The organism is Aeromonas sp. 1HA1 (assembly GCF_029237385.1).
GTDB lineage: Bacteria > Pseudomonadota > Gammaproteobacteria > Enterobacterales > Aeromonadaceae > Aeromonas > Aeromonas popoffii.
The window spans coordinates 1-81,684 of record NZ_JAACGC010000011.1 but is presented as its reverse complement, the minus strand read 5'-3'; the positions used below and the strand labels follow the sequence as shown (position 1 = coordinate 81,684).

General features: G+C 59.5%; 75 protein-coding genes, 1 tRNA gene and 3 pseudogenes. 29 read left to right on the top strand and 50 right to left on the bottom strand.

Going from position 1 to position 81,684, the window contains the following annotated elements; translation table 11 throughout:
• Positions 1-143: 143 nt before the first annotated feature.
• Positions 144-239: pseudogene (locus GWQ22_RS21860) on the bottom strand (dihydrofolate reductase); the annotation flags it as partial.
• Positions 240-320: 81 nt separating this feature from the next.
• Entirely contained in the window at positions 321-761 is a 441-nt protein-coding gene (gene zntR / locus GWQ22_RS06100) for a Zn(2+)-responsive transcriptional regulator (protein WP_108535940.1), read from the bottom strand.
• A 422-nt stretch (positions 762-1,183) separates the two neighbouring features.
• Between zntR and purH the strand changes: the two genes are divergently transcribed.
• From purH to GWQ22_RS06050, 10 genes are all read left to right on the top strand, one after another.
• Positions 1,184-2,776, top strand: coding sequence for a bifunctional phosphoribosylaminoimidazolecarboxamide formyltransferase/IMP cyclohydrolase (gene purH / locus GWQ22_RS06095; protein ID WP_275929754.1), 1,593 nt, complete (start codon positions 1,184-1,186; stop codon positions 2,774-2,776).
• Positions 2,777-2,890: 114 nt separating this feature from the next.
• Complete coding sequence (gene purD / locus GWQ22_RS06090; protein ID WP_275929753.1) at positions 2,891-4,180, top strand: phosphoribosylamine--glycine ligase; 1,290 nt, start codon at positions 2,891-2,893, stop codon at positions 4,178-4,180.
• 261 nt (positions 4,181-4,441) lie between these two features.
• Entirely contained in the window at positions 4,442-4,816 is a 375-nt protein-coding gene (locus GWQ22_RS06085) for a cytochrome b562 (protein WP_275929752.1), read from the top strand.
• On the top strand, positions 4,797-5,360 hold the full coding sequence (locus GWQ22_RS06080) for a cytochrome b/b6 domain-containing protein (RefSeq protein WP_108536942.1): 564 nt from the start codon (positions 4,797-4,799) through the stop codon (positions 5,358-5,360). Before GWQ22_RS06085 ends, GWQ22_RS06080 begins: the two co-directional genes overlap by 20 nt.
• Before the next feature lie 120 nt (positions 5,361-5,480).
• Positions 5,481-5,717: a tetratricopeptide repeat protein gene (locus GWQ22_RS06075; protein WP_275929751.1), complete on the top strand. Its 237-nt coding sequence runs from the start codon at positions 5,481-5,483 to the stop codon at positions 5,715-5,717.
• A 78-nt stretch (positions 5,718-5,795) separates the two neighbouring features.
• A complete protein-coding gene (locus GWQ22_RS06070; RefSeq protein WP_275929750.1) occupies positions 5,796-5,939 on the top strand; it encodes a hypothetical protein in 144 nt (47 codons plus the stop codon).
• Between the two features lie 287 nt (positions 5,940-6,226).
• Complete coding sequence (locus GWQ22_RS06065; protein WP_275929749.1) at positions 6,227-7,519, top strand: site-specific integrase; 1,293 nt, start codon at positions 6,227-6,229, stop codon at positions 7,517-7,519.
• Complete coding sequence (locus GWQ22_RS06060; protein ID WP_275929748.1) at positions 7,516-8,265, top strand: hypothetical protein; 750 nt, start codon at positions 7,516-7,518, stop codon at positions 8,263-8,265. The genes GWQ22_RS06065 and GWQ22_RS06060 overlap by 4 nt, the downstream gene beginning before the upstream one ends.
• Positions 8,266-8,539: 274 nt before the next feature.
• A complete protein-coding gene (locus GWQ22_RS06055) occupies positions 8,540-8,974 on the top strand; it encodes a hypothetical protein (RefSeq protein ID WP_275929747.1) in 435 nt (144 codons plus the stop codon).
• A 323-nt stretch (positions 8,975-9,297) separates the two neighbouring features.
• Positions 9,298-9,942, top strand: a complete 645-nt coding sequence (locus GWQ22_RS06050) for an inovirus-type Gp2 protein (protein WP_275929746.1) — start codon at positions 9,298-9,300, stop codon at positions 9,940-9,942.
• 204 nt (positions 9,943-10,146) lie between these two features.
• Here GWQ22_RS06050 and GWQ22_RS06045 read toward each other — a convergent pair whose 3' ends face one another.
• The 6 genes from GWQ22_RS06045 to rpsU form a co-directional block, all read right to left on the bottom strand.
• Entirely contained in the window at positions 10,147-10,560 is a 414-nt protein-coding gene (locus GWQ22_RS06045; RefSeq protein WP_275929745.1) for a hypothetical protein, read from the bottom strand.
• 217 nt (positions 10,561-10,777) lie between these two features.
• Positions 10,778-10,854: transfer RNA gene (locus GWQ22_RS06040), tRNA-Ile, on the bottom strand.
• 196 nt (positions 10,855-11,050) lie between these two features.
• Positions 11,051-12,916, bottom strand: a complete 1,866-nt coding sequence (gene rpoD, locus GWQ22_RS06035; RefSeq protein ID WP_084204523.1) for an RNA polymerase sigma factor RpoD — start codon at positions 12,914-12,916, stop codon at positions 11,051-11,053.
• A 213-nt stretch (positions 12,917-13,129) separates the two neighbouring features.
• Positions 13,130-14,917 carry a DNA primase gene (dnaG, locus tag GWQ22_RS06030; protein ID WP_275929744.1) on the bottom strand — a complete coding sequence of 596 codons (1,788 nt, stop codon included), beginning with the start codon at positions 14,915-14,917 and terminating at the stop codon, positions 13,130-13,132.
• An 88-nt stretch (positions 14,918-15,005) separates the two neighbouring features.
• A complete protein-coding gene (locus GWQ22_RS06025) occupies positions 15,006-15,449 on the bottom strand; it encodes a GatB/YqeY domain-containing protein (RefSeq protein WP_275929743.1) in 444 nt (147 codons plus the stop codon).
• A 15-nt stretch (positions 15,450-15,464) separates the two neighbouring features.
• Positions 15,465-15,680 carry a 30S ribosomal protein S21 gene (gene rpsU, locus GWQ22_RS06020; RefSeq protein ID WP_005309452.1) on the bottom strand — a complete coding sequence of 72 codons (216 nt, stop codon included), beginning with the start codon at positions 15,678-15,680 and terminating at the stop codon, positions 15,465-15,467.
• A gap of 179 nt (positions 15,681-15,859) precedes the next feature.
• On the opposite strand from rpsU, the gene tsaD reads away from it, so the two are divergent.
• Complete coding sequence (tsaD, locus tag GWQ22_RS06015; protein ID WP_043826335.1) at positions 15,860-16,873, top strand: tRNA (adenosine(37)-N6)-threonylcarbamoyltransferase complex transferase subunit TsaD; 1,014 nt, start codon at positions 15,860-15,862, stop codon at positions 16,871-16,873.
• Between the two features lie 88 nt (positions 16,874-16,961).
• Here the strand turns inward: tsaD and rpoS are convergent, their stop codons facing one another.
• The 14 genes from rpoS to rlmD form a co-directional block, all read right to left on the bottom strand.
• A complete protein-coding gene (rpoS, locus tag GWQ22_RS06010) occupies positions 16,962-17,945 on the bottom strand; it encodes an RNA polymerase sigma factor RpoS (RefSeq protein ID WP_042033754.1) in 984 nt (327 codons plus the stop codon).
• Positions 17,946-17,992: 47 nt separating this feature from the next.
• Positions 17,993-19,036: a peptidoglycan DD-metalloendopeptidase family protein gene (locus GWQ22_RS06005; protein ID WP_212513585.1), complete on the bottom strand. Its 1,044-nt coding sequence runs from the start codon at positions 19,034-19,036 to the stop codon at positions 17,993-17,995.
• A 9-nt stretch (positions 19,037-19,045) separates the two neighbouring features.
• Positions 19,046-19,627, bottom strand: coding sequence for a YqaA family protein (locus GWQ22_RS06000; RefSeq protein WP_042033756.1), 582 nt, complete (start codon positions 19,625-19,627; stop codon positions 19,046-19,048).
• Positions 19,624-20,241: a protein-L-isoaspartate(D-aspartate) O-methyltransferase gene (locus GWQ22_RS05995; protein ID WP_108537344.1), complete on the bottom strand. Its 618-nt coding sequence runs from the start codon at positions 20,239-20,241 to the stop codon at positions 19,624-19,626. Before GWQ22_RS05995 ends, GWQ22_RS06000 begins: the two co-directional genes overlap by 4 nt.
• 4 nt (positions 20,242-20,245) lie before the next feature.
• Complete coding sequence (gene surE, locus GWQ22_RS05990) at positions 20,246-21,007, bottom strand: 5'/3'-nucleotidase SurE (RefSeq protein WP_108537345.1); 762 nt, start codon at positions 21,005-21,007, stop codon at positions 20,246-20,248.
• On the bottom strand, positions 20,988-22,046 hold the full coding sequence (truD, locus tag GWQ22_RS05985; protein WP_275929742.1) for a tRNA pseudouridine(13) synthase TruD: 1,059 nt from the start codon (positions 22,044-22,046) through the stop codon (positions 20,988-20,990). Before truD ends, surE begins: the two co-directional genes overlap by 20 nt.
• On the bottom strand, positions 22,046-22,522 hold the full coding sequence (ispF, locus tag GWQ22_RS05980; protein WP_275929741.1) for a 2-C-methyl-D-erythritol 2,4-cyclodiphosphate synthase: 477 nt from the start codon (positions 22,520-22,522) through the stop codon (positions 22,046-22,048). The genes truD and ispF overlap by 1 nt, the downstream gene beginning before the upstream one ends.
• 132 nt (positions 22,523-22,654) lie before the next feature.
• The gene (gene ispD, locus GWQ22_RS05975; RefSeq protein ID WP_108537346.1) at positions 22,655-23,341 is read right to left on the bottom strand and encodes a 2-C-methyl-D-erythritol 4-phosphate cytidylyltransferase; all 687 of its coding nucleotides are present in this window, start codon (positions 23,339-23,341) and stop codon (positions 22,655-22,657) included.
• The gene (gene ftsB / locus GWQ22_RS05970; protein ID WP_042033762.1) at positions 23,334-23,651 is read right to left on the bottom strand and encodes a cell division protein FtsB; all 318 of its coding nucleotides are present in this window, start codon (positions 23,649-23,651) and stop codon (positions 23,334-23,336) included. The genes ispD and ftsB overlap by 8 nt, the downstream gene beginning before the upstream one ends.
• A 179-nt stretch (positions 23,652-23,830) precedes the next feature.
• Positions 23,831-25,132, bottom strand: a complete 1,302-nt coding sequence (gene eno / locus GWQ22_RS05965; RefSeq protein ID WP_042033763.1) for a phosphopyruvate hydratase — start codon at positions 25,130-25,132, stop codon at positions 23,831-23,833.
• Between the two features lie 89 nt (positions 25,133-25,221).
• Positions 25,222-26,859, bottom strand: a complete 1,638-nt coding sequence (gene pyrG, locus GWQ22_RS05960; RefSeq protein ID WP_042033764.1) for a CTP synthase (glutamine hydrolyzing) — start codon at positions 26,857-26,859, stop codon at positions 25,222-25,224.
• Positions 26,860-26,999: 140 nt separating this feature from the next.
• Positions 27,000-27,797: a nucleoside triphosphate pyrophosphohydrolase gene (gene mazG / locus GWQ22_RS05955; RefSeq protein ID WP_275929740.1), complete on the bottom strand. Its 798-nt coding sequence runs from the start codon at positions 27,795-27,797 to the stop codon at positions 27,000-27,002.
• Between the two features lie 85 nt (positions 27,798-27,882).
• Complete coding sequence (relA, locus tag GWQ22_RS05950; protein ID WP_042033766.1) at positions 27,883-30,093, bottom strand: GTP diphosphokinase; 2,211 nt, start codon at positions 30,091-30,093, stop codon at positions 27,883-27,885.
• Positions 30,094-30,397: 304 nt separating this feature from the next.
• Positions 30,398-31,720: a 23S rRNA (uracil(1939)-C(5))-methyltransferase RlmD gene (gene rlmD, locus GWQ22_RS05945; protein WP_042033767.1), complete on the bottom strand. Its 1,323-nt coding sequence runs from the start codon at positions 31,718-31,720 to the stop codon at positions 30,398-30,400.
• 153 nt (positions 31,721-31,873) lie between these two features.
• On the opposite strand from rlmD, the gene barA reads away from it, so the two are divergent.
• The 4 genes and pseudogenes from barA to kbaY form a co-directional block, all read left to right on the top strand.
• Positions 31,874-34,585: a two-component sensor histidine kinase BarA gene (gene barA, locus GWQ22_RS05940; protein ID WP_275929739.1), complete on the top strand. Its 2,712-nt coding sequence runs from the start codon at positions 31,874-31,876 to the stop codon at positions 34,583-34,585.
• A 131-nt stretch (positions 34,586-34,716) separates the two neighbouring features.
• Entirely contained in the window at positions 34,717-35,196 is a 480-nt protein-coding gene (locus tag GWQ22_RS05935) for a DUF1456 family protein (protein WP_042033769.1), read from the top strand.
• A gap of 3 nt (positions 35,197-35,199) precedes the next feature.
• The gene (locus GWQ22_RS05930) at positions 35,200-36,126 is read left to right on the top strand and encodes an N-acetylmuramoyl-L-alanine amidase (RefSeq protein WP_275929738.1); all 927 of its coding nucleotides are present in this window, start codon (positions 35,200-35,202) and stop codon (positions 36,124-36,126) included.
• Between the two features lie 25 nt (positions 36,127-36,151).
• Positions 36,152-36,277: pseudogene (kbaY, locus tag GWQ22_RS21855) on the top strand (tagatose-bisphosphate aldolase subunit KbaY); the annotation flags it as partial.
• Positions 36,278-36,408: 131 nt separating this feature from the next.
• Here the strand turns inward: kbaY and pdxJ are convergent.
• The 10 genes from pdxJ to rpoE all read right to left on the bottom strand — a co-directional run bounded on the left by pdxJ (position 36,409) and on the right by rpoE (position 45,153).
• Positions 36,409-37,146: a pyridoxine 5'-phosphate synthase gene (gene pdxJ, locus GWQ22_RS05925; RefSeq protein ID WP_108535563.1), complete on the bottom strand. Its 738-nt coding sequence runs from the start codon at positions 37,144-37,146 to the stop codon at positions 36,409-36,411.
• Between the two features lie 73 nt (positions 37,147-37,219).
• Complete coding sequence (recO, locus tag GWQ22_RS05920) at positions 37,220-37,927, bottom strand: DNA repair protein RecO (protein WP_275929737.1); 708 nt, start codon at positions 37,925-37,927, stop codon at positions 37,220-37,222.
• Positions 37,928-38,827, bottom strand: coding sequence for a GTPase Era (gene era, locus GWQ22_RS05915; RefSeq protein ID WP_042033774.1), 900 nt, complete (start codon positions 38,825-38,827; stop codon positions 37,928-37,930).
• 61 nt (positions 38,828-38,888) lie between these two features.
• Entirely contained in the window at positions 38,889-39,560 is a 672-nt protein-coding gene (rnc, locus tag GWQ22_RS05910) for a ribonuclease III (RefSeq protein WP_042033775.1), read from the bottom strand.
• On the bottom strand, positions 39,561-40,484 hold the full coding sequence (gene lepB / locus GWQ22_RS05905; RefSeq protein WP_042033776.1) for a signal peptidase I: 924 nt from the start codon (positions 40,482-40,484) through the stop codon (positions 39,561-39,563).
• Between the two features lie 3 nt (positions 40,485-40,487).
• On the bottom strand, positions 40,488-42,281 hold the full coding sequence (gene lepA / locus GWQ22_RS05900; protein WP_042033777.1) for a translation elongation factor 4: 1,794 nt from the start codon (positions 42,279-42,281) through the stop codon (positions 40,488-40,490).
• A 117-nt stretch (positions 42,282-42,398) separates the two neighbouring features.
• Positions 42,399-42,860 (bottom strand): SoxR reducing system RseC family protein, encoded by a 462-nt coding sequence (locus GWQ22_RS05895; protein ID WP_042033778.1) that lies wholly within the window; start codon positions 42,858-42,860, stop codon positions 42,399-42,401.
• A gap of 93 nt (positions 42,861-42,953) precedes the next feature.
• On the bottom strand, positions 42,954-43,934 hold the full coding sequence (locus GWQ22_RS05890; protein WP_042033779.1) for a MucB/RseB C-terminal domain-containing protein: 981 nt from the start codon (positions 43,932-43,934) through the stop codon (positions 42,954-42,956).
• A 21-nt stretch (positions 43,935-43,955) separates the two neighbouring features.
• Positions 43,956-44,549, bottom strand: coding sequence for an RseA family anti-sigma factor (locus GWQ22_RS05885; protein ID WP_108535565.1), 594 nt, complete (start codon positions 44,547-44,549; stop codon positions 43,956-43,958).
• A gap of 22 nt (positions 44,550-44,571) precedes the next feature.
• Positions 44,572-45,153 carry an RNA polymerase sigma factor RpoE gene (gene rpoE, locus GWQ22_RS05880; RefSeq protein ID WP_042033782.1) on the bottom strand — a complete coding sequence of 194 codons (582 nt, stop codon included), beginning with the start codon at positions 45,151-45,153 and terminating at the stop codon, positions 44,572-44,574.
• Positions 45,154-45,335: 182 nt separating this feature from the next.
• Between rpoE and nadB the strand changes: the two genes are divergently transcribed.
• The gene (nadB, locus tag GWQ22_RS05875; RefSeq protein WP_042033783.1) at positions 45,336-46,943 is read left to right on the top strand and encodes an L-aspartate oxidase; all 1,608 of its coding nucleotides are present in this window, start codon (positions 45,336-45,338) and stop codon (positions 46,941-46,943) included.
• An 83-nt stretch (positions 46,944-47,026) separates the two neighbouring features.
• Here nadB and GWQ22_RS05870 read toward each other — a convergent pair whose 3' ends face one another.
• Together GWQ22_RS05870 and sdhE are read right to left on the bottom strand one after the other, a co-directional pair.
• Positions 47,027-47,404: a protein YgfX gene (locus GWQ22_RS05870; RefSeq protein ID WP_275929736.1), complete on the bottom strand. Its 378-nt coding sequence runs from the start codon at positions 47,402-47,404 to the stop codon at positions 47,027-47,029.
• Positions 47,405-47,422: 18 nt separating this feature from the next.
• Positions 47,423-47,692 carry an FAD assembly factor SdhE gene (sdhE, locus tag GWQ22_RS05865; protein WP_042033786.1) on the bottom strand — a complete coding sequence of 90 codons (270 nt, stop codon included), beginning with the start codon at positions 47,690-47,692 and terminating at the stop codon, positions 47,423-47,425.
• Positions 47,693-47,805: 113 nt separating this feature from the next.
• Here sdhE and ygfZ point away from each other — a divergent pair, with 113 nt between their 5' ends.
• Entirely contained in the window at positions 47,806-48,717 is a 912-nt protein-coding gene (gene ygfZ / locus GWQ22_RS05860) for a tRNA-modifying protein YgfZ (RefSeq protein WP_275929735.1), read from the top strand.
• Positions 48,718-48,723: 6 nt separating this feature from the next.
• Here the strand turns inward: ygfZ and GWQ22_RS05855 are convergent, their stop codons facing one another.
• Positions 48,724-49,605, bottom strand: a complete 882-nt coding sequence (locus GWQ22_RS05855) for a LysR family transcriptional regulator (protein ID WP_275929734.1) — start codon at positions 49,603-49,605, stop codon at positions 48,724-48,726.
• A gap of 132 nt (positions 49,606-49,737) precedes the next feature.
• On the opposite strand from GWQ22_RS05855, the gene GWQ22_RS05850 reads away from it, so the two are divergent.
• Positions 49,738-50,175 carry a PACE efflux transporter gene (locus GWQ22_RS05850; protein WP_042033790.1) on the top strand — a complete coding sequence of 146 codons (438 nt, stop codon included), beginning with the start codon at positions 49,738-49,740 and terminating at the stop codon, positions 50,173-50,175.
• Between the two features lie 95 nt (positions 50,176-50,270).
• On the opposite strand, the gene GWQ22_RS05845 is transcribed toward GWQ22_RS05850, so the two are convergent.
• Entirely contained in the window at positions 50,271-50,612 is a 342-nt protein-coding gene (locus tag GWQ22_RS05845; RefSeq protein WP_181364635.1) for a hypothetical protein, read from the bottom strand.
• Between the two features lie 193 nt (positions 50,613-50,805).
• On the opposite strand from GWQ22_RS05845, the gene cutA reads away from it, so the two are divergent.
• From cutA to GWQ22_RS05830, 3 genes are all read left to right on the top strand, one after another.
• A complete protein-coding gene (gene cutA / locus GWQ22_RS05840) occupies positions 50,806-51,123 on the top strand; it encodes a divalent-cation tolerance protein CutA (protein ID WP_042033792.1) in 318 nt (105 codons plus the stop codon).
• Complete coding sequence (locus tag GWQ22_RS05835; RefSeq protein WP_275929733.1) at positions 51,120-52,913, top strand: protein-disulfide reductase DsbD; 1,794 nt, start codon at positions 51,120-51,122, stop codon at positions 52,911-52,913. The genes cutA and GWQ22_RS05835 overlap by 4 nt, the downstream gene beginning before the upstream one ends.
• A 126-nt stretch (positions 52,914-53,039) precedes the next feature.
• A complete protein-coding gene (locus tag GWQ22_RS05830) occupies positions 53,040-53,453 on the top strand; it encodes a hypothetical protein (protein ID WP_275929732.1) in 414 nt (137 codons plus the stop codon).
• Between the two features lie 51 nt (positions 53,454-53,504).
• Here GWQ22_RS05830 and GWQ22_RS05825 read toward each other — a convergent pair whose 3' ends face one another.
• From GWQ22_RS05825 to GWQ22_RS05780, 10 genes are all read right to left on the bottom strand, one after another.
• The gene (locus GWQ22_RS05825; protein WP_275929731.1) at positions 53,505-54,809 is read right to left on the bottom strand and encodes an FAD-binding oxidoreductase; all 1,305 of its coding nucleotides are present in this window, start codon (positions 54,807-54,809) and stop codon (positions 53,505-53,507) included.
• Positions 54,810-55,078: 269 nt separating this feature from the next.
• The gene (fbaA, locus tag GWQ22_RS05820) at positions 55,079-56,158 is read right to left on the bottom strand and encodes a class II fructose-bisphosphate aldolase (RefSeq protein ID WP_275929730.1); all 1,080 of its coding nucleotides are present in this window, start codon (positions 56,156-56,158) and stop codon (positions 55,079-55,081) included.
• 116 nt (positions 56,159-56,274) lie between these two features.
• Positions 56,275-57,438, bottom strand: coding sequence for a phosphoglycerate kinase (locus GWQ22_RS05815; RefSeq protein ID WP_275929729.1), 1,164 nt, complete (start codon positions 57,436-57,438; stop codon positions 56,275-56,277).
• 62 nt (positions 57,439-57,500) lie between these two features.
• Positions 57,501-58,511 carry an erythrose-4-phosphate dehydrogenase gene (gene epd, locus GWQ22_RS05810; RefSeq protein WP_275929728.1) on the bottom strand — a complete coding sequence of 337 codons (1,011 nt, stop codon included), beginning with the start codon at positions 58,509-58,511 and terminating at the stop codon, positions 57,501-57,503.
• 46 nt (positions 58,512-58,557) lie between these two features.
• Positions 58,558-59,487 carry an ROK family protein gene (locus tag GWQ22_RS05805; protein WP_275929727.1) on the bottom strand — a complete coding sequence of 310 codons (930 nt, stop codon included), beginning with the start codon at positions 59,485-59,487 and terminating at the stop codon, positions 58,558-58,560.
• A gap of 204 nt (positions 59,488-59,691) precedes the next feature.
• Positions 59,692-60,759, bottom strand: coding sequence for a uroporphyrinogen decarboxylase (hemE, locus tag GWQ22_RS05800; protein ID WP_275929726.1), 1,068 nt, complete (start codon positions 60,757-60,759; stop codon positions 59,692-59,694).
• A gap of 145 nt (positions 60,760-60,904) precedes the next feature.
• A complete protein-coding gene (nudC, locus tag GWQ22_RS05795) occupies positions 60,905-61,684 on the bottom strand; it encodes an NAD(+) diphosphatase (protein WP_275929725.1) in 780 nt (259 codons plus the stop codon).
• A 207-nt stretch (positions 61,685-61,891) separates the two neighbouring features.
• Positions 61,892-65,056 (bottom strand): bifunctional proline dehydrogenase/L-glutamate gamma-semialdehyde dehydrogenase PutA, encoded by a 3,165-nt coding sequence (gene putA, locus GWQ22_RS05790; RefSeq protein ID WP_275929724.1) that lies wholly within the window; start codon positions 65,054-65,056, stop codon positions 61,892-61,894.
• Positions 65,057-65,387: 331 nt separating this feature from the next.
• Complete coding sequence (locus GWQ22_RS05785) at positions 65,388-65,993, bottom strand: TIGR04211 family SH3 domain-containing protein (RefSeq protein ID WP_212513564.1); 606 nt, start codon at positions 65,991-65,993, stop codon at positions 65,388-65,390.
• A gap of 154 nt (positions 65,994-66,147) precedes the next feature.
• Positions 66,148-66,969, bottom strand: a complete 822-nt coding sequence (locus GWQ22_RS05780; RefSeq protein WP_084204524.1) for a potassium channel family protein — start codon at positions 66,967-66,969, stop codon at positions 66,148-66,150.
• 33 nt (positions 66,970-67,002) lie between these two features.
• On the opposite strand from GWQ22_RS05780, the gene GWQ22_RS05775 reads away from it, so the two are divergent.
• The 4 genes from GWQ22_RS05775 (at position 67,003) to GWQ22_RS05760 (ending at position 73,313) form a co-directional block, all read left to right on the top strand.
• The gene (locus tag GWQ22_RS05775) at positions 67,003-68,253 is read left to right on the top strand and encodes a methyl-accepting chemotaxis protein (RefSeq protein ID WP_275929723.1); all 1,251 of its coding nucleotides are present in this window, start codon (positions 67,003-67,005) and stop codon (positions 68,251-68,253) included.
• Between the two features lie 166 nt (positions 68,254-68,419).
• A complete protein-coding gene (locus GWQ22_RS05770) occupies positions 68,420-68,866 on the top strand; it encodes a GNAT family N-acetyltransferase (RefSeq protein WP_275929722.1) in 447 nt (148 codons plus the stop codon).
• Positions 68,867-69,056: 190 nt separating this feature from the next.
• The gene (glnE, locus tag GWQ22_RS05765; RefSeq protein WP_275929721.1) at positions 69,057-71,954 is read left to right on the top strand and encodes a bifunctional [glutamate--ammonia ligase]-adenylyl-L-tyrosine phosphorylase/[glutamate--ammonia-ligase] adenylyltransferase; all 2,898 of its coding nucleotides are present in this window, start codon (positions 69,057-69,059) and stop codon (positions 71,952-71,954) included.
• 264 nt (positions 71,955-72,218) lie between these two features.
• A complete protein-coding gene (locus GWQ22_RS05760) occupies positions 72,219-73,313 on the top strand; it encodes a type I restriction endonuclease (protein ID WP_108536852.1) in 1,095 nt (364 codons plus the stop codon).
• A gap of 56 nt (positions 73,314-73,369) precedes the next feature.
• Here the strand turns inward: GWQ22_RS05760 and GWQ22_RS05755 are convergent, their stop codons facing one another.
• From GWQ22_RS05755 to GWQ22_RS05745, 3 genes are all read right to left on the bottom strand, one after another.
• Positions 73,370-74,104: an SDR family oxidoreductase gene (locus tag GWQ22_RS05755; protein ID WP_275929720.1), complete on the bottom strand. Its 735-nt coding sequence runs from the start codon at positions 74,102-74,104 to the stop codon at positions 73,370-73,372.
• A 143-nt stretch (positions 74,105-74,247) separates the two neighbouring features.
• Complete coding sequence (locus GWQ22_RS05750) at positions 74,248-76,401, bottom strand: AsmA family protein (protein WP_275929719.1); 2,154 nt, start codon at positions 76,399-76,401, stop codon at positions 74,248-74,250.
• 193 nt (positions 76,402-76,594) lie between these two features.
• Complete coding sequence (locus GWQ22_RS05745; RefSeq protein ID WP_275929718.1) at positions 76,595-78,742, bottom strand: prolyl oligopeptidase family serine peptidase; 2,148 nt, start codon at positions 78,740-78,742, stop codon at positions 76,595-76,597.
• 280 nt (positions 78,743-79,022) lie between these two features.
• On the opposite strand from GWQ22_RS05745, the pseudogene GWQ22_RS05740 reads away from it, so the two are divergent.
• From GWQ22_RS05740 to GWQ22_RS05725, 4 genes and pseudogenes are all read left to right on the top strand, one after another.
• Positions 79,023-79,232 (top strand): annotated as a pseudogene (locus GWQ22_RS05740) (threonine synthase); the annotation flags it as partial.
• Complete coding sequence (locus GWQ22_RS05735) at positions 79,229-79,894, top strand: amino acid ABC transporter permease (protein ID WP_275929717.1); 666 nt, start codon at positions 79,229-79,231, stop codon at positions 79,892-79,894. The pseudogene GWQ22_RS05740 and the gene GWQ22_RS05735, both read left to right, overlap by 4 nt.
• A 92-nt stretch (positions 79,895-79,986) precedes the next feature.
• The gene (locus tag GWQ22_RS05730; RefSeq protein ID WP_275929716.1) at positions 79,987-80,649 is read left to right on the top strand and encodes an amino acid ABC transporter permease; all 663 of its coding nucleotides are present in this window, start codon (positions 79,987-79,989) and stop codon (positions 80,647-80,649) included.
• Positions 80,646-81,362, top strand: a complete 717-nt coding sequence (locus GWQ22_RS05725) for an amino acid ABC transporter ATP-binding protein (protein WP_275929715.1) — start codon at positions 80,646-80,648, stop codon at positions 81,360-81,362. The genes GWQ22_RS05730 and GWQ22_RS05725 overlap by 4 nt, the downstream gene beginning before the upstream one ends.
• 12 nt (positions 81,363-81,374) lie before the next feature.
• Here GWQ22_RS05725 and GWQ22_RS05720 read toward each other — a convergent pair.
• The coding region (locus tag GWQ22_RS05720) for a transposase (protein WP_275929714.1) at positions 81,375-81,684 on the bottom strand (310 nt) is incomplete at its 5' end.

The window sequence follows — 81,684 nt, the reverse complement described above, 5'->3', positions numbered from 1 at the left end:
CAGGACTCTGAGGGTAGAATTGGTCATGGCGTATCACCTCTGTTAATTGAGATTCTTCGCGGGAATCAATCAGCAGGATACGCCACCTTCTCTATCTCCCCCATACACCAGAAATCACCATAACTCTCGGGTGGATCGGAAGCATAAGGCGTCAGCCAGTCGAGTGAGTTGGCCTCCCCCGCGATGAAACCATCAAGGGAAAGCGCCAAAAAGACGGTGATGCTGGGTCTTGTCATCATGATATTTATCTCTGCGAGCAAGCGGCTGATACGGCGCTATTTTACTGTTCGCAACCAGCAAGCGCTTTTGGGTCATTGGGTTTATTCATGGACGTGGGCATGATGCTCATGCTGGGCGGGGGCGCCAGATTCGAGCACTTCCAGGATGGCGCAGTGCTCCGCCGAGCGCGGGCCGCCACAGCAGATGTTGGAGAGCTCCCGCAGGTTTTCGCGAAAGCGGGTCAGCTCCACGATCTTCTGCTCCACCTGGGTCAACTTGGTGTCGGCCACCGCCTTCACCTCCTGACAGGTAACCTTGGCCTTGTTGGTGTCGAGGCTGAGCAGCTCACCTATGTCAGCAAGGGAGAAGCCCACCGACTTGGCGCGGATGATGAACTCCAATCGCCGCTTGTCCTGATCGCCGTAGAGGCGGTAACCAGACTCGTTGCGGATCCCGGGCGAGATGAGGCCGTTCTTCTCGTAGAAACGCAGGGTATCCGCCTTCACCCCGCACGCCTTCGCCAGTTCACCGATCCGATACATGCTCTCTCTCCCGCTGGATATAAGCTGCAATAAAAACCGGAACCCACTATCGCCCCTTTGCCCATTGATTGCCAGCCAAGGACAGAAAACGGACAACCCAAAAGGGTTGCCGTCACTTTTTTCCATCAAAACGCTGAAAAGACAAACGTTTTACAAAAAACCATCGAAAAACGTTTAACACCGCACCAGACAAGGCTTCGCCACGTTAAAAAATCCACCGCAGCTCACATTTTTTGTGTAGAATACGCGCCCACAAGAGAGCGTCGCGTCAAGCGGGCATTTCTTAAAACACGTTTGCCTTTGAACGACTATCCGGGTGAGCGTGGTTTGCGAAATCCCCCACTTCCATTTATTTGGGGACTCTCTGTGTTGAGCCTCGCCTCCCATGGAACGGTCCCCGTTATGCTGAGGACGATAGTGTGATGGAACAAGCTCGACCCATTCGCCGTGCACTGCTGAGTGTGTCTGACAAAACTGGCATCCTGGAATTTGCCAAGGCACTCAACGAACGTGGCGTGGCCTTGCTCTCCACCGGCGGCACCGCCAAGTTGCTCGCCGACGCGGGTCTGCCGGTGACCGAGGTCTCCGACTACACGGGTTTTCCTGAAATGATGGATGGCCGGGTCAAGACCCTGCATCCCAAGGTCCACGGCGGCATTCTCGGTCGTCGCGATCAGGATGACGCCATCATGGCCCAGCACGCTATCTCCCCCATCGACATGGTTGTCGTCAACCTCTACCCCTTTGCCGCCACTGTGGCCAAAGCAGACTGCACCCTGGCCGATGCGGTCGAGAACATCGACATCGGCGGCCCGACCATGGTGCGCTCTGCTGCTAAAAACCACAAAGATGTCGCCATCGTCGTCAAGGCTGCCGACTACGATCGCGTTATTCGTGAAATGGATAGCAATGGCAACAGCCTGAAACTGGCGACCCGTTTTGACCTTGCCATCGCAGCCTTCGAGCATACCGCCGCCTACGACGGCATGATCGCCAACTACTTCGGCACCATGGTTCCTTCCTACGGTGACAACAAGGAGGGTGACGAAGAGTCCCGCTTCCCGCGCACCTTCAACAGCCAGTTCATCAAGAAGCAGGACATGCGTTACGGCGAGAACAGCCATCAGGCTGCCGCTTTCTACGCCGAAGAGCAGGCCGCGCCGGGTTCTGTATCCAGCGCTACCCAGCTGCAAGGCAAGGCGCTCTCCTACAACAACATCGCCGATACCGATGCGGCGCTGGAGTGCGTGAAGGAGTTCAGCGAACCGGCCTGCGTCATCGTCAAGCATGCCAACCCCTGCGGCGTGGCCATCGGTGACGACCTGCTGAGTGCCTACGATCGCGCCTACCAGACCGACCCCACCTCCGCCTTTGGCGGCATCATCGCCTTCAACCGCGAGCTGGATGGTGCCACTGCGGCGGCCATCGTGGCTCGTCAGTTTGTCGAAGTGATCATCGCCCCGACGGTGAGCCAAGCAGCCCGTGACGCCGTTGCCAGCAAGCAGAACGTGCGCCTGCTCGAATGTGGCCAGTGGACGGCATCGGCGCAAGGTTTTGACCTCAAGCGCGTCAACGGCGGCCTGCTGGTGCAGGAGCGGGATCTCGGCATGGTGACGCAGGATGACCTGAAAGTGGTCAGCAAGCGCCAGCCGACCGAAGCCGAACTGAAAGATCTGCTGTTCTGCTGGAAAGTGGCCAAGTTCGTCAAATCCAACGCCATCGTCTACGCCAAAGCGGGCCAGACCATCGGCGTCGGCGCCGGCCAGATGAGCCGGGTCTACTCCGCCAAGATCGCCGGCATCAAAGCCGAGGATGAAGGGCTGACAGTGGCGGGCTCCGTCATGGCCTCCGATGCCTTCTTCCCGTTCCGCGATGGCATAGACGCCGCCGCGGCCGCCGGTATCTCCTGCGTCATTCAGCCGGGTGGCTCAATGCGCGATCAGGAGGTGATCGACGCCGCCGACGAACACGGCATGACAATGGTGTTCACCAACATGCGCCATTTCCGTCACTGATGGGTCAGGGTCGCCGCTGGCGGCCCTTTTGTTGTCTCTTTTCAACTGACTATTGTCACTGGCTGACGGCACCGGGATGCCAGCCAGTGACCACAAATAGAAGCGAGCGATACGATGAAAGTACTGATCATTGGCAACGGCGGTCGTGAACACGCCCTGGCATGGAAAGCCAAACACTCTCCACTGGTACACCACGTTTTCGTGGCACCGGGCAATGCGGGCACCCAGCTTGAGCCGGGCGTCGAGAACGTCGCCATCGAGGCAACCGATATCGATGGGCTGCTGGCCTTCGCCAAAGAGAAACAGGTCGGCCTCACCATAGTCGGGCCGGAAGCGCCGCTGGTCAAAGGGGTGGTGGATGCCTTCCGCGCCGCCGGTCAGTCCATCTTCGGCCCGACCGCTGCCGCCGCCCAACTGGAAGGCTCCAAGGCCTTCACCAAGGATTTCCTGGCCCGTCACGCGATTCCGACCGCCGACTACCAGAACTTCACCGAGGTGGAACCTGCGCTCGCCTACCTGCGCGAGAAGGGCGCGCCTATCGTCATCAAGGCCGATGGTCTGGCGGCGGGCAAGGGGGTGATTGTCGCCATGACCTTGCAGGAGGCAGAGGAGGCAGTACGCGACATGCTCTCCGGCAATGCCTTTGGCGACGCGGGCTCGCGGGTGGTGATCGAAGAGTTTCTGGATGGCGAAGAGGCGAGTTTCATCGTCATGGTCGACGGCGAGCACGTGCTGCCCATGGCCACCAGTCAGGATCACAAACGGGTCGGTGACGGCGATACCGGCCTCAATACCGGTGGTATGGGCGCTTACTCCCCGGCGCCGGTAGTGACTGCTGACGTGCACAAGAAGGTCATGGAGCAGGTCATCATGCCGACCGTGCGTGGCATGGCGGCCGAAGGCAATGTCTACACCGGGTTCCTCTACGCCGGTCTGATGATCGATGGCGAAGGTAACCCCAAGGTGATCGAGTTCAACTGCCGCTTCGGCGACCCCGAGACCCAGCCTATCATGCTGCGGATGCAGTCCGATCTGGTGGAACTCTGCCTGGCGGCCTGCGAAGGCAAGCTGGATCAGAAAGAGGCCATCTATGATCCCCGTGCCGCCATCGGCGTGGTGCTGGCGGCGGGGGGTTATCCCGGCGATTACAGTACCAATCACCCCATCAGCGGCCTGCCGGTGGATGAGGTGGCCGGTGAGAAGGTGTTCCATGCCGGTACCCGGCTGGAAGGGCATACCAGCCTGACCAAGGGTGGCCGCGTGCTGTGCGCAACCGCCCTCGGCCATACCGTTGCCGACGCCCAGCAGCGTGCCTATCAACTGGCGGCGCGCATCAAGTGGGATGGCGTCTTCTACCGCAAGGATATCGGCTGGCGCGCCATAGAGCGCGAGCAGGAGCAGTAATTTCCAACAGTCGCACACACATGTTCATCAGGGCCTGCGGGCCCTTTTTCACATGCCGCGACCAGTCACCTTGCCCTAGGGTGATCACTCGCCATCTCCCTCACATTTCCCCCTCTCTCGTTACCATTTGTGACAAAAAACAGCAATTTTCACAAACAGTTCACGGTGGCTCATGGCATCATGCCTGTCATGAACACCAAATAAGGGTTCATAGGAAACCAACCAAAAATTGATAAGCATGTCGTTAAATAAGGAAATCCCATGTTGAAAACTGTTCGCCCCCTGTTGCTGCCCCTGATGTTTGGCCTGATGACCCTGCCCGCCATGGCCGGTGAGCTGGAACAGCCGATGAAAAAGATCGGCTTCAACTACAAGCAGGCTGTCAAAGCTGACGATGCAGCCGCCATGGAGAAGCACATCAACGAGATGAAGGCTCAGCTCGACGTTGCCAAGCTGAAGAACATGCCAACCGCCAAGAAAGAGAAGTTCCTGGAAGGCATGAACAAGGTACAGACCGAGCTGGATGCCAGCCTGGCAGCCCTCAAGGCGGGTGACGACGCCAAGGCGCGCGAGCACCTGGCCAAGGTCAATGACCTGAAGAAGGAGTACCACAAATATGCCAAGCAAAAAGGCTGATCCCTTTCACTGGGATAGTCTGGTCCGCCTCACCCACTGGGGTGTGGCGGCTGCCTGTGTCGGCAATCTCTGGCTCAACGAAGCCGGCGAGGAGTGGCATGAATGGCTGGGGTATACCGCCATGACACTGATCGGCCTGCGCCTGGTGTGGGGGCTCTCTTTCGCCAAGGGCCATGCCCGGCTGCGAGCCTTGATCCCGAGCCGGGCAGATTTTCGCCAGCAGGCCGTGGCGTTGCATGAACGCACCCCGGCAACCCCCGGCCATCATGGCAGCGGCAAGCTGGCGGTATGGGCGCTCTGGCTGACCATACTGGCCACCGCAGGTAGCGGCTGGTTTCAGAACACTGAGCTGGGCTTTGAACTCGGGGCCGACGACTGGCACCTCTGGTGTACCTGGGCGCTGCAAGGGCTGATCGCGCTGCATCTGACTGCTCTCGCATTCACCTCCTGGCGCCAACGCAGCAATCTGGTGGCGCGCATGTTGCCTTCGGTACGCGGCAAGCGTGCGCAGCAAGCGCCAGCGAGTCAGGATCAACACTCCTGATATGTCAGACAGACCCGCGCCCCTGGCCGGGTCTGTCCCTTGTCGACTCGCCCCCCTCCCGCCCTGGTCCCGCAGACATGCTTTTACCCTATTTCTATGCAGGAGCACCCATGAAACAGCTTGAGACTCAAGGCAGAGGGCAGGATAGAAGAGGCTCGCCAGCACGGCCTGCTGCAACTCATCGCGCATCCACGACATGCCGGGCTGCATTACGAAGTTGCCTGCCTGCACGATAACCTGGGACGAGAGGCACAGGCCATTCCACTCTACCAACAGGCTATCGCACTGGGGCTGACGGATGAGTCTCTGCGTGGCGCCTGGCTCGGCCTTGGCAGCGCTTATCGCACCACAGGGTAATACCCGGAGGCGCTAGCCGCCTTCGAGCAAGGACTGGCCCGTTTCCCCGATGCCAATGAGTTCAAGGTGTTTCGCGCTATGGTTTGTTACAACCTGGGGCGCAACAAGGAGGGGATGGAGAGCCTGCTGGCGGTACTGGCAGAGACGGCGACAGATCCGGCTCTGGCACCTTACCGACACGCCATCACCCTCTATGCCGCCGATCTGGATCGACGCTGGTAAATAGCCAGCAACAAAAAGGCCGCTCATCATGAGCGGCCTTTTTGCGAAATTTGGTGGCCCCTGCCCGACTTGAACGGGCGACCAATCGATTATGAGTCGTGAATTTAACGTTTTCACAACGTTTCACCCTGTCTCAGGTTTGGTATAAAAACCCCTTAAATCACAGACATATAGAAAAATCACTTGTATCATTGAGTCTCACAAAGTATCAGGTAGCTTCACCTTAAAAGCACCCATTACAGCACCCAATTTAACGTTTGGGTGCCTTTAGCTGAGACCAATCGACTATGCCGCTAACACACAACGAGATCGCCGCGCTGGTGGCGAAAGAAAGCGCCTATTACAAGATGGATGATGACCGTACCCGTGGGGCTGGTGGGTTAGGCGTCAAGGTGTTGCCGAGTGGCGGCAAGATGTTTGTGTTTCGCTATACCCGCAACGAGAAACGCGCCTTCATTCAGCTTGGCCGCTTTCCGACCCTCTCCCTTGCCGATGCCCGCGAAAAGGCCAAGGCATTCAGCCAGATGATCCGTGATGGCCTAGACCCCAAAGATGAGCTGACGCGCCAAACCAGAGAGCGGGATCAAGAGCAGCGGGAGCATGAACAGCAAGGCACTATTGAACAGCTATTCAAAAGCTACACCGAGCAGATGAAGAAGGATGGCAAGCGCACCTATGCCGCCGTGTTGCTGGCCTTGGAGAAAGAGGCGTACCCAGTAATCAAACCCACGACCAAAGCCAAGGACGTGACCGCGCACGACATAAAAATCATTCTGGCGCACATGATCCGCCGTGGTGCTGCTACCCAATCTAATCGCGTTAGAAGTTACCTGATGGCAGCTTTCAGTTATGGCCTCAAGCATGACAACGACCCCGCCAATTTCATAGACGATGCCAAATTCGGCTTGGTGCTTAATCCGGTGGCAGCCATACCCAAGCAAAAGGCCGCCGAGCGTGTTGGGGAACGTTTCCTGACGTGGGCAGAGGCTCGCCAGTTGCTCGATGATATGGAGCGGCCCACCAGCTTAGGTTTGACCCTACGCAGCCTGACCCGACTCTGTTTCTTCACGGGCGGCCAACGTCCCTATGAACTCGCCGCCTCACGCTGGGCAAGTATCGACTGGCAAGGCAAGACCCTGACCATTACCGCCGAGCTTTCCAAAAATGGCCGCCCCCACCTGATCCCGCTCACTGATAGCGCCTTGCGGGTGCTGAGAGAGCAGCAAGCGGCGGCGGGGGAAAGTCCCTTTATCTTTGCTCACGCCACCAAACCGAACGAGCCTATGCCGATGGCGTCATTAAGCCAAGCCGTTGACCGTTACCGCAAACGCACCGAGATAGCCCACTTCATCCCCCGCGATTTCCGCCGTACCTGTAAAACCCTGATGGGTGAGCTTGGCATAGCCAAAGACCTGCGCGACCGCCTACAGAATCACGCCCTGAATGACGTATCGAGCAAACACTATGACCGCTATGAGTACCTGCCTGAGAAGCGGCGAGCCTTGGAGCTATGGGAGCGGCGGCTGCTGGATCTCGCAGCGGATAACGTGGTCAGTGTGAAGTTTGGGGATCAGCGATGAGTCAGCCATTTATCAGCCAAGTATTGAAAGAACCATTGACCCCTAAAGAATTAAATAAACATTGGCGGGAACTGGGCCGCTGTGAGTTTGGTGCCGAGTATTGCCGTTCGGGGGGCTTGATGGAGAACTGTGAAGTTTTGGCGCTCTTACAAATACGAGCATTGCACGCAATCAACAACCGATGGACCACGATAGGCCAATCAAGAGATTGGCAGACAAAGCGAAATCAGCTATCACCTGAGCGCCAAAGATGGTGTGAAGTGAGTCTGTGCGTACAAATGGCTGAATTAGCCCCCGATATGAGAACAAGTTACAAGCATGAGTGGCAAGTGGGGCATCAAAGCCCCAGAGGGGTAAAGCCTAGTCATCAAACTGACCTCATAGATGATTGGCTTCGTGGCATAGTTAAAAACTATGAACGCCGGATAGAAAATGAAGAGCGGATTGGCTTGTCGATAATGTTGCATGGGGAGGTAAATGTTTATCCGAGCGAGATCGTCAATGCGGCCAAGTTACTCGCCAAGGTCAAGGAAACCGAGGAAAGGGAACGTGATGACGTTTCCAAGGCTTTGCTGACCTCAATAGAAGAGGCTAGGGCCAAATTCGGCCAATTTGGGATTGGAACGCGCAGTACAAAAGATAATGCCAAGTGGATTCTCTTGTTAGCCGATGCTTGGGGTCTTGAGCCCACTCTTATTAGCTTGGCAACGAGAGCAATTAAACGAAATACTGGGGGGCAACAATAGCGGAAATTTTGTCCCTTTGATTTTTCAGAAATCTGTTTTCATAGCTCCGAAGAAGCCACGGCTAGAGACCCGATGGCATTAGGAGATATTTCATGTTAATCCCGATTTCAGAAGTAACCCGCCGTCTTGGTGTTAGCCGTTCAACCTGTGAACGACTACGCAGGAATCCAGCCGCAAACTTTCCGCAAGCCATCTATATAGGCCCTAACTCCGTGCGATTTGATGCCGATGAACTGGCCGCATGGATTAACTCTCGCCGCAAAGGGGAGGCAGCATGATGATTAACAACTGCGCTCCGGCTTTGGCATTCCCCCGCCTCAACTGCAAAGCCCGCATGGTGCTGGCTTTGCTCTTACGTGATGAGTCCGTTACGGAAAAGGAGCTTTGCCGCCAGTTCGGCCATAACTACCGATCTTTGCTACAGCGTCTTGAAGGCGATCGCTATCTGTGGCGAATCATTAACGTGTTGGGGGCTGACGGCAAGATTCTTGCCCGCAAGCTGGACGACCGTCACAAGTCAGGGGATCTGCGCCTTGATGCCCAAGCCCGCCATGAGCGGCGGGTCGAGCTGAGAACCAAGAGCGCCGCCCAAGCCATCAACGAGGCACAAAGGGCCGCTAGAGCATCGGTCGAGAAGCTGGAGGCTATTGAGCTGCTGGAAGTGTTTAACGCCAAAAACGAAAGCGCCCCGAGCGAGCCCGAGGCGTAAATTGTAAGCCTGCTGGTGGCCGTCCTCGACAAAGTAGGGCCACCAGCACCATTGAGCATATCACCCATGATGAAAACCACCAACGGCAAGCCTTGTCGCCTGTTGCTATGCCCGTTCGCTGGCCTGATACGGCGTGAAACGATTTACGTTAATTGGGACATGCTAATTGGGATTGATGAACAGGGGAAACCCCAGTATTGGCGGGGCCTAGCTGGGAGCGAAAAACCGGAAAACAGGGCGGTTTTTTATAATATCTATATGAGGAAAGGTTCAGGTTTAGAGGTCTACCTAGTTGAGGCAGAAAACACGGCGAGGGCGGCCCTATGATGTTAGCTGATGGCCTGCCAAGTGCTGTTGCTGCCAAGATCACAGGCAAAACCAAGCGTAAGCAAGGCAAGCGTTATGGCCACGTAACCCACCAGCCCGTTTACTGCTATCAAGGGAAGAATTATTCGATCAACACCACGCCAGCGAGCGGCTGTTACACCAAACCATTGAGCGAGATGATCCGGCGCATCATGGAGGCGGTGGCGCGTTATCGGCGGGTGCTGTTTGTTCGGCTCGACCTGAGCATGGGCGAGGGAGAAGCCACCAGCGAGCGCCTGAGCGCATTCTTAAAGCAAGCTGGCCGCTATGTAACGAGAGAGCACGGAACGCGATTAGAATACGTGTGGTGTCGTGAGCAGGAGAAAGCCAAGCGCCAGCACTACCATATGGCCCTTCTCATAGACGGCGACAAGCTACGTCACCCCGCCCGATTGTATGAGGAATTAGCCGAGATTTGGCAGCGTAAAGGGGGGCGCTTATCCATTCCCGAGAACGGCTATCTGATGACTGACAGCCACAATATCGCCGAGGCTGTTTACCGTATCTCATACCTTGCCAAGGAGCGGGGCAAAGGCTACCGACCGGATGGGGTGCGTGATTTCGGCTACTCGCAAATTAAGCAAAGCATTCGATTTGAATGAATTTGAACAGGCCCGCCCCCATTGAGGAAAATTTGAGGGAATTGAACAGAAATTGAAGAGACCACGGCTAGACCACTTAAGGCTCAATTCATGACTTTTTAGCCAACCAGACTACAAAAATGGTGAGCAGTAAGCCACTTATACACAGTAACCAGAACGGTAAGAAGATGATCACGTACAACAAGCGGTAGATACCGAATAACTTTATTTTTTTACACACGCTCCCACAACATCACCAACCATCGAACGAGAAGTTGACCATTTATTATCCGTTGAGTTTATTGTTTTGGTATAGAGCACCTTTCTATCACGGGTTATCGACCAAGTTTCGACTGTAGTCCAGCGATCATCACTGTACAGCCCGATTAACGTGTCACCCGACACTGGCATATAAAACATGTCACCAGTCATAATGCTTTTACCGACGCTGGTGACATTTCCATCCTTTCCATCAATGGATACTTGGAAGACGCCATTCGTGAATTGGTCTTTATCGAACGCATATTTATCACTAGCTATTGCGCCATAGCCGCTTAGGTTAGTGACAACCCAGCAATCTGCGATGGAATGGGGCGAATATGCCCCCAGTAGCAATCCCAACATGGCTAAAAATCGCACTATCTTACATCCCTAGGCTAATCGAGTGTCTCATTGAGCACCATGTTATCAACTTGAGCTGATCAAGTCCTCCCCCCTACTGCGCAAGTGGTAGCAAATCGCAAAGGAGGGGGATAGGGAGGGGTAGCATCATCTTAAAAGCACCCATTAAAGCACCCAAAAACGTCAGATAAGCAAAAGGCGTAGCGGTTACTAACCTGCTACGCCTTTCTGAAATTGGTGGCCCCTGCCCGACTTGAACGGGCGACCAATCGATTATGAGTCGACTGCTCTAACCAACTGAGCTAAGGGGCCAGATTGTTGGTTTTGCGGCGTGGATTATAGGAGATGTGGAGAAGCCAGTCTATAGGCAGATCAACCACTTGGCGACATTTTGTCCACTTTCCTGCCAATATTCCTGCCAACCGGCTCACGTCCCATAAAGTCCGGATAAAACAAAGCCCCGCATAGCGGGGCTTTTGAGACGACGGCTCTGGGCACATACCAGGGACTATTCGTCCAGGAAGCTGCGCAGCACTTCCGAACGGCTCGGGTGGCGCAGTTTGCGCAGTGCCTTGGCTTCGATCTGACGAATACGCTCACGGGTGACGTCGAACTGCTTGCCCACTTCCTCCAGGGTGTGGTCAGTGTTCATGTCGATCCCGAAACGCATCCGCAGCACCTTGGCTTCGCGGGCGGTCAGACCTGCCAGCACTTCGCGAGTCGCATTGCGCAGGCTTTCGCTGGTCGCGGCATCCGCCGGCAGAGCCAGTGTGGTATCTTCGATGAAGTCGCCCAAGTGAGAGTCTTCATCATCACCGATGGGCGTCTCCATGGAGATGGGCTCCTTGGCGATCTTCAATACCTTGCGGATCTTGTCTTCCGGCATGCCCATGCGCATGGCCAGCTCTTCCGGGTTCGGTTCGCGACCCATCTCCTGCAGCATCTGACGGGAGATACGGTTGAGCTTGTTGATAGTCTCGATCATGTGTACCGGGATACGGATGGTACGGGCCTGATCCGCGATGGAGCGGGTAATGGCCTGACGGATCCACCAGGTAGCGTAAGTCGAAAACTTGTAGCCACGACGGTATTCAAACTTGTCTACCGCCTTCATCAGACCGATGTTGCCCTCCTGGATAAGATCCAGGAATTGCAGACCACGGTTGGTGTACTTCTTGGCGATAGAGATAACCAGACGCAAGTTGGCCTCAACCATCTCTTTCTTCGCACGGCGGGCCTTGGCCTCACCTATGCTCATGCGGCGGTTGATATCCTTGATCTGGGCGATGGAGAGACCAGTCTCCTCTTCGATCTGCTGCAGCTTGCCGATGGAACGCAGCACGTCTTCATCCATCTCGACCAGACGGGGAGACCAGGCTTTGCCAGCCTGTTTCTGGTATTCAAACCAGGCCGTTTCACACTCGTTGTTGGTGAAGGCCGCGACGAAGGTTTTCTTCGGCATCTTGGCCTGCTCAACGCAGAGTTTCATGATGATGCGCTCCTGAACACGGACCCGCTCCATCATCCCACGCATGTTGTTGACCAGACGATCGAACTGCTTGGGCATCAGGCGGAATTGACGGAATACGTCGGCCAGCAAAGCAATCGCGGCCTGGGTATCTTCGTGCGCGCGGCCATTCTTCTGAATGGAGAGGCGCGTTACCTCATACTGGGCACGCAGCTCACCAAACTTCTCGCGAGCAACTTCCGGATCCGGACCACCGTCACCGTCGTCGTCCGAGCTTTCGCCGTCGTCGTCTTCATCTTCGTCTTCATCTTCATCTTCGTCGGCCAGATCGGCTTCGCCGAGTTCAGAACCAATGTGAGTCGCGGTCGGCGCGACGTCATCGGTTTCGTTAGGATCGATGAAACCCGAGATGATGTCGGACAGGCGCAGCTGTTCTGCTTCGTATTTATCATACTGCTCAAGCAGATAGGTAATCGCTTCCGGGTACTCGGCAACGGAGCTTTGCACCTGGTTGATACCGTCTTCGATCCGCTTGGCGATGTCGATTTCGCCTTCGCGGGTCAGCAGTTCGACGGTACCCATTTCCCGCATATACATGCGGACGGGATCGGTCGTACGACCAATCTCAGATTCAACAGATGCCAGTGCCTGGGCAGCTGCTTCGGCAGCGTCCTCATCGGCGGTACCACCTTCAGCCATGATAAGGTCATCAGCATCCGGGGCGTTTTCAACCACCTGAATACCCATATCGTTGATCATCTGGATGATGTCTTCGATCTGGTCAGAGTCGACAATGTCTTGCGGGAGGTGATCGTTCACCTCGGCATAGGTCAGGTAGCCCTGTTCTTTACCTTTGGCAACGAGGAGTTTAAGCTGAGACTGCGGGGTTTGCTCCATAGAACTCATCCGGTTGGTGATGCTAGGTTGCGCGTACAGTGCGCTGCTGCGCAAATAGCCAATTCTAATAGAAAACCGCCAGACATGCTATGTCTGGTTGCGGCGTCGGTCATGAGAAACCCCTGCCCGCAGTATTGTCGGGGCCAGGCGGTTATAAAATTTTTGCTTTTAATCCCGTCGATTCGGGCAACGGTATTCATATTGGGACTAATCACTCAGATATCAAGCCCCACTCTCATTTCTTTTCTCAATCTGTACCTCTCTGATCAGCATCATCAGCTCTTGCGTTTCCTCAGAGCTTAGCCCTTCCTGAGCCACCTTGGCCTGCAATTCTTCAATTCGCTGCTTCAGAAACTGGTTGATGAAACCGACAAAGGTATCTTGCAGTTCTCCCAGAATATCCGGCTCCTGGTTGAGCTTGATCTCTTCAAACAAGTCGTGCATCGCCAGCTGGGCGAGGATCTCGCCCTCTTTGGTACCGCGCCAGTGCTCCAGCAAAATGCCCGTGGTGATCCCGGGCTGCGCCAGGATCTGCTGATGCAGCTGCAGCAAGAACTTGATTCCTTGTACCCGCAGCCCGGCCAGCTCAGGCATGGCCGGCAGCTCGGCCGTCACCGCAGGGTACTGGATCATCAGAGCCAGTGCCCGACGCAGCGGCGTCAGCTTGGCAGCCTTGGGTTTGGTAAGCTCGGCCTTGGGCTGGCTATTGCGGGCGAACAGTTCGGCGATGCGCTGCTTATTCTCACCCCAGCGCATCATGCTGGAGAGACGGGTGATCAGCCCCTCACGGGTAAACCCTTCCGGTACCCGGCGGATCAACTCGGCAGCCTTATTGGCCACCTCGAACTTGCCCGCCTCACCGGACAGTGCCGCATCCCGCCCCAGACGCTCAAACATGAAGTCGGCGAAAGGCTGGGCCTGGTCCAGCAGGGCTTCAAAGCCCTCCTTGCCAATCTGGCGGACCAGCGAATCGGGATCTTCGCCATCAGGCAGGAACACGAACTTCAGCTCGCGCCCATCCTGCAGATGGGAGAGGGCATTATCCAGCGCCCGCCAGGCCGCCTCACGACCTGCTTTGTCACCGTCGTAGCAGCAGACCACCTCGGCGGTGGTGCGAAACAGGGTGTGGATATGGTCGCTGGTTGTCGCGGTACCCAGCGCCGCCACCGCATAGTCGATGTCGTACTGACCAAGCGCCACCACGTCCATGTAGCCCTCAACCACCAGGATCCTACGCGGATCCTTGTGTGCCTGCTTCACCTCGTAGAGACCGAACAGCTCCCGCCCTTTATGGAAGATGGGGGTCTCTGGCGAGTTCAGGTACTTGGGCGTGCCATCGCCGAGCACCCGGCCACCGAAACCGATTACCCGGCCACGCTTGTCGCGGATCGGGAACATGATGCGATCACGAAAGCGATCATAGCTGCCCGGGCCATTGTCACGGGTGATCAGCATGCCGCCCGAGATAAGCAACTGCTCGTGATCCCGGCTGCCGCCGAAGCGGCGGCGCACCTGATCCCAATCACTGGGGGCGTAGCCGATATTGAATCGTTTGACCACTTCACCGGTCAGACCGCGCCCTTTGAGGTACTCCACCGCATGGGGAGCGCTCTTGAGATTACTCTCGTAGAAGCGGGCGATCTGGTTCATCAGCTCGAACAGATCCTTACTGACGGCCGGTTGGCTATTGGCCGAGCTACCAAAGCTCTGTTCGCGAGGCACCTGCATGCCCTGCATGTTGGCAAGCTCTTCAATGGCATCGGGAAATTCGAGACCGTCGTACTCCATGACAAAACCGATGGCGTTGCCGTGGGCGCCACAACCGAAGCAGTGGTAGAACTGTTTCTCCTGGCTGACGGTAAAAGAGGGACTTTTTTCGTTATGAAAAGGGCAGCAAGCCTGGTAGTTTTTACCGGCTTTTTTCAGCCGCACTCGCGAGTCGATCAGCTCGACTATGTCTGTGCGTACGAGCAGATCATCGATAAAGGATTGTGGGATCCTGCCTGCCATAACCGTCCTGTTTCATTGCGGAGAAAATAAAAAAGCCGCGCATTCCCAGGGAAGCACGGCTTCTTCGACCAAACAAGAGAGTTGCCTGTTACGCCAAGCGGGTTTTCACCTGAGCACTGACGGCGCCCACATCGGCACGTCCCTGAATTTTCGGCTTCAAGACAGCCATGACCTTGCCCATATCAGCCATGACGGCAGCACCACTTTCAGTGATGGCTTGCTCAATCAGTGCGGCAATTTCGTCTGCGGTCAGCTGTTGTGGCAGGAATTCCTGCAGCACAACGATCTCTGCGGACTCTTTGTCGGCGAGATCCTGGCGACCGGCAGCTTCAAATTGGCTGATGGAATCGCGGCGCTGTTTGACCATTTTGATCACGACAGCGAGGATATCCTCATCATTGAGCTCGATACGGGAATCAACTTCACGCAGCTTGATTTCTGCCATCAACAAACGGATCGTCCCCAGGCGAGCCTTATCTCTGGCAAGCATGGCGAGTTTTTGCTGATCCTTGAGTTGATCCTTCAGAGACACGGCATTATCTCCCGATTAGTACAGGCGGATACGACGTGCGTTTTCGCGAGACAGCTTCTTGGCGTGACGCTTTACAGCAGACGCTTTGGCGCGCTTACGAATGGTAGTCGGCTTCTCGTAGAACTCACGGCTACGAACTTCAGACAGGATACCGGCCTTTTCGCAAGAACGCTTGAAGCGACGCAGAGCAACGTCAAACGGCTCATTTTCACGGACTTTGATTACTGGCATGTGCCTTTCACCTCAGTGATATATTGTTAGCTGACCATCAGTCGATCAGCATGTCTTAAAATGGTGCGAAATTATACTCTGGACAGGGAATGAAAGTAAACCCGCAGAGATCGCTCTGGTTTAAAAAACCCGCGAAGGTTACCATAGCCGTCTCATTTTAGCAGTGAAATTTTTTAGCAATGCGTGTATTGGGCATAGAGACATCCTGTGACGAAACAGGGATCGCGATCTTCGACGATCAAAAAGGGATCCTTTCCCATCAGTTATACAGCCAGGTCAAGCTGCATGCGGACTACGGTGGCGTCGTCCCCGAACTCGCCAGCCGGGATCATGTCCGCAAGACGATCCCGTTGATCCAGGCCGCATTGCAAGAGGCGGGACTGGGCAAAGATGATATTGATGGCATCGCGTATACCGCGGGCCCGGGTCTGGTTGGCGCCATTTTGGTAGGGGCGACCATAGGCCGCTCGCTGGCGATGGCGTGGAACAAACCTGCCATCGCCGTGCATCATATGGAAGGCCACCTGCTGGCCCCCATGCTGGAAGAGAGAGCGCCCGAGTTCCCCTTCGTGGCGCTGCTGGTCTCCGGTGGCCACTCCATGCTGGTGCGGGTCGACGGTATCGGCAGCTATCAGCTGCTGGGCGAATCCATCGATGATGCCGCCGGTGAAGCGTTTGACAAGACCGCCAAGCTGATGGGGCTGGATTATCCGGGCGGTCCCCTGCTCTCCCGTCTGGCCGAGAAGGGCACCACCGGACGTTTCCACTTCCCCCGTCCCATGACTGACCGTCCGGGGCTCGATATGAGCTTCTCCGGTCTCAAGACCTTTGCTGCCAACACCATAGCCGCCAACGGTGACGATGAGCAGACCCGCGCCGATATCGCCCGTGCGTTTGAAGATGCGGTGGTCGATACACTGGCCATCAAGTGCCGTCGCGCCTTGAAAGAGACCGGCCTCACGCGCCTGGTGGTGGCCGGTGGTGTCAGTGCCAACCGTCACCTGCGTGCCCAACTCGCCGAGCTCATGGAGAGTCTCAAGGGTGAGGTGTTCTATCCACGCACCGAATATTGCACCGATAATGGCGCCATGATCGCCTATGCCGGTATGCAGCGTCTGAAAGCGGGTGTGTTCGAGCCGCTGGCGGTCAAGGCCGTACCACGCTGGCCGCTGGACACCCTGGATCCGGTGTGATCCTGCAGATCCGGCTGCAATGAAAAAGGGGCTGAAGGCCCCTTTTTGGTTGCTGTCAGCAGCGCATATGCGCCCTGATTGGTACTCGCTAGTTGGTCCGAAACAGCGCCTCGATGGAGAGCCCCTGCCCCATCAGGATCTCCCGCAGGCGACGCAGTCCTTCCACCTGGATCTGGCGTACCCGCTCCCTGGTCAAGCCGATCTCGGACCCCACGTCTTCCAACGTGGCCGGTTCATAACCGAGCAGGCCAAAACGACGAGCCAGCACCTCACGCTGCTTGGGATTTAGCTCCTCCAGCCAGTGCACAATGCTGGCACGCATATCGTCATCCTGCGACTCCAGCTCGGGCCCCATACCACGTTCATCAGAGAGCACATCCAGCAGCGCCTTGTCGCGATCTCCGCCTATTGGGGTATCCACGGAGGTGATCTTCTCGTTAAGCTTGAGCATGCGATTCACGTCGTCTACCGAGCGATCCAGCGCAAAGGCGATGTCCTCTGCGGTTGGTTCATGATCGAGGCGATGAGAGAGTTCACGAGCAGTACGCAGATAGACGTTCAGCTCCTTGACCACATGGATGGGCAGACGGATGGTGCGAGTCTGGTTCATGATGGCCCGCTCTATGGTCTGGCGGATCCACCAGGTAGCATAGGTGGAGAAACGGAAGCCGCGCTCGGGGTCGAACTTCTCGACTGCGCGAATAAGACCGAGGTTGCCCTCTTCAATAAGATCCAGCAGCACCAGGCCGCGGTTGTTGTAGCGACGGGCGATCTTAACCACCAGTCGCAGGTTTGATTCGATCATGCGCTTGCGGGCGGCTTTATCACCTCGCAAGGCACGACGGGCGTAATAGACCTCCTCTTCGGCAGTGAGGAGGGGGGAGAAGCCAATCTCCCCCAGGTAGAGCTGGGTGGCATCCATCACCTTGTTCAGTTCCGGTGCCATCAGTTCATCGGAGATGGTCTCTTCCACCTCGGCGACGACCTCGCCCAACTCTTCTACTTCATGGGACTCGGATTCGGCGTCAAACTCTAACTCTGCATCCTGCATAACCAGTTGTTCTTGGCTCATGGCGTGTCTCCCTGACCTGAACCAGAGTAAGACTTAACTCTCTGGGGTTAACGCTTTGGCAAATGGCTCATCGGGTTTATCGATTTGCCTCGATACCGGATTTCAAAGTGCAATCGCACATCCGGTGCGTCCGTGCTACCCATCTTGGCAATGACTTCTCCGCCCTTGACGCTATCCCCTTCCCTAACCCGCAACTCATCATTGTGAGCGTAGGCAGAGAGGTAGTCGTCATCATGCTTGAGGATAATCAGCTTGCCATAACCCCTTAGTGCGCTACCCGCATAGACGACCTTGCCGCCACTCGCTGCGTAGACGGGTTGCCCCTTCTGACCAGCGATATCTATGCCCTTGTTTCCCTGTTCTGCAACGGAGAAACCCTCGACGATCCGGCCTTGTGTCGGCCAGTGCCAAGATAGTTTCGACTGAGGCTTATTGTCTGTTTTTTGTTCTTTGACCTGAGCGTATTCTTTTGAAGATGGCTGAGCAATCGTTTTCTGTTTGATAAATGGGGTGGTCGTACCTGATGGCGCTGTCGCAAGGGGTTTGGGGCCGGTACTTTGTGGCGTGACCGGACGGGTCGCGGCGACCATCTGGCTACCTCCCGTGCTGGCAGACTGCACATTCAGCACCTGGCCAACCTGGAGTGCATAGGGTGCCTGCAGGCTGTTACTCTGTGCCAGCGTCTGATTCGACATGCCAAACTGACGGCCTATGCTGCTCAGAGTATCCCCAGGGCGAACCTGATAGGTGCCGGCACTGCGTGCAACCGTCTGGCTGCCGGCGGACGAATCGAACCGGATCTGTTGTCCCGGATAGATGTTATAGGGAGGGCTGATGCCGTTGAGGCTGGCCAGAGACGGTACATCATTGCCCGAGTTGAAGGCGATGGAGTAGAGGGTATCCCCTTTTTTCACCGTGTAGCTGTTGCCCTGAATGGCCGGCTGAGCCGTCCCCTGACGAGTCGGTACGGTCGAGACAAGGCGATCATTGCCCAATCCCTGTACCGGAGCAGCAGTCTTGCTGGAAGAGCAAGCGAGCAGCAGCCATGACAACACGACGATACTGCTTCCTTGCCAAACACGCGAACGCATAGTGGATCCTTAACGACTAAACCAGAAATAGGCCACAACGGCCAAACAAATACAGAGCCAGCCCAGCACATCCACATAGTGCATCAGCTTGCGCTCCATCTTCTCACCGCCCCAGCGCATCAGGCCCGCGACCAAAAAGAAGCGCATGCCACGACCGATCAACGAGGTCACGATGAAGGGCAATAGCGCCATTTGCAACAGGCCTGCCGTGACGGTAAACACCTTGTAGGGGATCGGCGTGAAGCTGGCAATAAAAATCACCCAGATGCCCCACTGCTCGAACCACTGCCGGGCCAGGCTAATCTTCTCTTCATATCCCACCGAGGTAACCAGCGGCTGCACCACGGGCTCCCACAGGGCATAACCGAGTGCATAGCCAAACAGCGCCCCCAATACGGAGAAGATCGTCGCCAGTGCGGCGTAGTGCCACGCCTTGTGCGGCCTGGCCAGCGCCATGGGCGCCAGCATCACGTCCACCGGGATCGGCCAGAACACCGACTCGGCAAAGGCGGTGATCGCCAGATAATAAGGGGCATACTTGTGGCGGGCCCACTGCATCACCAGCACGTACAAACGAGAAAACAAGGTCACTCAACATCTCCGTCGATCAGGGGAACAAACCTTACCGGCTCCAGGATCTTGCTGGTCAGCTGGGAGCCGGATCGCTCGATCAGCTGCAACATCTGCTGGCTGTCCCCCACCGGCAGTACCAGACGGCCGCCATCGGCCAGTTGATCGGTCAGGGCGGTGGGCACTTCGCTGGCCGCCGCCGTCACCAGGATCGCATCAAACGGCCCCTTGTTGGGCCAGCCCAGCCAGCCGTTGCCGTGCTTGGCGGAAACATTGTGCAGATCGAGCTGCCGCAACCGGCGTCTGGCCTGAAACTGCAGCGACTTGATCCGCTCCACTGTGTAGACATGCTCCACCAGATGCGCCAACACCGCCGTCTGATAACCGGAACCAGTACCAATCTCCAGCACATGGGCAGGAGCATTCTGGATCAGCAACTCGGTCATCCGCGCCACCATATAAGGCTGGGAGATGGTTTGACCGTGGCCGATGGGCAACGCCGTGTTGTCCCAAGCCTTGTGGGCCATGGCTTCATCCACAAACAGCTGGCGCGGCACTTTCGCAATCGCCGCGAGTACGCGGAAATCACGAATGTCCTGCGCGATCAGCTGGTTTAACAGGCGCTGTACTATCACACCTTCATCCCTGCAGGTCTAACCAAGCCCCCAGACCCGCCAGACTGCTGTAAGCAGTCATATCGATGGTCAGGGGGGTGATCGAGACGTAGCCCTGCTCGATGGCGGCAAAATCCGTGCCTTCTCCCGCATCCTGCTGACTGCCGGGGGGGCCTATCCAGTAGATGGGCTGACCACGGGGATCCTCGGTACGGATCACCGACTCCGCCCGATGACGATTGCCAAGACGAGTCACTCTGATCCCCTTGATCTGCTCGAGGGGCAAGTCCGGCACGTTGACGTTGAGGATCTGATCGGCGGGCAGCGGGTGCACCATCATGCCCTTCACCAGTAGGGCCGCATAGTGGGCCGCGCTGGCGAAGTGGGTCTTGCCTACCAGCGAGATGGCCAGCGAGGGAAAGCCGAGGTGACGCCCTTCGGTAGCCGCCGCGACCGTGCCAGAGTAGATGACATCATCCCCCAGGTTGGCACCGTGGTTGATGCCCGCCACCACCATGTCGGGTTCAGGGCGCACCAGTTCGTTGACCGCCAGATGCACGCAGTCAGTCGGCGTTCCCTTCACCGCATAGCTCTCGATCCCATTAAAGCCGGTTTCGCTGAGGCGAGTAACCCGCAGCGGCACCTCCAGCGTCAGGGAGTGACTCGCGCCGCTGCGGTTGCGATCCGGCGCGACAACGATGACCTCGCCGCAGGCCGTCAACGCATCGCTGAGGGCACGGATCCCCTCGGCATGCACCCCATCGTCATTACTGACCAGAATTCGCATCGGACTGATTCCTGAAACCATGATCGGCCTCTTCGGCCTGCATTAATTCGCGTACCACACTGGTGGCAAAGGCGCCGGCCGGCAGGAAGAACGACAGGGTCAACGCCTCGTCGTCCAGCTGCCAGCTCATCTGCCCCGGCTTGAGCAGGAGCGGACGACGGTCCTGCTCCAGGCCAGCCTTCTCCAGGCCGTCGCACCAGTCGCGGTAAGGCACCAGCACGGCCTGCTCGAACTCGGCGGCCGCCCCCTGGCTCGCCAGCCGGCCACGACCCCATTGGGGGGCGGTCAGCTGCACATCACCGGAGGCGAGACGGGCCTCGAGCTCAGGGGTCAGCAGCTCTTCGCTGAAGATGGAGTGGCTGCCCTTGAGCATCACGCAATCACCGGCCAGCAGCTGGTGAGCCAGCCCCTGTTCGATGCGGGTGCTGACAATGGCATTGAACAGCATGCTGCGGGCGGCAGAGAGGTAGAGGGAGCGCTTGTTGCGATCATGGATCCGCTTGCCGGCAAACATCGCCTTGGCCGCTTCCAGGTTGTTGCCACCACGGCCAAAACGCTGCTCACCGTAATAGTTCGGCACCCCCTGGCTGGCGATAGCCTGTAGGCGTGACGCCAGTCCCTCGGCCTGTTCCAGCCCGGTCAGACGCAGGGTGAAGTGGTTGCCCTTGAGGTAACCAACCCGCAATTTGCGGTTATGGCGCCTGGCTTGCAAGATCTGGATGCTATCGCTCTGGATGACCGAGAGGTCCGGCTCACTCTTGCCTGGCAGGTGAATGCCAAACCACTGCTCGGTCACGGCGTGGCGATCCTTGAGGCCAGCCCAGGTCACTGCGTTGCGATTGACCCCGGCCGCATCGGCCAGCAGGCCCGCCACCCAGGCGGTGTTTTCGCCGGTTTTACGCACCCGCACGAAAATGTGTTCACCCTCGCCACAGGGCTCGAAGCCAAGATCCTCAACCACCACGAAATCACTGGCCTCGGCCTTGAGAATGCCACGGGCGGTGGGCGCCCCGTGCAGATAACTGAGTTGTTCCAACATTATTGTTTCACCAGTAAGACGACGGCTTCGGTGGCGATCCCTTCCTTGCGCCCCGTAAACCCGAGTTGTTCTGTGGTAGTCGCCTTGACATTCACACGGTGCAAATCACACATCAGGTCGGCGGCCAGCACGGCGCACATGGCGTCGATATGGGGTGCCATCTTGGGGGCCTGGGCTATGATGGTCACGTCCAGATTGCCGATGACATAGCCTGCCTTTTTTACTCGGGCAAATACGTCCCGTAGCAGGATCCGGCTGTCGATCCCCTTGAATTGCGCGGCGGTATCGGGAAAGTGGCGGCCTATATCACCGGCACCGATGGCGCCCAGCAGGGCATCGCTCACCGCGTGCAGCACCACATCGCCGTCGGAGTGGGCCAGCAGGCCCTGTTCGTACGGCACAGCGACGCCACCCAGCATGCAGGGACCAACCCCACCAAATTTGTGTACATCAAAACCATGACCAATGCGCATCATCAGCTGCAACCTCCCAACATGCTGAAACCAACCCCATCAATTTTGTGTACGTCCACACCATGTCCAATCCGGATCATGCTAACTCCTTGTTCGGGCCTGTTTGTTCGAGACAGTCTGTTCTGACTGAGGAGCTTATGCCTGCTGGCTTAAAAACAGCCCCGCCAGGGACAGATCCTCCGGCCGGGTCACCTTGATATTGTCGGCACGCCCTTCCACCATGCGCACGGTGAAACCGGCACGCTCCATGGCAGAGGCCTCGTCGGTCATGATGGCCCCCAAGGCCAGCCCCTCCTCCAGCGCCCGCAACAGGGTACGGCTGGGGAACATCTGCGGCGTCAGGGCATGCCAGAGCTGCTCGCGATCGACGGTGCCGAGTATGTTGCCCATGGCGTCTGAACGCTTCATGGTGTCGCGCACCCGGCTACCCAGAATGGCGCCACCACACGGGATGGCGGTGGCGATGAGCCGGTCAAGGTCGCCGTGGGTCAGACAGGGACGGGCGGCATCGTGCACCAGCACCCACTCCCCCTCTGCCAAGTGCAGCGCATTGAGAACGGAAAAGGCGCGCTCGGCGCCCCCCTCTACCCGCAGGACACGCGGGTCTGTCGCAACGGGCAGGGCATCAAACCAGCGATCGTGAGGAGCCAGCGCCACTATCACCTGGGTGATGGCCGGGTGAGACAGCAGGGCGCCGAGGGTATGCTCGAGAATGGTCTGTCCCGCCAGTTGCAGATACTGTTTCGGACAATCGGCGCCCATCCGGCTGCCAATCCCGGCGGCGGGGACTATGGCGGTCAGCCCGGTCTGGCGATCAGTCATCGTAGGCTGCATCTCCCGAGCTGGAGCCCTTGTCCTTATCCTTGGGGATGATCCGGTAGAAGGTCTCGCTCTGCTTGATGTAGCCGAGATCGTTGCGCGACAGCTCCTCTATGGCTTCAAGACCCGAGGTCAGATCGTCAATCTCGCGATAAATCAGGTCGTTGCGGTCCTTGAGTACCAGATTGTCCTGCTGCTGCCGGGAGATGGCGTCGGACAATTCGTGATAATCGGACAGGCCATTCTTCCCCAGCCAGAGGTCATATTGAAGCCCTCCCAACAGGAAGAGCAGGATAAGAGTGAGTAGCCGCATGCACTGAGTCTCCTTCAAGCGGCCTAGTTTCCCATATTCGCAGGCAAGACAAAAGGAAGCCTGTGTCCCGGATGGGCAGGGCCGGAATAAAAAATGCAGAAACGGCGCCCGGCGATGACGGAAACGAAAAAGCCCCGCCATATTGGCGGGGCTTTGAGCAGATTAAGGGCGGGCTGAAATTAAGCCTGGCCTTTCACTTCTTTCAGACCGTTGAACGGAGCTTTGGCACCCAGAGCTTCTTCGATACGGATCAGCTGGTTGTACTTGGCAACACGGTCAGAACGGCTCATGGAACCGGTCTTGATCTGGCCTGCAGCGGTACCAACAGCCAGGTCGGCGATGGTCGCGTCTTCGGTCTCACCGGAACGGTGGGAGATGACGGCAGTGTAGCCAGCGTCTTTGGCCATCTTGATGGCAGCCAGGGTTTCGGTCAGGGAACCGATCTGGTTGAACTTGATCAGGATGGAGTTGGCGATGCCGTTGTCGATGCCGCGCTTCAGGATCTTGGTGTTGGTTACGAACAGGTCGTCACCCACGATCTGGATTTTCTTACCCAGCTCTTTGGTCTGGTAAGCGAAACCGTCCCAGTCAGATTCGTCCAGGCCATCTTCGATGGAGACGATCGGGAACTTGGTGGTCAGGTCAGCCAGGTAGTCGGAGAACTCGTTGGAGGTGAAGATACGACCTTCGCCCTTCAGGTTGTACTCTTTCTTCTCGGCGTCGTAGAACTCGGAAGCTGCGCAGTCCATGGCCAGGGTGATGTCTTTACCCAGTACATAGCCAGCAGCGGCAACGGCTTCAGCGATCACTTCCAGCGCTTCGGCGTTGGATTTCAGGTTGGGAGCGAAACCACCTTCATCACCCACAGCAGTGTTGTAGCCCTTGGACTTCAGCACTTTGGCCAGGTTGTGGAACACTTCGGCACCCATGCGAACGGCTTCTTTCAGGGTCTTGGCGCCAACTGGCTGGATCATGAACTCCTGGATGTCGACGTTGTTGTCGGCGTGCTCACCACCGTTGATGATGTTCATCATCGGCAGCGGCATGGAGTAAACACCGGCGGTGCCGTTCAGCTCGGCGATGTGAGCGTACAGCGGCAGGCCTTTGGCAGCGGCGGCGGCTTTGGCGTTGGCCAGGGAAACAGCCAGGATGGCGTTAGCGCCAAACTTGGATTTGTTCTCGGTGCCGTCGAGGTCGATCATGATCTGGTCGATAGCAGCCTGGTCTTTGGCATCTTTACCCAGCAGAGCTTGAGCGATCGGGCCGTTGACGGCGGCGAGGGCTTTCAGAACGCCTTTACCCAGGAAACGGCTCTTGTCGCCGTCACGCAGTTCCAGCGCTTCGCGGGAACCGGTGGACGCGCCAGACGGCGCGGCTGCCATACCAACAAAACCACCTTCCAGGTGAACTTCGGCCTCAACGGTCGGGTTACCACGGGAGTCGATGATTTCACGACCGATCACTTTAACGATCTTGGACATGTGTATTTCCTCAGGTTTCGTAAAAAAACAACAAAAATATGCCAAAAAAAGCGGCTGTGGCACAGAGCCTCAACCGCATTTATTTTAAATTACTTCAGATTACGCTTCTGATACTCGCCTGCCGCCTTCACAAAACCGGCGAACAGGGCGTGGCCATCACGGGGAGTCGAGGTGAACTCCGGGTGGAACTGCGCCGCCACGAACCAGGGGTGATCCGGGATCTCGATGATTTCCACCAGTTTCTTGTCGGCGGAGAGACCGGTCACTTTCAGACCTGCCGCTTCAATCTGCGGCAGCAGCTTGTTGTTCACTTCGTAACGATGACGGTGGCGCTCGTAAATGGTCGGGCTGCCGTACATCTGACGCACCTTGGAATCGTCGACCAGGTGGCAGAGCTGGGAGCCCAGACGCATGGTGCCGCCCAGATCGGACTTCTCGGTACGAGTCTCGACGTTGCCTTCGTCATCCACCCACTCGGTGATGAGACCGACGACCGGATAGGCGCAATCTTTCTTGAATTCGGAGGAGTGAGCCCCTGTCATGCCCGCCACGTTGCGTGCAAATTCGATCATGGCAACCTGCATGCCGAGGCAAATACCCAGATAAGGGATCTTGTTCTCACGGGCATACTGGGCCGCCTGGATCTTGCCTTCCACGCCGCGCTCACCGAATCCACCTGGTACCAGGATCGCATCCAGGCCTTCCAGCAGCTCGGCGCCACGGGTCTCGATGTCCTGGGAGTCGATGTACTTGATGGTGACGGAGAGACGGGTCTTGAGACCACCGTGCTTGAGCGCCTCGTTGACGGACTTGTAGGCATCCGGCAGGGAGACATACTTGCCGACCATACCGATGGTCACTTCCGCAGTCGGGTTGGCCTCTTCGAAGACCACCTGCTCCCACTCGGACAGGTCAGCCTCCTTGCACTCCAGACCGAAACGCTCGGTGAAATAGGAGTCCAGATTCTGGGACTTGAGCAGAGCCGGGATCTTGTAGATGGAGTCGACGTCTTTCATGGAGATGACGGCGCGCTCGGGCACGTTGCAGAACAGGGCAATCTTGGCACGCTCATTGGCCGGAATGGCGCGGTCGGAGCGGCAGATCAGCACATCCGGCTGGATACCGATAGAGAGCAGCTCTTTCACGGAATGCTGGGTCGGCTTGGTCTTCACTTCACCGGCAGCGGCCAGGTAAGGCACCAGGGTCAGGTGCATGAACATGGCGCTGTTGCGACCCACTTCGGCAGCCAGCTGACGAATGGCCTCAAGGAACGGCAGGGACTCGATATCGCCCACGGTACCGCCCACTTCGACGATGGCCACCTGATGACCTTCGGCACCGGCAATCACCCGCTCCTTGATGGCGTTAGTGATGTGCGGGATGACCTGAATGGTGGCACCAAGATAGTCGCCACGGCGCTCTTTGCGCAGCACGTCGGCGTAGATGCGACCAGTGGTAAAGTTGTTGCGGCGAGTCATCTTGGTGCGGATGAAACGCTCATAGTGGCCCAGATCCAGATCGGTTTCGGCCCCGTCCTCGGTTACGAACACTTCACCGTGCTGGGTCGGGCTCATGGTGCCCGGATCCACGTTGATATAGGGGTCCAGTTTCATGATGGTCACATCCAGACCACGGGCTTCCAGAATGGCTGCCAGAGAAGCTGCGGCAATGCCTTTGCCGAGGGATGAAACAACGCCACCAGTTACAAAAATATATTTTGTCGTCATGCTGAACCTGAAAGAAGTTTAGGGAATTTAAGGGGTGCTTCGGGGATGAAGCAGGACGGGGAAACAGTATACCAAAACCCCCTCTCCCAAACAATGAACAAAAATCTATCAGGCTCCCCGCCCCCTCATCTTGCGCCAAATCAACTTTGTTCGGTTTCCTTGGCCTTGTCCCAGGCTGCATCCAGCTTTTCCAGTGAACAATCGGTCATTTTCAGCCCTTCCGCGGCGATAAACTGCTCAACCAGACGAAAGCGACGTTCGAACTTGGTATTGGCACCCCGCAGCACCTGCTCCGGATCCTTGCCAAGATGACGTACCAGGTTGACGGTAGCAAACAAGAGATCGCCGAGCTCATCGCTCACCCGCGCTTCGTCCACATCGGCCATCAGCGCCTCTTCCATTACCTCGTCGATCTCTTCGTGGATCTTGTCTACCACAGGTCCCAGCGTCTTCCAGTCGAAACCAACCGTGGCACAGCGCTTCTGGATCTTGGCCGAACGGGTAAGGGCTGGCAGCGAGAGCGGTATGTCATCCAGCACACTCTGCTGATCCAGCGCAGCCCGCTCTTTGGCCTTTTCGGCCTCCCAGTTCACCTTCACCGCCTGCTCGTCACCGAGATCTGCATCGGAAAACACATGGGGGTGGCGGCGAATGAGCTTTTCGCTCACCGCATCCACGATATCGGCGAAATCGAACAGCCCCTGCTCCTTGCCCAGCTGGGCGTAAAACACCACCTGGAACAGCAAATCGCCGAGTTCCCCCTTCAATCCCTGCCAATCACTGGTTTCGATGGCATCGGCGACCTCATAGGCCTCTTCCAGGGTGTGCGGCACTATGGTCTGAAAGCTCTGCTTGAGATCCCAGGGGCAACCCTGTTGCGGGTCACGCAGGCGAGACATGATATCGAGCAGTTGGGGCAGGTCGTAACGTGGGGGCATGGGATGATTCGCTTTTTGATTCGTACCACAGGGGGAAAACAGTGACCGACCTAGCGGTCGGTCACGGGTTGGTTCTTGATGACAATCAGAGGCGCTTGGCGCTGATCACGTCATTGAGCTGGCTGAGCTTGGCCAACGCCCGGTTGAAGGCGTTGATGTTGTAAATCTCCAGCTCCATGTCGATCTCGGCAGTCTGCTCGCGCACGTTAGAGCGCGAACGCACTCCCATTACGTTTATCTTCTCGTTGGCCAGCACTGTGGTGATGTCTCGCAGCAGACCCGAGCGATCGTTGGAGAGAATGCGGATGGTTAGGCCATAACCACCGGAGTAATTCTCCCCCCATACGGCGTCGATCAACCGCTCCGGGTTACGACGAGAGAGCTCCTTGAGCTGCTCGCAATCATCCCTGTGGATAGACACCCCGCGCCCCATGGTGATGAACCCCTGAATGGTGTCACCGGGGATAGGCTGGCAGCAGCGAGCGATATGGGTCATCAGATTGCCGACCCCTTCCACGACTATGTGATCCTTGGGCTTGGGCCGGAACGGGGTATTGGCCTTCTGCTCCAGTTTTTCCAGCACACGGCGATCTTCTTCCTCCGCCGTCAGCTTGTTGTAACGGGTGTCCAGGTAGTTGAGCAGCTGATTGATGCGGATATCGCCACTGCCGATACCGGCCAGCAGGTCTTCGAGCTCCTCGGCGTGGAAACGCTCAAGAACCACCTTGTCCACCTTGGAGAGGGTCAGGTTATGCCTGTCCAGCTCCTTCTCCAGCAGTTCCTTGCCGGCGGCTATGTTTTTGTCCCGATCCAGCTTTCTGAACCAGGTGGCCACCTTGGCCCGCGCCCGGCTGGAGCGCAGGAAACCCGAGTTGGGGTTCATCCAGTCGCGGCTCGGATTCGGCTCCTTCTGGGTGATCACCTCCACCTGGTCGCCGGTCTGCAGCGCATAGGTGAACGGCACTATGCGGCCGTCAATCTTGGCGCCGATGCAGCGGTGGCCGATCATGCTGTGCACGTGATAGGCGAAGTCGAGCGGGGTGGCCCCCGCCGGCAGATCAATGACATCCCCTTTCGGGGTAAACACATAGACCCTGTCTTCGAACACCTGACTGCGCAGATCCTCGAGCAGGGAGCCGCTTTCGGAGAGATCCTCCTGCCAGGCGAGCAGCTTGCGCAGCCACTCGATCTTGTCTTCAAAGTTGTTGGCCTTGTTGGCGGCCTGAGCCCCTTCCTTGTAACGCCAGTGAGCAGCCACGCCAAGCTCGGCATCCTGATGCATCTGGTCGGTACGGATCTGGATCTCCACCGTCTTGCCCTCGGGCCCCACCACGACAGTGTGGATGGACTGGTAACCATTGGGTTTCGGGTTGGCGACATAATCGTCAAACTCGCGGGGAATATGGTGGAAGTGGGTATGGACTATGCCGAGCGCCGCGTAGCAATCCTGCAGCCGCTTGGTCACCACCCGCACCGCACGCACGTCGAACAGTTCGTTGAATTCGAGGTGCTTCTTCTGCATCTTGCGCCAGATGCTGTAGATGTGTTTCGGGCGGCCATACACTTCCGCCTCCACCCCGGCCTCTTTGAGCCCGTCGCGCAGGGACTGCACGAACTCGCGGATGTAGCGCTCCCGATCGAGGCGCTTCTCGTCGAGCTGCTTGGCAATCTGCTTGTAGGTGTCCGGGTGCAGGTAACGGAAGGCGAGATCTTCCAGCTCCCATTTGAGCTGACCAATGCCGAGCCGGTTGGCGAGCGGCGCATAGATGTTGGTGATCTCCTGGGCCATCAGCACCCGGGTCTCTTCATCCGCCTTCTTGGCCTCACGCAAGCAGGCGATACGCTCCGCCAGCTTGATGACCACGGCGCGCACATCCTCGACCATGGCGAGCAGCATGCGCCGCACGTTGTCGACCTGCTCCGGCGAAGTCTCGCTGCGGTGCAAGGTCTGCAGGGAGCGGATGGCCTCCATCTCCAGCACCCCTTCCACCAGCTTGGCGATCTTGGGGCCGAAGTCTTCGTCCATCCGCTCCTGGCTGATGAGGCCGGCTTCGACGAAGGGGTAGATGATGGCAGCCTTGAGAGTGCCGAGATCCATGCTGAGCATCAGCAGAATGCCCGCCATCTCGACACCACGCACCAGCAGACGGTTGGTGAGCGCCTCGTCACCAAGCGTCAGACAATACTGATAGACGGTTCGCAACTGATCCTTGTCACTGTCACTCAGGGTGAGCGAGCTGACCCACTCTTCCAGGGTGAAGTTGTCTTTCAAATGAATATCGCGAACCGCAACCATGGTATCAATCCTTTAAATTATTGGGCCGAAAGCTGCCGCTTCCTCCCCCTCACCTGATGAGACTGCCTCAGATGGGGATATCTGGAGAACTTTTCAAGGCATATTGTCAATAAAGACAATAGAGTTCTCCAACAGGCCCAGCCGATTTACGAGGGGCTAGATTACCCCAATCACTCAGGCTCCAACAGCCTAACGGACTCCGGATATACCGGATTAAAAGAACATATCCGCCCCCCAACACGTCAGACCAAGGGGTAGGATGACTGAGTTCCTTCACCCTTGGTTAGGCCGTGAATGACCTCGTTTACTCCCGCTCAAACAGGGCCATGGACTCCAGGTGACCCGTGTGGGGGAACATGTCGAGCATCCCCAGACGCACCAGTCGATAGCCCCCTTTCACCAGCACCCGACTGTCACGGGCCAGGGTGACCGGGTTACAGGAAACGTAGACCACTCGCTTGGGTGAAAGTTTCACGACGTGACCCATCACCTCCAACGCACCGGGGCGGGCTGGATCCAGCAATACCAGATCGAACCCTTCCCGTGCCCAGGACATGCCGACTATGTCACCGCTCAAGTCCGCCTTGTAGAAACGGGCGTTGTCGATGCCATTGCGACGGGCGTTCTCCTCGGCGCGGGCCACCATGGCCAGATCCCCTTCCACTCCCACTACTTCGCGGGCCTGACGGGCCAGTGGCAGGGTGAAGTTGCCGATGCCGCAGAACAGATCCAGCACCTTGTCATCCTTGCTTGCCCCGAGCCATGCCAACGCCTGGGTCACCATGCGCTGGTTGATGGGGCCATTGACCTGAATGAAGTCACCGGGAGCAAATGCAAGAGACAGGCCATCAAGTGAGTAGGATGGCTGGAATACGTGGTGCAACGGCTCGATGCGTTCATCGGCAGCCTGCAGATAGAGGTCTATCCCCTGTGCCTTCGCAAACGCCACCAGCAGGGCGAGATCCGCCTCGTTGGGGCGACCCGTATGGCGCAGCAGCATCATGATCCCCTGCTCGGCCTGAATGAGTTCGGCATGGCCCAGCTCACGCTGGCTCTTGAGGCGATTGAGGCACTCGCGCAGCGGCGCTATGAGCGCAGAGAGCGGCTCGGCCAGCACGGGACACCCCTCAATCTCCACCAGGTCATTGGATTGGCGACGACGAAAACCGACCCGGGTGCAGCGGCCATTCTTGTCAAACTTGATGGCCAGCCGGCAGACCCGGCGGTAAGCACGAGACTCCCCTGTCAACACGGGCTCCAGCGCTGGCGCCTTGATCTGCCCCAACCGCTCGAACAGGCTGACCAGCCCGGCCTCTTTGGTGGCCTGCTGATCCGCCTCGCCAAGATGCTGGGCATTGCAACCGCCACACTCGCGGTAGTGGCCGCAGAAAGGGGCGATGCGATTGGCCGCCGGGGTCACTACCTGTTGCAACGCGGCATGGGCATACTGCTTCTTGTCTTCGAGGATGCGGGCCTTGACCTGCTCACCGGGCAGCCCCCCTTCGATGAAGATCGCCTTGCCCTGATGACGGCCGATACCGACGCAGTGGTGATCCAGGCTGTCTACCGTAAATTCAATACGTTGGGGCTGGGTGGATTTCTTTTGGGGTTTGAAAAACTGGGCCATAAAACTTGGTGCCTATAGGTGGCTATGTCATGATTGTGGAATCTGCAGCAGGCTATTGTCCCACAAGAATAATAGTATGACCAAATCCGGCCTGCGGGCCCGCCCACTGTCGTGTACCCTCTTGCCCACCCTGCTCATCGGGGGATTATTCCCATGACCAAGTACGGCCTTCGAGCCCGTGTGCTGGCCTTTACCATATTGCCGACCCTGATCATTGGCGGCCTGATGGCCGGTTATTTTACCTTCCACCGCTACCAACAGCTGGAAAACAACCTGATCGATCAGGGCATCAACATCATAGAGCCGCTGGCCATTGCCAGTGAATACGGCATGACCCAGCACAGCCGGGAATCGCTCAAGCGGCTGATTGGCCTGACCCACCGCAAAAACTCACCGTTCATCAAGTCCATCGCCGTCTTCACCCAGGACAACCAGCTGTTCGTGACGTCCAACTATCACAGGGACTTCACCCGGCTGCGGCTGCCCGATGGCAGCAAGATCCCCGAGCTGACCAGCGTCACCCTGTACGGTGACGACATCATATTGCGCACCCCGATCCAGGCCGAGACCAGCATGGATGGCTTCCCGCTGCCCAGCGATGTGGAACCGCCCATGATCGGCTACATCTCCATGCAGATGACCACCGACAGGGCCATGATACTGCAGTATCGCGATACCTTCTTTGCGGTGATCGTGGTGCTCATCGGGGTCGCCTTCAGCACCCTGTTTGGCTTTAGGCTGGTCAAGAGCGTGACCCAGCCCATCACCGACATGGTGCAAGCGGTGCACAAGATCAGGGAGGGGCGACTCGACACCCGGGTCAGCGGCCAGCTCACCGGCGAGCTGGACATGCTGAAAAACGGCATCAACGCCATGGCCAAGGCGCTCTCGGAATATCACGAGGAGATGCAGCAGAACATCGATCAGGCGACCTCGGATCTGCGGGAGACACTTGAACAAATAGAGATCCAGAACGTTGAACTCGACATGGCGAAGAAACGGGCGCAGGAGGCGGCGCGGGTCAAGTCCGAGTTCCTGGCCAACATGTCCCACGAGCTGCGTACCCCGCTCAACGGTGTCATCGGCTTCACCCGCCAGCTGCTCAAGACTCCGCTGACCCCGAGCCAGACCGACTACATGCAGACCATAGAAAAGTCGGCCCGCAACCTGCTCGGCATCATCAACGACATTCTCGACTTCTCCAAACTGGAGGCGGGTAAGCTGCAGCTGGAACATATTCCGTTCAGCCTGCGCGACACCCTCAACGAGACCATGCACCTGCTCGGTCCCAGCGCCCACGACAAGCAACTCGAACTCTCCCTGCAGGTGGATGCCGAGGTGCCGGACTACCTCACCGGCGACCCCATGCGCCTGCAGCAGGTGCTGACCAACCTCACCGGCAACGCCATCAAGTTCACCGAGCGCGGCAACGTGGACGTGCGCATCGAGCAGACCGGGTCCAGCAACGGTAACAAGGTGCGGCTCAACGTGCTGATCCGCGATACCGGCATCGGTATCTCGGAAGAGCAGCAACGCCAGCTGTTTCAGGCCTTCAACCAGGCCGACTCCTCCATCTCGCGTCGCTATGGCGGCACTGGCCTGGGTCTGGTCATCACCCAGAAGCTGGTGCAGCAGATGGGGGGGCAGATCCGTTTCGAATCCGAGTTTGGCAAAGGCTCCGTCTTCTCCTTCAGCCTGGACATCGACGTCTCTCCCCTGCCCCAGACCGACAAGCTGCCGCTGGATCGTATCCAGGGCAAACGGGTCTGGCTGCTGGAGCCGGACCCCTTCAGCCACTCCTCCCTCTGCGCCCTGCTGGCGGAGTGGCAGCTGGATGTGCAGTCGCTCGCCATCGACACCATCTGGCCCGAAATGAGCAACCAGGACATGGTGATCATCGGCAGCAGCACACTGCACACCCCGCAGCAGGTGATCGCCCGCCTCGACGGGCTGGACGGCCAGCAGAACACCATAGTGCTGCTCAGCAGCCACGAGCCCTCACTCTATGACGCCATGCTGGCCCATGGTGCCCAGCACTGCCTCTCCAAACCCACGAACCACCGCAAGCTGCTGCACGCCCTGCTCTCCCCCGAGCCAGCCAAGAGCGCGCCGCTGCCTGCCCCCACCCCGCGCAGCGTGCAGGCGATCAAGGTGCTGGCGGTGGACGACAATGCGGCCAACCTCAAGCTGATCGCCGCCATGCTCAAGGAGATGGTGAGCCAGGTGGTGGTCTGCAAGAATGGCAAGGAGGCTGTCAGACTGGCCCAGAGCCAGCCATTCGATATCATCTTCATGGATATACAGATGCCGATCATGGATGGCATCAGCGCCACCCAGGCGATCCGCAGCCAGTCCCTCAACACCGAGACGCCGATCGTGGCGGTGACCGCCCACGCCATTCCCGGCGAGCGGGAGAGGTTGATCAGGCAAGGGATGGATGACTATCTGGCCAAGCCCATCGACGAGGGCATGCTGGCCCAGCTCATCACCGACTTCGCCCATCGTCGCCACCAGAACCACGCAGACCAGCAGATAGACTGGCCCCTGGCGGTGCGCCAGGCCGCCGGCAAGCCGGATCTCGCCAAAGAGATGCTGACCATGCTGATGGCCAGTTTCGACGAGGTGGATCCCGTGCTGGAGGCGGCCCTTACCGGTCAGGTGGAGGATGCCGAGGTGCTGGCCCAGCTGCATCGCCTCAACGGTGGCTGCGCCTATTCCGGGGTGCCTGGTCTGCAACGGCTGCTCTCCCAGCTGGAGCAGCAGCTACGCGACGGAGTGCCGGTCAGCGAGCTGGAACCCGAATTGCTGGAATTGCAGGATGCGATGGAGCAGGTGCGCCAGGAGGCGCCAGACTACCTCGCCTGAATGAGCGGGATGCAGGGCGGCTCGCCATTGGCAGCAACCCCTAGCCCCCTTCTCCTGCCAGGGCCAACCCCGCTTTTTCTGACGCGGGGCGCGCCAGATGATAAAGTTGCGCCGTTTCTACAGGAGTCAACATGACCAACAACGATATTCTGCGCCGTCTGCGCTACGCCCTCACCATCAGTAACGATCAGATGGTCGAGATGTTTGCCAAAGGCAACCTGACGGTCACTCACGCCCAGCTGCACAGCTGGCTGATGAAAGAAGCGGCTGAAGGGGAAGAGCAAGAAGCAGGCTATGTCGCCTGTCCCGATGCGGCCCTGAGCCAATTCCTCGACGGCTTCATCATAGCGCGCCGCGGTGTGCGGGAAGATGCCCCGGCCCAGGTGATCCCGAACCGGATCAACAACAACATGATACTGCGCAAGCTGCGCATCGGCCTCAACTACAAGGAAGAGGACATGCTCGGCACCCTCAAGCTCGCCGACTTCAACCTCTCCAAGTCCGAACTGAGTGCCCTTTTCCGCGCCAAGGATCACAAGCACTACCAGGATTGCGGGGATCAGATCCTGCGCAACTTCCTCATCGGCCTCACCGCCAAGTACCGCGCCTGAGTCATGGGCCAGCGTATCCGCTCACTGTCAGCCCGCCTCTCGCTGGCCAGTGAGCGACGCTGGCCGTCGTGCCTTCTCAAGTCGGACCCGAACAGATCCATGTGGCTGCAGCTATGGTCACTCTGCCTCATACTGCTGCTGAGCGCCTGCCAGCCTGCCCCCTATCAGCTCTCTTCCCGTTATCCCAGCGCCAGCCAGAATGAACGCATCGCCTTCCTGATCCTGCACTACACGGATGAGGACGACGCCCACTCCCTCCGCCTGCTGACCGAGCCGGCCCATCAGGTGAGTGCCCACTACCTGATCCCCCGCGACACGGATCAGACGCCGCTGCCCGTCTACCAGCTGGTGCCCGACAGCCAGCGCGCCTGGCATGCGGGTCGCAGTCGCTGGCACCAGTATGCGGGGCTCAATGCCAGCTCCCTCGGCATCGAAATTGTCAACCTGGGCTATCCGCCGGAAGATGAGCTACTACCCGCCCACCTGCGGCGCTGGCAGCCTTACACCCAGGCGCAGATCGCCGCCATCGGCGCCCTGACTCAGAAGCTGGTGCAACGCTACCGGATACCGCCAACCCAGGTGCTGGCCCACAGCGATGCTGCCCCCGAGCGCAAGCAGGATCCCGGCCCCCACTTCCCCTGGCGCGAGCTCGCCCTGCACTACGGGGTCGGCGCCTGGCCCGACGATGCCAGAGTCACGACCCTGCGCCAACAACCGCCCCCCGCCTGGGATGCCCTCACCTGGCAGCAGCAACTCGCCCGTTACGGCTATGGGGTCACCCCAAGCGGCGCCTGGGATGAACAGAGCCGCGCCGCCCTGCGCGCCTTCCAGCTCCATTTCCGTCCCGCCCTGGTCAACGGCGAGCCCGACGAGCAGAGCCAAGCCATCCTCACCGCCCTGCTGGAGCGTTACTTCCCCGAGCCGGGCTGAGACTATCTGCTGACAATGAAAGAGGGATGCCATGCAGGCCTTCCTCGCCGCCCACCCGGATGCGAGCGATCAGCGCCAGTATCTGGTACCCGCGATGGAGGAAGTGCTCGCCGCTAAGATCCGCATGTGCATGAGCGGCGGCAGACTCTGATCATCACGGGGTGACGCGCACGTCTGGCTGACACCTCCCCCTGCACCTGCTCTGCTTTGCTTTGCAATCAAAAGGGACGCCATGGCGTCCCTGTTTGTTCGTCTCTCGCGGTGTGCAACACCGCCGGGCGGTCAGATCCCCTGACGGGCTTCCTGCATCAGCAGGCGCATGTCGCTCACCGCCTTGCTCAGACCGTCGAAGGCGGCACGGCCTATGATGGCGTGGCCGATGTTGAGCTCATAGAGCTCGGGGATAGCGGCGATGGCCTTGACGTTGTGGTAGTGCAGACCATGGCCGGCATTGACCTTCAAGCCTTTGCCAGCAGCATAGGAGGCGCCGGCGGCGATACGCTTGAACTCGGCGTTGCGTTCGGCATCCGTGGTGGCATCGGCGTAACGGCCGGTGTGGATCTCGATGAAGGGAGCGCCACTTTCGGCGGCCGCGTCGATCTGGTGCGGGTCGGCATCGATGAACAGCGACACCTGGGCGCCGACGGCCGAGAGGCGCGTCACCGCATCCATTATTTTGTCGAGCTGACCGGCCACGTCCAGACCACCCTCTGTGGTTACCTCGGTACGCTTCTCCGGCACCAGGCAGACGAAGTGCGGCTTGATGCGACAGGCGATGCCGATCATCTCCTCGGTCACCGCCATCTCCAGGTTCATCCTGGTCTGTATGGTCTGGCGCAACACCTCGACATCACGGTCCGTGATGTGGCGACGGTCTTCCCGCAGGTGGACGGTAATGCCATCGGCACCGGCCTGCTCGGCCACGAAGGCGGCCTGCACCGGATCCGGATACTGGGTGCCACGGGCATTACGCAGGGTGGCGATATGATCGATGTTCACACCCAGATAGATTTCGCTCATTGATGACTCCTTGAAACACTTCATCTGTTAACTGTGCTGCTGCCGCCTTGGCGCCAGCGCAGATATCCATATGTCACCGTGTGCTGGCTTTGCGCTTTAAAAACAGCTCCCGGCTCTTTAACTGACGCTTACCCAGATAGGGTTGCAGCGCCAGTCGGCTGAAACGTTTGGCCGCCTGCAGCAAGGGAGGGGTATCGAAACGTCCCTCGGCGAAGGCCAGCAGGTGGGCACCGAGGAACAGGGTACGGGGATCCGGCGCCCGCTCGCAAGCGACAAAGCCCAATTCACGCTCGAAGCCGTAGAGCAGCTCGGGCTGGATCGCGGACTCGTCGTCGGCGGCGTATTCGAAGTCCACCGCATAGCCAAGCGCCTGCAACAGCAGGAACTCGAAACGGCGCAGCGGCAACTCGGGCGTCTCGCCATCCGCCAGCGCCATCAGGGCACGGGCATAGGCGTCAAACACCTCGGGAAAGGGGGTATGGGCTTCCAGCAGGTAGTAGACCAGCTCATTGAGGTAGAGACCGTAGAAGAGACGATCGCCACCGAGTCGCAATGAGTGATCCGGACATTCGACCTGGGCGAGATTCTTGAGATCACCCTTGCCACGCCAGCTGATGGTGAGCAGGGAAAAAGGTTGAAGCAGCCCCTTCAGAGGGGAGCGTGGCCCGCGAGAACCGCGAGCCACCAGGGTAAATCGGCCACTATCCTGGGTAAACACCTCGACCAGCTGACTGGTCTCCCGATAGGGCCGACTGTGGATGACGAAGGCTGGACTCAGCAATCAGTCATCGCCATAGCCGAGACTGCGCAGGGCGCGCTCGTCATCGGCCCAGCCCGCCTTGACCTTGACCCACAGCTCAAGGAACACCTTGTTCTGGAACAGGCGTTCCATGTCGATGCGTGCCTCTGTGCCTATGGTCTTGATCTTCTCACCCTTGTTGCCGATGACCATCTTCTTCTGGCCATCACGCTCCACCAGGATCAGGGCGTTGATGTGATAGATGCCGCTCTCTTCCACCTTGAAGCGCTCGATCTCCACGGTCACAGAGTAAGGCAGCTCCTCACCGGTGAAACGCATCAGTTTCTCGCGGATGATCTCGGAGGCCATGAAGCGGGAAGAGCGGTCGGTCACGTAATCTTCCGGGAAGAAGAAGTTGTTCTCCGGCAGCAGATCCTTGGACCACTCGCGGATCTTCTCCACGTTGGTGCCCTTCTCGGCGCTGATGGGCAGGATATGGGAGAACTTCATCTGCTGGCCCAGCCACTCCAGGTGGGGCAACAGGTCTTCCTTGTCCTTGACGTTGTCGATCTTGTTGACCGCCAGCACCACGGGACAAGGCAGATGACGCAACTTGCCGAGCACCATCTCGTCATCCTTGGTCCAGTGGGTACCGTCGACCACGAACACTACCATGGCCACGTCCCCCAGCGAACTGGTGGCGGCGCGGTTCATCAGACGGTTGATGGCCCGCTTCTCTTCGATGTGCAGACCCGGGGTATCCACATAGATGGTCTGATGGTTCTCCTCGGTGTCGATCCCCAGGATCCGGTGACGGGTGGTCTGGGGTTTCTTCGAGGTGATGCTGACCTTCTGGCCGAGCAGCTTGTTGAGCAGGGTGGACTTGCCCACGTTGGGACGGCCCACGATGGCGACAAAGCCGCAATAAGTGGTATCTGTCATGACAGTTTTTCCAATGCCTGTTGTGTTGAAAGACCGCGTCTTCTTGGATCAGCAGTAGCTGTCACGACAATCTTTCCAATGCTTGCTGCGCCGCAGCCTGTTCTGCCTTGCGGCGACTGGTGCCGACCCCGACCAGCGGACCATCCAGGCCTTCCACGTCGCACTGGACGGTGAACTCCTGGTTGTGGGCCTCGCCCTTGACGTTGGTCACTGTGTAGGTCGGCAGGGATTTACGGCTTCCCTGCAAAATTTCTTGCAAGCGGGTCTTGGGATCCTTCTGCTCTATGCCCGGGCGTATCTCGTCCAGACGGCTGGCATACCAGCTCAGCAGCAGCACCCGCACCCCCTCAAGATCAGTATCCAGATAGACGGCGCCAATCACCGCCTCGACCGTGTCGGCCAGAATGGATTCGCGACGGAAACCGCCGCTCTTGAGTTCGCCAGGCCCGAGGATCAAGTGATCCCCGAGGTCAAACTCCCGGCCCAGTTCGGCCAGGGTCTTCTCGCGCACCAGGGTGGCGCGCATCCGGCTGAGGTCCCCTTCCGCCGCTTGCGGGAAGCGGTGGAACAGAGCATCGGCAATCACCAGACTCAAAATAGAGTCTCCCAAAAATTCCAGTCGCTCATTGTGACGGGAACCGGCGCTACGGTGAGTCAGCGCCCGGGTCAACAGTTCCTGATCGTGAAAGACATGCCCGAGACGGGACTGCAGTCTGTTCATTTTGATATTCATTTACTTGATTCCGCCAATGCGGTTGAAGCGCACACCTGTCGGTACCCAACTTGGCAGCAGGGAGCCTTCTTCACGCTCGAATTCAAAACTTATCCAGATAGCGACCGCCTTGCCGACCAGGTTCCTTTCGGGCACAAACCCCCAGAAACGGCTGTCGGTACTGTTGTCACGGTTATCACCCATCACGAAGTACTGACCTTCCGGCACGACCCACTCGTCGGGGTAAGTACCGGGCTGGCGATAATAACGGTCGACCATATCGGGCATCAGCGGGTTGCGAAGAGTCCCGTGGGACACCTCACCCAGCTGCTCGGTATAGCGGTCAAGCGGGATCCCCATCTGGGTAAATTCACCCCTTTGTTCAAACTTGGCGTCGACCTTCTCGAAGCCCGGGCACGTTTTCCCTTCCTGCTCCTCGCACTTGGGCCGGATCATCAGCTCCTTGTTGCGATAGATGACCCTGTCACCCGGCATGCCGACCACTCGCTTGATGTAGTCCACCCGGGTATCCAGCGGATACTTGAACACCACCACATCGCCACGTTTGGGTTCGCCAGTCTCGAGGAACTTGGTGTTGGTCACCGGATCCCGCAGACCGTAGGCAAACTTCTGTACCAGAATGAAGTCGCCCACCAGCAGGGTGGGCATCATGGAGCCAGACGGGATCTGGAACGGTTCAAAGATGAACGAACGCAGAATGAGCACGAGCGTGATGACCGGGAAGACACCGGCGGTCTGTTCGATCCAGACCGGCACGGGGGCAACCTTGGCCAGGGTTTTCTCATCCAGATGGGCGCCGCCATGGGCACGGGCCATGGCAATCTTGGCGGCCCGCTGCTTGGACCAGATCATCTTGTCCAGACACCAGATAACACCGGTGATCGCGCAGACCACCACCAAGATCAGGGAAAACGTGCTTGCCATCGATTAATCCTTTCCTACATGGAGAATTGCGAGGAAAGCCTCCTGCGGCACGTCGACACGGCCCAGGGACTTCATCCGCTTCTTGCCTTCTTTCTGCTTGTTCAGCAGCTTCTTCTTCCGGCTCACGTCACCGCCGTAGCACTTGGCAGTCACGTCCTTGCGCAGCGCCTTGACCGTGCTGCGGGCAATGATCTGGTTGCCGATAGAAGCCTGAATGGCGATATCAAACATCTGACGCGGGATCAGCTCACGCATCTTCTCCACCACCTGGCGACCGCGATACTGGGCGTTCTCCTTGTGGGTGATGATGGCCAGGGCATCGACGCGCTCACCGTTGATCATGATGTCCAGACGGACCATCTCGGAGGTTTCGAAACGCTTGAAACCATAATCCAGCGAGGCGTAACCACGGCTGGTGGATTTCAGGCGATCGAAGAAGTCGAGCACCACTTCCGCCATCGGGATTTCATACGTCAGTGCGACCTGGTTGCCGTGATAGACCATGTTGGTCTGCACGCCACGCTTCTCGATACAGAGGGTGATGACGTTGCCCATGTACTCCTGCGGCAACAGAATGTTGCACTCGGCGATAGGCTCACGCATCTCCTTGATGTTGTTGACCGGAGGCATGGCGGACGGGCTGTCAATATGGATGGTGTCGCCATTGTTCAGCTCAATCTCATAGACCACGGTCGGCGCAGTAGTAATGAGATCCAGATCGTATTCCCGCTCCAGACGCTCCTGAATGATCTCCATGTGCAGCATGCCGAGGAAGCCGCAACGGAAACCAAAGCCCAACGCGGTGGAACTCTCAGGTTCAAAGAACAGGGAGGCATCGTTCAGAGACAGTTTGTCGAGGGCATCACGGAACGACTCGTAGTCATCGCTGGAGATGGGGAACAGACCCGCATACACCTGCGGCTTCACCTTCTTGAAACCCGCCAGCGCTTTTTCGGCGCCGTTCTTGGCTTGAGTCAGGGTATCGCCCACAGGGGCACCGTGGATGTCTTTGATGCCGCAGACAACCCAACCTACCTCGCCACAGCCCAAGCCCTGAGTATCCACCTGCTTGGGCGTAAAGATACCGATACGATCGACACCCCACACCTGACCGGTGCTCATCACCTTGATCTTGTCGTTCTTCTTGAGGGAGCCGTTCTTGATCCGCACCAGAGAGACGACGCCCAGATAGGAGTCGAACCAGGAGTCGATGATCAGCGCCTGCAGCGGGGCATCCGGATCACCTTCCGGTGGCGGGATACGCGCTACGATCTCTTCCAGCACGAGATCAACACCCAGGCCAGTCTTGGCGGAGCAGCGCACCGCATCGATGGCGTCGATGCCGACGATGTCTTCGATCTCCTCGGCAACACGCTCGGGTTCTGCGGCCGGCAAATCAATCTTGTTCAGCACCGGCACCACTTCCAGCTCCATTTCCATGGCGGTGTAGCAGTTGGCCAGAGTCTGTGCCTCAACCCCCTGGCCGGCATCTACCACCAGCAGCGCCCCTTCACAGGCCGCCAATGAGCGGGAGACTTCGTAGGAGAAATCTACGTGGCCCGGGGTGTCGATAAAGTTCAGCTGGTAGGTGTTACCGTCTTGTGCCTGGTAGTTCAGGGTCACACTCTGTGCTTTGATGGTAATGCCGCGCTCGCGCTCCAGGTCCATGGAGTCAAGCACCTGAGCCTGCATCTCGCGGGAGGACAGGCCACCGCAAGTCTGGATCAGACGGTCCGACAGGGTCGATTTACCGTGGTCGATGTGCGCAATAATCGAAAAGTTACGAATGTGTTTCATCGAGCAAGAATCACTCAAAATTAGGTTAGGCCGAATATGGAGGCAGGATTTTACTGGATAACCAGGTCGACGGCCAATCTTTAGTCGACGGAGCACCAGAAATACAGGCCTGCACGGTCAGGAGAGGTTGCGGGTATGGAGTACCACACCCAGCATGCGAGGGCCATATGCCCCCTGATCGAGTCGCGTGGAAAAGTAACGAACCAGTGAAAATCCGATGAGCCCCCCCAGCAAGCAGCTGAGGATGGTGATCCCCTCCCCCCCCGCCAACAAGGGTGCCAACCAGAGCTGACCAAGCAGAGCGCCAGCCAGCAGACAGAACAGCGGCAATACATAAACCAAGGCGGCCCCCCGCAGGATACTCGCCTGGGGAATGCCGAGCCTCACTTGCTGGCCGACGCTCACCTCGGCGGTAAGGACAACCCGCAGCCGTTGCTGCTTCATCGGAAACGCCTTGGCAACCGTGCCGGTACCGCAGTTGGACTGTTGATGACAACCGCTGCAGGCGGAGCGCCGTTCGCACTCCACCCAAGCATATTGTCCATCAATGGCCACCACAGTCGCCAGCTCTTCGCTCATTTCACTCACAAGCCGTTTCCACAATAACAAGGGACAGATTGACCCAATCTGAACATGGCAGCCCTGCTTGAGCAAGCGGGAGTGCAAATACGACTACTGTACCGTCTCATTGCGGGCCAGAGGTTGCACCGACTCAGCGATGCGTTTCGCCGTTTCGGCCGGTACTTCGCCCACGACCGTGATCTCGACCCCCACGTCGTTGACGTAACTCACCAGCGAGGTCGCCCCTTGGCGGATCAGCTGCTGGCGCACCGCCTGCTTGGGATCGACCCTGGCCACATAGACCGAAAGATCCACCAGACCATCGGAGAGCATCATGTAATCTACCGGCAAGCTGGTGGTCACCAGCTGGTGCCTGTCCTGAGACAATACCTTGAAGCCATCCGGTAACCAGGTGAGATGCCAGTTCAGCGTCTGCTGCGGCGCCGGGTAGGCATCCTCCATCGCCAGCGCCTTGGGCAGTTTGCTACCCGCCAGCTTCACCAGCCAGGGCGCAGGGGCACTCTGCCTGTCCAGAGCCACGCCCAGCACCTGCTCGACCAGGTTGCCTTCCCGATCCACCATGTCCACCCGCAGCAACAGCTGGCTCTGCTCATCGACCCAGAGCACGAAGCCATACTTGTCCGCCTCTTTGGGCACCAGCCTGACCACCTGCGCCACCAGACCGGCTACCCGGCTGCGGCCGGCCAGCACGGGATCATAGCTTTCCAGCACCCGGGGCAGCGGCATCTTCACCAGAGTGGCCCAAACACCAGGGAAGCGGGCGCCCTTGAGGGTGTAAGGTTCGTGGCTGTTTTCAAAGAAGGTGAACTCGTCCTGGCGCTGCAGGTACTCTATGGTCTTGCCGTCCAGATAGCTCAGGTGAGCCACCTCCTTGCCATCGATCACCCCATGACTGAAACGTATGGGTTCGAGGCGCCCCTGACGGGCTTTGACCATGGATAATTCGAAATTCTGTTGCGAGACGGCACTCTGCATCTGCTGCAACAAGGCCTCGGCCGACTTATCGTCGGCCGAGGCCTTGGCACATATCAGCAGGAGAGAGGCCAGCAAAATACGGCTGGACTGGCGCACGATCTGCTCCCTAAAAATGCGTTATTCCTGAATCTGCTTGTCTTGCAGCAGACGCTGTTGCAACTGATGGTCACGCAGGAAGGCATTGATGCGCTCACGCTGCTCCTGCATCTGTTGCTCACTCAACCCTTGCTGGCGGGAGGTCGCCCGGTTGCTATCCTGGGGGTAGTGCACACTAACCGGTGAGGCACTGCCACCGACAGGAATAGTGTTGAGCACAGGATTGGTCGGCATGCCGTCATGCCCCTGATACTGCTGCACCCCGAAGATGACGGCGGCGGCGACCGACGCGGCGATGGCATACTGCCCCACCTGCTGACCGACCCGACGAAACAGCGGAACCACTTTGGCAGCGGTGTGAACCTGCGATGCTGTTGGCTTGCTCTCCACCGGCTTGGGCGCCAATATGGTGGGCTCGTCTTCCAGTGCAGCCATGATGCTGTCACTGAAATCCAGCTGCAGATTGACCGGCAGGTCCCCCCGCATGGCATCACCGATCAAGTGGTAACGAGACCAGGTATCTTGCAATGCCGGATCCATTTCCAGCTCGCTCAGAACCTCAACATCGCTCAAGTCACCATCCATCAGGGCCGAGAGTTGCTCTTTAGTTGCCATAAGTTAACCTGTCTTTCCCCAGTTAATTCTCGATCAGAGGTTTCAGCTTTTTATCGATTGCTTCCCTCGCCCGGAAAATACGGGATCTCACCGTACCGACAGGGCAATCCATGATTTCGGCAATCTCTTCATAGCTCAGCCCTTCGAGTTCACGAAGGGTGATGGCTGTCCTCAAGTCTTCAGGCAAAGCTTCTATGGCGGAAAACACTGTGCGCTTGATTTCGTCGGTCAGCGCCAGGTTTTCCGGTGTTGCCACCTCTTGCAAGGCTTCGCCACCACCATAGTATTCTGCCTCGTCCGCCTCTACATCACTGCTGGGCGGCCTGCGCCCCTGAGAGGTCAGATAATTTTTGGCCGTATTCACGGCGATTCGGTACAACCAGGTGTAAAACGCGCTCTCGCCACGGAATGTCGGCAACGCCCGGTAGGCTTTGATAAATGCCTCCTGCGCCACATCCGGCACATCGCCCGGATTGTTGACATACCTGGCAACCAGGTTGACCACTTTATGCTGGTATTTTTTTACCAACAGGTTGAATGCATTTTTATCGCCACGCTGGACCCGTTCAACCAGCTGTTCGTCCAGTAGATTCTGGTCGCTCATCAGAGCCGTAAAACCCCCATCAGGTTATCGTTTTTCTTTTCCGGCCCTTCCTAAGCGCACAAGTTCAGACAGGAGGAATCAGGGAAAGTTCGGTTGCATTGAAAAAAATGTGACGCAGGCTGCATCACTGCCCTCGCTTGGGCTACCATGGTGCCAGTTCTTAATCCAAGCCAATGATACTTATGAAAGCAAGTATTGAATACCTTTGCGATGTACTGATCATTGGCAGCGGTGCCGCTGGTCTATCCCTCGCGTTGCGGTTGGCAGACCAGGCCAAAGTCCTGGTTCTGAGCAAGGGTCCCATCAGTGAGGGGGCCACTTTGTATGCGCAAGGAGGCATCGCTGCCGTTTTCGACGAAACCGACAGCATCGAATCCCACGTGAGCGACACGCTCAACGCCGGGGCCGGGTTGTGTGACCCAGCCGTGGTGGAGTTCACCGCCCGTCACGCCCGCGAGTCCATCCAGTGGCTGATCCAACAGGGCGTTCCCTTCGATCAGGAGCAGGACGCCGAGGGTGAATCCCACTATCACCTGACCCGCGAAGGGGGCCACAGCCATCGCCGCATCTTCCACGCGGCCGATGCCACCGGCAAGGCGGTGCAGCTCACCCTGATCGATCAGGTGCGCTCCCACCCCAATATCCAGCTGATGGAGCGTTTCAACGCGGTCGACCTCATCACCACCCGCAAGCTGGGTCTGCCGGGCAACAAGGTGCTGGGCGCCTACGTCTGGAACCGCAACGCAGAGCAGGTCGAGGTGATCCGCGCCCGCTTCGTGGCGCTGGCCACCGGCGGCGCCTCCAAGGTATATCAATATACCTCCAACCCGGACGTGAGTTCGGGTGACGGTATCGCCATGGCATGGCGCGCCGGCTGCCGGGTGGCGAACCTGGAGTTCAACCAGTTCCACCCCACCAGCCTGTTCCACCCCGATGACCCCAACTTCCTGTTGACCGAGGCCCTGCGCGGGGAAGGCGCCTATCTGCGCCGTCCCGACGGTAGCCGCTTCATGCTGGAGTTTGACGAGCGAGCCGAGCTGGCCCCGCGGGACATAGTCGCCCGCGCCATCGACCACGAGATGAAACGCCTTGGTGCCGACTGCATGTATCTGGACATCAGCCACAAGCCGGCGGATTTCATCATCAAGCACTTCCCGACCATCCATGAACGCTGCCTCGCAGTCGGCATCGACATCACCAAAGAACCGATGCCCATCGTCCCGGCTGCTCACTACACCTGTGGCGGCGTAATGATAGACAATAATGGCCAGACCGACATTCCCGGTCTCTATGCCATCGGTGAAGTCACCTATACAGGGCTGCACGGCGCCAACCGCATGGCCTCCAACTCCCTGCTCGAGTGCGTGGTCTATGCCCATCAGGCGGGGGCCGACATCATGGCCAAGCTGCCAATGAGCATTGAACCACCCCATCTGCCCGCCTGGGATGAGAGCAAGGTGGATAACTCGGACGAGCAGGTCGTTATCCAGCACAACTGGCACGAGCTACGGCTGATGATGTGGGACTATGTAGGCATAGTGCGTACCAACAAACGCCTGGCCCGCGCCAAACGCCGCATTGATCTGCTCAAGCAGGAGGTGCAGGAGTACTACGCCAACTTCCGGGTCTCCAACAACTTGCTGGAGCTGCGCAACCTGCTGCAAGTGGCCGAGCTCATCGTCAACTGCGCCTTGCAGCGCAAGGAGTCCCGTGGCCTGCACTACAACCTGGATTATCCAGACATGCAGCCAGACTCCAAACCCACGGTACTGACGCCGGATCGGGAGTAATCACCCGTTAGCCGTCACCCAAATGACCTCGCCCCGGCGGGGTCATTTGCTATGGGGGATAAGGGTCAAAACGGGCGGTACGATTAACGGGCGGGCGGGCTTAGCCGGATGGCGCGGGACAGCGCCCTATAGTGTTCCGGCGCGAGCGCATCGGAGAAAAGCCAGAGGCGCGCATCGGGCCTGTCGTTTGCCACCAGTTGCAGCCAGAGTGCCCCGGGCAAGATGCGGCTGCGCGTCCCCAGCTGGTAGCTATTGCCCTGCCACTCCAGCCACTGCCCATCCCACACCAGCGTACCGGCATTGCGACGGGAGAGGCGCCAGGCCAGCCAGCCCCCCGTCAGCCAGCAGGGCAACCAGAGTGCCCACTGCCAGCCATGGATCAGACTGGCCACAGGCCACCACAACAGCAGAAACAGGATCAGCAGCAGAACACGCTGCTGCCGGGAGAGAATGACGGGCATGACCACCCGCATCGGGGATCAGCTCAAGCTGTCGTGGCGCGCCTGATTGCGCTCCAGGATCAGGGGGATCATGGCGGCAAAGGCGGGGTCAGCCGGAACACCGTGGCCCATGCACCATTTGAACAGGTCCGGGTCATCGCTCTCCAGCAAACGAATGAAGGTCTGCTGCTGTTCATCGCTCAGGCTATCGAACTCGTGTTCAAAGAACGGCATAAAGATCACATCCAGCTCGAGCATGCCACGACGGCAGGCCCACTTCAGGCGGGATTTTTCAATTGGGCTCAACATGGCACTCTCCTTACAAAGACCTGTGGATGGTAACAGCTGGATTTTCCGGCTGACAAACATTCCTTACGTCTTTACCATGCAGGTCACATACTTTCTGTCTCTGGAATACCATCGTGAGCCTGCAAACGCCTGTTTTTCCTGCCGAGCCAACCCTTTTCTCCCTGACCGATCTGGCCATCACCAGCCTGACCGGTGCGGATCGCGTCAAATATCTGCAAGGCCAGGTCACCTGCGACGTCAACGCCCTGCAACCGGGCCAGAGTACGCTGGGCGGCCACTGCGATGCCAAAGGCAAGCTGTGGGGCGATTTTCGTCTGCTCTGCCTGAGCGATCGCCTGCTGCTGCTGACCAAACCCTCTGTGCTGGCCCGCCAATTGCCGGAGCTCAAGAAGTTTGCGGTGTTTGCCAAGGTAGAGTTCGCCGAGAACCATGGTCAGGCGGTCGGTGTGGCTGGCCAGGGCACGGATGAGTGGATGGCGGCCCGATTTGCCACGTCAAAAACCGGCCTGATCGACAATGGGATGGCGGTGCAGATCGAAGCGGATCGCTGGCTGCTGGTGAGCGATCAGCCGTTGGCGCTGGACCTGCCTGCCGGCCGTGAATCACTCTGGTGGGGGCTGGATATCAAGGCTGGTATCCCGCATCTGGAAGCGGTACATCAGGGGGAATACATACCCCAGATGCTGAATCTGCAGGCGCTGGAGGGGATCAGCTTTACCAAGGGCTGCTACATGGGGCAGGAGACGGTGGCCCGCGCCAAGTATCGCGGTGCCAACAACCGCGCCCTGTTCGTGCTGGCCGGCACCGCCAGCGAGCCCGTCGCCTGTGGCGATGCCCTGGAGATCCAGCTCGGTGACAACTGGCGGCGCAGCGGCATGGTGCTCAACGTCTGGCAACAGGCAGGCCATGTCTTGATCACGGCCGTGCTGCCCAAAGACACAGAGGCCAATGCCCGGTTCCGTCTCAAGCAGCAAGAGGGCTCCAGCCTTGCTCTGCAAGCCCTGCCCTACTCGCTGACCGAGTAAGGTCGGCTAACGAGGCACCCGCGCCAGCAGTGCCTCCTTGAGCCAGCGCCCCGCCTGCCCGAGCGGGCGGGCGCGATGCCACTGCAACTCCAGCTCCAGTTCGGCCTTGGCGATAAAATCCGGGTTGAGCACCACCACCTCCCCCCGCGCCAGCGGCCGATGCAGCAGAAAATCGGGGATCGCCGCCCACCCCAGCCCCAGCTTGACCAGCTCCAGAATGCCGAGATCCCCCTCGACCCACCACACCTGCGCCGAGAGGCGGAAGCGGTGGCGCTCTGTGCCCTCCCGCCGTCCCGTCACCATCAGCTGGCGGGCCCCTTGCAGATCGCTCTCTCGCAGCGGCGTTCTGTGGGCCAGTGGATGATCCGGGGAGACCACCAGCGGCATGCCGACGGATCCCAGCGAACGGGAGGCTATCTCCCGCTCCGGCTGTGCCTTCTGGTAGCTGATGCCAAGCTGGGCCCGACCGCTTTTGAGCAGCTCGGTCACATCCTCCATCAGGGGAAACAGCAGCTCCAGTTCAACGCCCGGGTAACGGGTGGCGAACTCTTCCAACAGAGAGCCGAGCCAGGGCAGGTGGGAATCATCGTCGATAGCCAGGGTGAGCCGCGACTCTATGCCTGCGGCCAGCTCCCCGGCAATCGCCTGCAATCGCTCGCTTTGGGCCAGCAAGATGCTGGCTTCCTGGTGGATGCGGGTGCCCGCCTCCGTCAGCACGGGATAGCGGGCCGAGCGATCAAACAGCGCCAGCCCAAGATCTATCTCCAGGTTGGCGATGGCGGTGCTGACCACGGACTGCGACTTGCCCAGCTTGCGGGCCGCCGCCGAGAAGGAGCCCGTCTCTGCCGCCGCCAGCAGCGCCTTGAGTTGTTCCAGCGAGGGGTTCATCCAGTTGCTCCTGTCATGACCTGACCGCACACCAATCCATCTGTTTTAACGATAGATACTAACGTGAACCTATCAGAAATTCGCGATAAATTGGCCACCATCGACACTCAGAAACAGATAGAGAGACAGACCATGCGTAATACCCGTGATCGCCTGCGCCACGCCATTGGCTTTGAACTGATTGGTCTGCTGATCGCGGCCCCCCTGGCAAGCTGGATCACTGGCGTAGGACTCCACCATATGGGACCGCTGGCATTGTTCTTCTCGGTGCTCGCCACCGTCTGGAACTACGTCTACAACATCGGGGTCGACAAGCTGTTGCTGAAGTATCAGGGCCATACCCACAAGACCCTGTGGCAGCGGGTGCTGCACACCTTCGGCTTTGAGGGCGGTCTGCTGATCGTCGCGCTGCCGGTCATGTCCTGGTGGCTGAGCGTCAGTATGCTGGAAGCGCTGGTGCTGGATCTGGGCTTCGTGCTGTTTTACCTGGTCTACGCCTTCATCTACAACTGGAGCTATGACAAGGTGTTCCCGATACCGGGTCAGGTGCAGCAGAACGCACTGGGTTAAGCGACAGGAAAACAGGGCAGGAACAACGAGGCACCATCATGCGACTGGCATGATGGTGCTGGAGGAGGGCAAGCCAGTCGGGCCTGCCGCAGCGCTCAGGCTTGCGCCTTCAGCGCTTCGGTCGGGACATCCGCCTCGGCCGACTCCTGGGTCAGCATGGCCTCAAGGTCGCTCTGGTACTGGTTCAGCAGGCGCTGGGCAGCCACCATGTCACCCTTGTGCAGACGCTCGAACAGATGGTGTTGCACCACGCCGTTGAGATACTCCACCGTGACGGGTTGCTCCAGGGCAGCCAGCAGCTCCTCTTTTTCCAGTTCGGCATTGATTTCATCGGCACTGGTACGCAGCAGACCGGCCAGTTGCACCAACATACGGCGCTCACCTTCGCGCAACAGGCTCAACATGCGGTTTCTCTGCTGCTCATTCTGTTGGGTCATACATTTCCTTACGTCGAATGGGAACAAGCCCGCTCATTCTGCCCTGTCCGTTTGACAGCGTCTATCTCATGCCCCCCACTTATTTGCATGTCGAGCCGATAAAGGCCGTCAGATGCTATTTGCCCCGTCGCTAGGTATAGTAGCCACTGGTTTACGGGCGCCTGACCGCCCCGCACAGACGAGAAATTTCACCATGACAGATGCCATTCTGGTGCTGTGCACCTGCCCGGATGAGGCCAGTGCCGACCTCATCAGCGAACACCTGCTGAACCAGCGGCTGGCGGCCTGCATCAATCAGCTGCCCGGTCTCACCTCCGTCTATCGCTGGCAGGGGAAGATAGAACGGGCACGGGAGATCCAGCTCATCATCAAGTCGCGGGCCTCCCTGTTCGAACTCTTGCGCCTATGCATCCTCAGCCATCACCCCTATGAGGTGCCGGAGATCCTGGCACTCCCGACAAGCCAGGGCCATCAGCCCTATCTCGACTGGTTAACACAGGAAACCTCATGACACTGTCTCGCCTCCTCTCCCCCCTGCTTGTGCTCTCTGCTCTGCTGCTGTCCACGCTGAGTGCGACGCCGGTTCAGGCCGGCAGTGACAGTCTGCTGAGCGCCCTCGGCATCGAGGCCAACGCCCAGCCCAAGTTTCTGAAAGCCGACGACGCCTTCGTCCTCGAGAGTGAACAGCAGGGCAACCAGTTGCTGCTGACCCTGCGCATCGCCGATGACTACTACCTCTACCGCCACAGCTTCCGCTTCCAGGGCGAGAACCTCGCCTTCAGCGAACCCGTCTTGCCCGCAGGGACCGAGCATCAGGATGACTTCTTCGGCAAGACCCGGGTCTACTACCGGGAGGTGCAGATCCCCGTCACCCTGACCGAGGCGGGCCAGCAAGCCAGCCTCACCGTCAGCTATCAGGGCTGCACCGACGGTCTCTGCTACCCGCCCACCGACAAGCAGATTGCGGTGCAGCCCCTTGTGGCCAGCACCCACGATGTCGCGCAGACCAGCATGGATGAAGCCGCCAGCCCCCCTGCCAGCAGCCAGCAGGATCAGCTGGCCGCCGCCCTCGGCAGCCAGGGATTCTGGCTCAGCATCGCCGTCTTCTTCGCGCTGGGGCTGGGGCTTGCCTTCACCCCCTGCGTCTTCCCCATGTACCCCATACTGACCGGCATCATAGCCGGGGCGGGTCATCGTCTCTCCACCCGCCGCGCCTTCCTGCTCTCCTTCGTCTATGTGCAAGGGATGGCGGTGACCTATACCCTGCTCGGACTGGTGGTAGCGTCGGCGGGCTTGAAATTCCAGGCGGCGCTGCAGCACCCCTATGTGCTGATCGGGCTCTCCGTCATGTTCGTGCTGCTGGCACTCTCCATGTTCGGGCTCTACACCCTGCAACTGCCGAGCAGCCTGCAAACCCGGCTGTCCGGCCTCTCCAACCGCCAGCAGGGTGGCTCGCTACCCGGGGTCGGCATCATGGGGATGATCTCCGGCCTGGTCTGCTCCCCTTGCACCACGGCGCCGCTCTCGGGGGCGCTGATCTACGTGGCCCAGAGCGGCGATCTCTGGCTCGGCGGTGCGGCTCTCTATGCCCTGTCGCTGGGGATGGGGCTGCCGCTGCTGCTGCTCGGCACCTCGGGCGGCAAGCTGCTGCCCAAGGCCGGCGCCTGGATGGATATGATCAAACAACTCTTTGGCTTTGCGCTGCTGGCGGTGCCCATACTGCTGCTGTCACGGCTGTGGAGCGATCAGATTGCCGCTCTGGTATGGCTGGGCTGGGGATTGCTACTGTGCGGCTATCTCTATCACCACAACCAGCATCAGAGTCACTCCGTGGGTCGCAGCCTGCGCGGCTTCGTACTCTTGCTAGTGATGATCAGTGCCGTGGTGGTGGGCAAGGACCTGCTGCTGCCCGAACCCGGCGTCAAGGCCAGCTCCGAGGCCCAGGCGCCCCAGTTTATCCGTATCAAGACCCAGGATGATCTCAAGGTGCAGCTGGCCGCCGCCCGCGGCAAGCCGGTGCTGCTGGACCTCTATGCCGACTGGTGCGTGGCCTGCAAGGAGTTCGAACACAAGACCTTTAGCGACCCGGCAGTGCGCGAACGCTTCGGCCAGATGGTGCTGCTGCAGGCGGACGTCACCGCCAACGACGATGCCGATGTGGAACTGCTCAACGGCCTCAACGTGCTGGGGCTGCCGACCCTGATCTTCTTCGATCGCGCTGGCAACGAAGTGAGCGGTCAGCGGGTGACGGGCTTTATGGGGCCGGCCGAGTTTTTGGGTCAGCTCGACAAGTTGCGCTGAAAACAGCTGGCCCGGCCTCACGCCCGGGCCCAACGGTTAACCGCTGATTTTTCTGGCAATCCCTTGTATATGATCGGCAGCGTGGCAAAATTTGCCCCTTCCCGTCTCGCATCGTCCGGAGTTTTGATGAAAAAGTGGTTCATCCCCCTGCTGGCCCTCTGGCTATCTGGTTGTTACGCAGGTCCCGGTGAAGAGGCGATCCAGACCCAGGTGACCGCCAAACTCCAGTCTGACACAGACGACTATCTGTTCGAGATCAGTGACTTTGCCATTCTCGGCAAAGAAGAGCGGATGGAGGGGGTCTATCTGATCAAGGTGAGCTACCAGCTCCATTTCAAGCAAGGGCTGGATCAGTTGCGGGTGCAGCATGACGAGGACCTGGTCTATGACAGGGTCGGCCCCTTCCAGCAGGAGATGGGGCTGATGGAGCTGGAGCGCAAATACGGCGAGTTCGACGCGGGCCAGGTACTGCCCCAGCAGACCGACGTCTGGATGATGAAAACCGAACTGGGCTGGCGCCTGGCTGAGCCCGCTCACTAAACACCTATCCACCGGCCAAGGCTGCGTCTCTTAAGCTGTTTTTCTCGCCCCTTACAGCAGATCCTTCATCCGGTGCCACAACATGCCCAGTGCCAACAGCGGGGAGCGCAGCGCCGGGCCGCCCGGGAAGGTCATGTGGGGCACGCTGGCAAAGAGATCGAAACCCCGGCTCTCACCCTTGATCGCCTCGGCCACCAGCTTGCCCGCCATGTGGGTGGCGTTGAGACCGTGACCAGAATAGGCCTGGGCGTAGAGCACGTTGGGATATTCCTTCAAGCGGCCAATCTGCGGCAGCCGATTAGCGCCGATCCCGATCATGCCGCCCCATTGAAACTCAATGGCGGTACCGGCCAGCTCGGGGAAGACCCGCAGCAGCTTGGGCAACATGAACGCCTTGATATCCTTGGGATCCCTTCCTGAGTAGTTGCAAGCACCGCCAAACAGCAGGCGCCCGTCGGCGGAGAGACGATAGTAGTCGAGCGCCACGTTCTGATCACACACCGCCATGTTTTGCGGCAGCAGACGCTGACGCAGCCGTTTTTCCAGCACTTCAGTGGCGAGAATATAGGAGCCGGCTGGCAGCACCCGGCCCCCCAGTTCGGGATTGAGGTCATTGAGGTAGGCGTTGCAACCGATAACCAGATAATCGGCAGTGACCCGACCGTGAGCTGTGGTCACCTCGACCCGTTTGCCGTAGTCGATATGGGTCACTCTGGAGTGTTCAAACAGGGAGACCCCGAGGCTGGCAGCGGCACGCGCCTCACCCAGCGCCAGATTGAGGGGATGCAGGTGGCCAGAGCCCATGTCGATCATGCCGCCGATATAGCGATCAGACCCGACCACTGTGTGGATCTCCTCCCGTGGCACCAGCGTGATCTCGTGCTGATAGCCAAGGCCGGCCAGATGCGCCGCCTCCTCTTCAAACCCGGCCAGATGACGCTGGCGGGTTGCCAGATCGCAGTAGCCCCAGGTGAGGTCGCAGTCGATGTTGAAGTGCTCGATGCGCTCTCGCACCAGCTGTACCGCCTCCAGCCCCATCAGGTCGAGCTCGCGTACCCCTTGCTCGCCGATCCAGCGGGCAAACTGGCCGGTGTCGTGGCCTATGCCACGAATGAGCTGACCACCGTTGCGGCCAGACGCCCCCCAGCCGATGCGGTTCGCCTCCAGCAGGACCACCTTGTAGCCCGCCTGTGCCAGGTTGATGGCGGTGTTGAGGCCAGTGAAGCCGCCACCTATGATGCAGACGTCGGCATTGAGCTCACCGCTGAGCTCGGGCCACTGTTGATTGTCGTTGCGGGTGGCCGCGTAATAGGAGGCCACGTGTTCCTGATGTCCGTTGTGCTTTCCTGTCTGCATACTCAGCATCCTGCCTTGGTAGCCCGACCTGCCCTCGATAATACCCAGCCCCCTACCCCCAATCTAGCCTCCGTGGATCACAGAAATGGAAAAGGCGTACCAAAGGACACCGTTTACTGCATTCTCGGTTTGAGGAAGGCCATCGAGAGGCCCATTCCCCCAGATACAACAGACACAGGAAAGGAGGTATCTGCTGCAATCAGGGCCCTTACAAACACGAAAGGCGCCCCGAGGGGCGCCTTTGCAAGCAATCAAGATACGGTAACGAATTACAGTACGTTAATGGCGTTCAGGTCGGAGAAGGCTTTCTCCAGACGAGCGATCATGGCAGTCTGACCTTCACGCAGCCATACGCGCGGATCGTAGAACTTCTTGTTAGGCTTGTCAGCGCCTTCCGGGTTGCCCAGCTGGCCTTGCAGGTAAGCTTCGTTCTTCTGGTAGAACTTCAGCACGCCTTCCCAGGTTGCCCACTGGGTGTCGGTGTCGATGTTCATCTTCACGACGCCGTAGGAGATGGACTCGCGGATCTCTTCCAGAGTGGAACCTGAACCACCGTGGAATACGAAGTCCAGAGACTTGGCAGGCAGACCAAACTTCTCGGAAACGTGCTTCTGGGAAGCGTCCAGGATGGACGGGGTCAGCTTGACGTTACCCGGCTTGTATACACCGTGTACGTTACCGAAGGAGGCAGCGATGGTGAAACGCGGGCTGATCTTGGACAGACGCTCGTAAGCGTAAGCAACATCTTCCGGCTGGGTGTACAGGGAAGATTGATCCAGGTGGCTGTTGTCCACGCCATCTTCTTCGCCACCGGTGCAACCCAGTTCCAGCTCCAGAGTCATGTTCATCTTGGCCATGCGGGTCAGGTACTCGCAGCAGATGTCGATGTTCTCTTCCAGAGACTCTTCGGACAGATCCAGCATGTGGGAGGAGAACAGCGGCTTGCCGGTTTCAGCAAAGTGCTTCTCGCCCGCTTCCAGCAGACCGTCGATCCACGGCAGCAGCTTCTTGGCAGCGTGGTCGGAGTGCAGGATAACCGGAATGCCATAGGCTTCGGCAACGGCGTGAACGTGCTTGGCACCGGAGATGGCACCGATGATGGCAGCCTTATGACCTTCCATCTTCAGACCCTTGCCGGCGGTGAATACGGCACCACCGTTGGAGAACTGAACGATAACCGGCGCCTTGACCTTGGCAGCAGCTTCCAGCACGGCGTTAACGGAGTCGGTACCAACGCAGTTGACGGCCGGCAGAGCGAAGCCGTTCTCTTTGGCGATGGCGAATACTTTCTGAACGTCATCACCAGTGATCACGCCGGGTTTTACGAAGTCGAAAATTTTCTTAGACATGTTTAATCGTCCTGTTCTCGTATGCCGTTAATAAAAAATGGGGGGTTCATCATGAACCGGCACAGCGGCCACATGATAAACGAAACGGGAGGCTTTTGCCCCCCGTCTCGGGTCAATTAGGCTTTGGCGCGCTGTTCAAGCATCGCAACAGCCGGCAGTACCTTGCCTTCTACAAACTCCAGGAAGGCGCCGCCGCCAGTGGAGATGTAGGAGACTTTGTCGGCGATGCCAAACTTGTCGATGGCGGCCAGGGTGTCACCACCGCCAGCGATAGAGAAAGCCGGAGAAGCAGCGATGGCCTCGGCAATCACCTTGGTGCCTGCGGAGAACTGATCGAACTCGAACACGCCAACCGGGCCATTCCACAAAATGGTCTTGGCGTTCATGATGATGTCGGCCAGGGCCTTGGCAGAGTCAGGGCCGATGTCGAAGATCATGTCGCCGTCGGTCACGTCGGAGACGGACTTGATGGTGGCCGGAGTAGACTCGGAGAACTCGGTACCCACGACCACGTCGGTGGTGACCGGAATGTTGGTCTCGGCGGCCAGTTTCTTGGCGGTGTCGAGCAGGTCGTGTTCACACAGGGACTTGCCGACGTTGTGACCGGCAGCAGCGATGAAGGTGTTGGCGATGCCACCACCGACCACCAGCTGGTCTGCGATCTTGGAGAGGGACTCCAGCACGGTCAGCTTGGTGGAGACCTTGGAGCCGCCCACGATGGCAACCATCGGGCGCTCGGGCTTGAGCATGGCTTTGCCCAAGGCTTCCAGCTCACCGGCCAGCAGCGGACCAGCACAGGCGATCGGGGCAAATTGAGCCACACCGTAGGTAGAACCTTCGGCGCGGTGAGCAGTACCGAATGCATCCATTACAAAGACGTCACACAGGGAGGCGTATTTTTTGGCCAGCTCTTCGGTGTTCTTCTTCTCGCCTTTGTTGAAACGGCAGTTTTCCAGCACAACCAGCTCACCGGCAGCGACGTCTACGCCATCCAGGTAATCCTTGGCCAGGCGGACCGGGCAGGACAGTGCGTCTTTCAGATAGTTGACTACCGGAGCCAGGGAGAACTCTTCGTTGTATTCACCCTCGGTCGGACGACCCAGGTGGGAGGTGATCATCAGCTTGGCGCCCTTTTCCAGAGCCAGCTTGATGGTCGGCAGCGTCGCCACGATACGTGCGTCGGAAGTGACCTTGCCGTCTTTTACCGGCACGTTCAGGTCAGCACGGATCAGCACGCGTTTACCCGCCAGATCCAGGTCGGTCATCTTGATAACAGACATATTCAGTCCTCTATATTTTCAGGTAATGTTAAAAACAGTAACCTTGTGCCCGGTGCAGGCTCTCAGCCTGCGGCCATCATGGCCCGGGTGGTATCCAGCATACGGTTGGCGAAGCCCCATTCGTTATCGCACCACATCAACATCTTGACGAGGTTGGCATCGCTCACCCGGGTCTGGGTACCATCAATGATGCAGGAGTGCGCATCATGATTAAAGTCTACGGAGACCAATGGCTCTTCCGTGTAATCCAGAATACCGCTTAATGTACCTCTGGATGCCCGTTGCAGAGCTTGATTTACGTCAGTAACCGTCACTTTTTTACGAACAGTAATACTGAGATCCATTGCCGTTACGTTGATGGTCGGCACCCGTACCGCGATCGCCTCGAACTTGCCGGCGAAGTGGGGGAGGATTCGCTCCAACCCCTTTGCCAGCTTGGTGTCCACCGGGATGATGGACTGGCTGGCAGCACGGGTTCGACGCAAGTCACTGTGGTAGGCATCGATGACTTGCTGATCATGCATGGCCGAATGAATTGTCGTAATAGTACCACAATTTATCTCGAACTCTCGATGCAATGTTTCTATGACGGGCACCACGCAGTTGGTGGTACAGGAGGCGTTGGAGACGATCCGCTCCCGCCCCGTCAGCACCTGATGGTTCACCCCGTAGACGATGGTCGCATCCACATCCGCATCAGCCGGATGGGAGAAAAGCACCTTGCCCGCCCCCGCCGCCAGATGGCGTTTGGCATCGGCCCGCGAGCCAAATACCCCGGTGCAGTCCAGTACCACATCCACCCCCAACGCCCGCCACGGCAGGCTGGCCGGATCCCGCTCGGCAAACAGGGGGATGAGATCCTCCCCCACCAGCATGCTGCTGCCAGCCAGCTGCACTGGATACCGGAAGCGGCCGTGGCTGGTATCGAAACGGGTGAGGTGCACCATGGCTTCGGGCGCCGCCAGTTCGTTGATGGCAACGATCTTGATGGTCTTGTCGCGCCCGCTTTCATAGAGGGCTCGCAACACGTTGCGGCCAATCCGCCCGTAACCATTGATGGCAATCTTGATCATGGAAAAAGTGTGTCCTTAGCGACGGCAAAGAGGGCCGATGGATGGCTCACGACAGCAGGGCATCCTGGAATACGCCACGAGCCAGCAGGGCAGCCCCGAATACCCCGGCGCTATCCCCCAGAGCTGGAGCAATAATGGGGGTGGCGAAGCGGGGATTAAAGAGGAAGGGCAAAATTGTCTGCCGCCCGGCGCTGTAAAGGCTCTGCACGTTGCCGACCCCGCCGCCGATGACGATGACATCCGGATCCAGAATGTTGACCACGTTGGCCAGCGCCTGACCAAACAGCAGGTGCAGTCGGTCGAGGGTAAGCCTGGCCACATGATCGTGGGCGCTGGCCGCCGCAATCTGGGCCAGCGACAGATGACGCTTGGCCTTGGCCTGATACCAGGCCTCCAGCGCGGGGCCGCTGATGAAGGACTCGACGCAGCCGCGCTTGCCGCAATAGCACTCGGGCCCATCGGGGGAGAGCACATTGTGGCCCCACTCACCGGCGATGCCGTGGTGGCCATTGAGGATCTGGCCATTGATGACGATGCCGGAACCGACCCCGGTGCCCATGATGATGCCGAACACCACGCGTGCAGAGGGATGGTGCTGGCGCACTGCCCCGAGATGGGTCTCCGCCAGGGCGAAGCAGTTGGCGTCGTTGGCAATCAGCACAGGCATACCCAGTTTAAGCTCCAGATCTTCCTTGAACGGCTTGCCGTTGAGCTCTGTGGTGTTGCAGTTCTTCATCAGGCCGGTCTGGGGATCCCGCGCCCCCGGGGTGCCCATGCCCAGCACGGTCGGCCGCTGACCCAGCTTGGTGGCGCACTCGTCCACCAGTTTGGCGATCTGGCCGATCATGTGCTGATAGCCGCCCTGGCGCTCGGTGGGGATGCGGTGGCGCAGCAGCACCTCGTCGCCATCCAGCACCACGCATTCACACTTGGTACCACCGAGATCTATGCCCCAATCCAGTGATTTCTTGCTCATCTTGCCTCCTGCCATGACCAAGGATGCTGCCGCGAGGACGCTAGCTGTCCGCCTCACCTGCGACCGCTCATCTTGCTCTTCATTTACCCGCGAGTGTGGCGCAGTGTAACCCGAGCCGGGGCCGGGATGCAGCCCCAAACCACGGCAGGCCGGATAACAAAACGGGGCCCGCAGGCCCCGTTCTCATTGTGCTTTTTACCGGTCTCAGCGACCGTGGTACTGAGCCGACAGCTCGTGCACCGCATTGACGAACACGCCTGCGTGCTCCGGATCCACGTCCTGATGGATGCCGTGACCCAGGTTGAAGACGTGGCCGTTGCCGCTGCCAAAGCCCGCCAGTATGGTGGCAACCTCTTCACGGATACGCGCTGGCGCGGCGTAGAGCATGGAAGGATCCATGTTGCCCTGCAGTGCCACCTTGTCACCGACCCGGCGCTTGGCGTCTGCTATGTCTATGGTCCAGTCCAGCCCCAGCGCATCGCAACCGGTGGCGGCGATCTGCTCCAGCCACTGGCCGCCGTTCTTGGTGAACAGGGTCACCGGCACGCGGCGCCCCTCATTTTCACGGATCAGGCCATCGACGATCTTGTGCATGTACTGCAGGGAGAAATCGCGGTAATCCCGTGGCGTCAGCACGCCGCCCCAGGTGTCGAACACCATGACCGACTGTGCACCCGCCTTGATCTGGGCATTGAGATAGGCGATGACGCTGTCGGCCAGCTTGTCCAGCAGCAAGTGCAGTGTCTGCGGCTCGGCGTACATCATCTGCTTGATCTTGGTGAAGGCCTTGGAGCTGCCCCCCTCCACCATGTAGGTGGCCAGGGTCCAGGGACTGCCGGAGAAGCCGATGAGCGGCACCTCGCCCTTCAGCTCGCGGCGTATGGTGCGCACCGCATTCATCACGTAACCCAGCTCGTCTTCCGGATCCGGAATGGGCAGCGCCTGCACATCGGCCATGGATTTGATGGGACGCTCGAAGCGCGGGCCTTCGCCGTGTTCGAAGTAGAGACCCAGCCCCATGGCATCGGGCACGGTCAGGATGTCGGAGAAGAGAATGGCGGCATCGAGCGGATAGCGGCGCAGCGGCTGCAGGGTGACTTCACAGGCCAGTTCGGCGTTGCGGCACAGGGACATGAAGTCCCCCGCGACGGCGCGGGTCGCCTTGTATTCCGGCAGATAACGGCCAGCCTGGCGCATCATCCATACCGGGGTCATGTCCACTTCCTGGCGCAGCAGGGCACGCAGGTATCGATCGTTCTTCAGCTCTTTCATCCCAGTTCCTGAGTTCATATCACGCATAAAATGGCGGATATGATACCACTTTGTGCGTGACGCGGGGCGGCCCAAACGCCCGCCATGGCGCTTCAAGTGCAAAGATGTGAAGGGGCGCAAACAAGCGCCCTGTTTTTTATCGCCGTCAGTGCACTTCGCTCAGACTCTGCTCGATGAGCCGCCGCGCTATGGTGCCGTGCGGGGGCAGCCGTGGCAGCCGGTCTGCCTCAAAGAAATCGGCGGCCACCAACTCCTCATCCTGCACCCGGATCTCGCCGCTCTCATAGTCGGCGGTGAAGCCCATCATCAGGTTGTGGGGGAAGGGCCAGGGCTGGCTCGCCACGTAGCGCACGTTGTGCACCCGGATGCCACTCTCCTCAAACACCTCCCGCGCCACACACTGCTCCAGGTTCTCACCCGCCTCCACGAAGCCGGCCAGCACGGTATACATGGGGTCATCCGCCTGATAGTGACGGCGATGGGCCGCCAGCAGGATCGCTGGCCCCTTGCGCACCGCCACTATGATGCAGGGGGAGATGCGCGGGTAGACGACGTGACCATGCTGGCACATCTGCGCCCACTCCCCGCTCTTGGGCGCCATGGGGGCACCGCACTCGCCGCAGAAGCGATGGCTGCGGCGGAAGGTGGCCAGCTGCCAGGCTCGGCCCCCAAGACGAAAGCCCTCTTCATCGCCGGCCACCATCAGTTGGCGCAGCGGCATGAGCCGACTGGTGTCGGCCTCAGCACCCAGCGCCAGCAGATAGCAGGGCAAACCGCCCCACTCATCAAAATGCTCAAAGGTGGCGCGTTGCAGATGAGCGGGCAGGCTGGCGCGAGGGCCTTGTGGAATGCGCCCCTGTTCATCCAGCAGGACGAGGTGATCGCCCCCCAGCACGAACCAGCGGGCCTGTTCAGTTAATGGCATCAGATGAACACTCTTGTTGCGATGTCAGATGAGAATGGCTTGCACGGCATGATGCACCGGACGCGGCCCGGTGAAAAGTGACGAGTCGCGACCATATTACGACCGCTTGGGCCCGCTGGCGACCCCAAGATGGCAGCCCCGGGGGCAAGAGACGACCAATAGAAAGGCCGCCCGCAGGCGGCCTCAAGGTGTGGCTCCCAATGCCGATCAGGCATCGCCCATTGCCAGCAGGGAAGCGTTGCCGCCCACCGCCGTGGTGTTGATGGTGCGGGTCTTTTCGGTCACGAAGCGGCCAAGGTAGTGGGGGCCACCCGCCTTGGGACCGGTACCGGAGAGCCCTTGCCCGCCGAACGGCTGCACCCCGACCATGGCGCCGATCTGGTTGCGGTTGATGTAGACGTTGCCCACGTTGATGCGGCGGGCCAGCTCCTCGGCATAGGATTCGTTACGGCTGTGGATCCCCAACGTCAGGCCGTAGCCGGTGCCGTTGATATCTGCGATCACCTTGTCCAGATCCTTGGCGGCGTAGCGCACCACGTGCAGGATAGGGCCGAACTGCTCCTTCACCAGCTCGCTGATGGAGCCGATTTCCAGCGCCGTCGGCTGCACGAAGTGACCCGCCAGGGTGACGGTCGGCATGGGTGCCTGAGCGATCAAGCGGGCGCGCGGGATCATGTGCCCCAGATGCGCGTCCAGCCCGGCCTTGGCGTCAGCGTCGATGACCGGGCCGACGTCGGTATTGTGCTCGGCCGGATTGCCGACTTTGAGCTCCTGCAGGGCACCGGTCAGGATCTCCAGCACCCGCGGCGCGATTTCCTCCTGCAGGTAGAGCACCCGCAGGGCGGAGCAACGCTGCCCGGCGCTCTGGAAGGCGGCGCTCACCACGTCGCGCACCACCTGCTCCGGCAGGGCGGTGGAGTCGACTATCATGGCGTTCTGACCGCCCGTCTCGGCGATGAGCGGCAGGATGGCGCCATCACGTTGGGCCAGCGTCATGTTGATGAGCTTGGCGGTCTCGGTGGAGCCGGTGAAACAGACGCCACCGATGCGGGCATCCGCCGTCAGCTTGGCCCCCACGCTAGCGCCATCACCCGGCAGCAGTTGCAGCACGTCACCCGGAATACCGGCCTGATGGGCCAGGGTCACCGCCAGATGGGCGATAAGGCCGGTCTGCTCCGCCGGTTTGGCGATAACGGTATTGCCGGTGGCCAGCGCCGCAGCGATTTGACCAAGGAAGATGGCCAGCGGGAAGTTCCACGGTCTGATGCAGACAAAGACGCCACGGCCCTGCAAGAACAGCTCGTTCTGCTCACCCGTGTAACCGGGCAGCAGGGTCGCCTGCCCCATCAGGCCACGGGCCTGCACCGCGTAGTAGCGGCAGAAATCCACCGCCTCGCGTACCTCGTCGATACCGTCCTGCAGCAGCTTGCCCGCCTCGCGGGTACACAAGGAGATGAACTGCTCGCGGTTCGCTTCCAGCAGATCTGCCAGCGTCTCCAGCGCGGCGGCGCGCTCGCTCACCGGGGTCTCGCGCCAGCGCGGGAAGGCAGCATGAGCGGAGGCCAGCGCCTGCTCCACCGCCTGCTCGTCGGCCCAGTGGATCTTGCCGACCGTCAGGCTCACGTCCTGCGGGCTCAGCACTGTGCGGGCCTCGCTGCGCTTGAGGGTCTCCCCATCGACGATGGGACCCGCCAGCCACTGCTTGCTCTCCAGCTCTTTCAACCTGGCGAAGAAGGGACGCTGGATGGCGACGATGTTCATGTTCACGCCGCTGGAGTTTTTACGGTCCGTGAACAGGTTCACCGGCTGCGGAATGCGGTCATTGGCCAGGCTGCCATAGCGCTTCAGGGTGCGCAGCGGGTGCTCGGCCAGGCTGTCTACCGGGGTGTTGGGATCCACCAACTTGTGGACGAAGGAGGTGTTGGCCCCGTTCTCCAGCAGGCGGCGCACCAGGTAGGGCAGCAGATCCTTGTGGGCGCCGACCGGCGCATAGATGCGGCAGTGCAGGCCGGGACATTCGCTGAGCACGGCGTTGTGCAGCTCCTCCCCCATGCCGTGCAGGCGCTGGAATTCAAACTGGCGATCGCCAGCCATCTCCAGAATGCTGACCACGGTATTGGCGTTGTGGGTAGCAAACTGGGGGGAGATGAAGCCGCGGGTCGGCTCGCTCAGCAGGTAGCGGGCACAGGCGAGATAGGAGATGTCGGTACCCGCCTTGCGGGTAAACAGCGGGTAACCGGGCAGACCGGCCTGCTGGGCATATTTCAGCTCGCTGTCCCAGTAGGCCCCTTTCACCAGCCGCACCGGGATCAGATCCCCCTGCTCGCGGGCCAGCCCCGTCAACCAGCAGAGCACCGGCAGGGCGCGCTTGGAGTAAGCCTGCACCACCATGCCGAGCTTGCCCCAGCCGCGGTTGGCCTCGGAGCGGTAGAGCTGCTCGAAGAGATCGAGCGACAGCTCGAGGCGGTCCATCTCCTCGGCATCGATGCTGATGGCCACGTCCTTGTCACGGGCCAGACGCACCAGCCCCACCAGTCGCTCGCTCATCTCGCCGAGCACCCGCTCGCGGTTCGCCACGTCATAGCGCGGATGCAGCGCCGACAGCTTGATGGAGATGGACGGGGCCGGGCCGCCGTCGCTGATGCGCTCATTGCCGACCGCCTCGATGGCGCGCTGGTAGTCGCCGAAATACTTGTCCGCATCGGCCAGGGTCAGGGCGGATTCCCCCAGCATGTCATAGGTGTGGGTGTAACCCTTCTCCCGGGACTTGCGGCTCGCCTTCAGGGCCTCCTTCATGTCACGCCCCAGCACGAACTGCTTGCCCATGATCTTCATGGCGGCATACATGGCGGAGCGCACCACAGGCTCACCCAGCTTGTTGACCATGCGGCCCAGCATGTTGGCCGGATTGCCGTCCAGCTTCTTGTCGAGCTTGATGATCTTGCCGGTCAACATCAGGCCCCAGGTGGAAGCGTTGACCAGAGTGGAGTCGCTCTTGCGAAAATGGGAGGACCAGTTGGCGCCGGAGAGCTTGTCCTTGATCAGGGCGTCGGCGGTCTCGGCATCGGGAATGCGCAACAATGCCTCGGCCAGACACATCAGTATGATCCCCTCCTGCGTATCCAGGCTGTACTCTTGCAGGAAGGCGTCGATGCCATCGCCCGATCCACTCTCCTTGCGTACCTTGGTCACCAGGGTACGGGCGCGCTGGGTCACCCGCTCCAGCGAGGCACCATCCCCCGGCAACATGGCAGAGAGCTCCGCCAGATAGGCATTCTCATCCACCACATAATTCTGGGTAATGGCTTCGCGCAGGGCGGCCAGATCGGAGGGAAGGTAGTCAGCAGCAAGAACTTGAGTGGCTTTGAACATATGGGGTCTTCCTGTACGCCCGCAGGCTATGTCGACGAAGGCGGCCGTGCCGCCGAAACGCCGACAATGTATACAATATCAACCGATAGATGAAATGAAATTGTTGCCTGACATTAACAAATATCGCTAATTGGCTCAATTGGCGCACATTAAAGCCGAGGGGTTGGCGAGGCGGGTAATTTCACTGCCTTATTTTGTATACAATTTTATGCAGGGCAAAAAAGAAGGTCGCTATTGCGACCCTTCTTCATCCGACCGACAGAAACGGTCCGTTTGTCCTGCTTCACCACGGCTGCCACGACAGGGCAGAACCTGGGTAGCAGCATGCAAATCAGTTCATCCAGCGTTCGCCACGACTGCGACGACGGGGCAGCATGGGGAGCAGTATGCCAAGCAATATGCCGCCCCCCACCATGGCACCACCGCGGATGAACCAGTCCATCTGCATGTCGTGCTCCTGGTTGTCATAGCTCTGGGTCAGGGCGTCGTTCTGCTCCTTTAGATTCCCCATCTCCTCGCTCTGGCTGGCGAGCTGGGTCTTCAGGCTGGCGATCTCCTTGCTCTGCTCGGCGATCTGACCATCCTTCTCGGTGAAGCGCTGCTCATTGTCACCGTTGAGGTTTTGCAGGCGAGCCTTGAGCTCTTCCAGCTCTTTCTGAACCTGGGGCAGGCGCTCGCGCAGGCTGATCTCGCTCTGCAGCTCGCTGTTTTTGATCCAGCCATCGCGGCCACGACCGTCCACCACCTGGGTAAAACCAGCCTCGTTGTTCACCGCCTTGACTTCGAGCGGTTCACCCGCCTTGACGCTGCCGAGGATCCGGTACTGGGTACCCGGACCGTTGTGGATAAAGGTAGAGATGTTGTCTGAGACATAACGGGTATCGGCCAGTGCCTGTTGGGCACATAAGCAGATCAGGATCCCGAGAAGGGCGCGCATGGTCGATCGATTCTCTTCATTTGGTTAGATAACTGGCCGAATGTTAAGCCGCCTGCGGGTCAAAGGACAAGCAAAGAAAAACGCCCCTCCCCCGAGCTGAGAGCTGGCTCGCAACTTGTCCCCTCCCCCATGCGACCATTCCAGACGCCGGAGGCTACTTCTGTTTCAGCGCCTTCACCTCGGCGGACAAGGCGCGCAGCTCCTGCAGCAGCAGCTCATGCTGGGCACTCTGGTGATGCCGCCACTTCTCCAGTTCGTCATCCCTCCGTCCCGGCTGCAGAAACAGGCTGGCCATGAAGCCACTGATGGCACCGAACAGACCGACCCCGAACAGGATCAGCAGACTGGCGACGAAGCGTCCCTGCTCCGTCTTGGGCACCAGATCGCCGTAACCCACGGTAGAGAGTGTCACCAGGGTCCACCAAAAGGCGTCGTAAGGGGTCTGTATCAGGCTGCCGGGCTGACCCGATTCGATCAGATATATGACGCCCGACCCCATCCCCAGCAGCAGGAAAAACAGAAACAAGATCCCCGAGAGGGTGGTCTCGTTGCGTTCGCGGCGGAACATGCCGAGCAGATCCGGCTGCTTGCGCAACAGCTGATAGACCCGCCACAGCTGGATCAAGCGCGCCCAGCGTAGCTGTTCCACCATGGGCAGACTGCCCGGCAGATAGAACCAGTTCGCCTTGAAAAAGGCCATCTTGTCGCTGGCTCGTACCCAGCCATAAGCGAAGTGGGCGAGGAAGAAATAGCAGATCAGACTGTCGACGTCATAGAAGAGCTGCAGTGTCTGGGAGGGCCACTCCGAGTAGCCCCACCAGCGGGCGCAGACCAGCGCAACGGAGATCACCGACAGAAACGCCATCAGCAGATCCATGGCGCGCAGGTGAGTTAAGTGATGTCGCATACATTTTCCGACTTTAGGCACAGTACAAATGAATAAAAGAGAAGATAATGCCGATAGTCCTGAGGGCAAAGGAAAAAACGGCTTTTAAAAAGGAGAATGGCAATGCAGTTGAACCTGCTGGAGAAAAGAATGAGCAACATCCGGCTGATACCCAAAGTGGTACTGCTCATGGTGTTCAGTACTGTGTTGTTGCTCATCAAGCTCTGGTTTGACGCCAGCATTCTGGAAACCACCCTGCTGAGCGAGGGCATAGATGCCGACAAGGCCAATGCCATTGCCGATCGCCTGCTCTGGACCGGGGTGGTGGAAACCGCCGTGATGGGGGTCATCTTCGTGGTGCTGCTGCTAACCGGCTCCCGTCTCATGGTCAAGCAGGTGCACTACCTGGTGGGCCTGCTGGAACGCTTCGCCCGCAAGGATCTGAGCCACAAGGTGCTGCTCAAGTCCCGCGACGAGTTCGGCGACATCGCCAAGGCGGTGGCCCACTCGCAGGAAAACCTCAAGCAGGTATTCGGCACCCAGCGCGTCGCTTGCAAGGAGCTCAACGACATCGCCTCCCAGGTCACCCTTTGCATGGAAGAGGCCAACGAGGCCATCAGCGAGGAGTTCACCCAGATAGAACAGCTGGCCAGCGCCATGAGCCAGATGGTGGGCGCCATTCGCGAGGTGGCCGCCCATGCGGAGCAAGCCTCCCACGCCACCGCCGACACCAGCCTGCTGGCCGAAGAGGGCAGCCGCTGCGTGGCGGCTACCGTCAGCACCATAGATACCCTCTCCGGCAACATCCAGCGCTCCGCCAGCGTGGTCAATGAGGTGGAGCAGGGAGTCGAACAGATTGGATCCGTCGTGGATACCATTCGCGGCATCTCGGAGCAGACCAACCTGCTGGCCCTCAATGCCGCCATCGAGGCTGCCCGCGCCGGTGAGGCGGGTCGCGGCTTTGCCGTGGTGGCGTCAGAGGTACGCGAGCTGGCCAACCGGGCCCAGGCCGCCACCGTCGAGATCCAGAAGATGATCGAACAGTTGCAGGGCAATGCCCGTCAGGCTGCCGAGTTGATGGCCAAGAGCGTGCAACAGGCCGACAAGGGGGTGGAGCAGGTGACCCAGGCCGGTGATCAGCTCGCCACCATAGTGCTGCGGGTACAGGGGGTAGCCGACATGAACCGCCACATCGCCGCCGCCTCCGAGCAGCAGAGCTCGGTGGCCGAAGAGATGAGCGGCAACCTGGAGCAAGTCAAGCAGGTGGTGGAAGGATCCGTGGTCGTCCTGCGGGAGCTGCAGGAAGCCTCCGAGCTGGTGGAACACCATAGCCAGACCCTGGATACCCATATCCAGGCTTTCAAACTGGCCTGACGGGCATTACCTCTCAGACCGGATACAGGAGCAAACGGCTCATCACCGCCAGACCCTCGACAGTACTCATCATCCAGGCTTTCAAACTGGCCTGCGACCGCGATTTGAGTAAACTGGAAGGCCCCGCGAGGGGCCTTTCTTATTCATGTCACGGCAAGGAGCCTGGATGCAGCACCCACAAGATCACTCCCAACTGGAGATCAGCGACGACAAGGGACGGCTCGACGTGCCCTTGATCCACCAATTTTTGTCCGGGGAGGCCTATTGGTGCCTCGGTATTCCACAGGCGACGGTACAGAGAGCCATCAACCACTCTCTCTGTTTCGGTGGCTACGTGGCAGGTCAGCAGGTGGCCTTCGCCCGGGTCATCACCGACAAGGCCACCTTCGGCTATCTGGCGGATCTATTCGTGCTGCCCGCCCATCGTGGCCGGGGCCACAGCAAGACGCTGATGGCGGCTATCCTGGCTCACCCGCAATTGCAGGGGCTGCGGCGCCTCAGCCTGGCTACGTCGGATGCTCACGGCCTCTATGCCGGTTTTGGCTTCGTGCCGCCGCGCAAACCGGCCAGCCTGATGGAAAAGTACGATCCCGAGATCTATCAACGCTCCTGAGCAGGGATCGCAGCGCTCGCCGGTTCATGCCGTACACCCCTGCGCTGTGGTGCAGGGGTGAGACAATGCATGGTGAGGGTACCTGCGATCAGCTCGCCCATCGCACTGTGCCGAGCCGCTCGACAGTGCTAGATTGGCTGCCAGCATTTTCATTCACCCTGCAGACCCGTTAACCACAAGGACGGCAACCGTGGCCCAGCATTTTGCTTCTCTCCCAGCATCAATCTCCGCATCTATCACCTCTTTCCCGCCCTTGCTGCAAGAACAGGCCGAGCGCCAGTGGCAGCGGCTGGTCGAGCTGGCCCCCGACTATGGCGACCTGCCCGAGCCGGTTCGCCAGACCTTGCTGACCCTGCTGGGCCTCTCCGATTTTGTCGCCGATTCCCTCTTCAAACAGCCGGAGTTGCTGACACAGCTGCTCGCCTCCGGGGATCTGGAGCGGGCTGAACGCTGGCCCGCCTACCAGCGCGATCTGACCGCCCTGCTCGCCGAGGTGAGTGATGAAGAGGCGCTCAAGCGCATCCTGCGCCAGTTCCGTCGCAGCCGCATGCTGGTGATCGCCTGGCGCGAGCTGCTGGGCCACGCCGCGGTGGAAGAGAGCTTTATCCACCTCACCAAGCTGGCGGATGCCCTCATCTGCTCCGCCCGCGACTGGCTCTACGCCAAACAGTGCAGCGAGCTGGGTACCCCGATGGATGGCAACGGCAACCCGCAGCCGCTGCTCATTCTCGGCATGGGCAAGCTGGGCGGGGGCGAGCTGAATTTTTCCTCGGATATCGACCTTATCTTCACCTTCCCCGAGAACGGCTACACGGTCGGCGGGCGGCGCGAGCTGGCTAACCAGCCCTTCTTCATCAAGCTGGGCCAGCGGCTAATCAACGCCCTGCACCAGCCCACCCAGGATGGCCAGGTGTTCCGGGTCGATATGCGCTTACGCCCTTTTGGCGATGCGGGGCCGCTCGCCATCTCGTTTGCCGCCATGGAGGATTACTACCAGCACCACGGCCGCAACTGGGAACGCTACGCCATGGTCAAGGCGCGGGTGCTGGGGCCCCAGTGTGAACACGCGGTCGAGCTGGCCGAGATGCTGCGCCCCTTCGTGTTTCGCCGCTACATCGACTTTGGCGTCATCGACGGCCTGCGCCAGATGAAGGCGATGATCGCCGCCGAGGTGCGCCGCAAGGGGCTGGAGGGCAACATCAAACTGGGGGCCGGTGGCATCCGTGAAGTGGAGTTTATCGCCCAGGCGCTGCAACTTATTCGCGGCGGTCGTGAGCCTGCGCTGCGGGTGCGCCACCTGCCCCAGGCACTGGCCGCCATCGCCCGGTGCGGCGCCCTCGAATCCGCCCATTGCGACCGCTTGCTGGATGCCTATCGCTTCCTGCGCCGGGTGGAGAACATCCTGCAGGAGATTGGCGATCAGCAGACCCAGACTCTGCCCACCGAGGAGCGGGATCGCCAGCGGCTGATCGCCGCCCTCAACTTTACCGACTGGGACGCTTTTATGACTCATCTCGATGAGGAGATGGCGGCCGTCCATCAGGAGTTCGCCGCCGTGGTGGGGGAAGAGAAAGAGGCCCCCGCCCATCTGGAGCAGCTCTGGCTCGATCTGTGGCGCACCGAGCTCGATGCCGCCGAGCTGGAAAAACTGCTGACCGCGCAGGGGGTGGCCGAGCCCGCCCAGCTCTGCGCCGCCCTGCTGCGCTTCAAGGAGGAGTACAAGCGCCGTCAGATCGGGCCGCAGGGGCGCATCGCGCTGGACTGGCTGATGCCGGAGCTGCTGCGACTGGTGGTGGCCAGTGAGCAACCCGCCCGCCTGTTCGAGCGGGTGTGCGCGCTGCTGACCCGCATCTTCACCCGCAGCGCCTATCTGCAGCTGCTGGCGGAAAACCCGGGTGCCCTGCGCCAGCTGGTACGGCTGTGTGATGCCAGCCATCTGGTGAGCGAGCAGCTGGCACGCTACCCGATTTTGCTGGACGAGCTGCTCGATCCCCAGCACCTCTACCACCCCACCCCGCTCGATCAGTACAAGCCCCAACTGCGCCAGTTCCTGCTGCGCATCCCCGAGGAGGATGTGGAGCAGCAGATGGAGGCGCTGCGCCAGTTCAAGCAGGTGCAACTGCTGCGCATCGTGGCAGCCGACATCGCCGGCGCCCTGCCGCTGATGAAGGTGAGCGACCACCTCACCTGGCTGGCGGAGGCGATCACCGAAGAGGTGGTCAATCAGGCGTGGGCCCAGATGAGCGAACGCTACGGGGTGCCGCCCGAGGTGGCGTTAAGCGGCCAGCGCGGCTTTGCGGTGGTGGCCTATGGCAAGCTGGGCGGCATTGAGCTGGGCTACGGCTCGGATCTCGATCTGGTGTTCCTGCACGGCGGCGATCCCAACAGCTATACCGATGGCCGTAAACCCATCGACAGCCGCCAGTTCTACCTGCGCCTCGCCCAGCGGATCCTGCATCTGTTCAGCACCCGCACCCCGTCCGGGATCCTCTACGAGATCGACATGCGGCTGCGCCCCTCCGGCGACTCCGGCCTGCTGGTCTCGTCGCTTTCGGCCTATGAGCAGTATCAGCAAAACGAGGCCTGGACCTGGGAGCATCAGGCGCTGGTGCGGGCCCGCCCCATCTATGGCGATGACACCATCGTTGCCGAGTTTGCCCGCATCCGCCGCGATGTGCTGGCCAAAGCGCGGGAGCTGCCGACCCTGGCCCGCGAGGTGCGCGAGATGCGCCACAAGATGCGGGATCACCTGCTCAAGGCGGGGGCTGGCGAGTTCGACCTCAAGCAGTCCCCCGGCGGCATGGTGGATATCGAGTTTATCGCCCAGTATCTGGTGCTGGCCCACGCCTGCAGCGAACCCGACGCCCTCACCCGCTGGTCCGATAACGTGCGTATCTTCGATGAGTGTGTCATGGCGGGGGTGCTGACCCTGGAGCAGGCGGAGGGGCTGAAGCAGGCCTATCTGGAGATCCGCAACCTCGGCCATCGCCTCAACCTCTCGGAGATCTCCCGCAAGGTGAGCGACGACCAGTTACTGACCGAACGGGGCCATGTGCTGGCGGTCTGGCAACTGCTGCTGGGGGAGTGAGATACAACACCGCCGGATCAACGAGAAAGGGGCGCTTGGGCGCCCCTTCTAATATAAATGCCTGCTATAAGCTCATTTTTTCTTCACATAACACTCAATAGCGGTGAGCTAGATCCTGTTTCAGGCACACCAGCCTTGGAATCGTATGGCACTTTGCTGAATATACGCAGAGATAAGCTGTGTCTATGACCTCACCTGATTTTGGCCAGATATGATAGGTGAATATCGACTCAACAATTCCAGTCCCAACGCAGAGAGGCAAAAATGGATTTTTCAGAGCAGCTACAGAGTCTCGCCAAAAAGATTGCTCAACAGTCATCGATGATCACAACCGAAGAAGCAACTAAAAACGCGTTTGTTATGCCATTTCTCAACCGTGTACTCGGTTATGATGTGTTTGATCCTACGGAGGTGATCCCGGAATTCACCGCAGATACAGGCATCAAAAAAGGGGAAAAGGTTGACTACGCCATTCTCAAAGATGGTCAAGTGCAAATCCTGGTCGAGTGCAAGAAATACAGTGAAAAACTCTCTGCTAAGCACTCAGGCCAACTCTTTCGTTATTTTTCAGTTACTAATGCTCGAATCGGCATTCTGACCAATGGGGCACAATATGAGTTCTATACAGACCTTGATGCGCCAAACAAAATGGATGAAAAACCATTTTTAACGCTCGATCTGGAAGACATTGATGAACACATTGTGCCTGAGGTATTGAAACTAACCAAAACCTCTTTCGATGTTGAATCTGTAGTCGATGCCGCTGGCGAACTAAAATACCTAAGCCAGATAAAAAGACTGCTAGCCGAACAATTTGGCTCACCGGAAGAAGACTTTGTTAAGTTTTTTGCATCCAGAATCTATGACGGTGTACTGACCGCAAAAGTCAAACAGTCCTTTACCGATATCACCAAGAAGGCGCTTAGCCAATTTCTGAATGACAGTATCAATGCCAGATTGAAATCTGCGATTGGTAGCAGTGTCAGCGCCTCAGCTATCCAACCGGCATTGGATAGTGATCTATCAAGTGACAACAATAATACCGAAGGAGGTTGTGAGGAGAAATCAAAGGTCGATACAACAATTGAAGAGATGGAAGGCTTTAATGTCGTCAAGGCGATTCTGAGACAACAATTTGATGTAACCAGAATCGCGGCAAGAGACACCCAGAGCTATTTTGGCATCCTGCTCGACGATAATAACCGTAAGCCGCTTTGCCGGTTACATTTCAATTCGAAGCAAAAATATCTTGGATTATTTGACACCGATAAAAAAGAAACCCGGTATCCCATCTGCTCTATCGATGAAATATTCACTTTTGCCGACCAGTTACTGACTGCCACTGCCGTCTACGAATAATCTTGGTTTGGGGGCGGATTAATTCCGCCCCTTTCAACCCAGTCTGCGCCAGATGCCTATCGCCCCCCGGCAAGGTCGATGAAGGTGCCGGTGACGTAGGAGGCGTCGTCCGACAGCAACCACGCAATAGCGGCGGCCACCTCGGCCGGTTGACCACCCCGCTGCAGCGGGATCTGGTTTTTCACTCTCTCCACCCGATCGGGTTCACCGCCGTCAGCATGCATCTCGGTGTAGATAAAGCCAGGGCGTACCCCGTTGACCCGGATCCCCTGCGCTGCCACCTCCAGCGACAATCCTCTGGTCAGCACGTCTATGGCCCCCTTGGAGGCGGCATAGTCCACGTATTCACCCGCCGAGCCCAGGCGAGCGGCGGCCGAGGAGACATTGACGATGGCGCCGCCCGCCGTCATGCGCCGCACCGCCTCCCGGCAGCAGAGAAAATAGCCGGTCACATTGGTGGTCAGGGTCTTGTTGATGCGCTCGGCGCTCATCTCAATCACCTTCATCTGGGGCTGCAAGATGCCGGCGTTGTTGACCAGATGGGTGATCACCCCGAGTCGCGCATCCATCTCCTCAAACAGGCGCACCACCTCGGCCTCGACACTGATATCCGCCTGCACCGCTATGCAGGCGACCGGATGTTGCGCCCGGATCTGCGCCACCAGCGCCTCGGCAGCTTGCCGGTCACGCCGATAGTTGATGCAGAGGTGATAACCCTGCCGCGCCAGATGGCGGGCTGTGGCCGCCCCTATCCCCCGGCTGCCACCCGTGATCAGCACATGTTTGTTCATGGACGCTCCTTGTTCACTGTCTCTCAGGCTGACCCGGATAGTACCCCATCTTTGATGGCAAAGCCGCGCTCCGGCACCTTGCTGGCCTGCAGCAAAGAGCCCGCACTGGGCGGGCTCTGAATGGTAATGAAGGGGGGGGATAACTACTTGAACAACCCCTTGAGCAGTTGATCGGCCACCCCCCTGACGCCTTCGCTGTCAGCCTTGTCCCCCAGCAATTTTTTCAGGCCACGCTCTGCCTCCTTGCGGGCCTTCTCCTCCAGTAGCTTGTTGTTGCCGAGCAGCGCCTTCACGTCGAGCCGGTAGCTGGGAGCCTGCCAGTGGCCACCGATACGCACCGGTATGGTGATCTCTTTGAGCTCATCCACATCCTTGCCGCCCTGGCCCTTGCTGCTCTCGACGATGGAGGTGAGGAACAGGAAATCCAGGGTTTCCGGCACCAGGGCTGTCTGACCCTCGCCCTTCACCCGCAGGGCCGGAGCAAACAGCTGGATGTCGTCGGTACGGGCCACGCCATTGGCAATCAGGAAGCTGGCGGTGAAGGCGCTGAAGTCGGTCTTGCGGGCCTCTTTGACCTGCTCGACCCCCTTGCCGGTCAGGGTAGCCCGCGCCTCGCGGATCATCTCCGCCAGGTTGATGCCGTGCAGGGCACCATCGCTCAACTTGAGGCTTACCTTGCCCTGCATCTGGCTGCGCAGCGCCTGCTCAGACAAGCCACGGCCCTGCACCTCGACCTCGAGCTCCCCCTTGCCCTCGAGCAGATCGCTCTGGGCCAGAGTTTGCAGCAACGGGCGCACATTCACCCCCTGCACCCGCTTGTGTATCTGGTAGCGGGCAGGTTGCTGACGGGCATCGAGCACGCCGTTCGCAGTTACCTGACCACCGGCCACGCCGGCGCTGAACTGCTTGAGGCTGAGCTGACCACCCGCCAACGCCAGTTGCAGATCGACGGTGCTCAAGTCCAGTCCCTTCAGCCGCAGGCTGCCCAGTTGCAGCCGACCGGCCAGATCAAACGCCTTGAGCGCGCTCAGATCAGGCTCCAGCGCCGACAGCGCCTGGGCCACCTTGGCGGGGGATGTACCCTTGTCTGCCGTCTTCACGGGCGCCGAAGGGGGCGACGCTGCGGCCTGGGCCGCTGCCGGTTTGCCGAGCCAGGCGTCGAGATCCAGCTTCTCCCCCTTGAGGTCGAACTCAACCCCGGGCACGGCCCCGAGCCGCACCACCCCCTCCCCGCGCAGCAATGTCTTGTCGACATCCAGCACCAGCTTGCTCAGGGTGATGGTCTGCTTGTCGAGCTCGGCGCGGGCAAAGCCAGCCAGCTTGAGATCCAGTTGCGGGCGCGGCAGGGCCGAGCCTTGCAGCTTGGCGGCCAGTACCGCATCCGACACCTCCAGCAGTTGCTGTCCCTGATCGAGCCGCGCCTTGAGAGTCCCCTCCAGGGTGCCGGCCAGGGTCGGTTTGTCCGCAGCCCCCTGTACGCCGCTCAGGTTCAAAGTGAGGCTGCTCCACTGCCCCAGTGCCATCCGGTCAGCCTTGAGGGAGAAAGCATCGAGCCGCTGCGTCGGCGCACTCAGGCTGCCACTCAGGCTGAGATCCTTGAGTTCGCTGGCTGTTGCCTCACGGGCCAGCTTGAGCCTAGCCTGCCCCTTGATATCGAAAGCAAGATCCCCGCGTGCCCCCCTGGCGGCCAGGGTCACCGGCACCCACTTATCCACCGCCAGCTGACCCAGGTTGAGATCGAGCTGCTCGAGGCGGGAAATGGTGCCGTCGCGATCGTCCTGCAGCAGGGCACTGGCCTGTTCCAGCACCACACCCTGCAGGCTGATCTGCCAGGTCTGGCCATTACTCGCAGGGGGCTGGCTCTGGCCACCTGGCGCGGGCTCGCTGCCCTTTACCGACTCAGGGGCCTTGACGAGATCGCTCAGGTTGGAGCTGCCATCGGCTTTGGTCTGGATGAAGAGGTGCGCCCCGTTCAGCGTCACCTCGCCAATCTCCAGCCGGTGGGAGAGCAGCGGCAGCACGGCTACCGAGGCCTGCCCCCGCTCGAAGCGCACCAGATCCGGCTCGGCAAAACCGACCGGGTTGCGAAGCGCCACCTTCTCGAGGGAGAGGCCCAGGCTTGGCCAGAAACGCCAGCCGATATCCCCTTGTATCACCAGCTCGCGGCCCGTGCTCTTGCGCACCTGATCCACCAGCTGGGGCTTGAACTGATTGGGGTCAATCAGGCTCACCAGAGCGACTATCGATATCAGGGCGGCCAGCGCAAGCCCCAGCAGTATGTAAATGATCTTCTTCACGATGGACTCCTTGAATACTGATCCTGTGACTGACTATACCACCGGGGGCGCGGCGGATGACCTCCGTCGCCCGAAACCGGATCGCGGCGAGACAGGGATGGTCGCACCGCCGGAGGCTGACAACGAAAAGGGCCCCGCAGGGCCCTGATCTCGCGGGGTGACAGGCAGTTGCCAGTAGCCTATCTCGCCTGGGTCATGGTTGGTGCGGCAGTTGCCGGTAGCCCATCTCATGAAGGGTAAAGGCGTAGATATCCGCACTCTGCTCGATCAGCTTGGCCACCGGCGTGCCCGCCCCGTGCCCGGCATTGGTTTCGATGCGAATGAGCTGGGGGCTGGGCCCCGCGTTGTAGGCCTGCAGGGTGGCAGCAAACTTGAAGGAGTGAGCTGGCACCACACGGTCGTCGTGATCCGCCGTGGTCACCATGGTCGAGGGGTAGCTGACCCCGGCCCGGATATTGTGCAGCGGCGAGTAGTTCTTCAGATAGTCGAACATGGCCTCGCTATCGGCACTGGTGCCATAGTCGTAGGCCCAGCCCGCCCCGGCGGTAAAAGTGTGATAGCGCAGCATGTCGAGCACCCCCACAGCAGGCAGGGCGACCCGCATCAAATCCGGGCGCTGGGTCATGACGGCCCCCACCAGCAGGCCGCCGTTGGATCCGCCTCTGATAGCCAGCCGGTCCGTGCGGGTGTAACCCTCGGCCTTGAGGTACTCGGCAGCGGCGATGAAGTCGTCGAACACATTCTGCTTGTTCATCTGGGTGCCCGCCAGGTGCCAAGCCTGGCCGTACTCGCCACCGCCACGCAGGTTGGCCACCGCATAGACGCCCCCCAAATCCAGCCAGTTGGCGACCGAGACGCTGAAGCTCGGGGTCAGGCTCACGTTGAAGCCGCCATAGCCGTAGAGGATGGTCGGATTGCTGCCATCGAGCTTGAGCCCCTTGCGATAGCTGATGATGAGCGGCACCCGGGTGCCATCCTTGCTCAGGTAGAAACGCTGCTCGGAGACGTAATCCTCAGGTTTGAAGGGGGCAGCCGAGGCGCGATAGAGGCTGATTGCCCCGCTGTTGGGCTCGAACTTGTAGAGGGTGGGCGGCTGGGCATAGTTCTCGAAGCCGAAGTAGAGCGCGGGATCATCGTGCTTGCCGTTGAAACCGCTCACGCTGCCAAGCCCCGGCAGCGCCACCTCGCGCACCCGCTTGCCGTCATGGTCGAACTGCTCGATCCGGGCGGTGGCATCCACCATGTATTCGGCGAACAGGTAGCCGCTACCGCTGTGCACCGTCAGCACCTGCTGACGCTCCGGGATGAGATCGCGCCAATGTTCGGGGCCAGGGTTGCCCGCATCCACTGTCACCAGCCGGCGGTTGGGGGCATCCCGGTTGGTCAGCAGGTAAAGCGTGCTGCCCCGGTTGTCCACCAGGTTCACGTCTGCAGCCAGATCCCCCTGCACCGTCAGCAGTGGAGCCCCCTCCTGGGTCAGGTCCTTCACATAGAGGCGGTTGCCCGAGGTAGAGTTCGCCGCCGAGATGAGCAGGTAGCGATCATCCTCGGTCACGGTCGCCCCCACGTAACGATGCTGCTGGGCCGGGATGGCGCCAAACACCAGCCGATCATCTTCCTGCGCCGTGCCGAGTCGGTGGAAGTAGAGCTTGTGCTGATCGGTCTTGGCCGACAGCTCACTGCCATCCGGCTTGTCGTAGCTCGAGTAGAAGAAACCCTCGTTGCCAAGCCAGCTGATGCCGCTGAACTTCACGTCCCTGAGCGGCACCTCCAGTGGCTGCTTGCTCTCCACGTCCATCAGGTGGATCTCGCGCCAGTCGCTACCGGCCAGCGACAGGGAGTAGGCAAGCGTCTTGCCGTCACGGGAGAAGCTCAGCTGATCCAGTGCCGTGGTGCCATCGGGGCTGAGCAGGTTGGGATCGAGGAACACCTCGGCCGGCTTGCCCGCCAGCTGGCGCCACAAGACATGCTGGTTTTGCAGACCGTCGTTCTTGAAGAAGTAGTGATAACGCCCCTCGCGAAACGGCGCCCCCTCCTTGGCGTAATTCCAGGAGGCGGCCAGCTTGCCCTTGATGGCATCGCGAAACGGGAGCTGTGCCAGATAATCCTGAGTCATCCGGTTCTGGGCCCTGACCCAGGCCTCGGTCTCCGGGCTGCGATCATCCTCCAGCCAGCGGTAGGGGTCGGCCACGGCCTGACCGAAGTAGTGGTCCACCTGCTCGCTCTGGCGGGTGACGGGGTAGTGAAGGCGCGCTTTCCCTGACATGGCATCCTCTTTGGTTGACTGGCCGCTGCAGGCACTCAGCAGTGACAGGGCCAGCAGGCTGACAATGGCTCGCATCGATGCGGCTCCCTGCGGTGTCGGTGAAACAGGCAGGGTAACAAAGAGTGCCGGATGGCCCAACCCCCTAGAGGCTTGGCTGGCGAATACCCCCTGCGAACCGACACTGGCATGGGTGAGCGGAGTCATATGAATTTTTTCGCTTAAGTTTGCCACTTTATGTTGTTTGTTATCAGGCACTTTGGCCACAAGATGGAATAAGCAACTGACTCAGACGACTCATTCAGGATAACGCATGCCCTACAGCTACCTATCACATCTGCGTTGCAGCAAGACGGGCGAGATCCGCCAGCTCGCCTCTCAGGAGGGCAGCTTCGTCTTCCCGGAAGGAGCGGCCGCCTTCGCCGCTGCCTGCCAGTTGCGTGAAGCGGGCTGGATCCGGGAGGGTGAGCGGGTGGTGATGCTCAACACGGGGGCCGGCATCAAGTACCCGGACACCATCACTGTGTTGCCCCAACGGCTGCGCCGTCACGGGAGGATACCGGCATGACTTTCGACTGGGCGTTCATCCTCACCACACTGCCCGCATTCGGCAAGGCGGTCTGGGTCACCCTGCAGCTCGGCACCATAGTGATCCTCAGCTCGCTCACAGTGGCGTTGCTCAATGTGATCATGCTGAACCTGCACAAGCCGTCGCTCACGGCACTCATCCGCGCGTATGTGGAGCTGGCCCGCAACACGCCACTGCTGATCCAGCTGTTTTTTCTCTACTTCGGGCTGCCAGCGCTGGGGCTGTCGTTGTCAGGTTTCGCCACGGCGGTGATCGCCATGACCTTCCTCGGCGGTGGTTATCTGACCGAGGCGCTGCGTGCAGGCATTCAGGCTGTGCCCGCCAGTCAGCTGGAGGCTGGCCGGGCCATCGGCCTCTCCCGCTGGCAACTGCTGCGCCATGTGCAGTTGCCCCAGGCCTGGCTCGCCAGTCTGCCCGCGCTGTTTGCCAACTTCATCTTTTTGCTCAAAGAGACGACGGTGGCTTCGGCGGTGGCGGTGCCAGAGCTGCTCTACACCACCAAGAATTACATCGCCCTCTACTACAAGACCTACGAGATGCTGGCGGTGCTGACCCTGATGTGCGTGCTGATTTTTCTGCCGCTCTCCCTCGCTCTGCGAGTCGTTGAAAGGAGGCTGCAACATGGTCAGTTCGGTCACTGAATCGCTGATGCAGGCGAGGATCCCGATGTGGGCACTTATCTTCCAGCTGCCACCGTCTCTCGTCACCAAGACGCAGGAAAGGAGGGATCAATATGGCCAGTTCAATCTCTGAACAGCTGACGCAGGCGTTGCCACTGCTGGCGGTGGGCGCGGGCCAGACCCTCGCCATCTCGCTGCTCGCCATCCTGTTTGCCACCCTCGGCGGTGTCGCTTACGGCGTACTGGCACAACAGGGCGGTCGGTTGGTTCGAGGGCTGCTGCGCTGCTATCTCGAGCTGTTTCGGGTGGTGCCGGTGCTGGTATGGCTCTATCTCTTTTTCTTCGGGTTGCCGATCTTTTTCGGCCTCGATATCCCGGCTTTCTGGTGCGCCGTGCTGGTGCTCGCCCTCTGGGGCGCCAGCGAGGTGGGGGAAGTAGTGCGCGGTGGTCTGCGGTCGCTGGCCCGTGGTCAGCAAGAGGCCGGGCTGGCGCTCGGGCTCTCGACCTGGCAGCTCTATCGCCATGTGTTGCTGCCTCAGGCGTTGCAACGGCTGACGCCGCCGACCATCAACATCTACACCCGCATCATCAAGACCAGTTCGCTGGCGGTGCTGATCGGGGTGGTGGAGGTGATCAAGGTGGGCCAGCAGATCATCGAGCGCACCTACGCCTCGGTACTTATCTACGGTCTGCTGTTTCTGTTCTTTTTTCTGGTCTGCTATCCGCTCTCGCTCGCCTCGCGCCGGCTGGAGCAAAAATGGGGTAATGCGGTATGACACCTCTGCTTGAACTTAAGCTCGTCAGCAAACAATTCGGCCCAAATCTGGTACTGGATCGGGTCAGCCTCAGCGTGCGCGCCGGGGAGGTGATCGTCATCCTGGGGCCGAGCGGCTGTGGCAAGAGCACCTTGTTGCGCACCCTGAACGGGCTCGAGCCCATTCAGGGGGGTGAGATCCGCTTCGATGGTGCGCTGCTGGATGGCGCAACTGACTGGCAACGAGTGCGCCAGCGTATCGGCATGGTGTTCCAGAGCTATCACCTCTTCCCCAACCTGACGGTGCTGGAAAACGTGCTGCTTGGCCCCTTGCAGGTGCAAAAGCGGGAGCGGGCAGAGGCGCTGCTGCAAGCCGAGCAGCTGCTGACCCGCATCGGTCTGTGGGAGCGGCGCCATGACTATCCGCGCCAGCTCTCCGGTGGCCAGCAGCAGCGCATCGCCATCGTGCGGGCGCTGTGCATGAACCCGCAGGTGATGCTGTTTGACGAGGTAACTGCCGCCCTCGACCCGGAGATGGTGCAGGAGGTGCTGGAAGTGATCCGCGATCTCGCCGGTAGCGGCATGACCCTGCTCATCGTCACCCACGAGCTGGCCTTCGCCCGGGCGGTGGCGGATCGCATCGTCTTCATGGATGGCGGCCACATTCTGGAGCAGGCCGCGCCCCATCAATTCTTTGACAATCCCAGGAGCGAGCCTGTAAATAATTCTGTGTAACTGCCCACTCCATTACAGGTGACCGTTCAGGCGATCACCGAACTCGATAATAAAACGATTTAGGGCAAGCTTCCAATTCTGGATCGGCATGGTCCATTTCTTGGCGGCCTGCTGTATCGCGAGAAACGCCACTTTGAGCGCCGAGTCGTCGGTCGGGAACAGCTTCCTTTGCTTGGTCGCTTTACGCAGCACGCTGTTCAGTGACTCGATCGCATTGGTGGTGTAAATCACCTTCCGGATGGCGGGGGGATAATCGAACAGCGTGATCAGATTAACCCAGTTACTCTGCCAGGAGCGCGTTATCTGCGGGTACTGGCTATCC

What these genes read in the sequence shown, in the direction of transcription:
- ispF (WP_275929741.1), bottom strand. Translation starts at nt 22,522, where the DNA reads ATGATGCGCATTGGTCATGGTTTTGATGTACACAAATTTGGTGGGGTT.
- GWQ22_RS05815 (WP_275929729.1), bottom strand. Translation starts at nt 57,438, where the DNA reads ATGTCTGTTATCAAGATGACCGACCTGGATCTGGCGGGTAAACGCGTG.
- relA (WP_042033766.1), bottom strand. Translation starts at nt 30,093, where the DNA reads ATGGTTGCGGTTCGCGATATTCATTTGAAAGACAACTTCACCCTGGAA.
- lepB (WP_042033776.1), bottom strand. Translation starts at nt 40,484, where the DNA reads ATGGCAAGCACGTTTTCCCTGATCTTGGTGGTGGTCTGCGCGATCACC.
- nadB (WP_042033783.1), top strand. Translation starts at nt 45,336, where the DNA reads ATGAAAGCAAGTATTGAATACCTTTGCGATGTACTGATCATTGGCAGC.
- GWQ22_RS06005 (WP_212513585.1), bottom strand. Translation starts at nt 19,036, where the DNA reads ATGCGTTCGCGTGTTTGGCAAGGAAGCAGTATCGTCGTGTTGTCATGG.
- era (WP_042033774.1), bottom strand. Translation starts at nt 38,827, where the DNA reads ATGACAGATACCACTTATTGCGGCTTTGTCGCCATCGTGGGCCGTCCC.
- GWQ22_RS05885 (WP_108535565.1), bottom strand. Translation starts at nt 44,549, where the DNA reads ATGGCAACTAAAGAGCAACTCTCGGCCCTGATGGATGGTGACTTGAGC.
- mazG (WP_275929740.1), bottom strand. Translation starts at nt 27,797, where the DNA reads ATGCCCCCACGTTACGACCTGCCCCAACTGCTCGATATCATGTCTCGC.
- truD (WP_275929742.1), bottom strand. Translation starts at nt 22,046, where the DNA reads ATGTTGGAACAACTCAGTTATCTGCACGGGGCGCCCACCGCCCGTGGC.
- rpsU (WP_005309452.1), bottom strand. Translation starts at nt 15,680, where the DNA reads ATGCCAGTAATCAAAGTCCGTGAAAATGAGCCGTTTGACGTTGCTCTG.
- purD (WP_275929753.1), top strand. Translation starts at nt 2,891, where the DNA reads ATGAAAGTACTGATCATTGGCAACGGCGGTCGTGAACACGCCCTGGCA.
- GWQ22_RS06055 (WP_275929747.1), top strand. Translation starts at nt 8,540, where the DNA reads ATGATGATTAACAACTGCGCTCCGGCTTTGGCATTCCCCCGCCTCAAC.
- GWQ22_RS05725 (WP_275929715.1), top strand. Translation starts at nt 80,646, where the DNA reads ATGACACCTCTGCTTGAACTTAAGCTCGTCAGCAAACAATTCGGCCCA.
- rnc (WP_042033775.1), bottom strand. Translation starts at nt 39,560, where the DNA reads ATGAATATCAAAATGAACAGACTGCAGTCCCGTCTCGGGCATGTCTTT.
- GWQ22_RS05825 (WP_275929731.1), bottom strand. Translation starts at nt 54,809, where the DNA reads ATGCAGACAGGAAAGCACAACGGACATCAGGAACACGTGGCCTCCTAT.
- dnaG (WP_275929744.1), bottom strand. Translation starts at nt 14,917, where the DNA reads ATGGCAGGCAGGATCCCACAATCCTTTATCGATGATCTGCTCGTACGC.
- lepA (WP_042033777.1), bottom strand. Translation starts at nt 42,281, where the DNA reads ATGAAACACATTCGTAACTTTTCGATTATTGCGCACATCGACCACGGT.
- GWQ22_RS05850 (WP_042033790.1), top strand. Translation starts at nt 49,738, where the DNA reads ATGCGTAATACCCGTGATCGCCTGCGCCACGCCATTGGCTTTGAACTG.
- pdxJ (WP_108535563.1), bottom strand. Translation starts at nt 37,146, where the DNA reads ATGAGCGAAATCTATCTGGGTGTGAACATCGATCATATCGCCACCCTG.
- GWQ22_RS05735 (WP_275929717.1), top strand. Translation starts at nt 79,229, where the DNA reads ATGACTTTCGACTGGGCGTTCATCCTCACCACACTGCCCGCATTCGGC.
- barA (WP_275929739.1), top strand. Translation starts at nt 31,874, where the DNA reads ATGACCAAGTACGGCCTTCGAGCCCGTGTGCTGGCCTTTACCATATTG.
- GWQ22_RS06070 (WP_275929750.1), top strand. Translation starts at nt 5,796, where the DNA reads ATGGTTTGTTACAACCTGGGGCGCAACAAGGAGGGGATGGAGAGCCTG.
- zntR (WP_108535940.1), bottom strand. Translation starts at nt 761, where the DNA reads ATGTATCGGATCGGTGAACTGGCGAAGGCGTGCGGGGTGAAGGCGGAT.
- GWQ22_RS05760 (WP_108536852.1), top strand. Translation starts at nt 72,219, where the DNA reads ATGGATTTTTCAGAGCAGCTACAGAGTCTCGCCAAAAAGATTGCTCAA.
- GWQ22_RS05830 (WP_275929732.1), top strand. Translation starts at nt 53,040, where the DNA reads ATGAAAAAGTGGTTCATCCCCCTGCTGGCCCTCTGGCTATCTGGTTGT.
- purH (WP_275929754.1), top strand. Translation starts at nt 1,184, where the DNA reads ATGGAACAAGCTCGACCCATTCGCCGTGCACTGCTGAGTGTGTCTGAC.
- GWQ22_RS05845 (WP_181364635.1), bottom strand. Translation starts at nt 50,612, where the DNA reads ATGACCCAACAGAATGAGCAGCAGAGAAACCGCATGTTGAGCCTGTTG.
- surE (WP_108537345.1), bottom strand. Translation starts at nt 21,007, where the DNA reads ATGCGAATTCTGGTCAGTAATGACGATGGGGTGCATGCCGAGGGGATC.
- GWQ22_RS05745 (WP_275929718.1), bottom strand. Translation starts at nt 78,742, where the DNA reads ATGCGAGCCATTGTCAGCCTGCTGGCCCTGTCACTGCTGAGTGCCTGC.
- GWQ22_RS06085 (WP_275929752.1), top strand. Translation starts at nt 4,442, where the DNA reads ATGTTGAAAACTGTTCGCCCCCTGTTGCTGCCCCTGATGTTTGGCCTG.
- rpoS (WP_042033754.1), bottom strand. Translation starts at nt 17,945, where the DNA reads ATGAGCCAAGAACAACTGGTTATGCAGGATGCAGAGTTAGAGTTTGAC.
- GWQ22_RS06080 (WP_108536942.1), top strand. Translation starts at nt 4,797, where the DNA reads ATGCCAAGCAAAAAGGCTGATCCCTTTCACTGGGATAGTCTGGTCCGC.
- GWQ22_RS05755 (WP_275929720.1), bottom strand. Translation starts at nt 74,104, where the DNA reads ATGAACAAACATGTGCTGATCACGGGTGGCAGCCGGGGGATAGGGGCG.
- GWQ22_RS05775 (WP_275929723.1), top strand. Translation starts at nt 67,003, where the DNA reads ATGCAGTTGAACCTGCTGGAGAAAAGAATGAGCAACATCCGGCTGATA.
- GWQ22_RS05895 (WP_042033778.1), bottom strand. Translation starts at nt 42,860, where the DNA reads ATGAGCGAAGAGCTGGCGACTGTGGTGGCCATTGATGGACAATATGCT.
- putA (WP_275929724.1), bottom strand. Translation starts at nt 65,056, where the DNA reads ATGTTCAAAGCCACTCAAGTTCTTGCTGCTGACTACCTTCCCTCCGAT.
- GWQ22_RS05835 (WP_275929733.1), top strand. Translation starts at nt 51,120, where the DNA reads ATGACACTGTCTCGCCTCCTCTCCCCCCTGCTTGTGCTCTCTGCTCTG.
- GWQ22_RS06065 (WP_275929749.1), top strand. Translation starts at nt 6,227, where the DNA reads ATGCCGCTAACACACAACGAGATCGCCGCGCTGGTGGCGAAAGAAAGC.
- GWQ22_RS05930 (WP_275929738.1), top strand. Translation starts at nt 35,200, where the DNA reads ATGGGCCAGCGTATCCGCTCACTGTCAGCCCGCCTCTCGCTGGCCAGT.
- pyrG (WP_042033764.1), bottom strand. Translation starts at nt 26,859, where the DNA reads ATGACGACAAAATATATTTTTGTAACTGGTGGCGTTGTTTCATCCCTC.
- cutA (WP_042033792.1), top strand. Translation starts at nt 50,806, where the DNA reads ATGACAGATGCCATTCTGGTGCTGTGCACCTGCCCGGATGAGGCCAGT.
- hemE (WP_275929726.1), bottom strand. Translation starts at nt 60,759, where the DNA reads ATGAAAGAGCTGAAGAACGATCGATACCTGCGTGCCCTGCTGCGCCAG.
- GWQ22_RS05770 (WP_275929722.1), top strand. Translation starts at nt 68,420, where the DNA reads ATGCAGCACCCACAAGATCACTCCCAACTGGAGATCAGCGACGACAAG.
- eno (WP_042033763.1), bottom strand. Translation starts at nt 25,132, where the DNA reads ATGTCCAAGATCGTTAAAGTGATCGGTCGTGAAATCATCGACTCCCGT.
- GWQ22_RS06050 (WP_275929746.1), top strand. Translation starts at nt 9,298, where the DNA reads ATGATGTTAGCTGATGGCCTGCCAAGTGCTGTTGCTGCCAAGATCACA.
- GWQ22_RS05855 (WP_275929734.1), bottom strand. Translation starts at nt 49,605, where the DNA reads ATGAACCCCTCGCTGGAACAACTCAAGGCGCTGCTGGCGGCGGCAGAG.
- nudC (WP_275929725.1), bottom strand. Translation starts at nt 61,684, where the DNA reads ATGCCATTAACTGAACAGGCCCGCTGGTTCGTGCTGGGGGGCGATCAC.
- tsaD (WP_043826335.1), top strand. Translation starts at nt 15,860, where the DNA reads ATGCGTGTATTGGGCATAGAGACATCCTGTGACGAAACAGGGATCGCG.
- GWQ22_RS05785 (WP_212513564.1), bottom strand. Translation starts at nt 65,993, where the DNA reads ATGCGCGCCCTTCTCGGGATCCTGATCTGCTTATGTGCCCAACAGGCA.
- rpoD (WP_084204523.1), bottom strand. Translation starts at nt 12,916, where the DNA reads ATGAGTTCTATGGAGCAAACCCCGCAGTCTCAGCTTAAACTCCTCGTT.
- GWQ22_RS05805 (WP_275929727.1), bottom strand. Translation starts at nt 59,487, where the DNA reads ATGAGCAAGAAATCACTGGATTGGGGCATAGATCTCGGTGGTACCAAG.
- GWQ22_RS05935 (WP_042033769.1), top strand. Translation starts at nt 34,717, where the DNA reads ATGACCAACAACGATATTCTGCGCCGTCTGCGCTACGCCCTCACCATC.
- ispD (WP_108537346.1), bottom strand. Translation starts at nt 23,341, where the DNA reads ATGACTGATCGCCAGACCGGGCTGACCGCCATAGTCCCCGCCGCCGGG.
- GWQ22_RS05870 (WP_275929736.1), bottom strand. Translation starts at nt 47,404, where the DNA reads ATGCCCGTCATTCTCTCCCGGCAGCAGCGTGTTCTGCTGCTGATCCTG.
- sdhE (WP_042033786.1), bottom strand. Translation starts at nt 47,692, where the DNA reads ATGTTGAGCCCAATTGAAAAATCCCGCCTGAAGTGGGCCTGCCGTCGT.
- rlmD (WP_042033767.1), bottom strand. Translation starts at nt 31,720, where the DNA reads ATGGCCCAGTTTTTCAAACCCCAAAAGAAATCCACCCAGCCCCAACGT.
- fbaA (WP_275929730.1), bottom strand. Translation starts at nt 56,158, where the DNA reads ATGTCTAAGAAAATTTTCGACTTCGTAAAACCCGGCGTGATCACTGGT.
- GWQ22_RS06060 (WP_275929748.1), top strand. Translation starts at nt 7,516, where the DNA reads ATGAGTCAGCCATTTATCAGCCAAGTATTGAAAGAACCATTGACCCCT.
- ftsB (WP_042033762.1), bottom strand. Translation starts at nt 23,651, where the DNA reads ATGCGGCTACTCACTCTTATCCTGCTCTTCCTGTTGGGAGGGCTTCAA.
- GWQ22_RS05730 (WP_275929716.1), top strand. Translation starts at nt 79,987, where the DNA reads ATGGCCAGTTCAATCTCTGAACAGCTGACGCAGGCGTTGCCACTGCTG.
- rpoE (WP_042033782.1), bottom strand. Translation starts at nt 45,153, where the DNA reads ATGAGCGACCAGAATCTACTGGACGAACAGCTGGTTGAACGGGTCCAG.
- epd (WP_275929728.1), bottom strand. Translation starts at nt 58,511, where the DNA reads ATGATCAAGATTGCCATCAATGGTTACGGGCGGATTGGCCGCAACGTG.